The 113,116-nt window shown below is 66.3% G+C and carries 102 protein-coding genes, 1 other RNA gene, 5 pseudogenes and 1 riboswitch (1 of these 109 running past the window's edge); of the genes and pseudogenes, 40 read left to right on the top strand and 68 right to left on the bottom strand.

The genetic code is table 11. From position 1 onward, the window contains the following. Positions 1-15 precede the first annotated feature (15 nt). The 12 genes from murG to rsmI all read right to left on the bottom strand — a co-directional run bounded on the left by murG (position 16) and on the right by rsmI (position 12,526). Entirely contained in the window at positions 16-1,086 is a 1,071-nt protein-coding gene (gene murG / locus BGI51_RS02180) for an undecaprenyldiphospho-muramoylpentapeptide beta-N-acetylglucosaminyltransferase (RefSeq protein WP_187980176.1), read from the bottom strand. Further along, complete coding sequence (gene ftsW, locus BGI51_RS02185; RefSeq protein ID WP_133862632.1) at positions 1,076-2,275, bottom strand: putative lipid II flippase FtsW; 1,200 nt, start codon at positions 2,273-2,275, stop codon at positions 1,076-1,078. The genes murG and ftsW overlap by 11 nt, the downstream gene beginning before the upstream one ends. Continuing rightward, positions 2,275-3,618 carry a UDP-N-acetylmuramoyl-L-alanine--D-glutamate ligase gene (murD, locus tag BGI51_RS02190; protein ID WP_187980177.1) on the bottom strand — a complete coding sequence of 448 codons (1,344 nt, stop codon included), beginning with the start codon at positions 3,616-3,618 and terminating at the stop codon, positions 2,275-2,277. The genes ftsW and murD overlap by 1 nt, the downstream gene beginning before the upstream one ends. 5 nt (positions 3,619-3,623) lie before the next feature. Beyond that, positions 3,624-4,706, bottom strand: coding sequence for a phospho-N-acetylmuramoyl-pentapeptide-transferase (gene mraY / locus BGI51_RS02195; RefSeq protein ID WP_007162057.1), 1,083 nt, complete (start codon positions 4,704-4,706; stop codon positions 3,624-3,626). Next, positions 4,706-6,073 (bottom strand): UDP-N-acetylmuramoyl-tripeptide--D-alanyl-D-alanine ligase, encoded by a 1,368-nt coding sequence (locus BGI51_RS02200; RefSeq protein WP_187980178.1) that lies wholly within the window; start codon positions 6,071-6,073, stop codon positions 4,706-4,708. The genes mraY and BGI51_RS02200 overlap by 1 nt, the downstream gene beginning before the upstream one ends. Further along, positions 6,066-7,535: a UDP-N-acetylmuramoyl-L-alanyl-D-glutamate--2,6-diaminopimelate ligase gene (locus BGI51_RS02205; RefSeq protein WP_187980179.1), complete on the bottom strand. Its 1,470-nt coding sequence runs from the start codon at positions 7,533-7,535 to the stop codon at positions 6,066-6,068. The genes BGI51_RS02200 and BGI51_RS02205 overlap by 8 nt, the downstream gene beginning before the upstream one ends. Then, positions 7,532-9,217, bottom strand: a complete 1,686-nt coding sequence (locus BGI51_RS02210; RefSeq protein WP_437179444.1) for a peptidoglycan D,D-transpeptidase FtsI family protein — start codon at positions 9,215-9,217, stop codon at positions 7,532-7,534. The genes BGI51_RS02205 and BGI51_RS02210 overlap by 4 nt, the downstream gene beginning before the upstream one ends. Before the next feature lie 59 nt (positions 9,218-9,276). Beyond that, positions 9,277-9,570: a cell division protein FtsL gene (gene ftsL / locus BGI51_RS02215; protein WP_059315975.1), complete on the bottom strand. Its 294-nt coding sequence runs from the start codon at positions 9,568-9,570 to the stop codon at positions 9,277-9,279. After that, positions 9,567-10,508, bottom strand: a complete 942-nt coding sequence (gene rsmH, locus BGI51_RS02220; RefSeq protein WP_187980180.1) for a 16S rRNA (cytosine(1402)-N(4))-methyltransferase RsmH — start codon at positions 10,506-10,508, stop codon at positions 9,567-9,569. Before rsmH ends, ftsL begins: the two co-directional genes overlap by 4 nt. A 2-nt stretch (positions 10,509-10,510) precedes the next feature. Then, a complete protein-coding gene (gene mraZ, locus BGI51_RS02225; protein WP_007162063.1) occupies positions 10,511-10,966 on the bottom strand; it encodes a division/cell wall cluster transcriptional repressor MraZ in 456 nt (151 codons plus the stop codon). A 287-nt stretch (positions 10,967-11,253) separates the two neighbouring features. Then, positions 11,254-11,609, bottom strand: an RNA gene (rnpB, locus tag BGI51_RS02230) — RNase P RNA component class A. 65 nt (positions 11,610-11,674) lie between these two features. After that, complete coding sequence (rsmI, locus tag BGI51_RS02235; protein ID WP_187980181.1) at positions 11,675-12,526, bottom strand: 16S rRNA (cytidine(1402)-2'-O)-methyltransferase; 852 nt, start codon at positions 12,524-12,526, stop codon at positions 11,675-11,677. Between the two features lie 123 nt (positions 12,527-12,649). On the opposite strand from rsmI, the gene BGI51_RS02240 reads away from it, so the two are divergent. The 4 genes from BGI51_RS02240 to BGI51_RS02255 are packed head-to-tail and all read left to right on the top strand — an operon-like array spanning position 12,650 to position 16,003. Then, positions 12,650-14,437 (top strand): penicillin-binding protein activator, encoded by a 1,788-nt coding sequence (locus BGI51_RS02240; RefSeq protein WP_187980182.1) that lies wholly within the window; start codon positions 12,650-12,652, stop codon positions 14,435-14,437. Next, positions 14,434-14,808, top strand: a complete 375-nt coding sequence (locus BGI51_RS02245) for a YraN family protein (protein ID WP_183632876.1) — start codon at positions 14,434-14,436, stop codon at positions 14,806-14,808. The genes BGI51_RS02240 and BGI51_RS02245 overlap by 4 nt, the downstream gene beginning before the upstream one ends. A gap of 32 nt (positions 14,809-14,840) precedes the next feature. Further along, positions 14,841-15,434, top strand: coding sequence for a phosphoheptose isomerase (locus BGI51_RS02250; RefSeq protein ID WP_007162067.1), 594 nt, complete (start codon positions 14,841-14,843; stop codon positions 15,432-15,434). Continuing rightward, on the top strand, positions 15,431-16,003 hold the full coding sequence (locus tag BGI51_RS02255; protein ID WP_133862560.1) for a BON domain-containing protein: 573 nt from the start codon (positions 15,431-15,433) through the stop codon (positions 16,001-16,003). Before BGI51_RS02250 ends, BGI51_RS02255 begins: the two co-directional genes overlap by 4 nt. Positions 16,004-16,065: 62 nt before the next feature. Here BGI51_RS02255 and BGI51_RS02260 read toward each other — a convergent pair whose 3' ends face one another. After that, a complete protein-coding gene (locus tag BGI51_RS02260; RefSeq protein WP_133862561.1) occupies positions 16,066-16,302 on the bottom strand; it encodes a DUF2171 domain-containing protein in 237 nt (78 codons plus the stop codon). 148 nt (positions 16,303-16,450) lie between these two features. Here BGI51_RS02260 and BGI51_RS02265 point away from each other — a divergent pair, with 148 nt between their 5' ends. Continuing rightward, positions 16,451-17,104 carry a sulfite oxidase-like oxidoreductase gene (locus tag BGI51_RS02265; RefSeq protein WP_187980183.1) on the top strand — a complete coding sequence of 218 codons (654 nt, stop codon included), beginning with the start codon at positions 16,451-16,453 and terminating at the stop codon, positions 17,102-17,104. 7 nt (positions 17,105-17,111) lie between these two features. Here BGI51_RS02265 and BGI51_RS02270 read toward each other — a convergent pair whose 3' ends face one another. Next, the gene (locus BGI51_RS02270) at positions 17,112-17,516 is read right to left on the bottom strand and encodes a hypothetical protein (protein WP_133862563.1); all 405 of its coding nucleotides are present in this window, start codon (positions 17,514-17,516) and stop codon (positions 17,112-17,114) included. Continuing rightward, on the bottom strand, positions 17,513-18,733 hold the full coding sequence (locus BGI51_RS02275) for an N-acetylmuramoyl-L-alanine amidase (RefSeq protein WP_133862564.1): 1,221 nt from the start codon (positions 18,731-18,733) through the stop codon (positions 17,513-17,515). The genes BGI51_RS02270 and BGI51_RS02275 overlap by 4 nt, the downstream gene beginning before the upstream one ends. A 279-nt stretch (positions 18,734-19,012) precedes the next feature. Between BGI51_RS02275 and osmE the strand changes: the two genes are divergently transcribed. The 11 genes and pseudogenes from osmE (at position 19,013) to BGI51_RS02325 (ending at position 30,861) form a co-directional block, all read left to right on the top strand. Further along, positions 19,013-19,351 (top strand): osmotically-inducible lipoprotein OsmE, encoded by a 339-nt coding sequence (gene osmE, locus BGI51_RS02280; protein WP_133862565.1) that lies wholly within the window; start codon positions 19,013-19,015, stop codon positions 19,349-19,351. Between the two features lie 192 nt (positions 19,352-19,543). Continuing rightward, a complete protein-coding gene (locus BGI51_RS02285) occupies positions 19,544-20,065 on the top strand; it encodes a hypothetical protein (protein WP_132832850.1) in 522 nt (173 codons plus the stop codon). Between the two features lie 404 nt (positions 20,066-20,469). Beyond that, positions 20,470-22,305: a dihydroxy-acid dehydratase gene (ilvD, locus tag BGI51_RS02290; protein ID WP_133862566.1), complete on the top strand. Its 1,836-nt coding sequence runs from the start codon at positions 20,470-20,472 to the stop codon at positions 22,303-22,305. 473 nt (positions 22,306-22,778) lie between these two features. Continuing rightward, positions 22,779-23,972: a maltoporin gene (locus BGI51_RS02295; RefSeq protein WP_133862567.1), complete on the top strand. Its 1,194-nt coding sequence runs from the start codon at positions 22,779-22,781 to the stop codon at positions 23,970-23,972. 63 nt (positions 23,973-24,035) lie between these two features. Next, complete coding sequence (locus BGI51_RS02300) at positions 24,036-25,064, top strand: sugar ABC transporter substrate-binding protein (protein ID WP_007162077.1); 1,029 nt, start codon at positions 24,036-24,038, stop codon at positions 25,062-25,064. 106 nt (positions 25,065-25,170) lie between these two features. After that, the gene (locus BGI51_RS02305) at positions 25,171-26,253 is read left to right on the top strand and encodes an ABC transporter permease (protein ID WP_133862568.1); all 1,083 of its coding nucleotides are present in this window, start codon (positions 25,171-25,173) and stop codon (positions 26,251-26,253) included. Continuing rightward, complete coding sequence (locus tag BGI51_RS02310; RefSeq protein ID WP_042137188.1) at positions 26,253-27,020, top strand: ATP-binding cassette domain-containing protein; 768 nt, start codon at positions 26,253-26,255, stop codon at positions 27,018-27,020. The genes BGI51_RS02305 and BGI51_RS02310 overlap by 1 nt, the downstream gene beginning before the upstream one ends. Before the next feature lie 330 nt (positions 27,021-27,350). Beyond that, a pseudogene (locus tag BGI51_RS23935) lies at positions 27,351-28,214 on the top strand (HAMP domain-containing protein); the annotation flags it as partial. Between the two features lie 132 nt (positions 28,215-28,346). Beyond that, on the top strand, positions 28,347-29,072 hold the full coding sequence (locus BGI51_RS23940; protein ID WP_405046303.1) for a methyl-accepting chemotaxis protein: 726 nt from the start codon (positions 28,347-28,349) through the stop codon (positions 29,070-29,072). Between the two features lie 108 nt (positions 29,073-29,180). Then, positions 29,181-30,539, top strand: coding sequence for a nucleobase:cation symporter-2 family protein (locus BGI51_RS02320; RefSeq protein ID WP_187980184.1), 1,359 nt, complete (start codon positions 29,181-29,183; stop codon positions 30,537-30,539). 121 nt (positions 30,540-30,660) lie between these two features. Continuing rightward, positions 30,661-30,861: a hypothetical protein gene (locus BGI51_RS02325; protein ID WP_007162082.1), complete on the top strand. Its 201-nt coding sequence runs from the start codon at positions 30,661-30,663 to the stop codon at positions 30,859-30,861. Here BGI51_RS02325 and BGI51_RS02330 read toward each other — a convergent pair. Next, positions 30,858-31,352 (bottom strand): DUF523 domain-containing protein, encoded by a 495-nt coding sequence (locus BGI51_RS02330; RefSeq protein ID WP_187980185.1) that lies wholly within the window; start codon positions 31,350-31,352, stop codon positions 30,858-30,860. The two genes, BGI51_RS02325 and BGI51_RS02330, sit on opposite strands and share 4 nt — an antisense overlap. 31 nt (positions 31,353-31,383) lie before the next feature. Continuing rightward, positions 31,384-32,016, bottom strand: coding sequence for a 2OG-Fe(II) oxygenase (locus tag BGI51_RS02335; protein ID WP_187980186.1), 633 nt, complete (start codon positions 32,014-32,016; stop codon positions 31,384-31,386). Positions 32,017-32,194: 178 nt separating this feature from the next. Here BGI51_RS02335 and BGI51_RS02340 point away from each other — a divergent pair, with 178 nt between their 5' ends. Continuing rightward, positions 32,195-32,932 carry a DUF2059 domain-containing protein gene (locus BGI51_RS02340; protein WP_187980187.1) on the top strand — a complete coding sequence of 246 codons (738 nt, stop codon included), beginning with the start codon at positions 32,195-32,197 and terminating at the stop codon, positions 32,930-32,932. Positions 32,933-32,938: 6 nt separating this feature from the next. Here BGI51_RS02340 and BGI51_RS02345 read toward each other — a convergent pair whose 3' ends face one another. Further along, the gene (locus tag BGI51_RS02345) at positions 32,939-33,877 is read right to left on the bottom strand and encodes an alpha/beta hydrolase (protein ID WP_187980188.1); all 939 of its coding nucleotides are present in this window, start codon (positions 33,875-33,877) and stop codon (positions 32,939-32,941) included. 182 nt (positions 33,878-34,059) lie between these two features. Between BGI51_RS02345 and BGI51_RS02350 the strand changes: the two genes are divergently transcribed. Genes BGI51_RS02350 through BGI51_RS02365 form a run of 4 tightly spaced genes read left to right on the top strand, consistent with a single transcriptional unit; the run spans position 34,060 to position 38,798 of the window. Then, positions 34,060-34,530: a MarR family transcriptional regulator gene (locus BGI51_RS02350; RefSeq protein ID WP_187980189.1), complete on the top strand. Its 471-nt coding sequence runs from the start codon at positions 34,060-34,062 to the stop codon at positions 34,528-34,530. A gap of 3 nt (positions 34,531-34,533) precedes the next feature. After that, a complete protein-coding gene (locus tag BGI51_RS02355; RefSeq protein ID WP_187980190.1) occupies positions 34,534-35,988 on the top strand; it encodes an efflux transporter outer membrane subunit in 1,455 nt (484 codons plus the stop codon). A 16-nt stretch (positions 35,989-36,004) separates the two neighbouring features. Then, the gene (locus BGI51_RS02360; protein WP_252977190.1) at positions 36,005-37,216 is read left to right on the top strand and encodes an efflux RND transporter periplasmic adaptor subunit; all 1,212 of its coding nucleotides are present in this window, start codon (positions 36,005-36,007) and stop codon (positions 37,214-37,216) included. A gap of 55 nt (positions 37,217-37,271) precedes the next feature. Further along, on the top strand, positions 37,272-38,798 hold the full coding sequence (locus BGI51_RS02365; protein ID WP_133862577.1) for a DHA2 family efflux MFS transporter permease subunit: 1,527 nt from the start codon (positions 37,272-37,274) through the stop codon (positions 38,796-38,798). An 8-nt stretch (positions 38,799-38,806) separates the two neighbouring features. On the opposite strand, the gene BGI51_RS02370 is transcribed toward BGI51_RS02365, so the two are convergent. Genes BGI51_RS02370 through BGI51_RS02380 form a run of 3 tightly spaced genes read right to left on the bottom strand, consistent with a single transcriptional unit; the run spans position 38,807 to position 40,841 of the window. Then, on the bottom strand, positions 38,807-39,181 hold the full coding sequence (locus BGI51_RS02370) for a c-type cytochrome (RefSeq protein WP_187980191.1): 375 nt from the start codon (positions 39,179-39,181) through the stop codon (positions 38,807-38,809). Next, on the bottom strand, positions 39,178-39,990 hold the full coding sequence (gene mutM / locus BGI51_RS02375; RefSeq protein WP_093256224.1) for a bifunctional DNA-formamidopyrimidine glycosylase/DNA-(apurinic or apyrimidinic site) lyase: 813 nt from the start codon (positions 39,988-39,990) through the stop codon (positions 39,178-39,180). Before mutM ends, BGI51_RS02370 begins: the two co-directional genes overlap by 4 nt. A gap of 26 nt (positions 39,991-40,016) precedes the next feature. Then, complete coding sequence (locus BGI51_RS02380; protein ID WP_405046487.1) at positions 40,017-40,841, bottom strand: HDOD domain-containing protein; 825 nt, start codon at positions 40,839-40,841, stop codon at positions 40,017-40,019. A gap of 220 nt (positions 40,842-41,061) precedes the next feature. Here BGI51_RS02380 and BGI51_RS02385 point away from each other — a divergent pair, with 220 nt between their 5' ends. Then, on the top strand, positions 41,062-41,601 hold the full coding sequence (locus BGI51_RS02385) for a type 1 glutamine amidotransferase domain-containing protein (RefSeq protein WP_187980192.1): 540 nt from the start codon (positions 41,062-41,064) through the stop codon (positions 41,599-41,601). A gap of 307 nt (positions 41,602-41,908) precedes the next feature. On the opposite strand, the gene BGI51_RS02390 is transcribed toward BGI51_RS02385, so the two are convergent. The 8 genes from BGI51_RS02390 to BGI51_RS02425 all read right to left on the bottom strand — a co-directional run bounded on the left by BGI51_RS02390 (position 41,909) and on the right by BGI51_RS02425 (position 50,403). Continuing rightward, complete coding sequence (locus BGI51_RS02390) at positions 41,909-42,499, bottom strand: LON peptidase substrate-binding domain-containing protein (protein ID WP_187980193.1); 591 nt, start codon at positions 42,497-42,499, stop codon at positions 41,909-41,911. 88 nt (positions 42,500-42,587) lie between these two features. Further along, positions 42,588-43,286, bottom strand: coding sequence for a PqiC family protein (locus BGI51_RS02395; protein WP_252977191.1), 699 nt, complete (start codon positions 43,284-43,286; stop codon positions 42,588-42,590). Positions 43,287-43,380: 94 nt separating this feature from the next. Next, positions 43,381-45,633: a DNA topoisomerase IV subunit A gene (parC, locus tag BGI51_RS02400; protein ID WP_187980195.1), complete on the bottom strand. Its 2,253-nt coding sequence runs from the start codon at positions 45,631-45,633 to the stop codon at positions 43,381-43,383. Between the two features lie 139 nt (positions 45,634-45,772). Beyond that, positions 45,773-47,671, bottom strand: coding sequence for a DNA topoisomerase IV subunit B (gene parE, locus BGI51_RS02405; RefSeq protein WP_187980196.1), 1,899 nt, complete (start codon positions 47,669-47,671; stop codon positions 45,773-45,775). A 7-nt stretch (positions 47,672-47,678) separates the two neighbouring features. Next, the gene (locus BGI51_RS02410; protein WP_187980197.1) at positions 47,679-48,287 is read right to left on the bottom strand and encodes a YqiA/YcfP family alpha/beta fold hydrolase; all 609 of its coding nucleotides are present in this window, start codon (positions 48,285-48,287) and stop codon (positions 47,679-47,681) included. 102 nt (positions 48,288-48,389) lie between these two features. Further along, positions 48,390-49,214, bottom strand: coding sequence for a 3',5'-cyclic-AMP phosphodiesterase (gene cpdA, locus BGI51_RS02415; RefSeq protein ID WP_187980198.1), 825 nt, complete (start codon positions 49,212-49,214; stop codon positions 48,390-48,392). Between the two features lie 122 nt (positions 49,215-49,336). Continuing rightward, positions 49,337-49,792: a DUF1249 domain-containing protein gene (locus BGI51_RS02420; protein WP_187980199.1), complete on the bottom strand. Its 456-nt coding sequence runs from the start codon at positions 49,790-49,792 to the stop codon at positions 49,337-49,339. Continuing rightward, positions 49,783-50,403 (bottom strand): NUDIX domain-containing protein, encoded by a 621-nt coding sequence (locus BGI51_RS02425; protein ID WP_133862587.1) that lies wholly within the window; start codon positions 50,401-50,403, stop codon positions 49,783-49,785. Before BGI51_RS02425 ends, BGI51_RS02420 begins: the two co-directional genes overlap by 10 nt. A gap of 185 nt (positions 50,404-50,588) precedes the next feature. Between BGI51_RS02425 and BGI51_RS02430 the strand changes: the two genes are divergently transcribed. Beyond that, positions 50,589-51,338, top strand: a complete 750-nt coding sequence (locus BGI51_RS02430) for an RsiV family protein (protein WP_187980200.1) — start codon at positions 50,589-50,591, stop codon at positions 51,336-51,338. 206 nt (positions 51,339-51,544) lie between these two features. On the opposite strand, the gene cytX is transcribed toward BGI51_RS02430, so the two are convergent. Both cytX and thiC read right to left on the bottom strand, forming a co-directional pair. Continuing rightward, positions 51,545-52,807 carry a putative hydroxymethylpyrimidine transporter CytX gene (cytX, locus tag BGI51_RS02435; protein WP_187980201.1) on the bottom strand — a complete coding sequence of 421 codons (1,263 nt, stop codon included), beginning with the start codon at positions 52,805-52,807 and terminating at the stop codon, positions 51,545-51,547. A gap of 97 nt (positions 52,808-52,904) precedes the next feature. Continuing rightward, positions 52,905-54,781 (bottom strand): annotated as a pseudogene (gene thiC / locus BGI51_RS02440) (phosphomethylpyrimidine synthase ThiC). A 102-nt stretch (positions 54,782-54,883) separates the two neighbouring features. Next, positions 54,884-55,010: riboswitch (TPP riboswitch) on the bottom strand. 109 nt (positions 55,011-55,119) lie between these two features. Here thiC and BGI51_RS02445 point away from each other — a divergent pair. Next, on the top strand, positions 55,120-56,616 hold the full coding sequence (locus tag BGI51_RS02445) for a TolC family outer membrane protein (RefSeq protein WP_187980202.1): 1,497 nt from the start codon (positions 55,120-55,122) through the stop codon (positions 56,614-56,616). Here the strand turns inward: BGI51_RS02445 and waaA are convergent. From waaA to BGI51_RS02460, 3 genes are all read right to left on the bottom strand, one after another. Then, positions 56,562-57,827, bottom strand: a complete 1,266-nt coding sequence (gene waaA / locus BGI51_RS02450) for a lipid IV(A) 3-deoxy-D-manno-octulosonic acid transferase (protein ID WP_187980203.1) — start codon at positions 57,825-57,827, stop codon at positions 56,562-56,564. The two genes, BGI51_RS02445 and waaA, sit on opposite strands and share 55 nt — an antisense overlap. 220 nt (positions 57,828-58,047) lie before the next feature. Then, positions 58,048-59,832 carry an IlvD/Edd family dehydratase gene (locus BGI51_RS02455; protein WP_187980204.1) on the bottom strand — a complete coding sequence of 595 codons (1,785 nt, stop codon included), beginning with the start codon at positions 59,830-59,832 and terminating at the stop codon, positions 58,048-58,050. Between the two features lie 32 nt (positions 59,833-59,864). Beyond that, positions 59,865-61,046, bottom strand: coding sequence for a fumarylacetoacetate hydrolase family protein (locus tag BGI51_RS02460; protein WP_187980205.1), 1,182 nt, complete (start codon positions 61,044-61,046; stop codon positions 59,865-59,867). A gap of 108 nt (positions 61,047-61,154) precedes the next feature. Here BGI51_RS02460 and BGI51_RS02465 point away from each other — a divergent pair, with 108 nt between their 5' ends. Further along, complete coding sequence (locus BGI51_RS02465) at positions 61,155-62,102, top strand: LysR family transcriptional regulator (RefSeq protein WP_133862595.1); 948 nt, start codon at positions 61,155-61,157, stop codon at positions 62,100-62,102. Between the two features lie 166 nt (positions 62,103-62,268). Beyond that, positions 62,269-63,633, top strand: a complete 1,365-nt coding sequence (locus BGI51_RS02470) for an MFS transporter (protein WP_187980206.1) — start codon at positions 62,269-62,271, stop codon at positions 63,631-63,633. On the opposite strand, the gene BGI51_RS02475 is transcribed toward BGI51_RS02470, so the two are convergent. Both BGI51_RS02475 and BGI51_RS02480 read right to left on the bottom strand, forming a co-directional pair. Continuing rightward, a complete protein-coding gene (locus BGI51_RS02475) occupies positions 63,630-64,916 on the bottom strand; it encodes an MFS transporter (RefSeq protein WP_252977192.1) in 1,287 nt (428 codons plus the stop codon). The two genes, BGI51_RS02470 and BGI51_RS02475, sit on opposite strands and share 4 nt — an antisense overlap. Positions 64,917-65,137: 221 nt before the next feature. Continuing rightward, positions 65,138-66,022, bottom strand: a complete 885-nt coding sequence (locus BGI51_RS02480; protein WP_133862598.1) for a LysR family transcriptional regulator — start codon at positions 66,020-66,022, stop codon at positions 65,138-65,140. An 84-nt stretch (positions 66,023-66,106) separates the two neighbouring features. On the opposite strand from BGI51_RS02480, the gene BGI51_RS02485 reads away from it, so the two are divergent. The 4 genes from BGI51_RS02485 to BGI51_RS02500 all read left to right on the top strand — a co-directional run bounded on the left by BGI51_RS02485 (position 66,107) and on the right by BGI51_RS02500 (position 69,484). Continuing rightward, complete coding sequence (locus BGI51_RS02485) at positions 66,107-66,439, top strand: DMT family transporter (protein WP_187980208.1); 333 nt, start codon at positions 66,107-66,109, stop codon at positions 66,437-66,439. A gap of 62 nt (positions 66,440-66,501) precedes the next feature. After that, positions 66,502-67,677, top strand: coding sequence for an FAD-dependent oxidoreductase (locus BGI51_RS02490; protein WP_187980209.1), 1,176 nt, complete (start codon positions 66,502-66,504; stop codon positions 67,675-67,677). Further along, positions 67,674-68,489 (top strand): aldo/keto reductase, encoded by an 816-nt coding sequence (locus tag BGI51_RS02495; protein ID WP_187980210.1) that lies wholly within the window; start codon positions 67,674-67,676, stop codon positions 68,487-68,489. The genes BGI51_RS02490 and BGI51_RS02495 overlap by 4 nt, the downstream gene beginning before the upstream one ends. A gap of 98 nt (positions 68,490-68,587) precedes the next feature. After that, on the top strand, positions 68,588-69,484 hold the full coding sequence (locus BGI51_RS02500) for a metal ABC transporter ATPase (protein WP_187980211.1): 897 nt from the start codon (positions 68,588-68,590) through the stop codon (positions 69,482-69,484). 96 nt (positions 69,485-69,580) lie between these two features. On the opposite strand, the gene BGI51_RS02505 is transcribed toward BGI51_RS02500, so the two are convergent. The 9 genes from BGI51_RS02505 to BGI51_RS02545 all read right to left on the bottom strand — a co-directional run bounded on the left by BGI51_RS02505 (position 69,581) and on the right by BGI51_RS02545 (position 80,202). Continuing rightward, positions 69,581-69,970, bottom strand: a complete 390-nt coding sequence (locus tag BGI51_RS02505; protein WP_187980212.1) for a tautomerase family protein — start codon at positions 69,968-69,970, stop codon at positions 69,581-69,583. Between the two features lie 160 nt (positions 69,971-70,130). Beyond that, positions 70,131-70,874 (bottom strand): TIGR00266 family protein, encoded by a 744-nt coding sequence (locus tag BGI51_RS02510; RefSeq protein ID WP_187980213.1) that lies wholly within the window; start codon positions 70,872-70,874, stop codon positions 70,131-70,133. 381 nt (positions 70,875-71,255) lie between these two features. Then, positions 71,256-71,564, bottom strand: coding sequence for a chaperone modulator CbpM (locus BGI51_RS02515; RefSeq protein WP_187980214.1), 309 nt, complete (start codon positions 71,562-71,564; stop codon positions 71,256-71,258). Then, positions 71,564-72,508, bottom strand: coding sequence for a curved DNA-binding protein (cbpA, locus tag BGI51_RS02520; protein ID WP_187980215.1), 945 nt, complete (start codon positions 72,506-72,508; stop codon positions 71,564-71,566). The genes BGI51_RS02515 and cbpA overlap by 1 nt, the downstream gene beginning before the upstream one ends. 227 nt (positions 72,509-72,735) lie before the next feature. Then, positions 72,736-73,743 carry a transporter gene (locus BGI51_RS02525; RefSeq protein WP_158891300.1) on the bottom strand — a complete coding sequence of 336 codons (1,008 nt, stop codon included), beginning with the start codon at positions 73,741-73,743 and terminating at the stop codon, positions 72,736-72,738. A 258-nt stretch (positions 73,744-74,001) separates the two neighbouring features. After that, entirely contained in the window at positions 74,002-75,504 is a 1,503-nt protein-coding gene (lysS, locus tag BGI51_RS02530; protein WP_187980216.1) for a lysine--tRNA ligase, read from the bottom strand. Between the two features lie 96 nt (positions 75,505-75,600). Beyond that, positions 75,601-76,696 (bottom strand): peptide chain release factor 2 gene (gene prfB, locus BGI51_RS02535; protein ID WP_133862613.1). Its coding sequence is split into 2 segments (ribosomal slippage): positions 75,601-76,623 and positions 76,625-76,696, totalling 1,095 coding nucleotides; the frame shifts between segments, so codons are not numbered across the junction. A gap of 100 nt (positions 76,697-76,796) precedes the next feature. Further along, complete coding sequence (locus BGI51_RS02540) at positions 76,797-78,419, bottom strand: MFS transporter (RefSeq protein WP_187980217.1); 1,623 nt, start codon at positions 78,417-78,419, stop codon at positions 76,797-76,799. 109 nt (positions 78,420-78,528) lie between these two features. Then, positions 78,529-80,202 carry a GMC family oxidoreductase gene (locus BGI51_RS02545; RefSeq protein WP_187980218.1) on the bottom strand — a complete coding sequence of 558 codons (1,674 nt, stop codon included), beginning with the start codon at positions 80,200-80,202 and terminating at the stop codon, positions 78,529-78,531. Positions 80,203-80,348: 146 nt separating this feature from the next. Between BGI51_RS02545 and BGI51_RS02550 the strand changes: the two genes are divergently transcribed. Further along, on the top strand, positions 80,349-81,251 hold the full coding sequence (locus BGI51_RS02550; protein ID WP_133862616.1) for a LysR family transcriptional regulator: 903 nt from the start codon (positions 80,349-80,351) through the stop codon (positions 81,249-81,251). A 3-nt stretch (positions 81,252-81,254) separates the two neighbouring features. Here the strand turns inward: BGI51_RS02550 and BGI51_RS02555 are convergent, their stop codons facing one another. Next, on the bottom strand, positions 81,255-81,950 hold the full coding sequence (locus tag BGI51_RS02555) for a tellurite resistance TerB family protein (RefSeq protein ID WP_017640786.1): 696 nt from the start codon (positions 81,948-81,950) through the stop codon (positions 81,255-81,257). A gap of 191 nt (positions 81,951-82,141) precedes the next feature. On the opposite strand from BGI51_RS02555, the gene BGI51_RS02560 reads away from it, so the two are divergent. Then, entirely contained in the window at positions 82,142-82,612 is a 471-nt protein-coding gene (locus tag BGI51_RS02560) for a nuclear transport factor 2 family protein (protein ID WP_187980219.1), read from the top strand. A 39-nt stretch (positions 82,613-82,651) separates the two neighbouring features. Here the strand turns inward: BGI51_RS02560 and BGI51_RS02565 are convergent, their stop codons facing one another. The 13 genes and pseudogenes from BGI51_RS02565 to ffh form a co-directional block, all read right to left on the bottom strand. Next, positions 82,652-83,755 carry an NADH:flavin oxidoreductase/NADH oxidase gene (locus tag BGI51_RS02565; RefSeq protein WP_187980220.1) on the bottom strand — a complete coding sequence of 368 codons (1,104 nt, stop codon included), beginning with the start codon at positions 83,753-83,755 and terminating at the stop codon, positions 82,652-82,654. A gap of 296 nt (positions 83,756-84,051) precedes the next feature. Continuing rightward, complete coding sequence (recJ, locus tag BGI51_RS02570; RefSeq protein WP_187980221.1) at positions 84,052-85,773, bottom strand: single-stranded-DNA-specific exonuclease RecJ; 1,722 nt, start codon at positions 85,771-85,773, stop codon at positions 84,052-84,054. Next, positions 85,773-86,312 carry a YaeQ family protein gene (locus BGI51_RS02575; protein WP_133862621.1) on the bottom strand — a complete coding sequence of 180 codons (540 nt, stop codon included), beginning with the start codon at positions 86,310-86,312 and terminating at the stop codon, positions 85,773-85,775. The genes recJ and BGI51_RS02575 overlap by 1 nt, the downstream gene beginning before the upstream one ends. A gap of 220 nt (positions 86,313-86,532) precedes the next feature. Further along, a complete protein-coding gene (gene thrC, locus BGI51_RS02580; RefSeq protein ID WP_187980222.1) occupies positions 86,533-87,942 on the bottom strand; it encodes a threonine synthase in 1,410 nt (469 codons plus the stop codon). A 46-nt stretch (positions 87,943-87,988) separates the two neighbouring features. Next, positions 87,989-89,293 carry a homoserine dehydrogenase gene (locus BGI51_RS02585; protein ID WP_187980223.1) on the bottom strand — a complete coding sequence of 435 codons (1,305 nt, stop codon included), beginning with the start codon at positions 89,291-89,293 and terminating at the stop codon, positions 87,989-87,991. Between the two features lie 60 nt (positions 89,294-89,353). After that, positions 89,354-90,079 carry a thioredoxin fold domain-containing protein gene (locus BGI51_RS02590; RefSeq protein ID WP_007160960.1) on the bottom strand — a complete coding sequence of 242 codons (726 nt, stop codon included), beginning with the start codon at positions 90,077-90,079 and terminating at the stop codon, positions 89,354-89,356. Between the two features lie 62 nt (positions 90,080-90,141). Next, positions 90,142-91,032, bottom strand: a complete 891-nt coding sequence (xerD, locus tag BGI51_RS02595; RefSeq protein ID WP_187980224.1) for a site-specific tyrosine recombinase XerD — start codon at positions 91,030-91,032, stop codon at positions 90,142-90,144. Beyond that, on the bottom strand, positions 91,029-91,442 hold the full coding sequence (locus tag BGI51_RS02600; protein WP_133862625.1) for an acyl-CoA thioesterase: 414 nt from the start codon (positions 91,440-91,442) through the stop codon (positions 91,029-91,031). Before BGI51_RS02600 ends, xerD begins: the two co-directional genes overlap by 4 nt. 69 nt (positions 91,443-91,511) lie before the next feature. Then, positions 91,512-91,862: a 50S ribosomal protein L19 gene (gene rplS, locus BGI51_RS02605; protein WP_007160957.1), complete on the bottom strand. Its 351-nt coding sequence runs from the start codon at positions 91,860-91,862 to the stop codon at positions 91,512-91,514. Positions 91,863-91,904: 42 nt separating this feature from the next. Beyond that, positions 91,905-92,641, bottom strand: a pseudogene (gene trmD / locus BGI51_RS02610) (tRNA (guanosine(37)-N1)-methyltransferase TrmD). A gap of 3 nt (positions 92,642-92,644) precedes the next feature. After that, a complete protein-coding gene (gene rimM, locus BGI51_RS02615; protein ID WP_064307868.1) occupies positions 92,645-93,181 on the bottom strand; it encodes a ribosome maturation factor RimM in 537 nt (178 codons plus the stop codon). 5 nt (positions 93,182-93,186) lie between these two features. After that, positions 93,187-93,435, bottom strand: a complete 249-nt coding sequence (rpsP, locus tag BGI51_RS02620; RefSeq protein ID WP_017640797.1) for a 30S ribosomal protein S16 — start codon at positions 93,433-93,435, stop codon at positions 93,187-93,189. A gap of 250 nt (positions 93,436-93,685) precedes the next feature. Continuing rightward, positions 93,686-95,065, bottom strand: a complete 1,380-nt coding sequence (gene ffh / locus BGI51_RS02625) for a signal recognition particle protein (protein WP_133862628.1) — start codon at positions 95,063-95,065, stop codon at positions 93,686-93,688. A 420-nt stretch (positions 95,066-95,485) separates the two neighbouring features. Between ffh and BGI51_RS02630 the strand changes: the two genes are divergently transcribed. Beyond that, positions 95,486-96,286: a cytochrome C assembly family protein gene (locus tag BGI51_RS02630; RefSeq protein ID WP_187980225.1), complete on the top strand. Its 801-nt coding sequence runs from the start codon at positions 95,486-95,488 to the stop codon at positions 96,284-96,286. Between the two features lie 188 nt (positions 96,287-96,474). Next, positions 96,475-97,779 (top strand): MFS transporter, encoded by a 1,305-nt coding sequence (locus BGI51_RS02635; protein ID WP_133862630.1) that lies wholly within the window; start codon positions 96,475-96,477, stop codon positions 97,777-97,779. 61 nt (positions 97,780-97,840) lie between these two features. On the opposite strand, the gene purT is transcribed toward BGI51_RS02635, so the two are convergent. The 3 genes from purT to BGI51_RS02650 all read right to left on the bottom strand — a co-directional run bounded on the left by purT (position 97,841) and on the right by BGI51_RS02650 (position 99,906). Further along, entirely contained in the window at positions 97,841-99,022 is a 1,182-nt protein-coding gene (gene purT / locus BGI51_RS02640) for a formate-dependent phosphoribosylglycinamide formyltransferase (RefSeq protein ID WP_133861264.1), read from the bottom strand. A gap of 21 nt (positions 99,023-99,043) precedes the next feature. Then, positions 99,044-99,241 carry a DUF1289 domain-containing protein gene (locus BGI51_RS02645; protein ID WP_133861265.1) on the bottom strand — a complete coding sequence of 66 codons (198 nt, stop codon included), beginning with the start codon at positions 99,239-99,241 and terminating at the stop codon, positions 99,044-99,046. A gap of 77 nt (positions 99,242-99,318) precedes the next feature. Then, positions 99,319-99,906, bottom strand: coding sequence for a CoA pyrophosphatase (locus tag BGI51_RS02650; RefSeq protein WP_133861266.1), 588 nt, complete (start codon positions 99,904-99,906; stop codon positions 99,319-99,321). Between the two features lie 127 nt (positions 99,907-100,033). Between BGI51_RS02650 and BGI51_RS02655 the strand changes: the two genes are divergently transcribed. Further along, a complete protein-coding gene (locus tag BGI51_RS02655; RefSeq protein WP_133861267.1) occupies positions 100,034-100,588 on the top strand; it encodes an NUDIX hydrolase in 555 nt (184 codons plus the stop codon). Between the two features lie 229 nt (positions 100,589-100,817). Then, positions 100,818-101,291 carry a L,D-transpeptidase family protein gene (locus BGI51_RS02660; RefSeq protein ID WP_405046304.1) on the top strand — a complete coding sequence of 158 codons (474 nt, stop codon included), beginning with the start codon at positions 100,818-100,820 and terminating at the stop codon, positions 101,289-101,291. 238 nt (positions 101,292-101,529) lie between these two features. Here BGI51_RS02660 and BGI51_RS02665 read toward each other — a convergent pair whose 3' ends face one another. The 4 genes and pseudogenes from BGI51_RS02665 to BGI51_RS02680 all read right to left on the bottom strand — a co-directional run bounded on the left by BGI51_RS02665 (position 101,530) and on the right by BGI51_RS02680 (position 104,979). After that, positions 101,530-102,684: an ABC transporter ATP-binding protein gene (locus tag BGI51_RS02665; protein WP_187980226.1), complete on the bottom strand. Its 1,155-nt coding sequence runs from the start codon at positions 102,682-102,684 to the stop codon at positions 101,530-101,532. A gap of 10 nt (positions 102,685-102,694) precedes the next feature. Continuing rightward, complete coding sequence (locus BGI51_RS02670) at positions 102,695-103,354, bottom strand: ABC transporter permease (protein ID WP_187980227.1); 660 nt, start codon at positions 103,352-103,354, stop codon at positions 102,695-102,697. A gap of 3 nt (positions 103,355-103,357) precedes the next feature. Further along, entirely contained in the window at positions 103,358-104,260 is a 903-nt protein-coding gene (locus BGI51_RS02675) for a glycine betaine ABC transporter substrate-binding protein (RefSeq protein WP_187980228.1), read from the bottom strand. Positions 104,261-104,269: 9 nt separating this feature from the next. Beyond that, positions 104,270-104,979: pseudogene (locus BGI51_RS02680) on the bottom strand (ABC transporter permease). 721 nt (positions 104,980-105,700) lie between these two features. Here BGI51_RS02680 and BGI51_RS02685 point away from each other — a divergent pair. The 4 genes and pseudogenes from BGI51_RS02685 (at position 105,701) to BGI51_RS02700 (ending at position 110,388) form a co-directional block, all read left to right on the top strand. Next, positions 105,701-105,892 carry a hypothetical protein gene (locus tag BGI51_RS02685; protein ID WP_158891359.1) on the top strand — a complete coding sequence of 64 codons (192 nt, stop codon included), beginning with the start codon at positions 105,701-105,703 and terminating at the stop codon, positions 105,890-105,892. A gap of 300 nt (positions 105,893-106,192) precedes the next feature. After that, the gene (locus BGI51_RS02690; protein ID WP_187980229.1) at positions 106,193-107,239 is read left to right on the top strand and encodes a glycoside hydrolase family 5 protein; all 1,047 of its coding nucleotides are present in this window, start codon (positions 106,193-106,195) and stop codon (positions 107,237-107,239) included. A gap of 297 nt (positions 107,240-107,536) precedes the next feature. Beyond that, complete coding sequence (locus BGI51_RS02695) at positions 107,537-108,712, top strand: acyltransferase family protein (RefSeq protein WP_187980230.1); 1,176 nt, start codon at positions 107,537-107,539, stop codon at positions 108,710-108,712. 93 nt (positions 108,713-108,805) lie between these two features. Then, positions 108,806-110,388: pseudogene (locus tag BGI51_RS02700) on the top strand (peptide chain release factor 3). Positions 110,389-110,490: 102 nt separating this feature from the next. Here BGI51_RS02700 and rmuC read toward each other — a convergent pair. Next, positions 110,491-112,074 (bottom strand): DNA recombination protein RmuC, encoded by a 1,584-nt coding sequence (rmuC, locus tag BGI51_RS02705; protein WP_187980231.1) that lies wholly within the window; start codon positions 112,072-112,074, stop codon positions 110,491-110,493. A gap of 73 nt (positions 112,075-112,147) precedes the next feature. Beyond that, positions 112,148-113,116, bottom strand: partial view of an exodeoxyribonuclease V subunit alpha gene (gene recD, locus BGI51_RS02710; protein WP_252977193.1) — the 3' portion only. Its footprint extends 1,113 nt past the window's final position; the window shows 969 of its 2,082 coding nt (coding positions 1,114-2,082); its start codon lies off the right edge, out of view — the gene reads right to left on this strand; its stop codon occupies positions 112,148-112,150.

The raw sequence follows: 113,116 nt of genomic DNA on the forward strand, positions 1-113,116 counted from the left end.
ATGGCACTTTGCGACTTAACCACGGGCTACCTCCAGACAGGCGTCGACGACTGCACGGGTGGCATCGGGTTTGGCCAGGGCACGGCTGCGAGCGGCCATGCCGGCAAGACGTTCGGGATGCATCAGGACCTCGGTAAGCTGCGCGGCGAGATCCGCCGGGCGGGTGGAATGTTGCGGCAGCACCACACCGGCACCGGCGCGCTCCAGGAAGCGCGCATTGCTGGTCTGGTGGTCGTCGATGGCGTGCGGCAGGGGGATCAGCAGCGCCGGCAGACCGGTGGCGGTCAGCTCGGCGACGGTCAGGGCACCGGCCCGGCAGATCACCAGATCGGCCCAGGCATAGGCGGCAGCCATGTCGGCGATGAAGGGCTGGACATCGACCTCCACGGCGACGTTGGCATAGCGCTCGGCGGTCACCTCGGCATGCTGGCGACCGGCCTGGTGGCGCACATTGGGTCGCAGGCCCGCGGGCAGCTGGGCCAGGGCGTCGGGCAGCAGCTTGTTGAGCGGCTCGGCGCCCAGGCTGCCGCCCAGTACCAGCAGATTGGCGGCGCGCTCTTCCAGCGGCGCGCGGGTCACCGGGGCGAAGAGCTCGGCGCGTACCGGATTGCCGGTGGACAGACGCTTGGCGGACGCCGGGAAGGTGTCGGCGAAGCCTTCGCAGACCCGTGCGGCCATGGGCACCAGCAGACGGTTGGCGGTGCCGGCATGGGCATTCTGTTCGTGGATCACCAGCGGGATGTTGCACAGCCTGGCGGCCAGGCCACCAGGACCGGTGACGAAGCCACCCAGCCCCAGCACGCAGACCGGCTTGAGCCGGCGCATGAGCCCCATGGCCTGCATGAGCGCCCCGCTGAGTTGCAGCGGCGCCTTCACCAGGGAGCGCACGCCCTTGCCTCTCAGGCCGGTGACCGGGATGTGGTGCAGGGTGATGCCGGCCTTGGGCACCACGTCGTTCTCGATGCCGCGCGGGGTACCCAGCCAGTGCACGGTATAGCCGCGGGCTTCGAATTCACGGGCGCAGGCCAGGGCCGGAAAGACGTGCCCGCCGGTACCGCCGGCCATGATGAGGACGTTAGCGGACATCGGCGAAATCCTCTTCGGTGAATTCCACATCCTCGGTATCCACCAGGGTGCGTCTCTCCCACTCGATGCGCAGCAGCAGGCCCATGCTCACGCAGCAGATCACCAGGGAGCTGCCGCCGTAGCTGAGGAACGGCAGGGTCAGGCCCTTGGTCGGCAGCAGGCCGACGTTCACGCCGATGTTGATCAGGAACTGGCCGATCCAGAGCATCGACAGGCCGTAGGCCACATAGGCCGAAAAGAACTGCTTGGACTGCTCGGCCCAGTGACCGATGAACAGCCCGCGCACGCAGACGAAGAGGAACAGGCCGACGGTGGCCATGGCCCCGATCAGGCCGAGTTCTTCGGCCAGCACGGCGAAGAGGAAGTCGGTATGGGCTTCGGGCAGATAGAACTGCTTTTGGATGCTGTTGCCGAGGCCGAGACCGGTCCAGCCGCCACGACCGAAGGCGATCAGCGCCTGGGTCAGCTGATAGCCGGAGCCGAACTGGTCAGCCCAGGGATCGGTGAAAGTGATCAGGCGCTGCATCCGGTAGGACTGGGTCTGCACCAGCACGAACACCGCCAGCACGGCCAGGGCGACCATCATCAGGAAGCGGAACAGACCGACGCCGCCAAGGAACAGCATGGCACCGGCGGCGCCCATCATCACTACGGTGGCGCCGAAGTCGGGTTCGCGCAGCAGCAGCATGGCCATCGGCAGGAGCACGATGAAGGGCTTGAAGAAGCCGGCCCAGGTGTGGCGCACCTCATGCTGACGACGAACCAGGTAACCAGCCAGATAGAGCACCACGAAGACCTTGGCGATCTCCGAGGGCTGCACGTTGAAGATGCCGAAGCCGATCCAGCGCAGGGAGCCGTTCACCTCGCGGCCGATGCCAGGCACCAGTACCGCCACCAGCAGGAGGAAGGCGATGATCAGCAACGGAAAGCCGAAGCGCTGCCAGGTGGCCATGGGGATCAGCATCACCACGCCGCAGGAGACGAAGCCGATCGCCAGGTAGACCAGGTGGCGGTACATGAAGTACAGCGGATTGCCCGACTGGGCGGCGGCCACTTCGGAGGAAGCCGAGGTCACCATCACCAGACCGAGGCCGAGCAGCAGCAGGCAACCCGCCAGCAGCGGGAAGTCCAGGTCGATGCCGTGGCGGCTGGCCAGCGGCGAGGGATAGGGGCGCAGCAGGCTGAGGATCATGCCAGAGCTCCCACGGCCTGGGCGAACAGCCGTCCGCGTTCTTCGAAATTGCGGAACATGTCGAGACTGGCGCAGGCCGGCGACAGCAGCACGGCGTCGCCTGGCTGGGCCAGCCCGCGACTCTCGGCCACGGCTTCTTCTAGGGTGGTGACATGCACCTGTTGCACGGTGGCCGGCAGGATCTCGGCGATCCGTGCCGCATCGCGCCCCAGCAGCACCACGGCGCGACAGTGACGCGCGATGGGTTCGCGCAGGGCACTGAAATCGGCGCCCTTGCCGTCGCCACCAGCGATCAGCACCAACTGGCCGGCGATGTCATCACCCAGGCCTTCGACCGCAGCCAGGGCAGCGCCGACGTTGGTCGCCTTGGAATCATTGTAGTAGCTGACGCCCGCGACCTCGCCGACCCACTGGCAGCGATGCTCCAGACCCGGGAAGGCGCGCAGGGCCTCCAGCATGGGTGCCAGCGGCAGACCGGCGGCCTGGCCCAGGGCCAGTGCGGCCAGGGCATTGCTGTGGTTGTGGGTACCGCGGATCTTGAGTTCCTCGACATCCAGCAGGTTGTCGAAGGCCAGCGCCAGATAGCGACGGCCCTCCTCCTCGCGAATGCCGAAGGCACGGAAATCGGGCCGTCCCAGGCCGAAGGTCAGGCGCGGCACGTCATCGCCGATCAGCGGCCGCGACAGGGCATCGTCGCGATTGACCACCACCTGGCGGGCGCCACGGAAGATGCGGTGCTTGGCCTGGTGATAGGCCGGCATGCCGGTGTAGCGATCCATGTGGTCTTCGCTGAGGTTGAGCACCGTGGCCACCTCGGCGTCGAGTCGCTCACAGGTCTCCAGCTGGAAGCTCGACAGCTCCAGCACATAGAGTTCGACGTCATCGGCCAGCAGGTCCAGCGCCGGGGTACCGAGGTTGCCCCCCACGGCCACCCGCTTGCCGGCGCGCAGCGCCATGTCACCCACCAGGGTGGTGACGGTGCTCTTGGCGTTGGAACCGGTGATGGCGACGATGGGTGCCCGGGCCTGGCGCGCGAACAGCTCGATATCGCCGGACAGCCGCACGCCGCGGGCGGCGGCTTCCTGCAGCGCCGGCGTTTCCAGGGCCAGGCCGGGACTCACATAGAGCTCGGCCGCGCGGGCGAGGAAGTCGACATCCAGCTCGCCGCAGCGCACCTCGACCTGGGGATACTGGGTTCTCAGGGCCTCCAGTTCCGGCGGCTGTTCCCGCGTGTCGGCCACGGCGAAGGGCACGCCCCGGCGCGCGAGAAAGCGCACCAGCGACATGCCACTCTTGCCGAGGCCGACGACGATACGGAACTGGTCGGAAGCGATGAGCACTGCGATTACCTCAGTTTCAGGGTGGCGAGACCGAACAGCACCAGGATCACGGTGATGATCCAGAAGCGCACGATGACCCGCGGTTCGGGCCAGCCCTTCAATTCGAAATGGTGGTGGATCGGCGCCATGCGGAAGACGCGCTTGCCGGTCAGCTTGAAGGAGGCAACCTGGATGACCACCGAGAGGGTCTCCATGACGAAGACGCCACCCATGATGAACAGCACCACTTCCTGGCGGACGATCACGGCGATGGTGCCCAGGGCGGCGCCCAGCGCCAGGGCGCCGACGTCACCCATGAACACCATGGCCGGATAGGTGTTGAACCAGAGAAAGCCCAGGCCCGCCCCGATCAGGGCGCCGCAGAAGACGATCAGTTCGCCGGAGCCTTCCACATAGGGAATCAGCAGGTAGTCGGCGAATTTCACGTTGCCCGACAGGTAGCAGAAGATGCCCAGGGCGCCGCCGACCATCACGGTGGGCATGATCGCCAGGCCGTCGAGGCCATCGGTGAGGTTGACCGCGTTGCTGGAGCCGACGATAACGAAGTAGGTCAGCACAACGAAGAAAATCCCCAGCGGGATCTCGATGTTCTTCAGCAGGGGCAGGATCAGCGTGGTTTCGATCGGCGCCTTGGCCGTGACATAGAGGAAGATCGCCGCCCCCAGGCCGAATACCGATTGCCAGAAGTACTTCCAGCGACTGGGCAGACCGCGGGAATTCTTCTCGATCACCTTGCGATAGTCGTCGACCCAGCCGATGGCGCCGAACAGGAAGGTCACCGCCAGCACGGTCCAGACGTAACGGTTGTGCAGATCGGCCCACAGCAGGGTGCTGATGCCGATGGTGGTCAGGATCAGGGCGCCGCCCATGGTGGGGGTGCCGGATTTGGACAGGTGCGACTGGGGGCCATCGTTGCGCACGGCCTGGCCGATCTGGCGGATCTGCAGGGTGCGGATCATCCAGGGGCCGAGCCACAACGACAGCAACAGGGCGGTCAGAACGCCCAGAATGCCGCGCAGGCTGAGGTATTGGAAGACGGCGAAGCCCTTGTAGAACTGTTGCAGGAACTCCGCCAACAGCAGCAGCATCAGTGTTTCTCCTCGGTGTTGATAGCGCAGAGCGCGGCGACGACCTTGTCCATCGCGGCGCTGCGGGATCCCTTGATCAGCAGGGTGGTTCCGGCCCGGTCCTCGTCCGCCAGGGCCTCAATCAGTTGTTCGCGATCGGTGAAATGCCGGGCCTCGGCGCCATAGGCGCGGGCCGCATGGGCCATCGAGGGACCGACGCTGTAGAAGGCATCCACCTTGCCGCGGGCGTGCTCGCCCACCTCGCGATGGCCCTGCTCGGTCCACTCGCCCAGCTCGGCGATGTCGCCCAGGACCGCCACCCGGCGGCCCGGCAGGGCAGCCAGCAGGTCGATCCCGGCCTTAACCGACGCGGGGTTGGCGTTGTAGCTGTCGTCGATGACCTGGGCGCCGCGCTGGCTGGTGCGGGTCAGGGTGCGGCCCTGGACCGGTGCCGCGGCGGCGAGACCACGGGCGATGGTGGCCAGCTCCAGCCCCAGGCTGAGCGCTGCGGCCGCGGCGGCCAGGGCATTGCCGACGTTGTGGGCACCCAGCAGCTGCAGGGTGACCGGCGCCTGGCCTTGGGCAGTGTGCAAGAGGAAGCTCGGGCGGCCCTGGGCATCCAGGGTCACCTCGCTGGCGCGGACATCGGCGCGGGCGTCCAGGCCGAAGGCGACGACGCTGCGACCGGCAGCGCGGCGCTGCCAGGTCTCGAAGGCGGCGTCGTCGCGATTGAGCACCACAGTGCCCGCCTCGCCCACGCCTTCGATGATCTCGCCTTTGGCTTCGACGATACGATCGACGCCGCCGAATTCGCCCACATGGGCCTGGCCGGCATTGGTAATGATAACGACATCCGGGCGTGTCATGCTCACGGTGTAGGCAATGTCGCCGACATGCGAAGCACCCAGCTCGATGACGCCATAGGCATGCTCGGCGGCCAGTTGCAGCAGGGTCAGGGGCGCGCCGAGGTCGTTGTTCAGATTACCCTGGGTGGCCAGGGTGGCGCCCTGCTGACGCAGGATGGCGGCGAGCAGCTCCTTGACCGTGGTCTTGCCACTGGAGCCGGTCACGGCAGCGAGCTTGCCCTGGAACAGATCACGATTGAAGGCGCCGAGGCGACCCAGCGCCAGGCGGGTATCGGCCACCACCAGCTGGGGCAGCTGGACCTCGGGCACGGCCCGCTCCACTAAGGCTGCCGCGGCACCCTGGGCGGCCACGTCGGCCAGATAGGCATGACCATCGAAGCGCGGCCCGCTCAGGGCGACGAAGAGCTGCCCGGCCACGGCCTTGCGACTGTCGGTGCCGACGCCGTCGAACAGGGCATCGGCACCCAGCAGATTGCCGGTCAGGGCCTCGGCCACTTCGGTGAGGGTGAAGGTTCTAAGCATGCTGTCGCTCCCAGGCGGTCAGGGCCCGCTCGGCCTGGTCGAGATCGGAAAAGGGATGACGGACACCGGCGATTTCCTGGTAGGGCTCATGGCCCTTGCCGGCCAGCACCACGATGTCCTGGGCGGTCGCCGCGGCCACGGCCTGGGCGATGGCCGCTTCACGCCGGCCGGCGAAGCTCACCTGCTCGGGATGCGCGAAGCCGGCGCGGATGTCGGCAACGATGGCGGCCGGATCCTCGGTACGGGGGTTGTCGTCGGTCACCACCACCTGATCGGCCAGGCGCTCAGCCACCGCGGCCATCTCCGGCCGCTTGCCGCGATCGCGATCGCCACCACAGCCGAACACGCAGACCAGGCGACCCAGGGCACCGACATGGGGCCGCAGGGCGGTGAGCACCTTGTCTAGGGCATCGGGGGTGTGGGCGTAGTCCACCACCACAAGCGGTCGCCCGGCGCCGCCCAGGCGCTGCATGCGTCCGGCCGGGCCCTGCAGCTGCGGGAGGATGGCGAGGATGTCGGCCAGCGCATGACCGAGCCCCAGCAGGGCACCGATGGCGGCCAGCAGGTTGCTCAGGTTGAAGCGTCCGATCAGCTGGCTGCGCAGCTCACCGGTACCCTGGGCGGTGACCAGCCGGGCGCGCACGCCGTGGTCGTCGAACTGGATGGCCTGGCAATGGAGGCTGGCGGCCGGATCGCTCAGGCTGTAGGTCAGGGTCGCGGCCGGACTGGGGCGAGCCGCCAGCTCGCGGCCAAAGGCATCGTCCAGATTGAGGACGCGGGTACCGAGCCCCGGCCAGGCGAACAGTTGGGCCTTGGCTTCGCCATAGGCGGCCATGGTCCCGTGATAATCGAGGTGATCGCGAGACAGGTTGGTGAAGACCGCGACCTTGAAGGCCAGCGCCGCCACCCGACCCTGGGCCAGGCCATGGGAAGAGACTTCCATGGCGACGGTAGTGGCGCCGTCCTCGGCCAGTTCGGCCAGGGTCGCCTGGAGCTTGAGGGCATCCGGGGTGGTGTGACGGCCTTCGGCGAGGGCGCCATGAAAGCCGCTACCCAGGGTGCCGACGATGCCGCAACGCTGACCGAGCAGGTCGCAGGCCTGGGCGATCAACTGGCTGACACTGGTCTTGCCATTGGTACCGGTGATGCCGACCAGCGCCAGGCGCCGGCTCGGCTCGCCATGGAAACGACCGGCGATGGCGGACAGCCGCGCGGCCAGGCCCTCGACGGCAACCAGGGGAATGTCCAGGGCCGGCAGTGCGGGAGCGTCCTTCGCCTCATAGGCGATGGCCGCGGCGCCGCGTTCGGCAGCGCTGGCGATATGGGCACGGCCGTCGCTGTGCAGACCGGGAATGGCCAGGAACAGCGAGCCCGGGCGGACCTCGCGGCTGTCCAGTGCCAGACCGCCGATGTCGACGGCAGTGGCAGCTTCAGGCAGGAGGTCGGTCAGCAGGCGGCTCATCGATCACGCTCCCCGACCAGCAGCGGCTTGCCGGCCTGGGCCTGCTGCACCGGCAGCGGCTGGAGGTTATCCGGCTGGATGTTCATCAGGCGCAGGGCGCCGGACATCACGCGGCTGAACACCGGTGCCGAGACCACGCCACCGTAGTAGCCGCCCTTGCTCGGACGATCGATCACCACCACCGCGGCCAGGCGCGGATTGCTGGTGGGGCCGAAGCCGGCGAACAGCGAGCGATAGGAATTCTCGGCATAGCCACGGGTGCCGGTGCTGGTCTTGCGCGCGGTACCGCTCTTGCCAGCGACGTGGTAGCCCGGCACCTGAGCGCGGAAGGCCCCGCCCGGAGCTTCCACGACCTGCTGCAGCATGCCCTGCAGGGTCTTGGCAACGCGTTCTTCCACCGCCTGATCGCTGGCCGGGGCCTTGTCCAGGCGCACCATGGACAGCGGCACCGAGCGACCGTCGTTGGCCAGCACCGAATAGGCATGGGCCAGTTGCACGGCGGTTACCGCCAGGCCATAGCCATAGGACAGGGTCGCGGTCTCGGCCGGACGCCAGGTGCGATGGTTGGGCAGATTGCCGACCCGCTCGCCGGGAAAGCCCAGACCGGTGTCCTGGCCGAGGCCCACGGCGCGCATGGCGTTGTAGATGTTCTCGCCACCGACGTCGAAGGCGATCTTGCTCATGCCGACGTTGCTGGACTTGATGAGGATGCCGGTCAGGTCCAGGGCGCCGTCGCTGTGGGAGACGTCCTTGATGGTGTAGCGACCGATCTGCAGCGAACCGGGATAGACGTTGACCTTGTCGGTGGGCTTCCAGCGACCGCTGGCGAGCGCCGCGGTCATGGAGATCGGCTTCATCACCGAGCCGGGCTCCATGACGTCGATCATCGCCCGGTTGCGCATGGCGGCCGGTTCGAGACTGCGGCGATTGTTGGGGTTGTAGGTGGGCATGTTGACCATCGCCAGGACCTCGCCGGTCTTGACGTCGACGATGGTCAGGCTGCCGGCCTCGGCTTCGAACTGGGTCAGGGCATTGCGCAGTTCGCGCGCGGCGAGATACTGCAGCCGCAGGTCGATGGACAGCGCCAGGGTATTGCCCGGCTTGGCGTTCTTGGCGACCTGGACATCGCGGATCAGCCGACCGCGGCGATCCTTGACCACCTGGCGACGACCCGGCACGCCGGACAGCCACTCGTTGAAGGCCAGTTCGATGCCTTCGCGGCCGTGATCGTCGATATCGGTGAAGCCGACCACATGGGCCGCCACCTCACCCGCCGGATAGAAACGCCGAAATTCCTCGATGTCGTAGACACCGGGAATCTTGTGCGCCTTGACCTGGCTCATCACCGCCTCGCCCTGCTCGGGCGTCAGGCCACGGGCCAGGTAGAGGAATTCCTTGCTAGCGTTCTGCTCGATGCGCTTGGCCAATTCCGCACGTGGCTGGCCGACGGCATCGGCCAGGGTCGCCCAGCGATCCTCGGCGCCCAGCAGTTCCTTGGGATTGATCCACAGGGTGGTGACCGGCGTACTCACGGCCAGGGGCTCGCCGTTGCGATCGGTGATCAGGCCACGGTGTGCGGGAATGGGGATGGTGCGCACGCTGCGCGCATCGCCCTGCCCCTTCAGAAAGGCCCGGTCGATCACGTGCAGATCGACGATGCGCCAGATGATGGTGCCGACCATGACCAGCAACAGCCCGATAATGAGGCTGAAGCGCCATGGCAGGCGCGCGATCAGGCCTTTCACGGATTGACCATCCGGATTTCGGTCGGATCGGGAATGCGCATCTGCAATTGGCCGCTGGCCAGGGCCTCGACACGACTGTGTGCGGTCCAGGTGCTCTGCTCCAGCAGCAGCCGACCGTATTCGGCCTGGGCCTTGTCGCGGATGGCCATCTCGCCATAGAGGGTGTTGAGCAGCTGGCGATTCCAGTGGGCGCTATAGGCCACGGCTACCGCCGACAGCAGTACACCGACGAACAGCACCAGCATGACGCTGCTGCCCAGGGGCAGTTTCTTGACGAAGAGCCGGCTCATTTCAGCTTCTCGGCAACGCGCATCACGGCGCTGCGGGCGCGGGGATTGGCGGCCAGTTCGGCTTCGCTGGCATAGGCCGGCTTGCCCAGCAGGCGCAGCGAGGGCTCGAAGACCGTGGCGCGGATCGGCAGGTCGCGCGGCAGCTGGTCGGCCTCGCCCTTGGCCAATCGGCGCATGAATTGTTTGACGATGCGGTCTTCCAGCGAGTGGAAGCTGATCACTACCAGCCGGCCACCCACGGCCAGTTGCTCGTAGGCCGCCTGCAGGCCCTGCTCCAGATCGCTCAGTTCGCGATTGATGTAGATACGCAGCCCCTGGAAGGCACGGGTAGCAGGATGCTTGCCCTTTTCCCAGGCCGGATTGGCCTCGGTGAGCACCTTGGCCAGGTCGCCGGTACGTTCGAAGGGCTGGACTTCACGACGCTGCACCACGGCGCGCGCCATGCGCTTGGCGAAACGCTCTTCGCCGAATTCCTTGAATACCTGGGCGATGTCGGCCTCGGGCGCCGTGGCGATCCAGGCGGCGGCACTCTGCCCCCGACTCGGATCCATGCGCATGTCCAGGGGGCCGTCCTGCATGAAGCTGAAACCGCGCTCGGGATCGTCGAGCTGGGGCGAGGACACGCCCAGATCCAGCAGCACGCCATCGACCTGGCCGGACCAGCCACGGCTGACGAGCTCATCACCCAGTTCGGCGAAGCTGCGCTGGACGATCTCGAAGCGGGGATCTTCCGCGGCCAGGGCCTGGCCGGCGGCGATCGCCTGGGGATCCTTGTCGAAGCCCAGCAGCCGCCCTTCTCCACCCAGCAGGCGCAGCACGGCCCGGCTGTGTCCGCCGCGGCCGAAGGTGCCGTCCAGATAACGGCCGGCAGGCTGGATGGCCAACGCCTGTACGGCCTCGTCCAGAAGAACGGAGACGTGGTGGAAGACTGGGTTCATGGTCACAGGATCAAATCGCGCATTTCATCCGGCATACCGCCGGGTTCCTTAATCGCCAGGAGATCCGCGTCGCACACGGCACTCCAGGCGTCCTCATCCCATAACTGGAACTTGTTGAGCTGACCGACCAGCATCACGCGCCGGTCCAGCTTGGCGTATTCACGCAGGCGCGGCGGAACCAGGAAACGGCCACTGCCGTCGAGCTCCAGATCCACCGCATTGCCGATCAGCAAGCGCTGCAGGCGGCGAGTCTCCTCACGCAGCGAGGGCAACTGCCGCAGCTTGCTTTCGATGATTTCCCATTCCGGGAGTGGATAGACGCAAAGGCAGGGGTCGACGGCATCGATCGTCACGATGAGCTGGCCGGCACAACGCTCCAACAGCTCGTCACGATACCGGCTCGGCATCGCGGCGCGCCCCTTGGCGTCGAGACTGATGGCGTTCGCTCCCCGGAACAATTTCGCGTCCTCTAATAGGCTGTCCTTGCCATTAAATCCCACTTCGCCCCACTTCGTACCACCGGCCGCCACTATATTGAGGAGGGCCGCTTTCAGTCAAGGTAAGCGAGGGGGTAGCCAGGCCGCGTGGGACGGGGATTTCGAGCAAATTGCACGAGTTCACGGCCAGGACGAACGACATCGATTTCCGACAAACGGAAATGAAGTCAATTGATTGGCTCAATTGATTAAAGTGATGTCTTAAGAAGAGGTCTCAGACCCCGGGCGCAGAGGCCAGGAGGGAGGGGTGCGAGAGCCGACCTGTAAGCCGGGTTCTGTCGAGGACAGTCATTCCTCTGGGACAACCATCGCTGATTGCCTCTAGCGACCTACCCGAATCCAGCGCGGGCCACGCCTATGGATTCCTATTTGGTCTTGCTCCAGGTGGGGTTTACCTAGCCACGAACTGTTGCCAGCCGTGCGGTGCGCTCTTACCGCACCTTTTCACCCTTACCGGCGCTTGCGCGCTTAGGCGGTTATTTTCTGTGGCACTTTCCGTAGGCTCACGCCTCCCAGGCGTTACCTGGCACCTCGCCCTATGGAGCCCGGACTTTCCTCCCTCGCAACCCTTGCGGATCACGACAGCGACTGCCCGGTCGGCTCTCGCGGCGCAAGGGTATAGAGACTGGGGCGGATAACAAGGAAAGATGCCCACTAATTCACCCTGACTCAGCCCGGCTCGCCCTTGCGCTCCAGGGCCAGCTGATAGAGCTGGTTCTTGCGCGCGCCGGTGATCTGGGCGGCCAGAGCAGCGGCGCGCTTGATCGGCAGCTCGGCCAGCAGCAGATCGAGGATGCGCAGGGTCTCGGCATCGACCTCCGCGTCCTCCGGCGCCGCCCAGCCACCCACCAGCAGTACGCACTCGCCGCGCTGCTGATCCAGATCCGCGCGGATCCAGGCCAACAGCTCGCCGGCGGGCAGGCCGCGCAGGGTCTCGAAGGTCTTGGTCAATTCGCGCCCGAGGACGATGTGTCGCTCAGGCCCGAAGGTGCTCACCATGTCGGCCACGCAATCCTCGATCCGATGGGGCGCCTCGTAGAAGATGAGTGTGCGCGGGTCTTCGCGCAGCGCCGCCAGGCGTCCCTGCCGGCCTACCGCCTTGGCCGGGAGGAAACCTTCGAAGCTGAAGCGATCCGAGGGCAGACCGGCCGCCGACAGCGCCGCGACCAGGGCGCAGGCGCCGGGAATCGGCGAGACCCGGACGCCCTGGGCGCGCGCCGCCCGCACCAGGTGAAAGCCCGGATCGGAAATCAGCGGCGTGCCCGCATCAGAGATCAGGGCGACGTCTTCCCCCGCCAGCAGCCGGCTGATGAAGCGGCCACCGGCATCGCGTTCGTTGTGATCGTGACAGGCCGCGAGCGGCGTCTCGATGCCGAAATGACGCAGCAGCCGCGCCGAATGACGGGTGTCTTCGGCGGCGATCAGGGCCACTTCGCGCAGGACCTTGAGCGCGCGGGCGGTGATGTCGTCCAGGTTGCCGATGGGCGTGGCAACCACATAAAGAGTACCCGGCGAAATCATGATGAAACCTGACGGACTGGAAATAGCCCAACAGTGTACGCCGCTCTCGCCCTCGGCGTTCGCAGCGCTTGGGTGCTGTGAGACAATCGCCCCCTTTCCAGACTTTTGCTCAGGAACCACAGCATGAAGTTCCGCCTGCGTCCGCTGCTCTGCGCCACCGCCTTCGCCCTGCTCGCCGCCTGCAGCAGCTCGCCCGTCAACAACGCCCTCGGCGACCTGCCCCAGTCCAGCCAGGCGAGCATCGAGCAGCTGCTGAATCAGGCCGGCTCCAGTCAGTCCGAGCAGGCCAATCTGCTGCGCCTGACCGCCGCCGACAAGGCCTATGCCCAGCAGAATTCCCGCGAAGCGCGGCAGATCCTCGGCTCCATCAATATCGAAGGCCTCAAGCCGGCACAGCAGATGTTTGCCCAGACCCTGCTGGCCCAGCTCGACCTGCTCGACAAGCAGCCGGCCCAGTCGCTCAAGCGTTTCGACCACCCGAGCTTCGCCCAACTGGGCGAACTGCCGGCCCAGCAGCAGATCCGCAGCGGCCTGACCAAGGCCGCGGCCCAGGCCGCCAACGGCCAGCCGCTCGCCGCCGCCCAAGAACGCATCTTCCTCGGCCCGCTGCTGGACGGCGACGCCGCCCATGACAACCGCGAGCAGATCTGGCAGCTGGTAACCAGCCTGCCGGACGCGCAGTTGCGCCAGAGCGTGAAGGACGCCGACCTCAATGGCTGGCTGGCGCTGGCCGCCATCACCCGCGGTAACCTGGCGCTGGATCAGCAGCTCGCCGCCATCGAGGAATGGCAGAAGCAGAACCCCGGCCATCCCGCCGCGCGCAATCTGCCCGATGACCTGGAGCGCCTGAAGACCCTGGCGCGGGAACCGCTCAATCGCGTCGCCCTGCTGCTGCCCCTGCAGGGCCAGCTCGCCGGCGTCTCGCGCGCGTTGCAGGACGGCTTCATGGCCGCCCGCTACGAAGCCCTGGCCGCCGGCCAGAGCGCCCCGGCGGTGACCGTCTACGACAGCACCCAGATGGGTTCGCTGGACGCCTTCTACCGCCAGGCCCAGGCCGCCGGCATCCAGCTGGTGGTCGGCCCGCTGGAGAAGAACTTCGTCAAGCAGCTGGGCGATCGCCCGCAACTGCCGATCAATACCCTGGCGCTGAACTATGGCGACAGCCAGGGCGCCCAGCCGCCGCAACTCTTCCAGTTCGGCCTGGCCGCCGAGGACGAGGCCCGCGAAGCCGCGCGCCGGGCCTGGGCCGACGGCAAGCGCAGTGCCGGCGCCATGGTGCCCCAGGGTGACTGGGGTACCCGCGTGCTGGCCGCCTTCCAGAACGAGTGGCAGCAGTTGGGCGGTCGCCTGGTGGCCGCCGAGCGCATCGGCCAACCGGTCGAGATCGCCAATCGCATCACCAGCCTGTTGCAGATGCGCCAGGGCATGGACTTCATCTTCCTCGCCTCGACCCCGGCCCAGGCCCGCCAGATCAAGCCAATCCTGGTCTACCAGAACGCCCGTGATCTGCCGGTATATGCCACCTCCAACCTCAACAGTGGCGTCAACGAACCCGGCGTGAACCAGGATCTCAACGGCATCCTGTTCTGCGAAACCCCCTGGCTGCTCGACCCGAGCAATCCGCTGCGCGCCAAGATCACCGCCCAATGGCCGCAGGCCGGCACCAGCATCGGTCGGCTCTATGCCATGGGCGCCGATGCCTACCTGCTGGCGCTGCACCTGCAGCAGCTCAAGGCCCTGCCCAACTCCGAACTGCCGGGCCTGTCCGGCAATCTGAGCGTGGCGCCCGACCAGCGCGTGGTGCGTCACCTGCCCTGGGCGGAATTCCGCAACGGCGTGGCCCAGCCGCTGCCGGCCAACAATGCACCATTGCCCACCACCAGCGTGCCGGCTTCGCTCAGCACCCCGTGAAGCAGGCGCCGCATCTCCAGCGCGGCAGGCAAGCCGAGGATCGCGCCCTGCAGTTCCTGCAGACGCGCGGCCTGCGGCTGATCGCCCGCAACTGGCGCTGGCAGGGTGGCGAGCTCGATCTGGTCATGCTCGACGGCGATACAGTAGTATTCGTCGAGGTACGCGCCCGCAGGCACACCGCCTGGGGCGGCGCCGCGGAAAGCATAGATGCCCGCAAGCGGCAGCGACTGGTCAACAGCGCCGCCCTCTTTCTGCAATCCGAAGCGCGCTGGGCCAAGCGGCCCTGTCGTTTCGACGTGATCGCGATCGGCCCCGGGGCCGACGCGTCCCCTCAGGCACTCGAATGGATCAAACAGGCCTTCGACGCCTGAGGCCCTCCACAGCACAGGTCAAAGATATCGCGATGGACACCCACGCCCGCATCCAGAAACTCTTCCGGGACAGCATCGAAACCAAGCGTCAGGCCATGGAAGTCCTGATTCCGCATATCGATCTGGCCAGCCAGGTCATGGTTGCGGCCCTGCTCAACGAAGGCAAGATTCTCACCTGCGGCAATGGCGGCTCCGCCGGCGACGCCCAGCACTTCTCCTCGGAATTGCTGAATCGCTTCGAGCGCGAGCGGCCCAGCCTGCCGGCCCTGGCCTTGACCACCGACACCTCGACGCTGACCTCCATCGCCAACGACTACAGCTACAACGAGGTGTTCTCCAAGCAGATCCGCGCTTTGGGTCAGCCGGGCGACATCCTCCTGGCCATCTCCACCAGCGGCAATTCGGCCAACGTGATCCAGGCGATCCAGGCTGCTCACGACCGCGAGATGACCGTGGTCGCCCTCACCGGCCGCGACGGCGGCGGCATGGCCTCCCTGCTGCTGCCCGAAGACGTCGAGATTCGCGTGCCTGCCAAGGTCACCGCCCGCATCCAGGAAGTGCACCTGCTGGTGATCCACTGCCTGTGCGACCAGATCGATCAGCAACTGTTTGGAAGCGAAGAATGAAGAAGGCTCCCCTGCTCGCCATCCTGGCGCTGTCCTTTGCGGTCGCCGGCTGCAGCAACGTGGTCACCGCCAGCCGCGACAAGCCCATCGACGACAACCGCGGCACCCGCACCCTGGGCAGTACCGTGGACGACGCCCTGATCGAGACCAAGGCCTCGGTCAACATCTCCAAGGCCAACCCCGATCTGGCCAGTTCGCACATCGTGGTGGTGAGCTACAACGGCGTGGTGCTGATCGCCGGCCAGACGCCGCGCGCCGATCTCAAGGCCCAGGCCGAACAGGCCGTGCGCAGCGTGCAGCGGGTCAAGACGGTGCACAACGAACTGCAGGTGACCGGCAACTCCTCGCTGCTGGCACGCAGCAACGACTCCTGGCTGACCACCCGCATCAAGACCCAGATGTTCGCCGATGAAGACATCCCCGGTTCGCGCATCAAGGTGGTCACGGAGAACGGCATCGTCTATCTGCTGGGCCTGGTGACCCAGCAGGAAGGCGCCCATGCCGTGCAACTGATCCAGAGCGTCTCGGGCGTGCAGCGCATCGTCAAGCTGTTCGAATACATCAACTGATCCCTATTCGCCGCCCAATAAAAAGCCCCGCATCAACGGGGCTTTTTATTGGGCGGCGTGCCTCAGGCAGCCTGCCACTCGCTTTCGGCCTCGTCACGGGTCTTGGACAGGCGTACCTGACTGCCATCCACCGACTGGACCCAGCTCAGCGGAATGTAGTGATGCTTGCCATCGGCATCCTGATCGCGCTTGGTCAGCTTGATGCGATCGGCGCCTTCCATATGGTCGACGGTGCCCACGTGCTGGCCGTCCGAACCGACAACTTCCGCATGCTCTTTGATCTGGGTTGCATCTACCATGGTGGTTCTCCGGCAGGTTAAGAAAAAGGAGGCGCCTCTCTGAGTGCCTGCAGGATAGGAGGCGCAAGACGTCGTCTGGGTTCGGCCCATGCCGACGAAAGGCCATCATGACGGTCAGAAGCCCGCGACCTGTGAAGAGGATCCATCGATGAGCGACGAGCCGAGCAAGCTGACCCGTTCCAAGGAGCGCTGGGCCCAGGAGGGACGTTTCCTCACCGGCCAGGGTGCGCGTGCGGAAAGCGAGCGTCTGCCACCTGGCCAGCACCGCGTCAGCAACTGGCCGGTCCTGGATCTGGGCATCCGCCCGGAGGTCAGCCGGGAGCGTTGGCAACTGGCGGTGACCGGCGCGGTCCGCAAGACGCTGCGCTGGAACTGGGAGACCTTCGCCGCGCGGGCGACTACCGAGACGGTCAGCGACATGCATTGCGTCACCACCTGGTCACGCTATGACAATCGCTGGATCGGTCTGCCGATAGCAGAATTGCTCGACGAGGTGCAGCCGCGGGACGAGGCGACCCATGTGCTCCTGCACAGCCATGACGGTTACATCACCAATCTGCCGCTGGCCGATTTCGCCGCGCCGGGCGCCATGCTGGTGCACAGCTGGGAAGGCCAGCCGCTGACGGCCGAGCACGGGGGGCCGGTACGGGCCCTGATCCCGCATCTCTATCTGTGGAAAAGCGCCAAGTGGCTCAGGCGCATCGACTTCCGGGTCGGCGACACGCCTGGCTTCTGGGAAATGCGCGGCTATCACGACCGCGGCGATCCCTGGCAGGAGCAGCGCTATTCCGAGGACGCCTGAAGGCGCCTCAGTGCGCCGCCGGGGCCAGCTGCAGCTCTACCGGATCGCCGGGATTGAGGCTGCGGATACGGAATTCGTCGCGGCTGAGGCTGAGGATTTCCGTGGGATAGGTGATGCCTTCCTCGATCATGTTCAGGCCCTTCTCGGTGCGCGTCCAGCGGCCCAGGGAGGGCTGGCTGCTCGGCGACGCCATCACCAGGGTGCCGTCGCTTAGGAAGACGTAGAGCATCCCCGGCTCGATGCTGTTGCTGGTCTTGATCTGCCAGACCTTGTTGACGAAGCCTTCTTGGGCACTGCCCTGCTTGTCGCGCCCGCCCTGACCGTAGCCGATCAGTCCGGCCACGATACAGAGCGCACCTATCACCAGCACCACCACGCGCCAGTAACGACGCGCCTTGTCTTGCAAACTCATGTCACTCCTTGGGTGTTCTTGAGGCTGGCCAGGTAGGTGCCCAGCGGGGGGCGCTCCTGGAAATAGCCATGCAGACCGGCAAAGATCGAATCGGCCAGCTGCTTCTGGTGGCGACTGTCGAGCAGGCGCCGGCAGTCGCGATCATTGGAAATGAAGCCCGTCTCGACCAGGATCGAGGGGATATCCGGCGATTTGAGCACAGCGAAGCCCGCCTGCTCCACTCGTTTCTGGTGCAGGTTGGTGATGCTCGACAATTGCCCCAGCACCTTGTGGCCCAGGTCCAGGCTCGACGAGATGGTGGCGTTCATCGACATGTCCAGCAGCACACCGGCGAGCATGGGATCGCGCCCCTTGAGAATCTCGTTGGCGCCGATCAGGTCGACGTTGTTCTCGCTGTCGGCCAGGAAGCGTGCCGTGGTGGAAGTCGCGCCACCCTCGGACAGGGCATAGACCGAGGCGCCATAGGCGGTACGCCGCGGCGCGGCATCGGCATGCACCGAGACGAACATGTCGGCGTTGTAGCTGCGGGCGACCTCGACGCGCTTGCGCAGCGGCACGAAGAAGTCGTCGTTGCGCACCAGCTTGGCCTTGAAGCCCTTCTGCAGGTTGATGCGGCGCGCCAGATTCTGCGCCACGATCAGGGCGATGTCCTTTTCCCGATCGCCCCGGGCGCTCAGCGCACCCGGGTCCTTGCCGCCGTGACCGGCATCGACCACCACCATGATGTCGCGACCCGTGGCCAGGCCCTTGCCGCGCTTGACCTCCAGTGGCGGCTCGGCGTCGGCCGGCTTGCGGGCAGCCACCACCGGCGCTCCGGCGCGCTTGAGATCGAGCACCAGACGATTGGCCGCGCCTTCGCCCGGACCAAGGATGAAGCTTTCCACCTCTACCGGATGGGCCAGCTCCAGCACCACCCGGGTGTCCTGGGCGCCATAGTGAGCGCTGCGCACGGCGCGCACCGGCGATCCCTGCAGGGCGAGGTGATTGAGCACCGCGGGGGCCTGGGTATCGGCGAGATCGAGAATGATGCGATCCGGCGCGACCAGGGTGAAGGTCTTGTAGCGCACCGGTCCGGTGAGATCGAAGACCAGGCGGAGCTTCTCGGCATCCTGCCAGGCCCGGGCACCCTTGAGTTGCTGCCGGGCGGCAAACGCCGGCAACCCGACGGGCAAGGTCATGCCAGCCAGGATCAGATTGAGCAGACGACGGCGATTCATGAGGTCCTCGCGAGAAACGAGAAACGGCTGGGAAGTTACAACATAACGCTAAAGATCGCTTGCCGCCTGGTCTCTGTCAACTGCCATTCGGACAAAATAATCCTTAGAAAACGGGGGCATAGCGTTCGTTTGCAGAATCAGCTTTAGATACAGTCACTTGCCGAGGCCAGCAGCCGGTCCGTCAAAGTGACAAACCGCGAGAAGTGCGACGGAGAGCGAATTTATCGGCGCCGCCATCGTCGAAGTGTCAGGCACTTCCGCCTTTGAAGGAATCACACCATGAACAAGAAGATTGCTGTCGCGACCGCGCTGCTGGCTGGCACCGTGCTGGCGGGCTGCTCCTCGGTGAAGAACACCGCCGACTACACCGTGGGCCGTGTCGAATTTCGCGAGCAACCGCTGGTGAAGCAGGTGGACAAGGGCATGAGCAAGGCTGACGTGCTGCGCCTCGGTGGCACCCCGTCGAGCACCTATACCCGCAAATTCCGTCCCGGCACCTGCAACAACTATGTGCTCAACAAGGATGGCAAGGAGCAGGTCTATTCGATCGGCTTCGATAGCATGAACCGCGTCGACAGCAAGGACTTCGAGACCTGCGAAAGCGCCGATCGCGCCTGAGCCGGGAGCTGACCGGCCGGCCAGGCCGGGTGTCCTGAAGGACGCTGGCGGCGTCTGATGGACAGGATGGGCGAGCGGCAGCACCATGGGCCCTCGCCATTCCCGATCGCTGCGCCAACCTCCTGCACTGTGGATCGACGCAGGCGCGGCCAGCGCCGCCAGGTTCTACCCATCGTTCCAAGGAATTCAGGCATGTCCAGACGTCACCTCATACTCACAGCTGCGGTGCTTTCCCTGACTGGCTGCGGTGGCTATGACTACAGTTGCGATGCGGCCAAGACCGCCGAGCTGGTCCGTCAGCAATACGCCCAGACCATCAACGAGATCTATGCGGACGACATCGCCGCCGGCCAGCCTGCGCTGGAAGCCGGCCAGGTGTCGCTGGTCGACATCAAGACCCAGGAAGAACCCTCGGACAGCGGCGAAGCAGGCTTCTATACCTGCAACGCGACCGTCGAGGCCACCTGGCCCAAGGCCGCCCTCGAGCGCCTGGCTCCAGCTGCCGCCCAGCTGGCCAGTGTCGGCGCCATCCTCGAGAACGGCCACCTGCGCCATGCGCTGAGCTACGAGTCCTCGCTGGAAGGCAGCGACAAGCAGCGCGTCGACATCACCCTGCCCGAAGCCGTGGACCTGAGTCTCAAGACCCTGGCCGGCCAGGAGCCCATGGACGAATATCTGGAAGACGCCCCCGACGGCGAACAGGAAGCGCCCTAGGCCTTGCCTGAAAAGTGCCTGCGCTCGGTCATGCGGCGTTAAAAATCCGCTGGGTCGCCAGTCCGATCGGAATGCTCATTTACCCTTCGTGAAATCGAGCGCGAGTCCGATCCGCTTCCTCACGGATTTTTGCCTTGCCTGACCATCGCTCGGCGACTTTCAGGCAAGTCCTACCCCTTGGACGCCGGCCTGCTGTGCAGTGCTGGCGCCCGGGTGTATGATCCGAATTCCCCTCCGCCAGCATCCTCCGGCGGGTTCGTGAGCCCTGGCAGCCCCTGTGGAGATCCCGCATGGCGTGGCCGCCCTCCGGCCCGGCAACCGTCACTCCGCGTTTGCACCGTGCCTCGTCTGCGCTCACGATGACCAGAACCGTGATCTAGAAAGCCGCCTCGGAGAGACGCTTCATGCCTGACTATCGCTCGAAAACCTCCACCCAGGGCCGCAACATGGCCGGCGCCCGGGCGCTCTGGCGCGCCACCGGGATGAAGGACGAAGACTTCAAGAAGCCCATCATCGCCATCGCCAACTCCTTTACCCAGTTCGTGCCGGGCCATGTCCATCTCAAGGACCTCGGCCAGCTGGTCGCCCGGGAGATCGAGAAGGCTGGCGGCGTGGCCAAGGAATTCAACACCATCGCCGTGGACGACGGCATCGCCATGGGCCACGACGGCATGCTCTATTCGCTGCCGAGTCGCGAGATCATCGCCGACGCCGTGGAATACATGGTCAATGCCCACTGCGCCGATGCCCTGGTGTGCATTTCCAACTGCGACAAGATCACCCCCGGCATGCTGATGGCCGCCCTGCGCCTGAACATCCCGGTGGTGTTCGTCTCCGGTGGCCCCATGGAAGCCGGCAAGACCAAGCTGGCCAGCCATGGCCTGGACCTGGTGGACGCCATGGTCATCGCCGCCGACAGCTCGGCCAGCGACGAGAAGGTCGCCGAATACGAACGCAGCGCCTGCCCCACCTGTGGCAGCTGCTCGGGCATGTTCACCGCCAACTCCATGAACTGCCTGGTCGAGGCCCTCGGCCTGGCCCTGCCCGGCAACGGCTCGACCCTGGCCACCCACGCCGACCGCAAGGAGCTGTTCCTGCAGGCCGGCCGCACCATCGTCGAGCTGTGCCGTCGCTACTACCAGGAAAACGACGAGTCGGCGCTGCCGCGCAACATTGCCTGCCATGCGGCCTTCGAGAACGCCATGACCCTGGACATCGCCATGGGCGGCTCGACCAACACCATCCTGCACCTGCTGGCCGCCGCCCAGGAGGCGGAGGTGGACTTCGATCTGCGCGACATCGATGCCCTGTCGCGCAAGGTGCCGCAGCTGTGCAAGGTGGCGCCGAACATCCAGAAGTACCACATGGAAGACGTGCACCGCGCCGGGGGCATCTTCAGCATCCTCGGCGAACTGGCCCGCGGCGGTCTCCTGCATGCCGATCTGCCCACCGTGCACAGCCGGACCCTGGGCGAAGCCATCGAGCGGTGGGACATCACCCTGACCCAGGACGAGGCGGTGAAGACCTTCTTCCGTGCCGGTCCCGCCGGCATCCCGACCCAGGAAGCCTTCAGCCAGGCGACTCGCTATGACACCCTGGACGACGACCGCGCCGAGGGCTGCATCCGCAGTGTCGCGCATGCCTATTCCCAGGAAGGCGGTCTGGCCGTGCTCTACGGCAACATCGCCCTGGACGGCTGCGTGGTGAAGACCGCCGGCGTGGATGAATCCATCCATGTGTTCGAGGGCAATGCCAAGGTCTTCGAAAGCCAGGACGCGGCGGTGCGCGGCATCCTCGCCGACGAGGTCAAGGCCGGCGACATCGTCATCATCCGCTACGAAGGGCCCAAGGGCGGCCCGGGCATGCAGGAGATGCTCTACCCCACCAGCTACCTGAAGTCCAAGGGCCTGGGCAAGCAGTGCGCCCTGCTCACCGACGGTCGCTTCTCCGGCGGCACCTCGGGCCTGTCCATCGGCCATGCCTCGCCGGAAGCCGCGGCGGGCGGTGCCATCGGCCTGGTGCGGGATGGCGACAAGGTGCTGATCGACATTCCCCAGCGCAGCATCAACCTGCTGGTGAGTGACGAAGAGCTGTCCCACCGCCGCATCGAGCAGGACAAGCTGGGCTGGAAGCCGGCACAACCCCGTGCCCGCCGCGTGACCACCGCGCTCAAGGCCTACGCCCTGCTGGCCACCAGTGCCGACAAGGGCGGCGTGCGCGACAAGGCCCTGCTGGGCTGATTCGCAGGTTCCGAGGGACGGCATCCGCCGTCCCTCGGACGCTCCGCCCCACCTTCCCGCCGGCTTTCTCCGCTCTATTTCGCCCTTCCGCTCGCGTCCTTTCCTCTGCGCTTCGCCTACCGCTCCTTCACCTGGAGCAGCGCTCGCCATGACCCCATTCCAGAGGGGTTCCACAGTTGCTTGGCTTGCTATTTTTGCAGAAGCACAGCCTGTGATTCAGCTCACACCTCGCTGTAATCGACCCGCTAGGCCGTTGAGTGATCAAAGGCTACCCTCCGTCTGCCGCTGAATTGATTCAGCGATAAGTTTGTAGTCAGGTTGGTTTCCAATGGTCACACCTATACCGATCTTCCGCTCGAGCACGGCGGATCAGGTGCTGGCCAGGCACTGAGTTACACAACAACAATAAACAGGGAACATAAATGAATAAGAAAAAGGCTATCCCCTTGGCCAGGGTTTCGGTCGCGTCCTTGATGAGCACCCTGCTCCTGATCCCCGCAGCACACGCCTTCGAAACCACCGGTTATTTCCGCGCCGGCCTGGGAGACTCCTCCGGTTCCAATTCGATGCGCTGCTTCAAGCTGCAGGGCGCCCAGTCCAAGTATCGTCTGGGTAACGAATGCGAACAGTACGGTGAATTTGCCGCCAAGCAGGACTTCCTGACCCTGGACGACGGCTCCGCCGTGGGCGTCTTCGGCATGGCCAGCCTCTACAACCAGTACGATCGCACGCCGACCTTCAATGGTGACAACGGTCAGATTCGCCTGCCCCAGGCCTATGCCTACTGGAACAATGTCGCTGCCCTCAACGGCGGTAACGTCTGGGCCGGTCGCCGCTACTACAAGCGGAACGACATCCACATCTCCGACTTCTTCTACTGGAACCAGAGCGCCACCGGCGGCGGTATCGAGGACGTCAACATCGGCGGCCTGAAATACAGCGTGGCCTTCTCGCGCAAGGACAACCAGAACCAGAAGGACTTCCAGAACCGCTTCGACTTCAACGTCGCCGGCTTCAACACCAATCCGAACGGCTCGCTGGAAATCGGCGTCAGCTACCTGGACAAGCCCACCAACCAGCCCAATGCCAACAGCGGCATCGCGGTGACGCTGCAGCACAAGCAGGCCAACTTCATGGGCTGGGGTGGCGTGAACACCTTTGCCGTGCAGCGCGGCCAGGGCCCAGGCACCGCTCTGGGCAGCACCGGCGATCCGACCCTGAGCAGTTCGGACGTCTCCTACCGCGTGGTGGACTTCTTCGACTGGCAGATCAGCCGCTACTGGGGTGGCCAGGTCGCCGCGGTCTACCAGAAGGACGAACGTCCCAATGGCAACGACCTGCGCTGGACCTCGCTGGGTGGCCGTCTGGTGTACGGCATCAGCGACCAGTTCAAGTTCTCCACCGAGCTGGGTCATGACCAGGTGCAGGCTCCCGGCGGCACCCGCAAGCTGACCAAGCTGACCCTGGCACCGACCTGGTCGCCCAAGGGTCCGGAATTCAAGACCCGTCCCGAATTCCGTCTGTTCTACACCTACGCCGCCTGGAACCGGGCAGCCCAGCAGGCAGCCGATGATTTCGACGCCGGCTCCACGCTGTCGAGCACCGGCAACTTCGGCAACGATCTGCACGGCTCCAACATCGGCTTCCAAGTCGAGCAGTGGTGGTAACAGCTCCACCGCGACCGGCGTTCTGCCGGTCGCGTTCCTGTCTCCGAACCTGAGCGCACAACAATGAAAAGAACCGTCTCCCTCGCGTCCTTCGCCGGTTGCCTGTTGGCTGCCGCCCTCGCCAGCGGCACCGCCCAGGCAGCCCCCGTTTCCGCCTGTCTCATCACCAAGACCGATACCAATCCCTTCTTCGTCAAGATGAAGGAAGGCGCCACCGCCAAGGCCAAGGAGCTGGGGGTGACGCTCAAGGCCTACGCCGGCAAGATCGACGGCGACAGCGAAAGCCAGGTGGCCGCCATCGAGACCTGCATCGCCGACGGCGCCAAGGGCATCCTCATCACCGCCTCGGACACCAAGGGCATCGTGCCCAACCTGCAGAAGGCGCGCGAAGCCGGCCTGCTGGTGATCGCCCTGGACACCCCGCTGGACCCGGTGAGCGCCGCCGACATGACCTTCGCCACGGACAACCTGCTGGCTGGCAAGCTGATCGGCCAGTGGGCGCGGGAAACCCTGGGTGACAAGGCCAAGGACGCCCGGGTGGCCTTTCTCGACCTGAACGCCTCCCAGCCCTCGGTGGACGTCCTGCGCGACCAGGGCTTCATGCTCGGCTTCGGCATCGATCCCAAGGACCAGAGCCGTATCGGCGACGAGACCGATCCGCGCATCGTCGGCCACGACGTGACCAACGGCAACGAAGAAGGCGGTCGCGCAGCGATGGAGAATCTGCTGCAGAAGGACCCGACCATCAACGTGGTGCACACCATCAACGAACCGGCCGCCGCGGGTGCCTACGAGGCGCTCAAGGCCGTGGGTCGCGAGAAGGACGTGCTGATCGTCTCCATCGACGGCGGCTGCCCGGGCGTGCACAACGTCGCCGACGGCGTCATCGGCGCCACCTCCCAGCAGTACCCGCTGCAGATGGCGGCACTGGGCATCGAGGCGATCAAGACCTTTGCCGACACCGGCAAGAAGCCGACGCCCACCGAAGGCAAGAGCTTCGTCGACACCGGCGTGAAGCTGGTGACGGACAAGCCGGTCCCCGGCATCCAGTCCATCGACAGCAAGACCGCCCTGCAGAAATGCTGGGGCTGATGACCTCTCGTCCAGGCTAGAGCAGATCAATCGCCCCGCCTGAGCGCCTGCCGCGCCGGCGCGGGCGATCGACTCTCGGCCGCTTTCCCGCTCTCAGGAGATTGCCATGAGCGATCCGACCTCGCCCTCCCCGTCCGGCCAGCCCTTCGAACAGGTGCTCAAGCACAGTGCCACGGAGGTCGCCTCCTTCGCCCGTGACGAGCGCAGCCCGCTGGTCAAATTCCGTCACTTCCTGCATTCGCGCCCCTCGGCGGTCTCGTTGCTGGTGCTGCTGCTGTCGCTGTCCATCTTCGGTGCCCTGCTGGGCGGCAAATTCTTTTCCGCCTTCGCCCTCACCCTGATCCTGCAGCAGGTCGCCATCACCGGCATCGTCGGCGCGGCCCAGACCCTGGTAGTGATCACCGCCGGCATCGACCTCTCGGTGGGCGCCATCATGGTGCTGTCCTCGGTGGTCATGGGCCAGTTCACCTTCCGCTACGGCCTGCCGGTGGAGCTGTCGATCCTCTGCGGCCTGGCGGTGGGCACCCTGTGCGGCATGGCCAACGGCTGGCTGATCGCCCGCATCAAGCTGCCGCCCTTCATCGTCACCCTGGGCATGTGGCAGATCGTGCTCGCGGCCAACTTCCTCTATTCGCGCAACGAGACCATCCGCGCCCAGGAAATTGGCGCGACCGCGCCGCTGCTGCAGGTGTTCGGCGACAATTTCCGCCTGGGGGGCGCGGTCTTCACCTATGGCGTGATCGCCCTGGTGGTGCTGGTCGCCCTGCTCTGGTACGTGCTCAACCACACCGCCTGGGGTCGGCACCTCTATGCCGTGGGCGACGATCCCGAGGCCGCGGCGCTGGCCGGGGTCAACGTCCGCCGCATGCTGATCACCGTGTACGGGCTGTCGGGGCTCATCTGCGCCTTCGCCGGCTGGGTGCTGATCGGCCGCATCGGCTCGGTCTCGCCCACCGCTGGCCAATTCGCCAACATCGAGTCCATCACCGCCGTGGTGATCGGCGGCATCTCGCTGTTCGGCGGCCGCGGCTCCATCCTCGGCATGCTGTTCGGCGCCCTGATCGTCGGCGTCTTCGCCCTCGGCCTGCGGCTGCTGGGCACCGATGTGCAATGGACCTATCTGCTGATCGGCACGCTCATCATCGCGGCCGTGGCTATCGACCAATGGATCAGAAAGGCGGCCAGCTGATGACTACCGAACCCCTGCTCATGGCCCGTGGCCTGGTGAAGCGCTACGGCCGCGTCACCGCCCTCGACCATGCCGACTTCGACCTGCTGCCCGGCGAGATCCTCGCCGTGATCGGCGACAACGGCGCCGGCAAGTCCTCGCTGATCAAGGCCATCTCCGGTGCCCTGCGGCCCGATGAAGGCGAGATCCGCTTCGAGGGCCAGCCCGTGCAGTTCGCCTCGCCCATCGCGGCGCGGCGGGCCGGCATCGAGACGGTCTACCAGAATCTGGCACTGTCGCCGGCGCTGTCCATCGCCGACAACCTCTTCCTCGGTCGCGAATTGCGCAAGCCGGGACTGCTGGGCACCCTCTGCCGCACCCTGGACCGCAAGGAAATGGAGCGCATCGCCCGGGAAAAGCTCTCCGAACTGGGCTTGATGACCATCCAGAACATCAACCAGGCGGTGGAGACCCTGTCCGGTGGTCAGCGCCAGGGCGTGGCCGTGGCCCGGGCGGCCGCCTTTGGTTCCAAGGTGATCATCCTCGACGAACCCACGGCGGCGCTGGGGGTGAAGGAGTCGCGCAAGGTGCTGGAGCTGATCCTCGACGTGCGTGCCCGCGGCATCGCCATCGTGCTGATCTCCCACAACATGCCCCATGTGTTCGAGATCGCCGATCGCATCCACATCCATCGCCTGGGTCGCCGGCTGACGGTGATCGATCCGCGCCAGCACTCCATGGCCGACGCCGTGGCGCTGATGACCGGCGCCCAGACGGTGGCCGCCTAGGCACAGGCCAGGCCCAGGGTTTCCCAGCCCACGGCTGAGCGGGAGACCCGGGGCCTGCCTGATCGCCCATGATCCGGCCCGACAGGAAAAACCTGACTGGCCGCTCAAGTTATCTCCGGCAGGCACCGATAAAGTCTGACAAATAACTGTCGGAGTTGCCTCGCCGTGCCTGCCTTGTCGTTGAAACAGAAACTCTCGCTGTCTGCCACCGCGGCCGTCCTGGTCGTGGGGGTGGGTCTGACCGCCATCAACTTCTTCAATACCCGCACGGCGCTGGAAGCCTCCACGGTCGAGCAGCTGAAGACGGTCAGCTTCGTCTTCAACGGCGGGGTGCGCCAGTGGCTGGACGGCAAGGCCGCGGCGCTGGGCGCCCTGGCCGCCGACACCCAGGAGGCGAACCTCCCGGCCGGGCTCAATCAAGTCAAGAACTCCGGCGGCTTCGACAACGTCTTCTATGCCCGGCCTGATGGCAGCCAGGTCAATGCCAATGGCGTCCAGCTGCCGCCGGACAACAACGATCCGCGCAAGTGGCTGTGGTACCAGCAGGCGCAGCAGAATCCCGGCAAGGTGTTCTTTTCCATTCCCACCGTGGCGGCGGCAACCAAGCAGAATGTGCTGTCGCTGGGCTGGGCGCTGCAGTCGGCGGGCAAGACCACGGCGATCCTTGGCGCGGACGTCAGCATCAGCGACATCCTCGACCAGCTCAAGCGCGTGCAACTGCCGGGCGCCGGCAGCGCCGTGCTGGTCAACGGCCAGAACATCGTCCTGGGCCACGAGGACGCCGCCCTGCTGGCCAAGCCGATCACCGAGCTCTTTCCCCAGCTCGACGCGGACACCCTCCAGCGCCTGGCCCAGGCGCCCGGCGAGCGCCATGTCGACACCGTCGCCGGCCAGCGCCTCTATGCCGCGCCCATGAATCACAATGGCGAGACTCTGGTGATGATCGTCGACAGCGGCGTGCTCATGGCGCCGCTGCAACGCCAGCTGTGGATCAGCCTCGCCATCCTGGCCGTGGTGCTGGGTGGCTCGCTGCTGCTCATCAACCTGCTGTGCAGCTATCTGCTCCGGCCCCTGGGTGTGGTCTCGAGCGGCCTGCAGGTGATCGCCGAGGGCCAGGGCGATCTGACCCGCCGCATCGCCGTGCAGAGCACCGATGAGGTCGGCGGTCTGGCCGGCCACTTCAACCAGTTCGTGGCCAGCCTGCACGGCCTGATCGGTGGCGTGCGCCAGCATGCCCAGAGCGTCGACGCCGAATCGCAGAAGGTCCTGCAGCGCAGCGCCGCGGCCACCCAGGAGCTGGGTCGCCTGCAGCAGGAGATCACCCTGGTGGCCACGGCCGTTACGGAAATGGCGTCCGCCACCCAGGAGATCGCCCGCAATGCCGAGCAGACCGCCGAGGCCATCCGCCAGTCCTCCGACAGCACCGCCCAGGGCCTGACCCTGGTGCAGACCAGCAAGGAATCCATCAACAGCCTGGCGCGGGAAGTGGACGACGCCACCCGGGTCATTGGCGAACTGGACCATCACTCCCAGGCCATCGCCAAGGTGCTGGACAGCATCCAGAGCATCGCCGAGCAGACCAACCTGCTGGCGCTCAACGCGGCCATCGAAGCAGCCCGCGCCGGTGAGCACGGCCGGGGCTTTGCGGTGGTCGCCGACGAGGTGCGGACGCTGTCGCAGCGAACCCAGGCCTCGACCCGGGAGATCAACGAGACCATCGGCACCCTGCAGCAGATGACCCGCCAGGCGGTGCAGCGCATGGACAGCAGCATGGCCATCGCCGAGCGCAGCGTCGCCGACGTGGAACGCGCCTCCAGCGCCCTGGAAGAAATCGCCCAGAGTGCCGGCGTCATCTCCGAGATGTCCCTGCAGATCGCCACGGCAGCCGAGGAGCAGACCTCGGTCACCGAGGAGATCACCCGCAACGTCATCACCATCAAGGGCCTCGGCGACACCCTGGCCAGCGGCGCCGAGGATTCGGAACGCCAGTCGCGCTCCCTGCAGCATCACGCCGCCGACCTCAATCGCGACGTGGCCCGCTTCATCCTGTAACCCCTCAGGCGCAGCCGCCCCTCGGGCCGGCTGCGTCCCGGCCGAAGACCCTGCTCCACGGGGCGGGCATCCGGTAAGATCGGCGCTTTTTCCGCGACGACTCCGCCCATGTCCCAGCCTTCCCGCTCCGAACTGCTCTATGGTCCCCAGGACCGACCGCGCCCGCTGATCGCCCTGCTCGCGGCCATCCAGCACCTGCTGGCGATCATCGTGCCCATCGTCACCCCCGGTCTGCTGATCTGCCAGGCCCTGGGCGTCTCGCCGCGCGACACCAACCTGATCGTGTCCATGTCGCTGGTGATCTCCGGCATCGCCACCTTCGTCCAGTGTCGCCGCTTCGGGCCCTTCGGCGCCGGCTTGCTGATCGTCCAGGGCACCAGCTTCAACTTCGTCGGCCCGCTGATCGCCGGTGGCGCCCTGATGGTCAAGAATGGCACCCCGGTGGAAGCCGTGATGGCGGCCATCTTCGGTGTGGTCATGGCCGGTTCCTTCGTCGAGATGGGGGTGTCGCGGGTGCTGCCCTTCGTCAAGCGCCTCATCACCCCGCTGGTGACCGGCATCGTGGTGCTGATGATCGGCCTGACGCTGATCAAGGTCGGCCTGATCAGCATGGGCGGCGGCTTCGCGGCACTGGGCAATGGCACCTTCGCCAATGGCGAGAACCTGCTGCTGTCGGGCACCGTACTGGCCACCATCGTGGTGCTCAATCGCCTTCCGTTGCGCGGTCTGCGCAGCAGCGCCATCGTCGTCGCCCTGCTGCTGGGCTACGCCCTCGCGGCCTGGCTGGGCCGGCTGAATTTCACCGGCATGCACGAGGCCGCCTGGGTGCAGATCCCCCTGCCGCTGCACTTCGGCCTGGGCTTTTCCTGGTCGCTGTTCGTGCCCCTGCTGGTGATCTACCTGGTGACCTCGCTGGAGGCCATCGGCGACATCACCGCCACCAGCAAGGTCTCCCGCGAACCGGTGGAAGGTCCGCTGTGGATGCAGCGGATCAAGGGCGGGGTGCTGGTCAACGGCGCCAACTCGCTGCTGGCCGGGCTGTTCAACACCTTTCCCAGTTCGGTGTTCGCCCAGAACAACGGGGTGATCCAGCTGACCGGCATCGCCAGTCGCCATGTCGGCCTGTGGATCGCCGCCATCCTGGTCCTGCTGGGGCTGTTCCCGGCGGTGGCCGGAGTGATCCAGGCAGTGCCCGAGCCGGTGCTCGGCGGCGCGGCCATGGTGATGTTCGGCGCGGTCGCCGCCTCGGGGATCAACATCCTCGCCAGTGTCGAGCTGGACCGACGCGCGCTGCTGATCATCGCCGTGTCCCTGGCGCTGGGCCTGGGCATTTCCCAGGTACCGGAATTTCTCGCCCATATGCCGGCCGGCCTGAGAGCGGTGCTGGAATCCGGCGTCGCCACCGGCGGCCTGTGCGCCCTGCTGATGAACTGGTTCCTGCCGGAAACGCCCAAGACCCCCGGCTAGACGCCCTTTTTCATCCGCGGACTGAAGTTCCACGCGGGGGTGCCGATAGCCTGGGCAAGTCACCTGTGGACTCGCCACGGTCGTCGTTTCGACCGTGGGCGACCCACCCAGCAGAGCGCCCATGATCAGCCCGGATGTTCCTGTCGTTAAGGTCCCGTTGCGCGAATATGCCGTCCTGGCGCGTGCCATGGGCGCCACCGTCTTTGCCCAGAACCTCGAAAAGCAGCCGGGCGAGCTGGTCGGCTGGCGCTTTCCCAAGGGCTGCTTCGTGCAGAAGGCGCATTTCCAGAGCCTGCTGGGCCGCCAGCCGGAGACCCTCTAGGCGTTGCCTTCCAGCGCCGCGAGCAGGCGCTGCGCCTCTTGCAGTTCGGTCTCGTTGAAGACGGCGACGCCCGCGCGCTTCAGCGCCGCCGCCGTGACGCCCTCGCCCGCCACCCGGGTGCCGCTGAAGCTGCCGTCGTAGTTTTCCACATTGCCGCAGGACGGACTGCGCGCCTTGAGCACCGCCAGGCGGATGCCATGGCGCGCGATCAGTTCGAGCGCGGCCGCGGCCCCGGCGACGAAGGCCCGGGTCACGTCCTCTCCGCTATCGGTCACCACCGGCAGCCGACCGTCCAGCACTGCGCCACCCTGGCCGCCGGGAATTTCCGCCGGCGGACGGGGCGTCGGCAGGCCACCGGCCACTTCCGGACAGAGCGGCACGATGCGGCCCTGGGCCTGCCAGACCGCCAGCAGGTCGAAGGGGCCGTGGGCACCGCCGTCATAGCGCACCCGATGCCCCAGCAGGCAGCGACTCACCAGTATCTTTTCCATGCAGCCTCCCGGTCCGCCGCCAGTCTACGCCCTAGGCCTGCAGCGGATTGTCGCCACGCCGGCGGAACCAGCCGGTCAGCGACAGCCGCTCGCGGGTGGCCGGCAGCACCTCGTGGGGCAACTGGCCGGAGAGAAAGCACACCAGGCTGCCGCCCAGGGGCAGGACATCCTGCTGGCGCCGCTCGTCCAGATAGAGCCGCAGCTCGCCGCCCTGCTCCGGCAACCAGGCATCGTTGAGATAGAGCACCAGGGAGACCATGCGGCGGTCATCGTCGCGGAAGCGATCCAGGTGCCGTGCATAGAAGGCGCCGGGCGGATAGAGGGCGAAGTGGCTCTCGTAGTCTTCCAGCCCCAGGAACAGGCAGCGGTTGAAGGCCTCGCGCAGGGTGTCCATGAGTTGCAGATAACGCTGCACGCCGGGATGGGCATCGTCCGGCTCCAGCCAGGCGATATGGTCGCCTCGTACCCCTTCGCGGATCAGCGGGCTTTCGCCACGACCGATGCCGGCGCGCTCCAGCTCACCGCGGGCGTGGCGCAACCGGCACTCGGCGGCCAGCTCGGCAGTGAGGTCCAGGGGCAGGAAGATGCTCTGCCGCGACCAGCCGTGCTCGGCGAGATCGTCGACGATACGTTGCAGCAGGGGATGCTCGGGGTGCAGAGCCATCGCGGAAACCGTCAGAACCGGGCCAGGCCGGCGGGATGCCGAGTGTAAGAGAAGTCGGCCACGGCTGCGCGCCTGCCTTGACCAGGCGACGAATGCCCGGGATGAGCGCCTCGACAGCCAGCCTGGGGTTGCCGACAATGGCGGACTTTCCGGCTCTGCGCCGCTGCCCGAGGTGTCCATGCGCGTTTTGTTCGCTTCCCTGCTTTTCGCCATCAGCCTGCCCGCCCTGGCCGACGATACGGTCAGTCTCTATCAGGCCGCAGGTTGGCCCGAGCAGCGCGGACACTTCCGTGACGCCCTGCAGGCTGCCCAGCAGCGCTACCAGAACAGCCTGCCGCCGGCGCTCTACCAGAGCCTGGTGGACAACAGCAACAAGCGCTACACCGCCGCGGCCATCGATCAGCGCGCCCTGGCCGCCTTGCGCCAGAGCCTGCCGGCCGACGGCCCCGCCCTGCAGTTCTTCCAGTCGCCGGTGGGACGCAAGGTGGTCGCCGCGGAAATCGCCGCCACGCGCAGCGATCAACTGGCCAAGAACGCCAATGGTGTACCCCAGATGCAGGCCAGTTCGGCCCGGCGTGCCCAGGCCAAGCGCCTGGCCGCTGCCCTGCCCGTGCGCGAAGCCGGGGCCGAGGTCAGCGTGGCCCTGGCGGGCCTCGCCGCCGACAGCCTGAGTTCGATGCTGCCGGGCCTGCTGGGCCAGCAGCAATCCGGCGGCATGATCGAGCAGCAGCGCCAGCGATTCATCCAGCAGATGAATGCCGGTGACCTGGAAAACACCCTGCTCTATGTCTATCGCCCCCTGAACGACAGCGAACTCGGCCAGTTCGCCGACTTCGCCAGTTCGCCCAATGGCAGCGCCTACTACCGCGCCGCCGTGGCGGCCCTGCGCGCCGGCCTGGGTGGCGGCGGCCAGTAAGGCGACTCAGGCGAGACGCTCGTCCAGCCAGCGGAAATAGCGCTGGCGGAGGGCTTCGGTCTCGTTGACCAGATGGTGCCGCGCCTCCGGCAGGCGCAGCACCTCGGGTCGAGCGAACTTGGCCTCCAGCACCCCCAGGTTGTGCCGCCAGTCGACGGTGAAATCCTGCTCACCCTGGATCACCAGCAGGCTGCGGGTACTGGCCGGCGCCCGCTCCAGTTGCGGGATCCAGCGTGCCAGGGCGCCGACCCACTGCGCCGGCAACTCGCGTGGCTGCAGACCGTCCTGCTGCAGGAAGTCGAGAAAGGCCGGATCCCCGGAATTCACCGAGAAGCGTCGCGGCAAGGCGCGCACGAAGGGCTTCACCAGGCGATAGGTCCACAGCCCCTGACGCCAGGCGTGGGGTCTGACCAGGGGCGCCAACAGGATCGTCTCGCCCAGTTCGGGGGCGGGCTCACCGCGCAGCAGATAGTCCAGCAGGATGGCGCCGCCGGTGCTCTGGCCGAGCAGGTGCCAGGGCCGCGGCAGGTCCAGGCGCCGGGCCTCGGCGATCAGGGCCGTCAGAGCGGTCTGGTATTCGGCGAAGTCGTTGATGCTGGCGCGGGCACCACTCGACAGGCCATGCCCGGGCAGGTCGCAGGCCAGCACCGCCAACCGCCGTGACAGGGCCCAATCCACGACGTGGCCATAGAGGCCCATATGGTCGTAGTAGCCATGCAGCAGCAGCAGGCTGCCCCGCGGCTCGCGCGGCCACCAGCCCTGCACGGCGAGCTGGTAGCCGCCGGCGGCCAGCGCGCCCAGGGCCACGGTCACCTCCGGCCGCGCGCGGCTGTCCGCCAGGCGGTAATGGGCCCGATAGCCCTGGTGGTCGAGATCCGGCGGCAGGTCGCGCTGCAAGGGCACCAGGGCCTGGCGCAGGCGGTCTAGATCGAAGAGAGGCGTCATGGCTCGGTTCAGCGTGAAGTGGCCGCCATGATCGGTGTCCAGGCGGCCGCAGGACAAGGGTTCGCCAACAGACTTTTCCAATTGTTTCAAAATGCGCAACTCTGCCCTGCGCAAAGATGTCTGAATATTTCGCTGCCTAGGCAGTATTCTGGATACGCTTGATTGCCTGGGCAGATACTGCAATGTCACATTTCGACCGTAGCAACTTTCCGCTGCGCAATTCCGTAGGCCACCTTATCCACCTGGCGAACCAGTACAAGGATCGCGTGCTGGACAGTCACCTGGCGCCCTACGACATCACCGCTGCCCAGTTCAAGGTGCTGCTGCTGCTCGCCCGCGACCAGACCGATACCCCGGCCGAGCTCAGTCGCTGCCTGTCCCTCGACAGCGGCGCCATGACCCGCATGCTCGATCGCCTGGAGGCCAAGGGCCTGTTGCGCCGCGTGCGCAGCCTCAGCGACCGCCGCCAGGTACGCCTGGAACTGACCGAACAGGGTCAGGCCCTGAGCAGTGAACTCATGCAGATCGCCGTCGACGCGCTCAATGACCTGACCCACTGCCTGGACCGCCAGGAACTGGACGACCTCGAACGCCTGCTGCGCCGCCTGCTCAGCCCCTCCGGCCTGCTGCCGGAGACCTCTGGAGACCTCTGACCCATGACCTTTCGCCTGCCATTGACCGCCCTCTGCGCCGCCCTGCTGCTGGCCGGCTGCGTGTCGTCCGAAGGGCTGCACACCCAGGGGCGCGCCTTGGATCCGGCGACGCTCAAGGGCGAAGCCACCTTTGCCAGCGATCGCCTCTCCCCCGCCCAGTGGCCGAGCGCCGACTGGTGGACCCGGCTGGGCGATCCGCAACTCGACAGCCTGATTCGCGAGGCCCTGCGCGACAGCCCCTCGCTGCAGGAAGCCGATGCGCGCAGTCGCCAGGCCGATGCCGCGGTGCTCGCCGCCGATGCCGATCGCTATCCGCAGATCGACGCCAGCGGCGGCGTGACCCGCTCGCGCCTGGCACGGCCGGACGACCCCCTCGGCCAGGGCGACCGCTACAGCACCCTGCGCCAGTTCGATGTGAGCGGCAGCTACAGCTTCGATCTCTGGGGCGGCCAGCGCGCCGCCTGGGAAGCCGCCCTCGGTCGTGCCCGCGCCGGCGAGGTGGATCGCCAGGCCGCGCGCCTGACCCTGGCGGCCAACGTCAGCCGCGCCTACAACCAGCTCGGCCTGGCCTATGCCAGCCTGGACGTGGCCCAGCAGGACCTGGAACGCACCCGCGGCATGCTTGACCTGGCCCAGCGCCGGGTCGATGCCGGCCTCGACAGCGACTACCAGCTGCAGCAGACCCAGAGTCTGGAAGCCAGCTCCGCCTCGGCCCATACCGCCGCCGAACAGCAGGTGCGTACGGCGCAGATCCGTCTCGCCGTGCTGCTGGGCAAGGGCCCCGACCGCGGTGCCCAGCTCCCGCGGCCGAAGCTGATCGCTCCCGCTGCGGTGAATCTGCCAGCGCAGCTGCCCGCCGAACTGGCCGGTCGCCGCCCGGACCTGATCGCCGCCCGCTGGCGCGTGGAGGCCGCGAGCAAGGACATCACCGCCAGCAAGACCAACTTCTATCCCAATCTCAACCTGACGGTGGCCGCCGGCAGCAAGGCCATCCTCGGCGATGCCCTGTTCGGCGGGCCGGCCCGCTTCTTCAACGTCGGCCCGGCGCTGTCGCTGCCGATCTTCGACGGTGGCCGCCGCCGCTCCGATCTCGCCAGCCGGGACGCCGACTACGACCTGGCCGTGGCCCAGTACAACCAGACCCTGGTGCAGGCGCTGGGCGACATCGCCGACGCCATCACCCGCCAGCGCTCGCTGGACCAGCAGATCGTCGAGCAGCAACGGGCCCGCGACATCGCCAAGAGCTCCTTCGACATCGCCACCCAGCGCTATGGCGCCGGCATCGGCAACTACCTCGACGCCCTGACCGTCGAGCAGCAACTGCTGCAGGCGGAGCGCCAGCTGGCCAGCCTTCGGGCCGATCGCATCGACAGCGGCGTGCTGCTGATGCAGGCCCTGGGTGGCGGCTTCCAACCGTCCAATCTGCCGCCGGCACCCGCCGCCGCGGCCACACACTGATACCGAGAGCCCGACCATGGCCGATTCCGCCGCAACCCCCAATGACAATGCCCAGGAGCAGAAACCGCAGCGCTCCGGCAAACGCAAAGTCCTCCTGCTGCTCCTGCTGCTGGTGGTGATCCTGGCTGGCGTGGGCGTCTACTGCTACCACCTGTTCTATGGCCGCTTCCATGCCAGCACCGACGACGCCTACGTCAACGGCAACCTGGTGCAGATCACGCCCCAGGTCGTCGGCACCGTGACTCGCATCGCTGTGGACGATGGCGACTTCGTTCGTCAGGGCCAGCCGCTGGTGGAATTCGATCCCAGCGACACCGCCGTGTCCCAGCAGAGCGCCGAGGCCAACCTGGCCAAAACCGTGCGCCAGGTGCGCGGCCTGTTCAGCAACGTCGACAGCTACAAGGCCCAGGTGGCCGCGCGGCGCGTCGAGGTCGAGCGCGCCCGTGCCGACTACGCCCGCCGCCAGCAACTGGCCAAGGGTGGCGCCATCTCCAAGGAAGAACTGGCCCATGCCCGGGACACCCTGGTGGCGGCGCAGAGCTCCATGACTTCCGCCCAGCAGCAACTGGACACCAACCAGGCGCTGGTGGACGACACCGAGATCGCCTCGCACCCGGACGTCAAGGCCGCCGCCGCCCAGCTGCGCCAGGCCTATCTGAACCATGCCCGCAGCACCCTGGTGGCGCCGGTCAGCGGCTATGTCGCCAAGCGCTCGGTGCAGGTCGGCAGCCGCGTGCAGCCCGGTGCGGCGCTGATGGCCGTGGTGCCCCTGGACCAGATCTGGATCGACGCCAACTTCAAGGAAACCCAGCTTGCCGAGATGCGTATCGGCCAGCCGGTGGAAATCCATTCCGACCTCTATGGCGACGACGTGCGCTATCGCGGCGTGGTGGAAAGCCTGGGCGTGGGTACCGGCAGCGCCTTCTCGCTGCTGCCGGCGCAGAACGCCACCGGCAACTGGATCAAGATCGTCCAGCGCCTGCCCGTGCGGATCCGCCTGGAAGGCGACAATCTGGACAAGCATCCGCTGCGCATCGGCCTGTCGACGGTGGTCGACGTCGACCTGCACGACCAGGACGGCGCCCGCCTGCCCACCACCACGCCGCAGCAGCCGCGCTACAGCACCGACGTCTACGACCATCAGCTGGCCGATGCCGATCAGCTGATCCAGCAGATCGTCCACAACAACGGTCCGGCGGCGCGCGCCGCGGGCGTCGCCAAGCGCTGACAGCCAAGGAGGCTCCCTGGCGAGCCTCCCCGTCCACCCCTTCTGGTAATCCGTCATGAGCGATAACGCCTTTCGCCCGGCGAGCCTGGTGCTCGCCACGGTGGGCCTGTCCCTGGCCACCTTCATGCAGGTGCTCGACACCACCATCGCCAACGTCGCCCTGACCACCATTTCCGGCAACCTCGGGGTGAGTTCGGAACAGGGCACCTGGGTCATCACCGCCTTTGCCGTGAGCAACGCCATCGCCCTCCCACTGACCGGCTGGATGGCGCGGCGCTTCGGCGAGGTCAAGCTGTTCATGGCCGCCGTGGTGCTCTTCGTCATCACCTCGTTCCTCTGCGGCATCGCCACCTCCATGCCGGAACTGGTGATCTTCCGCGCCATGCAGGGCTTCGTCGCCGGCCCGCTCTATCCCATGGCCCAGACCCTGCTGCTGGCGATCTTTCCGGCGGCCAAACGCGGCATGGCCCTGGCGCTATTGGCCATGGTGACGGTGGTGGCGCCCATCATCGGCCCCATCGCCGGCGGCTGGATCACCGACAACTACAGCTGGCCGTGGATCTTCTTCATCAACATCCCCATCGGCATCTTCGCCACCCTGGTGGTCTGGAGCCAGCTGGGCAAGAAGCCGGAAAAGCTGGTGCACCAGCCCATCGACTATGTCGGGCTGATCCTCCTGGTGCTGGGCGTAGGCGTGTTGCAGGTGGTGCTGGACAAGGGCAACGACCTGGACTGGTTCGAATCCAACCTGATCTGCCTGGGCGCGGCCTTTTCCGCCGTGGCCCTCACCGCCCTGGTGATCTGGGAGCTGACCGACAAGCATCCCATCGTCAACCTGCGGCTGTTCCGCTATCGCAACTTCAGCTTCGGCACCCTGGCGCTGGTGCTGGGCTATTCGGGCTTCTTCGGCATCAACCTGCTGCTGCCCCAGTGGCTGCAGACCCAGCTCGGCTACACCCCGGTGTGGGCGGGTCTGGCCGCGGCGCCCATCGGCATCCTGCCGGTGATCCTCTCGCCGCTGGTGGGCAAGTTCGCGCACAAGACCGACCTGCGCCTGCTGGCCGGCGGCTCCTTCCTGGTGATAGGGGCGTCCTGCTTCATGCGCGCCACCTTCAACAACGAGGTGGACTATCGCCACATCGCCGAGGTACAGACCTTCATGGGCCTGGGTGTGGCGCTGTTCTTCATGCCGACCACCAGCATCCTGCTGTCCAGCCTCAAGCCGTCGGAGCTGGCGGATGGTGGCGGTCTGGCGACCTTCCTGCGGGTGCTGGGCGGCAGCTTCGCCTCCTCCCTGACCACCTGGCTGTGGCAGCGCCGCGCCATCCATCACCATGCCCAGCTGACCGAGGACGTCACCGTCTACAGCCCGGCCACCCAGCATTACCTGGACGCCCTCGGCGGGCCGTCGCAGCAGGCCTATGCGCAGCTGGACAAGGTGGTGGAGAGCCAGGCCTACATGCTCTCCACGGTGGACTACTTCACCCTGCTCGGCTGGATCTTCATGGGCCTGTTCCTGATCATCTGGCTGGCCAAGCCGCCCTTCGCGGCCAAGCCGGGGGCCGGTGGCGGCGACCACTAGCCCGGCATTCAGGGAGTGCCGGGCTGGGTCTCCAGGTAGTCGGCGATGTCGCGCAGGTCCTCGGCGTCGCCGATGCCCCAGAATCTCATCTTGGTGCCCGGCACCTTCCGCTCGGGATCGCGCAGAAAGGCCGCCAGGGCCTCGCGATCCCAGGCGAAGCCGGCCTGGCGCATGGCGTCGGAATAGTTATAGCCGGCCAGGCTCCCGGCCTGGCGACCGAAGAGGTCGTTGAGCTGGGGGCCGAAACCGGACTGGGCGCCCGGTCCCACCGAATGGCAGTTGTGGCAGCGGCGCAGGAAGAGATTGCGGCCATTGTCGGCATCGGCCCAGGCCAGTTCACCGCTGAGCAATGCCAGCACGGCCAGCCCAGCCAGGCCCTTCATCGCTGGCACTTCCGGCAATAGACGCTGGCGCGCTGGCCCAGGCGGATCTCCTGCAGGCCAGTCCCGCAGACCTTGCAGAATTCGCCCTTGCGCCCGTAGACGAACAGCTCCTGCTTGAAATAGCCCGGCGCCCCATCACCACCGATGAAGTCGCGCAGGGTGGTGCCGCCGCTTTCGATGGAGCGCGCCAGGACCTTCTTGATCTCGACGGCCAGGCGCTCGTAGCGCGCCCGGGAAACGCTGCCAGCGGCCCGGCGGGGATCGATGCCGGCGGCGAACAGCGCCTCGGCGGCGTAGATGTTGCCCACCCCCACCACCACGGCGTTGTCCATGATGAAGGGTTTGACCGCCATGCTGCGCCCGCGCGACAGCTCGAACAGCCGACCGCCGTCGAAGGCCTCGGTCAGCGGTTCGGGCCCCAGCTTGCTCAGCAGCACATGGGCATGGGGATCCTGGGTCCAGAGCAGCGCACCGAAGCGGCGCGGATCGGTGTAGCGCAACGACAGCCCGGATTCCAGCTCGATGTCGACGTGCTCGTGCTTGGCCGGCGGCTGGTCGGCGGGCACCAGGCGCAGGCTGCCGGACATGCCCAGGTGACCGATCAGGGTGCCGCTCTCGGCGCGGATCAGCAGGTACTTGGCCCGTCGCTCGACGGCCTCGATGCGCTGCCCGGAGAGGCGCACATCCAGGTCCTCGGGTACCGGCCAGCGCAGCCGGCCATCGCGGACGATGACCCGGCGCACGCGCTGACCGACGACATGGGGCTCGATGCCCCGGCGAGTGGTTTCGACTTCAGGTAGTTCGGGCATGAGGATCCAGAAGGATTGCGGACGCCTTAGTAATTGATCCGACCGCTGCCCATTTCAAGGATGGTTTCCTTGAGCGACTCGAAGTCGTATTCGGACAGGCCGACGTGATCCAGCACCCGCGGCGCGATGGCCTGCCACTCGTGATCCTCGTCCTGGCCACCCAGGGCGCGATAGCAGCGGCAGATGTGCTCGGCCATCTTCAGCAGCGCCAGCAGATTCTTGATCTGGATATCGGTGGACGAGTCCTCGTCGAAGACCGACTGGGCGTTGTGGTGATTGGCGATGGCCTGGCCGACGTGTTCCGGCAGGCGCCAGGAGCGGGAGATGAAATAGCCCACCACGGCGTGATTGGTGCTGAAGATGCGGTTCTCCACGTCCACCACCCGCACCTGCTCGTTGACGCTGGCATAGGCCTCTTCCAGCACCGCCATGTAGTTGGGGAAGCGCTTGAGCATCAGCGGGATGCCGCAGTTGTGGAACAGACCCAGGGCATAGGCCTCGTCCGGGGTCGGATAGCCGGTCTTCTTGGCCAGGCTCAGGCAGGTCTCGGCGACGTCCTGGGCGGTGTCCCAGAAGCGGTTGAGGATGACGATGGTCTCGTCGGTGAGCTCGCCCTTGATCGACTGGGCGTTGATCAGGTTGATGACCGACTGGCTGCCCAGCAGATTGACCGCCCGCTGGATCGAGGTGATGCGATTGCTGAGACCGAAGTACGGCGAGTTCACCAGCTTGAGCAGGGCGCCCGAGAGCCCCGGGTCCTGGCCGATCAGGCGGGAGATGACCTTGAGATCGGGGCTGGGCATGAGTTGTTCGAGTTGCAGATCCACCATGATCTGCGGCTGCGGCGGAATGCTGATGCCTTGCAGAGCCTGACGGATCTGCTCCTCGGACAGCTGAGGGGACGCTTGGGACATGGGGACTACTCTGCGATGGATGTCGCAAATCTACTCCGCACCGCTCGGCTATGCCATCGGGCGCGACGAAGGAACTTTAGAAGGGTAAAGCGAGACGGATTTAGGAGCGCTGGCAAAAGGCTAGCCCGACCGAATTCCAATCGAGGTATCCGCAACCATGGCTACATCCCTGAACGGCAAGAAAATCGCCATCCTGGTCACCGACGGCTTCGAGCAGGCCGAACTCACCGGCCCCAAGCAGGCCCTGGAACAGGCGGGCGCCCAGACCCACATCATCTCCGCCGAGAACGGTGAGGTGCGCGGCTGGGACGGCACCGAGCCGGCCGACAGCTTTCCGGTGGACCTCACCTTCGCCGCAGCCAATGCCGGCGACTATGACGCCGTGCTGCTGCCCGGCGGCGTGGTCAACGCCGACACCATCCGCATCGACGAGCAGGCCCAGCAGCTGACCAAGCAGATCGCCGACGCCGGCAAGCCGGTCGCCGTCATCTGCCACGGTGCCTGGCTGCTGATCTCCGCCGGCCTCGTGCAGGGCAAGACCCTGACCAGTTGGCCCTCGCTGACCGACGACCTCAGGAACGCTGGCGCCACCTGGCAGGACCAGGAAGTCATCGTCGACGGTCAACTGGTGAGCAGCCGCAAGCCAGACGACATTCCGGCCTTCAATCGCGAGTTCATCAAGCTGCTGGCAGGCTGATTCATCAAGACTGGCACTTTGATCTCATAAGACTGAACTTATGGCAAAGTGCCAGAGTCTTATCGAGTGCCCCCAAAGCACTTTTAGCCCGCCCTGCCCGGCGGGCTTTCTTTTGCCCAGCGTTTGGCTGGAGCCTTTTCAGAATCTTGCGAGCTAGAGCCAAACAAGGCTCGGGCGGCCCCGCAAAAACGCCTTAGGCAGCGGATCGGACCCGCGCTTGGTGTTTACACAGGGTAGACGACGGGGTCGGCCTTCCAGAGTGTTTGCAATGCCGTCTGGCCGACACGCAGCCGATTATGAACAGGCTTCAGGCCTGGAAATCACCTTGCAGATCCACCAGATGGCGCTCGATGTCGGCCAGGCGCTGGCCCTGATCGCTCATGCCCAGCCAATCCAGCTTGAGGTGCGCCTCGAACGGCAGCAGATAGGCCAGCTGGCAGCCCAGGGCCTGGCGGTCGACAACCTCGCCGCCCATGTCCAGGCTGGCCACCATCGGATGCTGGGCCAGGGCCGCCAGCAGCGCCATCAGGTCGGCGTCGCCATCGCGTAGCGGCTGGGGATCGGTTTCCGGGAGCCACTCCACCTCACCCACCACCAGGTGATCGGGTTGCTCTTCCTGGCTCAGCAGGCGAAAGCGCCGTCCGCCTTCGATGCGGATACCCAGCAGGCCGTTGCTCTGCTGCTGCCAGTCGCGGATCAGCGCCTCGCAACCGTAGGCACCCAGGCGATTCGGCGCGCCACCGGTCTCGCGGCCTTCGAGGATGGTCACCACGCCAAAGCTGCTGCCCTGCTTGAGGCAGCGACCGAGCATGTCCAGATAGCGGGCTTCGAACAGCTGCAGATCAAGGCGGCAGCCGGGGAACAGGGTGGTATTGAGCGGAAACAGGGACAGCGTCATGAAACCTCCGGGGCTTGAGGGTCCTGCTGGATAGAGCATCGAGCGCCGCCGAAGGCTCCCGCGCGGCGACGCGCGGGGCCTGGTCGGGTCAGAAGCGATAGACCTCGGCGCCGGTGCGGATGGGCACCACGGCCGGCAGCGTTGGCCGAGCCTGGGCCTCTTCGACAAGTTTCTTCGGCTCCTTGCGCGCCATCTCGGTCTCGCGGCGGCCGCGCTGGGCGACCTTGGTGAGATCTGTGGCCAGCCGCACCGACAGTTGTTGCAGCAATTCGCCCTGGGCCCGCACCTGGGCCGCGCGATCGCCCGCGTGCCGGGTCTGCAGGTGGATCACCTCGGTATCCAGCAGCCGGCCCTGGCCGTCGCGCAACTGCCAGCTGGCATCGAGGGTGGCAGGCGCCTGGTCACCGGCATCGAGCCGGGTCACCACCAGCTCCACCCGGTACTGCGGATCGAAGCCTGCGGGTTGCTCCCCCACCACCACCCGACCGCTATTAAGGCGGCCGGCGAGTTGGCGCTGCAGCAATTGACGCACGTTGGCGTCCAGCGGTCCGGCCCAGTGGTCGCGGGTGGTCTTGAGACTGCCGTCGGCCTGGCGCTCCAGCAGCACGTCGCGCTGCAGGTAGTCGGCCAGTTGCAGGCTTTCGATCCACACCGAAAGGCCGCGCTCACTGCTCGCCGGCGCACGCGCATTGCCGCCATCGAGCTGGTAGTAGTGGCTGGGGCCGAGGCTGGCACAGCCACCCAGGCCGGCCAGCAGGCCAACGAGCGCCAGCCTGACAAGACACATCCGTTTCATCGAGGCTCTCTCTCGACGGGCAGCGAGGCCCGGCGAGTCCTGGTCGAAAAAATCCGGGCTATGCTAGCGGCTGACCGCGGGCGGCTCAAGTTTCCACCTGCAGCGAGTCCACCCGCTGGAAGCCCCGTGGCAGCTTGTTGCCCCGCCGGCCGCGCTCGGCACGATAGTGCTCCAGGTCGCTGCCCTTGAGGGTATAGGGGCGTTTGCCGGCCTGCAGCGTGAGGGAAGCGCCGGCCGGCACCACGGCCAGATCGACCACGTATTCCTCGCGCTTGGCGACCCGTTCGCCGGGAATGGAGATCAGCTTGTTGCCCTTGCCCTTGGCCAGCTGCGGCAGCTCGGTGATGGCGAACACCAGCAGCCGTCCCTCGTTGGTGACCACCGCGAGGGAGGTGTCTTCCAGGGAGGCGACCGGCTTGGGCGGCAGCACCTTGGCCCCATTGGGCAGACTGATCAGCGCCTTGCCGGCCTTGTTCTTGGCCTGCAGGTCCTCGCCCCTGACCACGAAGCCGTAGCCGGCGTCCGAGGCCAGGACATAGAGGCTGCTGTCGTCCGGCAGCAGCAGACACTCGAAGCTGGCGCCCGGCGGCGGCGTCAGGCGTCCGGTCAGGGGTTCGCCCTGGCCACGCGCCGACGGCAGTGAATGGGCGGCGACGGAATAGCTGCGGCCGCTGGAATCGATGAAGACGGCGAACTGATTGGAGCGGCCCTGGGCCGCTGCCTTGAAGCCGTCGCCGGCCTTGTAGGACAGCCCGGTAGGATCGACGTCATGGCCCTTGGCCTGACGCACCCAGCCCTTCTCGGAAAGCACCACGGTCACCGGCTCGGTCGGCATGAGCTCGGTTTCGGACAGCGCCTTGGCCTCGGCCCGGGCGACGATGGGCGAGCGGCGGGCGTCGCCATAGGTCTCGGCATCCTTGATCAGTTCGTCACGGACCAGGTTGCGCAGCTTCTTGTCACTGCCCAGCAGGGTCTGCAGGCGCTTCTGCTCCTTGAGCAGTTCGGCCTGCTCGCCGCGGATCTTCATCTCTTCCAGGCGCGCCAGCTGGCGCAGGCGGGTCTCGAGGATGTAGTCGGCCTGGTCCTCGGAGAGTTCGAAGCGGGCCATCAGCGCCTGCCGGGGATGCTCTTCGGTGCGGATGATGTGGATGACTTCATCCAGATTGAGGAAGGCGACCAGCAGGCCATCCAGCAGATGCAGGCGACGCTCGACCTTGTCCAGACGGAACTGCAGGCGGCGGCGCACTGTGCCGATGCGGTAGATCAGCCACTCCTGGAGGATCTGCCGGAGGTCCTTGACCTGGGGCTTGCCGTCCAGGCCGATGACGTTGAGGTTGACCCGGTAGCTGGACTCCAGATCGGTGGTGGCGAACAGGTGCTGCATCAGTTCGTCGGCATCGATGCGGTTGGAGCGCGGCACGATGACGATGCGGGTCGGATTCTCGTGGTCCGACTCGTCGCGCAGGTCGGCCACCATGGGCAGCTTCTTGGCCTGCATCTGGGCGGCGATCTGCTCCAGCACCTTGGAACCTGAGACCTGGTGCGGCAGCGCGGTGATGACCACGTCGCCGTCTTCGCGGCGGTAGACGGCGCGCATGCGCACCGAACCGCGACCAGTCTCGTAGATTTTGCGCAGATCGGCGCGGGGCGTGATGATCTCGGCTTCGGTGGGGAAGTCCGGGCCCGGCACGTGTTCGAGCAGTTCGGGAATCCCGGCGATGGGATCGTCCAGCAGGCGTATGCAGGCGGCCGCCACCTCGCGCAGGTTGTGCGGCGGGATGTCGGTGGCCATGCCCACGGCGATGCCGGTGGTGCCATTGAGCAGCAGGTTGGGCAGCCGCGCCGGCAGCACCGCCGGCTCGTTCAGGGTACCGTCGAAGTTGGGCACCCAGTCCACGGTGCCCTGCCCCAGTTCGTTGAGCAGCACCTCGGAATAGCGCGACAGGCGTGCCTCGGTGTAGCGCATGGCGGCGAAGGACTTGGGATCGTCCGGCGCACCCCAGTTGCCCTGGCCATCCACCAGCGGATAGCGATAGGAGAACGGCTGCGCCATGAGCACCATGGCTTCGTAGCAGGCCGAGTCGCCATGGGGGTGGTACTTACCAAGCACGTCACCCACGGTACGGGCGGATTTCTTGTGCTTGGCGTCGGCATCCAGCCCCAGTTCGCTCATGGCGTAGATGATGCGGCGCTGGACCGGCTTGAGGCCGTCGCCGATGTGCGGCAGGGCGCGATCCATGATGACGTACATGGAGTAGTCCAGATACGCCTTCTCGGTGAAGTCGGCCATCGATCGGCGTTCGACGCCATCCAGGCTCAGGTCGAGGGGTGCACTCATGGGGGTCCTTTGGTGTTACGTCGTTGATCGGGGGCCCGGTCCATTGCGGTCATGGACCGCTCCTACAGGTGCTCGATACACCTGTAGGAGCGGTCGCTGCGGCGAACCGCCATGGCCGCGATAGGCGCAGCCAACATATTTAGAGCAGCACTTCGGCGCGATCGCCCTTGGATTCCAGCCAGCTCTTGCGGTCGCCGGATCTCTTCTTGGCCAGCAGCATGTCCATCATCTCGAGGGTGGCGGGCACGTCGTCGAGGGTCAGCTGCACCAGGCGCCGGGTATTGGGGTCCATGGTGGTTTCGCGCAGCTGCAGCGGATTCATCTCGCCCAGGCCCTTGAAGCGGGTCACCTGGGGCTTGCCGCGCTTCTTCTCCGCCGCCAGGCGATCGAGGATGCCATCCCGCTCGGCGGGATCGAGTGCATAGTGCACCTCCTTGCCGAGGTCGATGCGGTACAGCGGCGGCATGGCCACATAGACGTGGCCGGCATCCACCAGCGGCCGGAAGTGCTGCACGAACAGCGCGCACAGCAAGGTGGCGATGTGCAGGCCGTCGGAATCGGCGTCGGCGAGGATGCAGATCTTGCCGTATCTGAGGCCGCTCAGGTCGGCGCTGCCCGGGTCGATACCGATGGCCACGGCGATGTCGTGCACCTCCTGGCTGCCCAGCACCTCGCTGCCATCCACTTCCCAGGTATTCAGGATCTTGCCGCGCAGCGGCATGATGGCCTGGAATTCCTTGCTGCGCGCCTGCTTGGCGCTGCCGCCCGCAGAGTCGCCCTCCACCAGGAACAGCTCGGAACGCATCGGATCCTGACCGGCGCAATCGGCCAGCTTGCCGGGCAGCGCCGGGCCCTGGGTGATCTTCTTGCGCTCGACCTTCTTGCCCGCCTTGAGGCGGCGACCGGCGTTGTTGATGGCCAGTTCGGCGATCTGCTGGCCCAGCTCGGGATGGGCGTTGAGCCAGAGGCTGAAGGCGTCCTTGACCACACCGGCGACGAAGGCCGCGGCCTCGCGGGAGGACAGGCGCTCCTTGGTCTGGCCGGAGAATTGCGGCTCCTGCATCTTCATCGAAAGGACGAAGGCGATGCGCTCCCAGACATCTTCCGGGGCCAGCTTGAGGCCGCGCGGCAGGAGGTTGCGGAATTCGCAGAATTCGCGAATGGCGTCCAGCAGGCCCTGGCGCAGGCCGTTCACATGGGTGCCGCCCTGGGCGGTGGGAATCAGGTTGACGTAACTTTCCTGCACCGACTCGCCGCCTTCGGGCAGCCAGAACAGCGCCCAGTCCACCGCTTCCCGGGCCGAGGCCAGGGTGCCGTGGAAGGGTGCCTCGGGCAGCCGCAGGGCGTCGCCCACGGTGTCGATCAGATAGGATCTCAGCCCGTCTTCGTAATGCCATTCGCTGCGCTCGCCACTGGCTTCGTCGAGGAAGCTCACCGCCAGGCCCGGGCAGAGCACCGCCTTGGCCTTGAGCACGTGCTTCAGGCGGCTGATGGAAAACTTGGGCGCATCGAAGTACTTGGGGTCCGGCCAGAAGTGCACGCTGGTGCCGGTATTGCGCTTGCCAACGCTGCCGACCACGGCCAGTTCGCTGGCCTTGAAGCCATCGGCGAAGGCCATGCCGTATTCGTTGCCCTCGCGCTTGACGCGCACCTCGACCCGGGTCGACAGGGCGTTCACTACCGAGATGCCCACGCCGTGCAGACCGCCGGAGAACTGGTAGTTCTTGTTGGAGAACTTGCCACCGGCGTGCAGCTTGGTAAGGATCAGCTCGACGCCGGAGACGCCCTCTTCCGGATGGATGTCCACCGGCATGCCGCGGCCGTCATCGATGACTTCGAGGGAGTTGTCGGCGTGCAGGATCACCTGCACCTGGCGCGCATGACCGGCCAGGGCCTCGTCCACGCTGTTGTCGATGACTTCCTGGGCCAGGTGGTTGGGCCGCGAGGTGTCGGTGTACATGCCAGGGCGCTTGCGCACCGGATCGAGTCCGGAGAGGACTTCGATGGCGTCGGCGTTATAGGCGTTCTGCGTGGCCATGGGGTCTCTATTCGAAGGTGTTGAAATCCAGCTCGCGCCAGAGCGCCGGGTCGAAGCCGGCCAGCTCCAGCAGCAGCGGCAGCTGGCGATGGAAGCCCTGGAAGCCGTGGTCGCCACCCTGCTCGATGCGCAGGGTACAGCCGCCGTAGTAACGTTCGGCGTCGCGGTAGTCGAGGGTCTCGTCGCCGGTCTGCAGCCAGACGTGGAAACGCTCGGGATCCGCCGGCGCCGCGACTTCCAGCGCACGCATGGCCTCGACGTGGGTCTCGGTAAGGGTCCAGCTCTCGCCAGTATGGTGATTGCGCTGGGGGCCCAGGTAGTGCTCCATGAAGCGCCAGGGCCGGACCGCCGGATTGATCAGTACGGCCTTGAGCCCATGGCGCTCGGCCAGGACGGTGGCATAGTAGCCGCCCAGGGAGCTGCCGACCAGCAAGGGGGCGTCCAGCTCGGCCAGCTCGCGCTCCAGCAAAGCGAAGGCAGCGTCGGCATCATTGGGCAGCGCCGGCGCGCGCAGGCGGTCCGCCAGGCCGAGGCGGGTCATGCAGGCAGTGAGCTGCCGCGCCTTCAGGGACGCGGGTGAGCTGTTGAAACCATGGATATAGAGGATCGACGGCATCGGGCCGCTCCTACTGGATAAAAAAACAGGTAAAGAGTAACCCGTTTCGACCCTCGCGACCAAGACAGCCGACCGGCGTCAGCCCGGGCAGCCCTAGTAGCCCTAGTAGCCCGCGGCGCTGTGATCCACGGTGAAGGCATGCTGTTGCAGACGCGAGACACCGGTCTCCAGATTGCCGTCGGGCAACAGGCGCAACCAGCGATAGCCCGGGGCCTGATCGCCCGCCTTGAAGTCCTGGCTGCCCGGCTCGAATTGCAGGCCGGTGGACGGCGAGGCCAGCAGGCGCACGCCGTTGCGCAGCTGATCGAACTCCTGGTGGATGTGCCCCCAGAGCACCACCTTGACCTGGGGATGGCGATCCAGCACGGCAAACAGCTCGTCCGCCCGGTGCAGGCCCAGGGGCTCCATCCAGCCACACCCCACGGGTACCGGATGATGGTGCAGGCAGATCAGTGCCGGACGCTCGGGCGCGGCACTCAGGGCCTCGTCCAGGGTCACCAGCTGCGCCTGCTCCAGCTCGCCGAAGACGCAGCCGCGCACGGTGCTGTCGAGCAGAATCAAGCGCCAGGCGCCCAGGTCGGTGACGGTTTCCAGGAAATCGCGATTGCCACAGGCCTTGGCCATGGGCACGTTCTCGTCGTGGTTGCCAGCCAGCCAGCGCATGGGCGCATCGAGCGGTTCGGTCAGCTCGCAGAAGCGTTGATAGGACGCCACGGAGCCGTCCTGGGAGAGATCACCGCTGGCCAGCAGCAGATCGATGCGTGGCTGCTCCCGGACCACCTGGGCCACCACCTGCTGCAGGCTGGCTGCCGTATCGATACCCAACAACCGACCATTGGCGCGCGCAAACAGATGGCTATCGGTCAATTGGACGACGAGGGGAGCGTTGACACTATCCGGCAAACTCACCAAAGCCTCCTGGGGCATAAGGGGACAACGAGCGCAGGCAGGGTGCAGAAAAGTTCCCGGGAACTTGCGTGCATGCTTCACATTTTCGCAGCTTGCACCGTGCGAGGGAAGCTACGGCTGTCAGCGTTGCGCTCCAATGCTCATCGCTGCAGGATAGGTTCAGCTTCGTGGCCACAGGCCAGGCAGTGACTCAGCCACTCACCGAGAAACAGATTCAGCTGACTCTTTTCGTCAGGCTGATACATGGCCCGATTGGGGTAGGGATAGCGCCCGAGCAGGTGCCGGGAGGCCCCGGCCGACACCACTTCCGCCATCCGCGCATCGTGATAGACGCGCACTTCCAGTTCGGGCACCGGCAACCAGGGCAGCCCCAGTTCCTGACGCACCCGCAAGACCGTCGTATAGGGACAGGCCTCGGTGACTTCCAAGGCGAGCACGCCCAGTGGGCGCTCGCCTTGCGACAACATGACGCGGCGCGACACCACGGCTTCGCGCATCTTGGGCAGAAGCCGCATCAGCCGCACGTAGTTGGCCTCGCACGTGGCCTGCAGGCCCGGCAGGTCAACTCGATAGCGATCTCGCAGTTTCAGCCCCATAACCCCCGTACCTCGGCGCGATTGAGCGCCAACCATTGCAGGGCGATGATAGCCGCTGCGTTATTGATTCGACCGTCGCGAACCCCGGCCAGTGCCTCGTCCAGCGACCAGACATGGACGCGAATGTCCTCGCCCTCCTCTTCCAGGCCATGGACGCCACCGGCATCCGCGGTGCTGCAGCGACCCAGGTAGAGATAGACCTGTTCGTCGCTGCCGCCGGGCGAGGGGAAGTAGGTGGAGATGGGCCAGAGCGATTGCAAGGTCAGCCCGGCTTCTTCCTCGGCTTCCCGATGAGCGACCGCCTCGACGGCCTCGCCCTGCTTGTCCACCAAGCCTGCCACCGGCTCAAGCAGCCAGGGATGAGCGGTCTTTTCCATGACGCCGACGCGAAACTGCTCGATCAGCACCACCTCGTCGCGCGCGGCGTCGTAGGGCAGCACGCAGACGGCATCGGGACGCACGAAGACCTCGCGTTCCAGTTCCGGCCCCAGGGCCCCGGAGAACTGGCGGTGGCGCAGCCGGAAGCGGGCCATGCGGTAGAAGCCCTGGAAGCAGATCTCGCGGCTCAGGATTTCAACGGCGGGCGCCTGGGATTCGTTGGCTTCGGTCATGGGCGCTCCAGCGCTGAATGAAGGTGATCAGCTCATCCTAGCGTGCCCCCGCGCTCGTGCAGCCCCTGGCGCGCCAAGTCGCGAAAGGGACAACAAGCCGGGAAACCTCCGGCCACCCCTGGCAAACTTATGGAGCCAGACGGGTTCGAAAGCCGTCGTTCTCTGTTTCCATGACAAGGAATCCCATGCCTATCCGCCCGCTCCTCCTGCTCGCCGGCCTGCTGCTCGGTGGTTGCCAAAGCGTCTTCGGCCCCAACCTGGACAAACCCCTCACGCCTCGCCACCAGGCCTGGGAGCACCGCCCCGCCGGCTGCCAGGGCGAAGACTGCCCGCTGATCAACATCGACTACGTGGAATTCGGCGACCCGGCGCTGGACGCCCTGGTGCAGCGGCACCTGCTGGGCCTGGCCCGCGCCGAGCCGGGTGCGCCCATCCCGGCTTCGCTGGAGAGCTACGAGCGGGACTTCCTCGCCAAGGCGCAGCCACGCTGGAGCAGCTATCTGCAGGCCAAGGTGCGTGAACAGCATGACGGCCTGGTGATCATCGAGTTCTCCAGCTACCTGGCCAATGGCGGTGCCCATGGTCTGGCCGGCCGTGACTTCGTCACCTGGGATCGCCATCTCGACCGGCAGATCACCCTGGGCGACATGCTGGTGCCGGGGCAGGAAGCCGAGTTCTGGCGGCTGGCGCAGCTGTCGCGCGAGGCCTGGATGGTCAGCAACAACGTCGGCGATGCCGACTTCCGCCAGCAGTGGCCCTTCCTCAAGACCAACAACGTGGCCCTGGACTTCGGCGCCCTGACGCTTAAGTACGACATCGGCAGCATCGCCCCCTACGCCATGGGCCATCCGGAGCTGAAGATCCCTTATCCCAAGCTCAATGGCATCCTCAAGGGCGAGTATTTCCCGGGGCGGGGCAAGGCGCGGCAGCCGTAGGACCTGGTCAACCGAAATCATCTGCTGCAAGCGGGTTTGATCGCGGCCATGGGCCGCTCCTACAGCGGACTCAATCTTCTGTAGGAGCGGCCGCATCACCGGATCCATGGCCGCGATACCCCCACCCCAACCCTCCCCCGCACGCGGGAGAGGGGGCAGTTAGGCGTAGGTTGGGTTGAGCGCAGCGAAGCCCAACAGGCCGGCCCCTAAACCCGCTTCAATCCGAGCAGCGCCTGCGCGGCGCCAGCCACCACGATGGCTGGCAGGGTCGCGCCCCAGGCGGGGAGCAGGGTCGGCAGCAGGTGGTAGACGGCCACGCCCAGGGCCCAGGCGATCAGGGATTCCAGGCGCAACGCCCGTACCCGCTGCGGAGCCTTGCGGCGGCGCAGCAGGAAGTGATCCACCAGCACCACGCCGAACAGCGGGGCGAACACCGAGCCGATCAGCAGCAGGAAGTGTTCGTACTGGGCCAGGGGCACCAGCAGCGCCAGCAGGGTGCAGAGGATGCCGATAGCCAGGGTCAGCTGCCAGATCTTCACCTGGGCCAGGAAACCCGTCGCCACCGCCGCCGAGTGATAGGCGGCAAAGGCGTTTTCCGATTCGTCCAGCAGGATCAGCAGCAGCGGCAGGCCCAGGCCGGCCACGGCCAGGGCGCGCAGCAGGGCGTCGGCTTCACCGCCGCTGGCGAAAGCCAGGGTGTAGGCGAAGCCCAGGCCCATCAGCCAGAGGTTGCCACAGAAATAGCCCAGCATGACGCCGCGCCCGGCGCTACGCCCGGTGCGGGCGAAGCGGGTGTAGTCGGCGATCACCGGTAGCCACGACAGCGGCATGGCCACCACCAGGTCGAAGCCCAGGGCCTGGGTCAGGGAGCCGTCGCCCGAACGCTGCCAGAGCGCGGCCAAGTCGGCGCGCAGGAAGAGGTCCAGGGTCAGCCAGGTGCAGGCCCCGAGCAGCAGCCAGATGCCCCAGCGGCTGAGGAAACGGCGCACGAAGGTCAGCGGACCGGCCACCGCCAGGGCCGTGGCCAGGGCGCCGAAGACCAGGGTCCAGAGCACCGGCGAGGCCCAGCTCTGCAGGCCCCAGCTGCCCAGCAGCACACTGGCAGCCTCGCGCATCACCACCAGTTCGAAGGCGCCCCAGCCGATCAGCTGGGTGATGTTGAGCACCGCCGGCAACAGCGCGCCGCGCTGGCCGAGGCTCTGGCCCAGGGCGCTCATGCCGGCCAGGCCGGTATCGCTGCCCACCAGGCCGGCGGCCGCCAGCAGCAGCACCCCGACCCCGGTGCCGAGCACCAGCACCAGCAGGCCATCGGCCAGGCCGAGGCCGGGTGCCAGCAACGCGCCGGCCTGGGCCACCATGAGACCGATGCCCAGGGAGAACCAGAGGGTGAAGAGATCGCGCCCGCCAAGGATGCGGCGGTCCGCCGGAACGGGGATGGTGGGGGTATAGAGGCCGGGGGCCTGGGCCATGATGGGTCTCGTGAGCAAGGGGTTGAGGACGCCCGACGTCGTGGGGTGACGCCGGGCATTGTTGGGCTTCGCTGCGCTCAGCGCCAACCTACGGTCGTCAGACCTGCTTGTAGATCACCCCGCCTTCGTCCTTGAAGCGCGCCGCCTGTTCCTGGAAGCCGGCCTCGATGGCCTTCTGCTCGTCGGTCAGGCCGTTTTCCTTGGCGTAGTCGCGGACTTCCTGGGTGATCTTCATGGAGCAGAACTTGGGCCCGCACATGGAGCAGAAGTGCGCCACCTTGGCCGAGTCCTTGGGCAGGGTCTCGTCGTGGAAGGCGCGCGCCGTGTCCGGGTCCAGGCCCAGGTTGAACTGGTCTTCCCAGCGGAATTCGAAGCGCGCCTTGGACAGGGCGTTGTCGCGGATCTGGGCGCCAGGGTGCCCCTTGGCCAGGTCGGCGGCATGGGCGGCGATCTTGTAGGTGATGATGCCGGTCTTGACGTCGTCCTTGTTGGGCAGGCCGAGGTGCTCCTTGGGCGTCACGTAGCAGAGCATGGCGCAGCCGAACCAGCCGATCATGGCGGCGCCGATGCCGCTGGTGATGTGGTCGTAGCCGGGGGCGATATCGGTGGTCAGCGGACCGAGGGTGTAGAACGGCGCCTCGTCGCAGCACTCCAGCTGCTTGTCCATGTTTTCCTTGATCAGTTGCATGGGCACATGGCCCGGACCTTCGATCATGGTCTGGACGTCATGCTTCCAGGCGATCTTGGTCAGCTCGCCGAGGGTTTCCAGCTCGCCGAACTGGGCGGCGTCGTTGGCATCGGCGATGGAGCCCGGGCGCAGGCCGTCACCCAGGGAAAAGCTCACGTCGTAGGCCTGCATGATCTCGCAGATGTCTTCGAAGTGGGTATAGAGGAAGTTTTCCTTGTGATGCGCCAGGCACCACTTGGCCATGATGGAGCCGCCGCGGGAGACGATGCCGGTGACGCGCTTGGCGGTCAGGGGCACGTAGTGCAGACGCACCCCGGCATGGATGGTGAAGTAGTCCACGCCCTGCTCCGCCTGCTCGATGAGCGTGTCGCGGAACAGCTCCCAGGTCAGTTCTTCGGCGACACCATCGACCTTTTCCAGGGCTTGGTAGATGGGCACGGTGCCGATGGGGACCGGCGAATTGCGGATGATCCACTCGCGGGTCTCGTGGATGTGCTTGCCGGTGGACAGGTCCATCACGGTGTCGGCGCCCCAGCGGATGCCCCAGGTCAGCTTCTCGACCTCTTCCTCGATGGAAGAGCCCAGGGCGCTGTTGCCGATGTTGCCGTTGATCTTCACCAGGAAGTTGCGGCCGATGATCATCGGCTCCAGCTCCAGGTGGTTGATGTTGGCCGGGATGATGGCGCGGCCGCGGGCCACCTCGTCGCGGACGAACTCGGGGTGATCTCCTGGGGAATGCTGGCGCCGAAACTCTGGCCGCGGTGCTGATTGCCGAGCAGGCCGGCGGCGCGGGCTTCCTGCAGCTTCATGTTCTCGCGGATGGCGATGTATTCCATCTCCGGGGTGACGATGCCCTGGCGGGCATAGTGCATCTGGGAAACGTTGCGCCCGGCCTTGGCCCGGCGCGGCTGGCGCGCCAGGTCGAATCTCAGGGCGGCCAGGCTCGGATCGGCGAGGCGCGCCTGGCCGAACTCGGAAGACAGCCCGGCCAGCAGCTCGGTGTCGCCGCGCTCTTCGATCCAGCGCGAACGCACGTCCGGCAGGCCCTTGCGCAGGTCGATACGGGCGGCCGGGTCGGTATAGGGACCGGAGGTGTCGTAGACGCACACCGGGGCGTTCTTTTCACCGCCGAACGCGGTGGGAGTATCGGCGAGGGAGATTTCCCGCACCGGCACGCGAATGTCGGGACGCGAACCGGTCAGATAGACCTTGCGCGAATTGGGCAACGGCTGGGTGGACTGACGGTCGACGCGGGTGAAGTCGGTGACGTTGTTCTGCTTGTTCATCGAGGCTCTCCTGGTGGGCGCGTTGCCGAGGGAAGAACCTGGACGAAGGGTGGGCACGCAGGAAGAGGCAAGCCCGGACGGATGGCGACCACGGATGGAGACGGCGGACGCCCTCTTGTTCCCTACGCAGGTTGACGCACCGCCATGCGGCGCGCCTAGCCTGATCAGGTTCAACGGGATCCGGGACTACCCGATCTCAGCGCCTCGTAGCGCACCCCGACAAGAACGTGGCCAGTGTAAACCCAGAGCGGCAGAAACTTCGACCGCTATTTCCTCTCCTATGGCGGATTCGGACGAAGCCACTACACTGGCGCGGTCCCTCAAGGAAGGCTCCAAGAATGCGAAGATTCCTGCTGCTCGCGGCGCTCTGCAGCACGGCCGGGCTGGCCCAGGCCCAGGTCGCCGGCAATGGCCTGCTCGACGTCTACCGCGAAGCGCTGGACAACAATGCCGACCTCGCCGCCGAACGCGCCGGGCTTGGCGCCCAGCGCGAGGCGGTGCCCCAGGCGCGCGCCGGCCTGCTGCCGCAGATCGGGCTCGGTGCCCAGTTCAACGACACCCATACCAGCCTGCAGCTCAAGGACAATCCGGCGCTGGGCGTCCAGGGTGGCCGCTACAGCAGCGATCGCAGCAGCCAGCTGATCCAGGCGACCCTCAGCCAGCCACTGTTCCGCGCCGATCGCTGGTTCCAGCTCAAGGCGGCCAAGGCCGCCACCGAGCAGGCCGAGCTGCAGTTTTCCGCCGCCCAGCAGCAGCTCATCCTGCAGACCGCCGAGGGCTATTTCAGCGCCCTGCGCGCCCAGGACGCCCTGGCCACTGCTCGCGCCGAGGAAAAGGCGCTGTACCGTCAGCTGGACCAGTCCCGCGAGCGTTACAAGGTCGGCCTGACCGACGACACCGACGTGCTCCAGGCCCAGGCCAGCTTCGACAACGCCCAGGCCAACCGCTCCCAGAGCGAGCAGCAGGTGGCCGACGCCTTCCAGGCCCTGACCCGGCTGACCGATCGCGACTATGGCAGCATCGCCGGTATCCGCCACGACCTGCCGATCCTGCCGCCACAACCCAACGATGCCCGCCAGTGGGTGGACACCGCCATGCGCCAGAATCTGCAATTGCTGGCTGCCGGCCAGGGTGTCAATGCGGCCCAGGAAACCCTGCGCCAGCGTCGCGCCGGGCACCTGCCGACGGTGGATGCGGTGGCGCGCTACAGCCACAGCGACAACGATGCGGTGAATCTGCCCAACGCCGAGCAGCTGTCCCTGTTCGGCAGCCCGGTCAACAGCCGCAGCATCGGTATCCAGGTCGAGGTGCCGCTGTACAGCGGCGGCGCCACCAGCTCCCAGGCGCGTCAGGCCTACCAGCAGCTGGACCGCAGTGAGCAGCAGCAGGAAAGCCTGCGCCGCCAGGTGGTGCAGAACACCCGCAACGCCCATCGGGCGATCAACACCGACATCGAGCAGGTGCGCGCCCGACGGCTGTCCATCGCCTCCAGCCAGCGCGCCCTGAGAGCCACTGAGATCGCCTACCAGGTGGGCAGCCGTACCATCGTCGACGTGCTCGACGCCCAGCGGCTGCTGTACAACGCCGTGCGCCAGTACAACGACGCCCGCTACAACTACATCCTGGACACTCTGAGACTCAAGCAGGCGGCCGGCACCCTGGCGCCCAACGACCTGCTGGCCCTGTCCGGCTATCTCGATCCCCACTACGACCCGGATCGCGACTTCCTGCCGCCGGACCTGGCCAAGACCCGCGCCGACGTCCTGCCGGCACGTTCCGCTCAGGGCTTGAGCAGTCCGTCGAGCCCGGAGAGCAGGCGCTCCAGCGCGCCCTGATTGGCGGCCAATACCGCCAGGCCCGCCTGACGACGCCGAGCGGCTTCCGCCGGTTCGGCCCAGAGCCGGGCCACGGCGGCAGCGATGGCCGAGGCTTCCGCTACTGTTTCCAAAGCGCCGGCGTCGCGCAACTGGGCGACGATGTCGAGGAAGTTGAATACGTGCGGTCCGCTGAGCACCGGCACGCCGAGAGCGGCCGGCTCGAGCGGGTTGTGCCCGCCGCGCTCGATCAGGCTGCCACCGACGAAGGCGACGTCGGCCAGGGCGTAGAGAAACAGCAGCTCGCCCATGGTGTCGCCCAGCAGGACCTGGGTCTGCGGTTGCACCGCCTCCCCCGTCGAGCGCTGGATCACGCTGAAGCCTTCACCCCGCACCTCGCCCAGCACCTCGGGAAAGCGTTCGGGATGACGCGGCACCAGGATCAGCAGGGCATCGGGACGGGTGGCCAGCAGTTGGCGCTGGGCCTGGAGCAGGATCTCGTCTTCACCGGCATGGGTGCTGGCGGCGATCCACACCGGGCGACGGCCCCAGCCCTGGCGCAGCGCAGCCGCGCGCGCCGGCAGCTCGGGGTCGATGCGCAGGTCGAACTTGATGGAGCCGGTCACCGTGACCCGCTCGGCACGGGCACCGAGGGCGCGGAAGCGCTCGGCTTCCACCGGCGTCTGCACCGCCAGCCAGGCCAGCTCCGCCAGCATCGGCGCGGTCACCCCGCCCAGCTTGCCGTAGCCCCGGGCGGAGCGCTCGGACAGCCGGCCATTGGCCAGGGCGATGGGAATGTCGCGGCGCGCCGTCTGGTGAATGAGGTTGGGCCAGAGTTCGGTTTCCATCACCACCCCCAGGCTGGGCCGCAGGCGATCGAGGAAGCGTCCGGCCAGCCCCGGCAGGTCGTAGGGCAGATAACAGTGGTGGACGTCGCTGCCGAACAGGGCGCGAATGCGCTCCGAGCCGGTGGGCGTCATGCAGGTCACGGTGATCGGCAGCTGCGGATGGCGCTGGCGCAGCGCACGGATCACCGGCGCGGCGGCAATGCTCTCCCCCACCGACACCGCATGCACCCAGATGCCGCCGGGCGGCACCTCTGGCAAGCCCAGCGCCAGGCGCTCGCCGATGCGTTGCCGATAGGCGGGAGCCTTGCGCCCGCGCCAGAGCAGGCGCAGCAGGATGAAGGGCAAGGCCAGGGTGAAGATCAGGCTATAGAGGGTACGGTTCATGGCGGCAGAGCTTAATGAAGCTATGCCGCCAGTGCGAGCCCGTTCCAAGGCTTTGTCTGAAAAGTGCCTGCACTCGGTCAGGCGGCGTTAAAAATCCGCTGGATCGCCAGCCCGGCCGGAATGCTCATTTACCACTCGTAAACCCGAGCGCGGGTCCGATCCGCTCCCTCACGGACTTTTGCCTTGCCTGACCTTCGCTCGGCGACTTTTCAGACAAGCCTTAATGCGAGTGCCGCGGCACCCCGCCTTCGCGGGCGATCACCTTGAGGTGCAGGGTGGCCGGTTCCAGGCAGCCGCCGGTGGAAAGCTGGCCCACCAGTTGCCGATAGAGCTCCTGCCAGGGGGTCTGGGCCGGCGGCAGGTTGGGCGTCCATTCAGCACGACGGCGCTCCAGTTCGGCATCATCCAGCAGCACATCGACGCTGCGGGCATTGAGGTCCACACGCAAACGGTCGTTGGTCTTGAGCAGTGCCAGGCCACCGCCCACCGCCGCTTCCGGCGACATGTTGAGGATCGATGGACTGGCCGAGGTACCGCTCTGGCGACCGTCGCCCAGGCACGGCAGGGAGTCGATGCCCTTCTTGATCAGCGCCGCCGGCGGGGCCATGTTGACCACCTCGGCGCTGCCCGGATAACCCACCGGCCCGGCGCCGCGGATCACCAGGATGCAGCGCTCGTCGATGTCCAGGGCCGGGTCGTCGATGCGCGCGTGATAGTCCTCCGGACCCTCGAAGACGATGGCTCGCGCCTCGAAGCTGTTTTCCTTGCCCGGTTCCGCCAGATAGGTCTGGCGAAAGGCCTCGCCCACCACCGACATCTTCATGATGGCACTGTCGAAGAAATTGCCGCTGAGCACGATGAAGCCGGCGCGGTGCTTGAGCGGCGCTTCGTAGGGCTGGATCACGGCGGGATCTGTGCTGGCCGCACCTTCGGCGATGGCACCGATGGTGCGCCCGGATACCGTCATACAGTCGCCGTGCAGGCGTCCCGCCTTGAGCAGTTCGTGGAGCACCGCCGGCACCCCGCCGGCGCGGTGGAAGCCCTCGCCCAGGTACTTGCCGGCCGGCATGCAGTTGGCCAGCAGCGGGATGTCCTCGCCCAGGCGCTGCCAGTCGTCCAGCGACAGTTCCACGCCCATGTGGCGGGCGATGGCGATCAGGTGCGGCGGGCAGTTGCTGGAAGCACCCAGGGCCGAAGCCACCACGATGGCGTTCTCGAAGGCCTCGCGGGTCATGATCTGCGAGGGGCGGACGTCGTCCAGCACCAGCTGGCAGATGCGCTTGCCGGTGGCATAGGCCATCTGGCCGCGCTCGCGATAGGGCGCGGGGATGCTGGCACAGCCGGGCAGCGACATGCCCAGGGTCTCGGCCAGGGCATTCATCGACAGGGCCGTGCCCATGGTGTTGCAGTGGCCCACCGAGGGCGAGGCGGCGGTGGTCAGGGCCATGAAGCCCTCGTAGTCGATCTCGCCGGTCGCCAGCAGGTTGCGCGCGTGCCAGAGCACCGTGCCGGAGCCGATCAGCTCGCCCTTGAAATGCCCGTCCAGCATGGGCCCACCGGACAGCACGATGGCTGGCAGGTCGGTGGTGGCCGCGGCCATCAGGCAGGCTGGGGTGGTCTTGTCGCAGCCGGTGGTGAGCACCACGCCGTCCAGGGGAAAGCCGTGGAGGATCTCCACCAGGCAGAGATAGGCCAGGTTGCGATCCAGGGCCGCGGTGGGGCGGCGACTCTGCTCGGCGATGGGGTGCACCGGGAACTCCATGGGGATGCCGCCCGCGTCGCGGATACCGGCCTTGACCCGCTGGGCCAGCTCCAGGTGATGACGATTGCAGGGGGTGAGGTCGCTGCCAGTCTGGGCGATGCCGATGATGGGGCGACCGGACTGGAGTTCGTCGCGGGTCAGGCCGTAGTTCATGTAGCGCTCGACATAGAGCGCGGTCATGTCGGCGTGGACAGGATCATCGAACCATTGCTGGCTGCGCAGCGGGCGTTTGGCGGAAGTCATGATGGTCTCTAGTTGTTATTAGGAAAGAGCGCTTAGCGGCCCAGCAGGCCGCGGGCGGCCAGGTTGTGCATCAGGGCACCGAGGCCGAAGCGCCAGGCTGGGGCCTGGTCGCTGGTGGTCACCCTATTGTGCAGGGTTCCCAGCAGCGGGCTGGCAATGCTCACCACGTCACCCACCTTGTGGGTGAAGCCGCCGCCCGGGGCGTCACGGTCCTGGGTCGGGGCGAACAGGGTGCCGAGAAACAGCAGGAAGCCGTCGGGATACTGGTGGTTGGCATTGAGGGTCTGGGCGGCGAGGTCCGCGGGATCACGACTGATTTGCGCCATGGAGCTGCTGCCATTGAGGTGAAAGCCGTCTTCGCCCTGGACTTCCAGGGTCACCACGCACTGGCGGACCTGGTCGAGATCGAAGGTCTCGTCGAACAGGCGGATGAAGGGCCCCAGGGCGCAGGAGGCGTTGTTGTCCTTGGCCTTGCTCAGCAGCAGGGCGCTGCGGCCCTCAATGTCGCGCAGGTTGACGTCATTGCCCAGGGTGGCGCCATGCAGGCGGCCGCGGCTGTCCGCCACCAGCACCACCTCGGGCTCGGGATTGTTCCACTGGGACACGGGGTGGATGCCGATGGCGCTGCCGCTGCCGACCGCGGCCAGCACCGGCGCCTTGGTGAAGATCTCGGCGTCCGGGCCAATGCCCACCTCCAGGTACTGCGACCACATGCCCTTCTCGATCAGCAGCGCCTTGAGCGCCTGGGCGCGCGGACTGCCCGGCTCCAGGCCCTGCAGGTCCGCGCCGATCACCGCCTGCACCTGCTCGCGGATGGCCACGGCGCGCCCGGCATCGCCGCCGGCCTGCTCTTCGATTACCCGTTCCAGCATGCTGGCGGCAAAGGTCACCCCGGCGGCCTTGATCACCTGCAGGTCGGCCGGCGGCAGCAGGTGCAGGCGGCCCGGATCGGCCTGCTCGCCGCTGTTGGCCAGCAGTTCCTCCAGGCTGCCGAGGTAGCGCCCGGGGGTATCGCGCAGGGTCTGCAGGGGCGCCTCTTCCTCGAACAGGGCGCTCAGCGTGGCGAAGCGTGCCGAGACATCGAAGACACCGTCTTCGCGCAGCACCACGGGCGAGGGACCGGCCAGCGGACCGGGCACCCAGGCACGACCGACCAGGGTGCCGGCCAGGCCATCGGTGGGAAGGGTGTTGCCAGGCGAGAGACGAAGGGACATGGGCAGGACTCCAGGGCTGATGGGTCCACGCTAGGCAGCCGGACTGATAAACTCAAATGGGCTTATTTCATCATTCGATAACCTGTACTTATCGCCCGGGAGGTATGCGTGTCCGAGCCGTCGTTCAGCCAGATCAGCCACTGGCTCAAGTTCCGCCACCTGCTGCTGATCGACACCCTGGGGCGCACCCGCAACATGCACCTGGCGGCGCAGCAGATGAACCTCAGCCAGCCGGCCATCAGCAAGATGCTCAAGGAGCTCGAGCACCTGCTCGGCTTCGCCCTGTTCGAGCGCCAGCCGCGCAGCATGCCGCCCACGGCGCTGGGCGAGCACGTGCTGCGCTATGCCCGGGTGGCGCTGAACGATGCCCGCGACTTCGCCGAGCAGATCGACAGCCTGAGACGCGGCGGCCACGGCCAGCTCAAGGTCGGTGGCATCTTCGCCGCCACGGCGGTGGCGCTGCCGCAGGCCATCGTCGCGATCAAGCAGCGCTGGCCGCTGCTGGCCATCGAGGTGGTGGAGCAGACCAGCGATCACCTGATGGAGATGCTCGACGACAAGCTGCTGCACCTGGCGGTGGCGCGCTTCACCGACGAAGCCCAGGCCCAGCGCTTCGACTTCCAGCCCCTGGCGCCGGAGCCCTTCCGCTTCGTGGTCAACGCCGATCACCCCCTGGTGGGCAGCGGGCCCGTGGGCCTCGACCAGGTGCTGGCCTGGCCCTGGATCCTCTATCCCAAGGGCACGCCCATCCGCGGGCGCATGGAGCGGGCCTTCGCCGCCGCCGGCCTGCCGGTGCCGAGCAACACCATCGACACCATCTCCATGCAGACCTTTCTCCAGGTGCTGCGCGCCGGCCCCATGATCGGCATGCTGCCGGAGGCCATGGTCGAGCCCTATCTCGCCAGCGGCGCGCTCAGTGCCCTGGAGCTGCCACTGCACCTGCCGGCGCAGGACTACGGCATCCTCACCCGCAAGGGCGAACCCCTCGGCGAAGCGGCCCGGGAATTCGCCGCCATCCTGCTGAGCCATGCCGGTCGCGAGGAGTCCGCAGCCTAGACAGCTCGATAACGCGCCGTTATCGAATGATCTGCAAATGCCATTGGGAAAGAATCGCTCCCGCTTCTAGAGTGGCCTGGCGATTCAGACGGCCACCCCGCATCCCCGGCCGCCTTCGACCTCTTCAATAACAACAACGGGCCCCAAGGCCCCGAAGGTCATTCCCATGTTCGAGACCACCGCTGCCCAGGGCGCCGCTGGCGACGCCTTCGAAGAACGCACCTATCGCAAGGTGGTGCTACGCATCCTGCCGATCCTGCTGCTGTGCTACATCGCCGCCTACCTGGACCGGGTCAACGTCGGCTTCGCCAAGCTGGACATGCTCGACGACCTGGGCTTCAGCAACACCGTCTATGCCCTTGGCGCCAGCATGTTCTTCTGGGGCTACTTTCTTTTCGAGGTCCCCAGCAACCTGCTGCTGCATCGCTACGGCGCGCGCTTCTGGATCGCCCGCATCATGCTGACCTGGGCGATCATCTCCATGGCGGTGGCCTTCACCCAGCCGCTGGCGCAATTCTTCGGCCTGCAGTCGAGCACCCTCTTCTATGTGCTGCGCTTCCTGCTGGGCGTCTGCGAGGCGGGCTTCTTTCCCGGCGTGGTGCTCTATCTCAACTACTGGTTCCCGACCCAGCGCCAGAGTCGGGTGATGTCCGGTTTCCTGGTTGCCCTGCCCTTCAGCCTGAGCTTTGGCGGCGTGCTTTCCGGCTGGCTGATGAGCAGCCTGCACGACTGGCACGGCCTGGCCGGCTGGCAGTGGATGCTGCTGGTGGAAGGGGTGCCCTCGATCATCATGGCGGTGGTAGTGTTCTGCTGCCTGAGCGACAACATCGACAAGGCGCCCTGGCTGGACGCCCGGGAAAAGGCCCTGCTCAAGCGCAACCTGGACCAGCACAACGCCGGCAAGGCTTCACGGCTGAGCGAGGTCTTTCTCAATCCGCGGGTCTGGCTGCTGGTGTTCATCCTGCTGACCTTCAACACCGGCTTCTATGGCCTGGCCTTCTGGATGCCCTCGATCATCAAGAACGCCGGGGTCAGTGGCAGCCTGCAGATCGGTCTGCTCACCGCCATCCCCTACAGCGTCGCCCTGGTGGTCATGCTGCTCAACGCCCGCCACTCGGCACGCACCGGCGAGCAGCGCATGCACGCGGCGGTGCCGGCCTTCGTCGGCGCCCTGGGCCTGGTGCTGAGCGCCTGGTTCATCCACAACATCGTGCTGTCGATCTTCTTCCTCACCGTGGCCGCCTCGGGCCTGCTGGCGCTGATGCCGATCTTCTGGTCGCTGCCCGGCACCCTGCTTTCCGGCGTCGCCGCGGCGGCGGGTATCGGCATGATCAACGCCATCGGCAACCTCTCCGGCTTCACCGGCTCGATGATCACCGCGACCATGGAAACCCTCACCGGCGACATCAACAACGGCACCTATGTGCTCGGCGCCTGCCTGTTCGTCAGCGGCCTGCTGATCCTGGCGATCCCGGCCTCGATGCTGCAGCGCACGCCGACCGCCGTGCCGCTGGACCTCAAGCCCGCCTAGCCCGCCTCGGGCACGGCCGAGCGCCCGGCACCCGCGGCGCTCGGCCGGCCGATCCACAGCGCCATCAGCGCCGCCAGCAGACCGGTCAGGCCGGCCAGCACCAGGGCCTCCTGGTAGGAGCCGAAGTGCTCGCGCAGGGCACCGGCGAGAAAGGCCGCGCAGGCGGCGCCCAGCATGTGCCCGCAGAACACCCAGCCGAACACCACCGGCGCGCTCCGTTCACCAAAGCTCTGGTTGGTCAGCTTGACCGTGGGCGGCACGGTGGCGATCCAGTCCAGCCCGTAGAAGATGCCGAACAGCAGCAGTTGCTCGGGGGCGAAGCCGGAGAACGGCAGGTAGATCAGCGAGAGGCCCCGCAGGCTGTAGTAGACGAACAGCAGCCGGCGCGGATCGTATCTGTCGGTCAGCCAGCCGGAGGCGGTGGTGCCCACCAGGTCGAAGATGCCCATCAGCGCAAGGATGCCGGCGGCCTGCACCTGGGACAGCCCGTGGTCGTGGCCCATGGCGATGAAGTGGGTGCCGATCAGGCCATTGGTGGTGAAGCCGCAGACGAAGAAGGTCAGGAACAGCAGCCAGAAATCGCGCCGCCGACTGGCCATGGCCAGGGTGCCGAGGGTCACGCGAAACAGATTGCCCGGTGCGGAGGCCGCTGGCGCCTGGTAGTCCGCCGGGGCGCCATGGGGCCGCAGGCCGACGTCCGCCGGCCGCTCGGGCAGCAGCCAGGCCACCAGCGGAATCAGGGCGGCGCTGGCCACGGCCACGGTCAGCAACACGGTCTGCCAGCCTTCCTGACTGGCGAGATGGGCCAGCAGCGGCAGGAACACCAGGTTGCCGGTGGCGGTGCTGGCCGCCAGCAGGCCCATCATCAGTCCCCGGCGGGCGACGAACCAGCGATTGACGATGGCGGCCCCCAGTACCATGGCCACGCAACCGGTACCCAGGCCGCTGAGCACGCCCCAGGTGGCGACCAGGTGCCAAGGTTCGCGCATCAGGGTGCTCAGGGCGGTGGCCAGGCTGATCAGGGTCAGGCCGCCGAGCAGGGTCCGGCGGATGCCCAGGGTCTGCATCAGGGCGGCGGCGAAGGGCCCGACCAGGCCATAGAGAAAGATGCCGATGGCGGCGGAAAGCGAGACCGTCTCGCGACTCCAGCCAAAGGTCTCCTGCAGCGGCAGCAGCAATACGCCTGGGGTGGACCTCACCCCGGCCGAGACCAGCAGGGCGAGAAAGATCAGCGCCAGGACGACGAAGACATAGCGCTGGCCGAGGGCGGGAGGTGGGGTCATGGCGATCGTCACGGGCGGGGAAGGGATGAGTCGAGTATTGCAGTCCTGGCGACCTGGCGCTGGTCAAGCTGCCCCACGGATCTGGCCAGAATGGGACTTTCCTTGGCATGGGCCGTGGGCCAGTGTTGAAGATTCGTCTTGTTGGGCTTCGCTGCGCTCAACCCAACCTACGCAGAGCGCCGTAGGTTGGCGCTGAGCGCAGCGAAGCCCAACACATTCATTCAACCAATCGCTCGCAGCTCCTCCGCCAGTCGCTGCGCCAGCCAGCGCGCGGCCGGCCCCGGCGCGGCGTTGCGGCGCCAGGCCAGCTCCACCACCAGGGCCGGCGGCACCCAGTCGCAATCCAGCTCGGCTAGCAGGCCCTGGTAGGAGGGATAGCGCGCCACGTGCCGCGGCAGCCACCCCCAGCCCAGGCCGCGCATCAGCAGTTCGGCGAGCAGATAGAAGCTGTCGGCGCGCCAGACCTGGGGGGCGATCTGCTCGCCGCCGGGATAGGGATGCTCCAGCGGCGCGATCAGCAGCTGGCGATGGCGGGCCAGTTCGCGTCGCCCTACCCCACGCTGGCGGGCCAGGGGATGCTGGGCGCCACAGGCGGTGACCTGGGCGACATCGCCCAGCGCCTGGCGCTCCAGGGCCTCGGGCATGTGCTCATGGCGAAACAGCAGGCCAAGGTCGGCCTGATCGGTCAGCAGCTTGCGCGCCACATCGCCCTGGGCGCCGCTGGTGAGCTGGACTTCCAGATGCGGGAAGGCCGCCGCCAGGGCGTCCAGGGCATCGAGTACCGGCTGGTAGGGCATGGCCTCGTCCAGTGCCAGGCGCAACAGCGGTTCCTGTCCGGCACAGAGCGCCTGGGCGCGGCTGTCCAGCCGCTGGCACTGACGCAGCACCTCACGCGCCTCCTCCAGCAGCGCCAGACCAGCCGCGGTGATGACTGGCGTGCGGCCGTTGCTGCGCGTGAACAGCACGACGCCCAGGTCAGCCTCCAGCAGGGCGATGGCGGCGCTCACCGCCGATTGCGCCCGCCCCAGACGCCGCGCCATGGCCGAGAAACTCGCCCCCTCGGCGATGCCGACGAAGATCTCCAGTTGCTCCAGATTCCACTGCACAACCCATCTCCTCAACAGATAGGTATCAACTTTCACCTATCGTCCGAAAAGGCACAATGGGGCCCTTCGACAGAAGGAATCATCATGAGCGGATACATCTACCTGGCCATTGCCATCGCCGCCGAAGTCGTCGCCACCACCTCCATGAAGGCCATCAGTGGCTTCAGCAAGCCACTGCCACTGATTCTGGTCATCACAGGCTACGGCCTGGCCTTCTGGATGCTGACCCTGGTGGTGCGCAGCATCCCCGTGGGCGTCGCCTACGCCATCTGGGCCGGGCTGGGCATCGTGCTGGTCAGCATCGCCGCGGCGGTGCTCTACGATCAGAAGCTGGACCTGCCGGCCATGCTGGGCATGGGGCTGATCGTCGCCGGGGTGGTGGTGATCCAGCTGTTTTCCGGCAGTACCGGGCATTGAGACCAGCGGCGGCGAGGAGCGTGTAAAATCACTCCTTTGCCGATCATCCGAGCAGGCCGTTCATGTCCCAACCCTGGTCCACCGATATCCTCATCGTCGGCGGCGGCGTCGCCGGCCTCTGGCTCAACGCCCGTCTCAGACGCGCCGGCTACGCCACCGTGCTGGTGGAGACCGGCGCCCTGGGCGGCGGCCAGAGCGGCAAGTCCCAGGGCATCATCCATGGCGGCACCAAATATGCCCTGACCGGGATGCTCACCGGGGCCTCCGAGGCCATCGCCGACATGCCGCGGCGCTGGCGCGAAAGCCTGGCCGGCAGCGGCGAGCTGGATCTTTCCGGTGTACGCCTGCTCTCCGAGGCCCACTACCTATGGTCGCCGGGCAGCCTGGCCGGCAACCTCACCAGCTTCTTCGCCAGCAAGGCGGTGCGCGGCCGGGTGGATGCGGTCAAGGGCGACGAACTGCCGCCAGCCCTGCGCGACCGCGCCTTCAAGGGCAAGGTCTATCGCCTGGCCGAGCTGGTGCTGGACGTACCCAGCCTGGTCGCACGCCTGGCAGAACTGGCCGGCGACAGCCTGCTGGCCGGGCATGACCTCCAGCCCCTGCGCGAAGACGGCGAGCTGACCGGTCTGGTGGTGGACGGCCAGGCCATCCGCGCCCGCCGCCTCGTGCTCACCGCCGGCGCCGGCATGGCCGATCTGCTCCAGGCGCTCCGTCTGGAACAACCGGCCATGCAGCGCCGCCCGCTGCACATGGTGGTGGTCAAGGGCCCCATGCTCAAACCCCTCTATGCGCACTGTCTGGGTGGCGGCCCCAAGCCGCGGGTGACCATCACCAGCCACCCCACCGCCGACGGCCAGTGGCTGTGGTACCTGGGCGGCGACCTGGCCGAGGCCGAGGGCGTGGCCCGTGAGCCAGCGGCGCAGATCGCCACGGCACGCGAGGAACTGCAGCGCCTGCTGCCCTGGATCGACTTCGACGGCGCCCGCTGGGCAACCTTGCGCGTGGATCGCGCCGAGCCGGCGCAATCCGGACTGGTGCGTCCGGACAACGCCTTTCTCGCCGAGGAAGGGCGCCTGCTGGTGGGCTGGCCGACCAAGCTGGCGCTGTCGCCGGACCTGGCCGACCGGGTCCTGGCCAATCTCGACCGCGACGGCATCGCGCCAGGACAGCACCCCGCCCTGCCCGCCCATCCGCAACCGCCGGTGGCCGCGCCCTTCTGGGAGGAGCTGCTGCCATGAGCCTGCGCACCCTGCATGGTCTGCAGCGTCCGCTGGGCAGCACCGGTCTCGAGATTTCCCCACTGGGCCTGGGCACGGTCAAGTTCGGCCGCGACCAGGGCGTGAAGTACCCCAACGGTTTCACCATCCCCGACGACCGCAGCGCCGCCGATCTGCTCAGCCTGGCCCGCGAGCTGGGCATCAACCTGCTGGACACCGCGCCCGCCTACGGCCGCAGCGAAGAACGCCTGGGTCCACTGCTGCGTGGCCAGCGCCAGCACTGGGTGATCGCCAGCAAGGTCGGCGAGGAATTCACCGATGGCCTGTCCAGCTTCGACTTCAGCGCGGCCCATACCCGCCGCTCGGTGGAACGCAGCCTGCGCCGGCTGGAGACCGACTGGCTGGACCTGGTGCTGGTGCATTCCGATGGCAACGACCTGGCCATCCTCCAGGACAGCGGCTGCTACGAGACCCTGGCCGAGCTCAAGCGCGAAGGCCTGATCCGCGCCTTCGGCTTTTCCGGCAAGACCGTCGCGGGCGGTCTCAAGGCGCTGGAGACCGGCGATTGCGCCATGGTCACCTTCAACCTCAACGAAGACGCCGAGATCCCGGTGATCCGAGCCGCCGCCGCCCAGGGCAAGGGCATCCTGATCAAGAAGGCCCTGGCCAGCGGCCACGCGGTGCTCGGTACCGGCCAGGATCCGGTGCGCGCGAGCTTCGCCCGGGTATTCGGCGAGCCCGGGGTGAACGGTGCGATAGTCGGCACTATCGATCCCCTGCACCTGTCACATAATGTCCGTACCCTGGCCGAAGTGATCTCCGCTCGGCCCTGATCCAGAGCGTTTCGCTGAACCCTTGCCTTCGTCCGCTGGACGTCCTGCCCGGTCGCCCGGGACGGCGCGTCCGCGGCACACTACAACAGGAGTCGGCCATGCCCCAGCTCATCGCCCGCCACAATCCCAAGGCGTTCAAGACCCTGCCCCTTTCGGTCGAGGCCAATCATGACGGCCTCACCTACCAGGCGCTCGGCCAACCGCTGAATTTCAGCGAGATGCTGGAGCGGCGCAAGCCGATCGAGATCGAGGATGCCCAGCACTTCAGTGCGAAGCTCGCCAACCTGGGTGTCTCGGTGCGCCTGACGCTGAACTGGCAGGGCCAGGACCACTGGCTGCTGGTGCGCCAGCGCCGGCCCGACCGGGGCGACGTGGTGCTCAAGCTGATCTCCGGTTACATCCCGACCCACGAACTGGCCCTGCCGCTGCTCACCGCCGTGCAGGAGGTGGCCGAGGAGTGCCTGATCGAAACGCCGCGCGGCTGGCTGGCCGGACGCTTCGCCGACACCTGGCTGCCGACACCTTATGCCCCGGCCCTGCCCTACCGCGAGGACGTGGCCTTTCGCCTGACCCCGCGCTCGGGCGCGGCGCGGCCGGTGCGCTGCGGCAGCCTGGCGCTGCTGGAGCGCCCCCGCGCCTATGTGCACACCCCCACCGCCTCGCTGCAACTGGTCTATGACCTGCTGCTGGAACTGCCCAAGGAATGCAAGGCGCCGAGTCTGTTCCACGTCGACGAGAAGATCGAGAACGGCCAGTTGCTGGCGCGCCTGGCGCGCCAGCGCCCGGACCTCTATCTGGTCGCCTTGGACGACGGCAAGCCCACCGGCGAGCTCTACACCCTGTCCGCCGGCCAGCGCCTGCCGGTGTCGACCCGCGGTCTCTGGCTGTCGGAAAGCTTCGCCCGCCAGGACGGCTGGCTGGTCCACGACAGCCGGGTGCGCTGGCGTGACTGGCTGGAGCGCATGGCGCCCCAGAGCGCCCTGCAGCGGGCCTAGGTGAGCGGGGGCTAGCCGTTTCGCCTCTACCTGGAAATGCCAGGCAAGACCGGCCATTCCCGTCGCAGCCACGGGAGTGGCCTGTTCGAATCCGGCTTATAGCTCGCCTGTCAGGAATTGGGCCCTGCCCTGACCAAAGCTCCAATCCTCATCGCCATTCACCACGATCGAAACCATCACGTCGTTTGCCTCGATGCCACACCGTGCGTGCAGTTCATGACAGACCTTTGCGTAAAAGCGGGTCTTGACCGCCTGGTCTCGAGGCCGACTCGTAATACTGATCAAGGTCTGTCTGTGGGTTCTCGGAATGTCCAATCCGGTGTCCTGCATGATGAATCGGCCAGGCTTGTGTTCGGTCAGAACCTGGTAGCGATCCCGCACAGGGACGTCGAAGGCCTCCACCACGGCGTGGTGAACCCCATTGAGCAGGTTTTGCAGATAGTCGTCGTTATGGCCTTCCAGGACATCGATACGAAGAAGCGGCATGTAACACCTCGGCAATGGAATCGGCAGGCTCTAGGCCAAGGCTTTCGAGGCACATTTCGTCGATTTGTTCATTGCGATAGGCAATCGCGCATCACCGCCGGGCGGGTGCTCTGGACCTTCGTCGCGGAGTTACCGAAAGCTGCCATTTTCCCTGCAGAAACTAATCACCCCCGGCGCGGCGTTCACCGGTGACGCCGCCGGCCGCGGCCTGGACCCGGCCGGCTAGCCGGGAAAAGGGCAAGGTCTGGATCCACACGGTGCCGTGGCCGCTCAGGGTCGCCAGCACCAGGCCTTCGCCACCGAACAGCATGCTGCGCAGGCCACCCGCCAGCTTGATGTTGTAGTCGATGCCGCTGGTGAAACCCACCAGGCAACCGGTGTCCAGGCGCAGGGTCTCGCCCCTGAGGTCCTTGCGGATCACCGTGCCGCCAGCATGCACGAAGGCCATGCCATCCCCCTCCAGCCGCTGCAGGATGAAGCCCTCGCCACCGAAGAAGCCGGCGCCCAGACGCCGAGTGAAGGCCACGCCGATGCGGGTGCCCCTGGCGGCGCAGAGAAAGGAATCGCGTTGGCAGAACAGGGTGCCGCCCAGGGCGGCGAGGTCCAGCGGAATCACCTGTCCCGGATAGGGCGCGGCGAAGGCGACGTGGCGCTTCTCGCGCCCTTCGTTGGTGAAATGGGTCATGAACAGCGACTCGCCGCCGAGCATGCGCTTGCCGGCGCCCCAGAGCTTGCCGAGCAAGCCAGCGGAGCCGTCGCCCATGCGCGCGGTGAAGTCGATGTCGGCCTCCATGTAGGTCATGGCACCGGCCTCGGCGATCACCGTCTCGCCGGGATCGAGACCGATCTCCACCGCCTGCAGGGATTCGCCGAGAATGCGGTGGTCGAGGATATGGCTGGGCATGAGGGTTTCCTGTACCGCTGTTGGAGGTTCCCAGCCTAGCAGCGATGGCAGGGGTTGGCGTGCTAGGCCCGGTACCAGCGGTGGCTTGGGTAACGTGACAAATGGGGTAGAAGGTTCACTTGGGATGCTGGCCTGGTCTTCACCCTGGGGTTGAACCTCTAGGAGATCGCGGCCATGGGCCGCTCCTACGGGCAGGACCAAGCTGGCCGCGGCTGGAACCGAACTTCGTGCGCCAGCTTCCCTCACCCCAGCCCTCTCCCAGAGGGAGAGGGGGCATTCGTGCAGGCTGGGCTGAGCGCAGCGAAGCCCAACATGGCCAGGTTCAACCAGAGACCGCTGGGCGTCGACGATGCAGCCGCCTCAACCAGCCTACGCGGCCGGTCAGATGTCCCGCAGCTCGCCGGCGAAGCGCTCCAGGCGCCGCCGCAGGCGCCGGTTCTCGCGGCGCAGCTCTTCCACCTCGTCCAGCAGGTGCAGGGCCAGGGCCGTCGCGGACCAGTCCAGGTCCAGTTCGTGGCGCAGGCGCACGGCGCGACGGGCGCGGTGCAGCGCGCCGGTATCGAAGTGCCACTCGGACGGGCGCTTGCCCCGCTGTGGCGCCAGGATGCCGTGCTCGACGATCTCCACCACCACCGGCTCGCTTACCTCGCAGAGCACGCAGAATTCCTGCAGGACGATCAGACTGCTCATCAGACTCTCCTCCAGTCGCGGCGGGGATCGAAGGCCGCCCGCTCGGCCAGTTGGCGCCACAGCGCCTGGGTTTCTTCGTCGCCTCGAGGCGGCATCACCACTTTGAGCAGGGCATGCAGATCGCCCTGCCCGGCCTTGCCGGCCAGGCCCTTGCCGCGCACCCGCAACCGCGCACCGTTCTGGCTGCCGGGCGGGATACTGAGCATGATCTGCCCATCCAGCGTCGGCACCTGCACCTTGGCGCCCAACGCGGCTTCCCAGGGGGCGAGCGGTACACTGACCACCAGATCCTGGCCGTCCACGTCGAACAGCGGATGAGGCACCAGGCGGATGACCAGATAGAGGTCTCCCGCCTCGGCACCGCCGAGCCCCGACTCGCCCTGACCTTTGAGGCGGATGCGTTCGCCGTCGGCGCTGCCGGCGGGAATCTTGACGTTGAGCGTCTTGGTGGTCTCGCCCACGCGGCGGCCCAGTTCATCCCGTTGCGGCAGGCTGAAACTCAGCGGCTTGGTGCTACCGGTCTGGCTCTCTTCGAGAAACAGCGGCAATTCCAGTTCGATGTCGCGGCCCCGGCGGGCGAAGCCGCCGTGCGGGGAACGCCCGGCCGCGCCGAACAGGGACTCGAAAAAGTCGGAATAGTCCTCGCCGAAACCGGCATGGGGATCGCTGTAGTCGGCACCGGAGCCCGGCTGCCAGTCCGGCGGCACCTGGAAGCGCTCGCCCTGCTGCTGGTAGAGGCGTATCTGGTCGTATTCCGCCCGCTTGTGCGGATCGCGCAGGACATCATAGGCCTCGGCCACCTCCTTGAAGCGGGCCTCGGCCTCGGCCTCCTTGCTCACATCGGGGTGGTACTTGCGCGCCAGCTTGCGATAGGCGGTCTTGAGGGTCTTGTCGTCGACGTCGGGAGCGACGCCGAGCACCTCGTAGTAGTCCTTGAAGTCCATCGTGGTCTCCAGTGGGAGGCTGCCTAGTGTGGTGCTACAGCGGTTCGCGCAAGAGTTGGCGAGTGATTTTTCCTCTTGGGCTAGGCGCCGCGACGAGTCATAGCAGGGCTATGGCGAGGAGTGGCAACGACGTCCAGGAGCAAAAAGCGCCGCCAAAATTGTGCAGTCAACTTCTGAAGCACCGCACTAAAGACCGCGACGCACGCCCGGGGGTTGCACGCAGCCGGTCAGTCACCGCGCTTGCGAAAGGCCAGGCTGCCGGCCAGCACCGTGAAGGTCGCCACCAGCGCCACCAGGATCCAGAAACCGTGGGGCGAGTCGGAGAGCGGGATGCCGCCGACGTTCATGCCGAAGAAGCCGGCGATGATGTTGATCGGCAGGGCCAGCACCGTGACCAGGGTCAGGGTGAACAGGGTGCGATTGGTCTGCTCGGCGGAGGCGGCGGCGATCTCTTCCTGCAGCAGCTTGAGCCGCTCCACCAGGGCGGCGAGGTCGTCCAGCACCCGGTCGAATTCCTCGGTCGCCTCGCGCAGGGTCTGGATGTCGTCGCGCCGCAGCCAGGCCGGCGGACGGTTGAGCAGTCGCAGCAAGGAGCCCGGCTCCAGGGCCAGCAGCCGTTGTAGCCGCACCAGGGCGCGTCTCAGGCCGCCCAGTTCGGCGCGACTGGCGGAGAGCCGCTGGGACAGCAGGCGATCCTCGATGGCATCCACCTTGACCGTGGTGTCGCGGATGATGCCGGTGAGCACATCGGCCTGATCGCGCAGAAGGTGCACCAGCAGCTCCAGGGTGGAGCCGAAGCCCTCGCCGCGACGCACCGCATGGCGCAGGCGATCCACCGAGCGCAGTGGCTGGGCGCGGGCGGTCACCAGCAGTCCCGGGCGGGCGCAGGCCCAGAGGGTGGCGACGTCCACCGAGACCTGGCCGTAGGCGAGGGTCACGTCGTTCACCACCCCGAGCAGGGTGTCGTCGGCCGGTTCCAGCCGGGTCGAATGGGAACCGGCGTGCAGGGATTCGAAGAACTCCTCGGGCAACCCCAGGTGCTCGCGCATCCAGCGCTCGGCGGCGGCGTGGGCCAGGTTGAAGTGCAGCCAGCGAAAACCGCCCTCTTCCGCCTCCCAGGGATCTTCCGGCGCCATGGTCAGGGCCCGGCCCGGCTGGCCCGAGGTGAAATGGTAGGCGTAGAGCAGCCCCAGCCGTTCAGCGGCCGGATGCAAGGGGATCAACGTATTGGTCATGGCTACCTGCAAAGGGACGCGACATCAGGGCTCTTTAAGAGCCTGTTCAAAGTCTGCTGCGCGTCGGCCAAACAGCGTTGAAAACGCCCTCGGAATGCTCATTTACCCTTCGTAAATTCCGCTTCCTCAGCCCTTTTCGCCTTGCTTGGCTCTAGCTCGCTAGACTCTGAACAGGCTCTTAGCAGGCCCGGATGAACCTTTGATGACAGAGCCCCGGTCGGCGGCAGCCGGAGCGACGCCCCGAACGGGGCGCCACCCTTATTGCGGACGCATGTGCGGGAAGAGGATAACGTCGCGGATCGACGGCGAATTGGTCAGCAGCATGACCAGGCGGTCGATGCCGATGCCTTCGCCGGCGGTGGGCGGCATGCCGTATTCCAGGGCGTTGATGAAGTCGGCGTCGTAGTGCATGGCCTCGTCGTCACCGGCGTCCTTTTCCTGGACCTGCAGCATGAAGCGCTCGGCCTGGTCTTCGGCGTCGTTGAGCTCCGAGTAGGCATTGGCGATCTCGCGGCCGCCGATGAACAGCTCGAAGCGGTCGGTGACGCTGGGGTTGTCGTCGTTGCGACGCGCCAGCGGCGAGACCTCGAAGGGATACTCGGTGATGAAGTGCGGCTGCTCCAGCTTGCTCTCCACCAGCTCCTCGAAAATCATCACCTGCAGCTTGCCCAGGCCTTCGTGGCCGAGCACCTTGGCGCCGGCCCGCTTGGCGATGGCGCGGGCCTTCTCGACGTCCTGCAGGTCTGCCGCGGTGATGTCCGGGTTGTACTTGAGGATGGAGTCGTACACCGACAGGCGCACGAAGGGCTCGCCGAAGTGGAAGACCTTGTCGCCATAGGGCACGTCGGTGCTGCCGAGCACGGCCATGGCCAGTTCGCGGAACAGTTCCTCGGTGAGGTCCATGTTGTCGTGGTAGTCGGCGTAGGCCTGGTAGAACTCGAGCATGGTGAACTCGGGGTTGTGCCGGGTGGAGACGCCTTCGTTGCGGAAGTTGCGGTTGATCTCGAAGACCTTCTCGAAGCCACCGACCACCAGGCGCTTGAGGTACAGCTCCGGCGCGATGCGCAGGAACATGGCCAGGTCCAGGGCGTTGTGGTGGGTCTCGAAGGGCTTGGCCGCCGCGCCGCCGGGAATGGTCTGCAGCATGGGGGTTTCGACTTCGAGGAAACCCCGCTCCATGAGGAAGCGGCGGATGTGGGCGATGACCTGGGAGCGTACGCGGAAGGTCTGGCGGACCTCCTCGTTGACGATCAGATCGACATAGCGCTGGCGATAGCGCAGCTCGGTGTCGGTCAGGCCATGGTGCTTGTCGGGCAGCGGGCGCAGCGACTTGGTCAGCAGGCGCACGTCGCTCATGTTGACGTAGAGATCGCCCTTGCCGGAACGGGCCAGGGTGCCTTCGGTGGCGATGATGTCGCCCAGGTCCCAGCTCTTGACCGCTTCCAGGGTTGCCGCCGGCAGGGTCTTGCGGTCGACGTAGACCTGGATGCGCCCGCTGGTGTCCTGCAGCACCATGAAGGCGCCGCGGTTGAGCATGATGCGCCCGGCCACCTTGACCTTGATGCCTGCGGCTTCCAGCTCTTCCTTGGTCTTGTCGACGTACTGCTGCTGCAGGTCACCGGCCAGGCTGTCGCGGCGGAAGTCGTTGGGGAAGGGAATGGCCTGCTGGTCGCGCAGCGCGGAAAGCTTTTCCTTGCGCTGGGCGATCAGCTTGTTGTCTTCCTGTTCCTGGGCTTGGGGATCTAGGGGTTGTTCGCTCATGTCTGCTGTTTACCTGGGGTGCTGACCGTAGGAGCGGCTCATAGCCGCGATAGAGCTCTATCGCGGCTATGAGCCGCTCCTACAGGAAATGATGGATTAAACGCCCTGCTTGAGGCTGGCTTCGAGGTATTCGTCCAGATCGCCGTCGAGCACCTTGTCGCAGTCGCTGCGTTCCACGCCGGTGCGCAGATCCTTGATCCGCGAGGCGTCGAGCACATAGGAACGGATCTGGTGGCCCCAGCCGATATCGGACTTGGAATCCTCCAGGGCCTGGGACGCGGCGTTGCGCTTCTGCATCTCCAGCTCGTACAACTTGGCCCGCAGCATCTTCATGGCGGTGTCCTTGTTGGCGTGCTGGGAGCGTTCGTTCTGGCAGGCCACCACGGTGTTGGTGGGCACGTGGGTGATCCGCACCGCTGAGTCGGTGGTGTTCACGTGCTGACCGCCGGCGCCCGAGGAGCGGTAGGTGTCGACGCGCAGATCCGAGGGGTTGATCTCGATGTCGATGTTGTCATCGATTTCGGGCGAGACGAACACCGCGGTAAAGGAGGTGTGGCGACGGTTGCCCGAGTCGAAGGGACTCTTGCGCACCAGGCGGTGCACGCCGATCTCGGTGCGCAGCCAGCCGAAGGCGTATTCGCCCTTGATGTGCACGGTGGCGCCCTTGATGCCGGCGACCTCGCCTTCGGACAATTCGACGATCTCGGCGCTGAAGCCGTGCTGGTCGGCCCAGCGCAGGTACATGCGCAGCAGCATGTTGGCCCAGTCCTGGGCCTCGGTGCCGCCGGAGCCGGCCTGGATGTCCAGGTAGCAGTTGTTGGGGTCCATCTCGCCGCTGAACATGCGGCGGAATTCCAGCTTCTCGAGGATGCCGCGCAGGCGCTCCACCTCGGCCGCCACGTCATCGACGGCGCCCTGGTCTTCCTCTTCGGCAGCCATTTCCAGCAGGTCGGTGGCATCGGCCAGGCCGCCGTTCAGCTCGTCCAGGGTACCGACCACCTGGGCCAGCAGGGCGCGCTCGCGGCCAAGATTCTGGGCGTACTCGGGCTTGTTCCAGACAGCGGGATCTTCGAGCTCGCGCTCGACTTCGACCAGACGATCCTTCTTCAGATCGTAGTCAAAGATACCCCCGAATGGTCTCGGTGCGGCTGGAGAGGTCCTTGATGCTGGTGACGATCGGGTTGATTTCCATGGGGGAAACACTCGCGAGAAAAGCTGTGGAAAAGCTCGCGAGTATAACCCAATCGGCGGCGAAACTCAGAGTGCGAAGGGGATTCGCCGCCGGCGGGAGCTCAATCGGCGTCGAGATCGCGGTGGCGGGTTTCCGGCAGGCACAGCAGCCCCACCACCAGGCTGACACCGGTCACCAGCACCGGGTACCAGAGGCCGTAGAAGATGTCGCCGGTATAGACCACCAGGGCAAAGGACACCGTCGGCAGGAAGCCGCCGAACCAGCCGTTGCCGATGTGGTACGGCAGCGACATGGAGGTATAGCGGATGCGCGTGGGGAACAGCTCCACCATCAGCGCCGCCAGGGGTCCGTAGCAGAGGGTGGCGATCAGGATCAGGGCGAAGATCACCGCCACCACCATGGGCTTGTTGACCTGGGCCGCATCGGCCTTGGCCGGATAGCCGGCGGCCTGTACCGCCGCGCGCAGGGCCGGTTCGTCGAAGCCGACGATGACCTTGTCGCCGACGTTGACCTGCACCGCGTCCCCCGGTGCCGCCGCCACGCTGCGGTAGGGCAGCCCGCTCTTGGCCAGCAGCGTCTTGACCCTATCGCAGGGGCTGTCGAAGCGCGCCTTGCCCACCGGGTCGAACTGGAAGGTGCAGGTGGCCGGGTCGGCGGTCACCACGATGGGCGCCTGCTGACTGGCCTGGTAGATCTGCGGATTGGCGTAGTGGGTCAGGGCCTTGAACAGCGGGAAGTAGAGCACCGTGGCCAGCAGCAGCCCCAGCATCAGGATCGGCTTGCGCCCGACCTTGTCCGACAGCCAGCCGGCGATGACGAAGAAGGGGGCGCCCAGGATCACGCTGATGATCAGCAGGTTGTTGGCCAGCACCGGGTCGAGCTTGAGGGTCTGGGTGAGAAAGAACATCACATAGAACTGCGACAGGTAGAAGGTCACCGCCTGGCCGCCGTTGATGCTGAACAGCGCGATCAGCACGACCTTGAGATTGCTCCAGTTGGTGAAGGAGTCGCGGATCGGTGCCTTGCTCTGCTTGCCCTCGGCCTTCATGCGCAGGAAGGCGGGCGACTCGTGCATGGACATGCGGATCCAGGTGGAGATGGCCAGCAGGAAGATCGACAGCAGGAACGGCAGGCGCCAGCCCCAGACCTCGAACTGGTCGCCGGTCAGGTAGCGGCAGACCAGGATCACCACCAGCGACAGCAACAGCCCCAGGGTCGCGGTGGATTGCAGCCAGCTGGTGTGGGCGCCGCGCTTGCCGGGCGGCGCATGCTCGGCGATGTAGGTGGCGGCACCGCCGTATTCCCCGCCCAGGGCCAGGCCCTGCAGCAGGCGCAGCACCACCAGGATGATGGGCGCGGCCACGCCGATGCTGGCGTAAGTGGGCAACAGACCGACGCCAAAGGTGGCGATGCCCATGAGGATGATGGTGGCGAGAAAGGTGTACTTGCGGCCGACCAGATCGCCCAGGCGTCCGAACAGCAGGGCGCCGAAGGGTCGCACCACGAAGCCGGCGGCAAAGGCCAGCAGGGCGAAGATGAAGGCGGTGGTGTCGTTGACGCCGGCAAAGAACTGCTTGCTGATCACCGCCGCCAGGGCGCCATAGAGAAAGAAGTCATACCACTCGAAGACGGTCCCCAGGGACGAGGCAAAGATCACCTTGCGCTCTTCGCGGCGACTGCTGGCCGCGCTGGGTTGTACCCGGGGTTGGGCATAGTCGGACATCGCACGTTCTCCTGACCCGGGATCGCCGGGCTGATTGTTGTTATGGGCGACAGCTACTACGGTGGAAACGGCGGGAGGCCCCGCCGTCGGTGAAACCGGATGGACGCGTCTAGGCAGCGGAGACCGCGCTGGCCCTGGCGATCGCGGCGGGCAACTCGTGGCGGCCCTGTTCGCGGGCCTCGGCCAGCATGAAGGTGGCCGCCTGCTCGGCGATCATCAGGGTCGGCGAGCAGCTGTTGCCCGAGACCAGGGTCGGCATGATGGAGGCGTCGGCCACCCGCAGCCCCGGGATGCCATGTACCCGCAGGCGCGCATCGACCACGGCGTCGGCGTCCTGGCCCATGCGGCAGGTGCCGGACGGATGGAAGATGGTGGTGCCTATGGCTCCTGCGGCCTGCTGCAACTCCGCTTCGCTCTGGTAGGCCGGTCCCGGCAGATATTCCTCGGGCCGATAGGCGGCCAGGGCCGGGGCGGCGACGAGGCGCCGGGTCAGGCGGATGGCATCGGCGGCCACCCTGAGATCCTCCGGTGCGCTGAGATAGCGCGGCTGGATCAGCGGCGCGGCCAGCGGGTCGGCGCTGCGGATGCTCACCTGGCCACGACTGGCCGGGCGCAGGTTGCACACCGAGGCGGTAAAGGCGGGAAAGCCGTGTAGCGGCTCGCCGAAGCGCTCCAGCGACAGCGGCTGCACGTGGTATTGCAGATTGGCCGAGGGCTGCGCCGGATCGGAGCGGGCGAAGGCGCCCAGCTGACTCGGCGCCATGGCCAGGGGACCACTGCGCTTCCAGAGGTATTCCAGGCCCATGCCCAGCTTGCCCCAGAGACTGCCGGCCAGGGCATTGAGGGTCGGCACGCCGTGCACCCGATAGATCAGCCGCAGTTGCAGGTGATCCTGCAGATTGCCGCCCACCCCTTCCAGCCGGTGCCGGACACCGATACCCAGGCCTTCGAGCAGACCGCGCGGACCGATGCCGGAGCGCTGCAACAGGGTCGGCGAGCCGATGGCGCCGGCGCAGAGCACGATCTCCCGCCGCGCCACCAGGCGCTGGGGTTCGGCCTGGCCCGGCAACCGCGCCAGCACCGCCCGTGCCCTGCCCTCCTCCAGCAGCACCCGCTCCACCTGCACACCGGTCAGCACCTGCAGGTTGGCGCGCTGACGGATGGGTTTGAGAAAGGCCTTGGCGGCATTCCAACGCACGCCATTGCGCTGATTGACCTGGAAGTAGCCGCAGCCTTCGTTGTCGCCGGTGTTGAAGTCTTCCACCGGCGCGATACCGGTTTCGCCCGCGGCACTGCGAAAGGCGTCGAGCAGCGTCCAGTGCAGACGCTGCCGCTCGACCCGCCATTCGCCCCCGGCACCATGAAAGGCCGAGGCGCCATCGCAATGATCTTCCATGCGCTTGAACAGCGGCAGCACGTCCTGCCAGCCCCAGCCGGGATTGCCGGCGGCGGCCCAGCCGTCATAGTCGCGGGCCTGGCCGCGCATGTAGATCATGCCGTTGATGGAGGAGCAGCCGCCCAGCACCCGCCCGCGAGGATAGTTGAGCGCGCGGCCACCCAGACCCGCTTCCACCTCGGTCTTGAAGCACCAGTCGGTGCGTGGATTGCCGATGCAGAACAGATAGCCGACGGGGATGTGGATCCAGGGATGGTTGTCACGGCCGCCGGCTTCTAGCAGCAGCACACGATGACTCGGATCGGCGGACAGCCGATTGGCCAGCAGGCAGCCGGCCGGACCGGCGCCGACGATGATGAAGTCATATTCCGCAGCAGGACCGGGCATGACGTTCCCTCGCTTTTTTGTTGTTGTGGTCCCTATCCTAGTGTCGTCATCCGCGAACAACAGTCGCAGAAAACGGGCAACGGCTGTGCATTTCTGAACAGTGACCAGCAAGCGGCCCGGCAGACAGGCCTAGACGAGGAAAAGGGATGTTCGACTGGAACGATCTGCGGGTTTTTCTGGAGGTCCAGCGCCATGGTCGCCTGCTCACCGCCGCTCGCAGTCTGGGCGTCAGTCATGCGACCGTCGCCCGCCACCTGGAGGCCCTGGAGCGCGCCCTGGGCAGCCAGCTGCTGGTGCAGCAGGCCAGCGGCTATCAGCTCACCCCGGCCGGTCAGGCGCTGCTCGCGCATGCCCAGGCGATGGAAGAAGCCGCATTGCTGGCCCAGGAGGCGGTAACCCAGCGCCTCAATCCGCTGGGCCAGGTGCGGGTCGGAGTGACCGAGGGCCTGGGCACCGGCTTTCTCGCCCAGCGCCTGGGGGCGCTGCTGCGCGACTATCCCGGGCTGGAAGTGGAGCTGGTGTCGGTGCCACGCTTCGTCAGCGTCACCAACCGCGAGGCGGACATCGCCATCACCCTGGAAAGACCCACCGCCGAAGGCCTGATCGGCCGGCGGCTGACGCCCTATCGCCTGAGGTTCTATGCCAGTCGCGCCTATCTGGATCGGGCACCCGCGCTGGACGCCCAGGCCGATCTCGGCGAGCAGACCTTCATCGGCTACGTCGATGACCTGCTGTACACCCGCGAACTGCAATTCATCCAGGGCCTCTGCCCCGAGCCACGCATCGTCTTTCGCAGCACCAGTGTCATCGCCCAGCGCGAAGCGGCCTGTGCCGGCATCGGCATCGCGGTGTTGCCCTGCTATCTGGTGGGCCAGAACACCCCCTTGGAGGGCGTGCTCCCGGAGCGGTCCTTCACCCGCGAGTATTGGATCTCGACCCACCGGGAGCTGCACCGCTCAGCGCGCCTGCGCGTGGTCTGGGATTTCCTGCTGCAGCTCTGCGCGGCGGAGCGGAGCGTCCTGCTGGGCGAGGAACGCCCGCTCGCCTAGTCGTCAGACCGCCGCGGCCTCGCGTTCCAGCTCGGCGCGCAAGCCGGGTTCCAGGCGCAGCTGACGCGCCAGCTCGTCCAGGTAGGCCTTTTCCATGTATTGCTGATCGTCGATCAGCATCAGGCTGGCCAGGTACATCTCGGCGGCCATCTCGGGCGTTTCTGCGGCGGCGGCGACCTTGGCCGGATCCAGCGGCTGCTCCAGTTCGCGCTGCAGCCAGCTGCGCAACTCGGGATCGTTGTCCAGCTTGGCCATCTCGGCCTCGATCGCCTGGCGCTCCTGGTCATCGACGTGACCATCGGCCTTGGCAGCCGCGATCAGGGCGATCAGCACCGCCCGGCCATGGGCCTCGGCTTCGTGCTCCGGTACCCGATCCACGGTACGCGGCTCGACGGCCGCCGTCCCCTGGGCCTGATTGGCCTGCCAGGACTGATAGGCCTTGTAGGCCACCATGCCGAGGGCCGCCAGACCGCCATAGCCGACCGCCTTGCCACCCATGGCGCGACCGCGCTTGCTGCCCAGCAGCGCGGTCAGGGCCCCGGCCGCCAGGCCGCTGTTGCCCAGTCCGGAGAGCAGACCACCCAGGGAATCCTTGCCGGTGGACGCCGTGCCGGGCCGGGGGGCCGAGTGACCGGTCTTCTTGGCCAGCGCCTGCTGGCCCGCCTTGAGCAGTTGATCAAGCAAACCGCGGGTGTTCATGGATGACCTCCACAGAGTCAGGATTCAGCCCTTTAGGACCACTGGCCACGCCGTCTGGCTCCCGCCACCTGCTTACCGGATGTTGCCGGGGTCGCCGTCGCGACCAGCCGGTCGATACAAAATATTGCTGACCGCGGACCGCCCACGGCGCTACTCTTGCGCCTTCCCCCTGCAGTTGCCGGAGACACCCCATGCGCTCGCGTCTGGCTGTGCTGTTCGCGCTTTCGCTCGCCCTCACCGCCGGCCAGGTTCAGGCCGCCGCCGAGGACGCACGCCTCATCGCCAATCGCTACCTCGATGCCTGGAACGATCACGATGCCGAGGCCGCCAGCGCCCTGCTCGATCCCAAGGTGCAGTATTTCGACAGTGGCGCCGCCACCACCGAGACCAGCCGCACCCAGGCCCGCGACCGGATCGTCAAGGTCACCCTCAAGGCCGTCCCGGATCTGCAGGTGAAGATGGTGCACAAGCCGGTCATCGGCCCACGCAGCATTGCCTTCGAATGGGAACTGACCGGCAACCGCGTCACCGCCACCGGCAAGCAACCGGTCAAGATCCGCGGCGCCAGCATCATGAAGATCCGCGACGGCCGCATCTGGTACCTGGGCGACTACTACGACAGCGACGCCCTGGAGGCGATGCTGCGCCCGGCCAAGTCCTGAACCGGGGAGCCATCCGCGCGGATGGCTCCGTCCCGCGCCCTATTCTTCCCCGAACGGCTTGCGCAGCGGCGTATCCCGGTGCGCGGCGCGCACGTACTGCGGCGGCCAGGAGACCTTTTCGCGCAGGGCCTCGGCGGCATTCAGCGGCCAGTAGGGATCGCGCAGCAGTTCGCGGGCCAGCAGCACCAGGTCGGCCTGACCGGTGCGCAGCACGTGCTCGGCCTGGGCAGCGTCGGTGATCATGCCCACCGCGCCACTGGGAATCCCGGCCTCCTTGCGCACCCGCTCGGCGAACTGGGTCTGGTAGCCGGGCCCGGTGGGAATGTCGGCCTGGGCCGCGGTACCGCCGGAAGAGACGTCGATCAGGTCGACGCCCAGGGTCTTCAGTCGCCGCGCCAGCTCCACCGTCTCGTCGACGTCCCAGCCGTCTTCCACCCAGTCGGTGGCCGAGACCCGCACGAACAGCGGCAACTCTTCCGGCCAGACCGCCCGCACATCGGCGGTCACTTCCAGCAGCAAGCGAATGCGATTTTCGAAATTGCCGCCGTAGTCGTCCTCTCGACGGTTGGAGAGCGGCGAGAGGAACTGGTGCAGCAGGTAGCCGTGGGCGGCATGGATCTCGGCCACCTTGAAACCGGCCGCCAGGGCCCGCTCGGCGGTGTCCACGAAAGCCCGACGGATGCTGGCGATATTGTCGCGATCCACCGCCGTGGGCCGGGTGTGCTGGGGATCGAAGGCGATGGCCGAGGGCGCCACCGGCACCCAGCCGCCTTCGGCGATGGGCACGCTGCCGTGCTTGCCGAGCCAGGGTTGCCAGGTGCTGGCCTTGCGGCCGGCATGGGCCAGCTGGATGCCGGCGACGCTGCCCTGTCCCTCGATGAACTGGGTGATCCGCCGCAAGGGCTCGATCTGCTCGTCCTTCCACAGCCCCAGGTCCTGGGGCGTGATGCGCCCATCGGCGGTGACCGCGGTGGCCTCGAAGATCACCAGACCAGCGCCACCGGTGGCGCGACTGCCGAGATGGACCAGGTGCCAGTCGTTGGCGAAGCCGTCTTCGCTGGAGTACTGGCACATCGGGGAGACCACCACGCGATTGGGCAGGGTCAGCTGACGCAGGGTCAGGGGCTGGAACAGGAGACTCATGGCGGACCTCGTCTAGTCGGGATGCACGGTATTGGAGTGCTACCAACCAGAATAGATCGCCGATCCGACAGGACTCGTCTGAAAAGTCGCCGAGCGAAGGTCAGGCAAGGCGCAACGACCAACGGGAGTAACAGCCAACGGCTGGCCCGGAGGGTGAGCGCCAGCGAATCAAATCAGCGGGGAAGCGGATCGGACTCGCGCTCGAGTTTACGAGGGGTAAATGAGCATTCCGATCGGGCTGGCGAAACAGCTGATTTTTAACGCATCGCCAAGCGCAGGCACTTTTCAAACGAGCCCTAACGCGGTGCCAGGTGCACCACCAGCAACTGCACGTTCTCGTTGCCACGGAATTCGTTCACGTCCAGCCGATAGGCCAGCTCGGCCCAGCGAATGTTGGGATCGGGCCAGGTGTCGCGGTCGATGTTGAAGGCGATGCCATCCAGCTCCGGGCCGCCCTGCTCGCTGCGCAGGGTCAGCTTGAGGTGCCGCTCCTTGAGCAGACGCTGGGAGAGGATCTCGAAGGTGCCGTGGAACAGCGGCTCGGGAAACTGCTGCCCCCAGGGACCGGCCTGGCGCAGGGCCTGGGCCAGGCCGAGCTGGAATTCGGTCGGGGCCAGGCAGCCATCGGTCTGCAGGCGACCGCTGAGATCCTCGGCCTGCAGGTGACGCCGCACCTCGGCATCGAAGGCGGCGGCAAAGGTCTCGTAGTGCGCCTGAGGCAGGCTGAGGCCGGCGGCCATGGCGTGACCGCCGAACTTGGTGATGAGCCCCGGATGACGGGTCGCCACGGCATCCAGGGCATCGCGGATATGCAGCCCGGGTACCGAGCGCGCCGAGCCCTTGAGCATGCCGTTGCCACTGCCGTCGTCGGCGAAGGCCAGCGCCGGGCGGTGATATTTTTCCTTGAGGCGCGAGGCGAGGATGCCGATCACGCCCTGGTGCCACTCGGGGTCGAACAGGCAGAGACCGAAGGGCAGATTGTCTTCCGGCAACTCCTTGAGCTGCTTGAGCGCCTCGCGCTGCATGCCCTGCTCGATGCTCTTGCGATCCTTGTTGAAGTCGTCCAGCTGCTGGGCATATTCCTGCGCCAGCTGCGGGTCTTCGCAGAGCAGCAATTCGATGCCGATGGACATGTCGTCCAGGCGCCCCGCCGCATTGAGCCGCGGACCGAGAATGAAACCGAGGTCGCTGGAGGCCACCTTGCCCGGCTGGCGCCCGGCCACTTCCAGCAGCGCCTTAAGCCCCGGTCGTGCCCGACCGGCGCGGATCCGCATCAGCCCCTGGTGCACCAGGATGCGGTTGTTGGCGTCCAGCGGCACGACGTCGGCGACGCTGCCGAGGGCGACCAGATCCAGCAACTCGGCCAGATTGGGCTCGGCCAGGCCCTGACGGGAGAACCAGCCGTTCTCGCGCAGGCGACTGCGCAGGGCCAGCATCACATAGAAGATCACCCCGACCCCGGCGATGCATTTGCTGGGAAAGGCGCAGGCCGGCTGATTCGGATTGACGATGGCATCGGCGGCGGGCAATTCGGCGCCCGGCAGGTGGTGGTCGGTGATGACCACCTGCAGCCCGGCCGCCTTGGCCGCAGCCACGCCGTCCAGGCTGGAGATGCCGTTGTCGACGGTGAGCAGCACCTCGGGTTCGCGCTGCAGGGCCACGGCGACGATCTCGGGTGTCAGGCCGTAGCCGTATTCGAAGCGATTGGGCACCAGGTAGTCCACCCAGGCCGCTCCCAGGCGACGCAGGGCCAGCACGCCCACGGCACTGGCGGTGGCGCCATCGGCATCGAAGTCGCCGACGATGAGGATGCGCCGACGCTCTTCCAGGGCACGTGCCAGCAGCTCCACCGCCGCCTCGATGCCCTTGAGCTGGTGATAGGGCACCAGTCGCGCCAGCCCCTTGTCCAGTTCTTCCGGCAAGGTCACGCCGCGCGCGGCATAGAGCCGGGTAAGCAGCGGCGGCAGATCGCCCAGGTCGGGCAATACCGCCGGCAGCGGACGGGGCTCCAGGCGCATCAACGTTCGCCCAGCAGCCATTCCAGCTGCAATTCGTGCTGACCGCGGTCGTCGGTGACGAACAGGGTGCCTTCGCTGATCATCACCTGCCAGGAAATGCTGCGCGGCAGATCGCGGGCCAGCTCGGCCAGGGGCTCGGCGGGAACCGCGGCGATGTGCAGATTCTTCAGCGTCCTGACCGCGTCCACCACCTTGGTCTGCCAGACACGCAGGTTGCCGTAGGCCAGCAGGCTGGTCCGCTCGGTGCGACGGCTGCACCAGGTCAGGCGGTCGGCATCGGGTTGGCCGACTTCGATCCAGTGCAGCACCCGGCCATCGAGACTCTTTTCCCACAGCGCCGGCTCGTCGACGTCGGACAGGCCGCGGCCGAAGGCCAGCTGCTCGTTGTACCAGAGCACGTAAGCCAGCAACCGCACCGCCATGCGCTCCTCGGTCTCGGAGGGATGCCGCGCCACGGTCAGACGCAGATTCTCGTAGACCCCACGATCCAGATCGGTGAGGTTGAGTTCGACTTTGTAGGGCGTGGCTTGCAGAGCCATGGCGGGTCACCGGCAGGGAAAGCCGGGCATTGTACCGGAAAAAAGGCAGGGGACCTTGGGACCGCGGATCCGTAGGTTGGGCTGAGAGCAGCGAAGCCCAACGCTAGAAGGTTCGGGTCCGCCTCGTTGGGCTTCGACGATGGAGCCGTCTCAACCCAACCTACAGGCCCGCGTAGGTTGGGTTGAGCGCCGCGAAGCCCAACACGGGTGTGCTACCGCCCTACAGCGGCTGACCACGCTTGCCGTGGCGGCTGACGAAGGCCTGGACGGCGGCGAGGTCGTTGGGCAGCACGGTGCAACGCTCTTCACGCTGCAGCAGATCGGCCAGGTGGGTCGGTAGGCTGAGGGTCGCGCCGATGCCGGCCTTTTCCACCGCCTCGGGGAATTTCACCGGGTGGGCGGTACCCAGCACCACCATCGGGGTGGCCAGGCTACGCCGGCATTCGCGAGCGGCGCGCACGCCGATGGCGGTGTGCGGATCCAGCACCTCGCCGGTGGTGGCATACACCTCGGCGATGGTGGCGCAGGTCTCTTCATCGCTCACGGCGAGGGAGTCGAACAGCTTGCGCGCTTCGGTCCAGCGATCGTCCGCCACCGTCAGGGTGCCGCTGCTGCGGAAGTTCGCCATCAGCTCGGCCAGGGCCAGGCCATCGCGACCGTGCAGGTCGAACAGCAGGCGCTCGAAGTTGGACGAGACCATGATGTCCATGGACGGCGACAGCGTGGCTTCCAGCTGCTGCTTGTCGTAGCGATTGCCGGACATGAAGCGGTGCAGGATGTCGTTGCGGTTGGTGGCCACCACCAGCTGGCTCACCGGCAGCCCCATGTTGCGCGCCAGGTACCCGGCGAAGATGTCGCCGAAGTTGCCGGTGGGCACCGAGAAGGCGATGGAGCGCGCCGGGGCGCCCAGCTGCAGGGCCGCATGGAAGTAGTAGACGATCTGGGCCATGATCCGCGCCCAGTTGATCGAGTTGACCGCCACCAGCGGGGTGCCCTTGAGGAAGCCCTGGTCGGCGAAGCTGGCCTTGACCATCTCCTGGCAGTCGTCGAAGTTGCCTTCGATGGCGATGTTGTGGATGTTTTCGCCCAGCAGCGTGGTCATCTGCCGGCGCTGCACTTCCGACACCCGCTGGTGCGGATGGAGGATGAAGATGTCGACGTTCTCGCAGCGCTTGCAGCCTTCGATGGCCGCCGAGCCGGTGTCGCCGGAGGTGGCGCCCATGATCACCACGCGCTCGCCGCGCTTGGCCAGCACATGGTCGAGCAGCCGCCCCAGCAGTTGCAGGGCGAAGTCCTTGAAGGCCAGGGTCGGGCCGTGGAACAGCTCCAGTACCCATTCGTTGGCATCCAGCTGGCGCAGCGGCGCAATCGAGCCATGGGCGAAACCGGCGTAGGTCTCTTCCAGGATGGCCTTGAATTCGGCATCGGCGATGGAGCCGGCGACGAAGGGCTTCATCACCCGGAAGGCCAGCTCGTGATAGGGCAGACCGGCCCAGGAGGCGATTTCCTCCAGGGAAAAGCGCGGCAGGTTCTCCGGAACGTAGAGACCGCCATCGCTGGCGAGACCCGCCAGCAGCACTTCTTCGAAATTCAGCGCGGGCGCCTGGCCGCGGGTACTGATGTAACGCATGACTCGACCTCGGGAAAGACGGCGGCGCCGGGCGCCGCCAGGCTGCTCAGTTCAGGTGCTCGACGCGGATGCGGACGACATCGCCGACGACGTCGTCCAGGGCTTCCAGGGCGGTGATGGCCTCGACCATGTGGCGCTCGGTCACGCGATGGGTCAACAGGATCATGGGCACCAGGCCGTCATGTTCCTCGGCTTCCTTCTGCATGATGGACTCGATGTTGATGCCGCGCGCCGAGAGGATGCTCGCCACCTGAGCCAGCACGCCCGGGTGATCCTTGGCCTGGATGCGCAGATAGTAGGCGCTCTCGCAGGCCTCGATCGACAGCACCGGATGGTCGGACAGCGCATCGGGCTGGAAGGCCAGGTGCGGCACGCGATTCTCGGGATCCGAGGTCATGGCGCGAACCACGTCCACCAGGTCGGCCACCACCGCCGAGGCGGTCGGCTCCTGCCCGGCACCGGCGCCGTAGAACAGCGTCGAACCGACGGCGTCGCCATTGACCATCACCGCGTTCATCACGCCGTTGACGTTGGCGATCAGGCGATCGGCCGGGATCAGCGTCGGGTGTACCCGCAGCTCGATGCCCTGGTCGGTGCTGCGCGCCACGCCCAGGTGCTTGATGCGATAGCCCAGCGCCTCGGCATAGCCGACATCGGCGGTGGTCAGGCGGGTGATGCCCTCGGTGTAGGCCTTGTCGAATTGCAGCGGGATGCCGAAGGCGATGGAGGCCAGGATGGTCAGCTTGTGGGCGGCATCGATGCCTTCGACGTCAAAGGTCGGATCGGCCTCGGCATAGCCCAGCGCCTGGGCTTCGGCCAGGACATCGGGAAAGGTGCGACCCTTCTCGCGCATCTCGGAGAGGATGAAGTTGCCGGTGCCGTTGATGATGCCGGCCACCCAGTTGATACGGTTGGCGGCCAGGCCTTCGCGCAGCGCCTTGATCACCGGGATGCCGCCGGCCACCGAGGCCTCGAAGGCGACGATCACGCCCTGCTCGCGGGCCTTGGCGAAGATCTCGTTGCCGTGCACGGCGATCAGCGCCTTGTTGGCGGTGACCACGTGCTTGCCGTTGGCGATGGCGCGCAGCACCAGCTCGCGGGCCAGGGTGTAGCCACCGATCAGCTCCACCACCACGTCGATCTCGGGATTGTCGGCCACCGCCAGGACATCGGCGGTGATCGGCGTGCTATCGGTATCGCACTGGGGATTGGGTCGGCGCTGGGCGATCTGCGCCACCTCGATACCCCGCCCGGCGCGCCGGGCGATTTCCTCGGCGTTGCGCTTGAGTACGTTGAAGGTCCCGCTGCCCACGGTACCCAGACCACAGATGCCTACTTTGACCGGCTTCACACCCTTATCCCCCTATCAGGTGGCGCCGCTCCGCAGCGCCGTTGAAATCTTTCGCAGCGCCTAGCGGGCGCCGATTGCCGCTTCCGCCAGCTGGTCGGCCGGCTGGTAGCCCGGGATCATCTGGCCATCGGCGAGAATGATCGCCGGCGTGCCCTGGATGCCCATGTTCTGCCCCAGCGCGAATTGCTGGGCGACCGGATTCTGGCAGCTCTCGGACTTGACCTCACGGCCGGTGAACATCTGGTTCAGCGCCGCCGGCTTGTCCTTGGCGCACCACACCGCCTCCAGCTGCTTGGAACCCGGCGAGCCCATGCCCTGGCGCGGGAAGGCCAGGTAGCGTACCTCAATGCCGCGCTTGTTCAGCTCGGGCACCTCGGCGTGCAGCTTCTGGCAATAGGGGCAGGTGGTGTCGGTGAAGACGGTGATGTGCGCCTTGGTCTCGCCTTGGGCGGGATAGACGATCATCTGGTTGCGATCGAGGCCATTGATCTGCCGCGCCACGGCGACGTTCTCGGCCTTCTCGGTCAGGTTGGAGGCCTTGCCGTCCTTGACCTGATAGAGATAGCCCTGCATGACGAACTGGCCATCGCCGCTGGCATAGAGCACGCGGCCGCCCTTGAGCTGGACCTGGTAGAGGCCTTCCAGCGGACTCTTGGCGATGGACTCGATGGCGAGATTGGGTTGCAGCGCGGTCAGGCTCTGGCGAATGGCCTGCTCAGGTTCGGCCTGAGCCAGTTGCACGCCAAGCCCCAGGCAAGCGGCGAGCAACAGTTGGGAAATACGCATGTTTGACTCCTGTTGAGACGCCGGCAAGCCTACCACAGACCTGCCGGCTACGGCGGTGGGCCCTAGCCGCGCGGATGGTGCTGGGCGTGCAGTTGCTGCAGCCGCACGCGGGCGACGTGGGTGTAGATCTGGGTGGTGGACAGGCTGGTATGGCCGAGCAGCATCTGCACCGTGCGCAGATCCGCGCCGTGGTTGAGCAGATGGGTGGCGAAGGCGTGCCTCAGGGTGTGTGGCGACAGCGAGGTGCGGATGCCGGCCACCTGGGCATGCAGCTTGATGCGGTGCCAGAAGGTCTGCCGGGTCATGGGCGTGCCCCGCTGGCTGGGAAAGAGGATGTCGCCGGGCTGGCCGCCCAGCAGCAGCGGACGTGCGGTCTTCAGATAGCTTTCCAGCCAGGCGATGGCCTCTTCGCCCAGGGGAATCAGCCGCTCCTTGCTGCCCTTGCCGAAGACCCGCAGCGAACCCTCGCGCAGATTGATCTCGTCCAGGGTCAGGCTGATCAGTTCGGTCACCCGCAGGCCGGTGGCATAGAGCACCTCGAGCATGGTGCGATCGCGTAGACCGAGGCTGTCGTCGGTATCCGGCGCCGCCAGCAGCGCCTCCACATCCGCCTCGGACAGACTCTTGGGCAGCGGCGCGCCCAGCTGCGGCATGCTGACCAGCAGCGTCGGGTCCTCGGCGATCCGCCCTTCGCGCACGCCGTACTTGTAGAAGCTGCGCAGGCCGGAGAGAAAGCGCGCGGTGGAACGCGCCTGGTAACCCTCGCTCAGGCGCCAGCCGAGATGATCGAGCACGGCGTCACGGCCGACCGTCTCCAGGGTCAGGCCCCTGCCCTCCAGCCAGCGGGCGAAGGCCAGCAGATCGGTGCGATAGGCGCTGCGGGTATGGGGCGACAGCCCCTTTTCCAGCCACAGGGCATCGAGGAATTCCTCGATCAGCCGTTCGGCGCTCACGCGGCGAAGCCGGGCAGCACCGGCGTCGGCTTGCCCTCGTCATCGACGGCGACAAAGCTGAAGGCGCCGTTGATGGCGCGTTCGCGCCCTTCTGCCAGCATGCCTTCGACGAACACCTCCACCTGCACCTTGATGCTGGTGTTGCCAACCTTCACCACCCGGCCGATCAGCTCGACGATGGAGCCGGCGGGAATGGGGTGGTTGAAATCGATCCGGTCGGTGGAGACCGTGACCAGCGGCTTGCGGCAGAAGCGCGTCGCGGTGATGAAGGACACCTCGTCCATCCAGGCCAGGGCGGTGCCGCCGAACAGGGTGTCGTGATGATTGGTGGTGGGCGGGAAGACCGCCTTGGCCACCCGGGTTTCCGACAGCGCCGTGCGCCGCTGGATTTCCGCTTCGCGGGTGCTCATATCTGTAATACCTCGAACCTCAGAAACGAAAAAAGCAGCCGAAGCTGCTTTTTTCTGGTCACGCCGCGATCAGGAAAGCTTTTCCTTGATGCGGGCAGCCTTGCCGGACAGTTCGCGCAGGTAGTACAGCTTGGCCTTGCGCACGTCACCGCGACGCTTGACGCTCAGGCTGTCGACCAGCGGGCTGTAGGTCTGGAAGGTACGCTCGACGCCAACGCCGTTGGAGATCTTGCGTACGGTGAAGGCGCTGTTCAGGCCGCGGTTACGCTTGCCGATCACCACGCCTTCGAAGGCCTGCAGACGCTGACGGTCGCCTTCCTTCACCTTAACCTGGACAATCACGGTGTCGCCGGGGGCGAACGCCGGGATTTCTTTGTTCATCTGCTCAGCTTCGATCTGGGCAATGATTTTGTTGGTCATGTCACTCTGCTCCTAAGACAGGCCGCGGCCCGCCATCGATACCTAACTATCGTTCCGCTGACGGAGATATTCCGCCAGCAGGTTCTGCTCTTCCCCAGAAAGCGAGCGGCCATCCAGAAGATCGGCGCGTCGCTCCGCAGTGCGTCCCAGGGACTGCTGCAGGCGCCAGCGCCGGATATGCTCGTGGTTACCACTGAGCAACACGTCGGGTACGCGACGGCCCTCGTACACCTCGGGTCGGGTGTAGTGCGGGCAATCGAGCAGGCCGTCGGTAAACGAGTCCTGCTCGGCGGAATCCACATGCCCCAAGGCTCCGGGCAGCAGTCGCGTAACCCCATCGATCAGCACCATGGCCGGCAATTCACCGCCGGACAGCACATAGTCGCCAATCGACCATTCTTCATCCACGTGCGTCTCGATGAAACGCTCGTCAATGCCTTCGTAACGCCCGGCGATGAGGATCAGATGCTCCTCCTGCGCCAGTTCCCGTACCGCCGCCTGGTCGAGCTTGCGACCCTGGGGGACAGGTAGATCACCTTCGCCGCCGAATCACCCCGGGCATCGGCCAGGGCGCGCTCCAGCGGCTGGATCTTCATGACCATGCCGGGACCGCCGCCAAAGGGCCGGTCGTCCACGGTCTGGTGGCGATCCTCGGTATAGCTGCGCGGGTTGTAGCAGGTCAGCTCCAGGAGCCCCTGCTTCATCGCGCGACCGCTCACGCCATAGGCGCTCACGGCTTCGAACATCTCGGGAAAGATGCTGATGACATCGATACGCATGGATCAGAAATCCGCGTCCCAGTCGACCTGCATCTCGCCCTTGGCCAGATCCACCGCCAGCACGTACTGGTCGGGCAGATAGGGCAACAGACGCTCACGATCGTCGAGGCTGCCAGCACAGGGCATGACCACCATGACGTCGTTGGCCCCGGTCTCCAGCAGATGATCCACCACACCCAGCCACTGGCCTTCGCGATTGATCACCTTGAGACCTTCCAACTGATGCCAGTAGTAGTCACCGGCGCCCAGCTGGGGCAATTCGCTGCGCGGCACGCAGATCTCGAAACCGGCCATCAGGCGGGCCTCTTCACGATCGTCCAGGCCCTGCAGACGTACCGTCAGGACCTTGCCGTGCAACCGACCGCCGAGCACCTTGACCTGCCGGGTCTCGCCTTCGCGCCTGAGCGTCCAGGTCCGATAGTCCAGCAGATTGTCGAGCGGATCGGTAAAGGAGTAGATCTTGAGCTCACCGCGTACGCCGAAGACCGAAACTATCTTGCCCAGGACCACCAGGTCGGGGGCGGAGGTCGGCGTACTCATGATCTTCAGGCGGTAGCCTGAGCGCTCTTGAGCAGCTGAGCGACGCGCTCGGACGGCTGGGCGCCCTGCGACAGCCAGTAGCTGGCACGCTCTTGATCCACCGACAGACGGATTTCGGCGCCGCTGGCCACCGGGTTGAAGAAACCGATGCGCTCGACGAAACGACCATCACGCGCATTGCGGCTGTTGGTCACGGTCAGGTGGTAGAAGGGGCGCTTCTTGGAGCCGCCACGGGCTAGACGGATGGTTACCATTGAACTTCGTTCCTGTAGTCGGTGCTTGTAGCTGTGGGCACACTGGGCCACATGGCCCGAAAGGCCGCATATTCTAAGGGCTGTCACCCGGTTTGCCAATGGCTTTAAACGGTGCCCTCGGCATTGCGGCAGCCTGGAGACTCCAGCAGCGGAGCCTCGTCGCTCGCGAAGGTGCATCAGCACTGGTGCCGACGCCCTTCACAGAGCCCTTGCCGGTGCCGACCATCTGGCGACGGGCGGCACCAGGAAATCACATCTTGGGCATGCCGCCGCCGGGGAGCATGCTGCCCATGCCGCGCATCATCTTGGCCATGCCACCCTTGGCGGTGACCTTCTTCATCATCTTCTGCATCTGCTTGTGCTGCTTGATGAGGCGGCCGACGTCCTGCACCTGGGTACCGGAACCCAGAGCGATACGCTTCTTGCGCGAGCCGCTGATCAGCTCCGGATCACGGCGCTCGGCCGGGGTCATGGAGTCGATGATGGCTTCCATCTGCTTGAAATGCTTTTCCGCGGCGCCCTGGGCATTGCCCATCTGCTGGATGTTCATGCCGCCCATCATGGTCGGCAGCTTGTCCATCAGCGAACCCAGGCCGCCCATGTTCTTCATCTGGCGCAACTGGTCGCGGAAGTCTTCGAGATCGAAGCCCTTGCCCTTCTTGAGCTTCTTGGCCAGTTTGTCGGCCTTCTCGCGATCCAGGGTCTGCTCGGCCTGCTCGATCAGCGAGAGGACGTCGCCCATGCCGAGGATGCGCGAGGCGACGCGATCCGGGTGGAAGGGGTCGAGGGCTTCGCTCTTCTCGCCCATGCCGATGAATTTGATCGGTTTGCCGGTGATGTGGCGGACCGACAGGGCGGCACCGCCCCGGGCATCGCCATCGACCTTGGTCAGGATCACGCCGGTCAGCGGCAGGGCGTCGTTGAAGGCCTTGGCGGTGTTGGCGGCGTCCTGACCGGTCATGGCGTCGACCACGAACAGGGTCTCGGCCGGCCTGGTGGCGGCATGGACCTGCTGGATCTCCGCCATCATCTCGCTATCGATGTGCAGGCGACCGGCGGTGTCGACGATGACCACGTCAATGAACTTGAGCTTGGCCTCACGGATGGCGGCCTGGGCGATCTCCACCGGCTTCTGGCTGATGTCGGAGGGGAAGAAGATGACCCCGACCTCCCCGGCCAGGGTCTCCAGCTGCTTGATGGCGGCCGGGCGGTAGACGTCGGCGGAGACGACCATGACGGTCTTCTTCTTGCGCTCCTTGAGGAAGCGCGCCAGCTTGCCCGCGGTGGTGGTCTTGCCCGCGCCCTGCAGGCCGGCCATGAGGATGACCGCCGGCGGCGCGACGTTGAGCGCCAGATCCTCGTTCGCCGCACCCATGATGGCTTCGAGTTCGGCGCGCACGATCTTCACGAAGGCCTGTCCCGGCGTCAGGCTCTTGGACACCTCGGTGCCGACCGCCCGCTCCTTGACCCGGTTGACGAACTCCTTGACCACCGGCAGGGCGACGTCTGCCTCGAGCAGCGCCATGCGCACCTCGCGCAGGGTGTCCTTGATGTTGTCTTCGGTGAGCTTGGCCTTGCCGGTAATGTGGCGCAGGCTTTGGGACAGGCGGTCTGTGAGATTCTCGAACATGCGGACATCCAGGGCAGAAACGGCGGCTGACCGACAAGTATAACGAAAGAGCGCCTGACCAGGGATAGCCGCTGGGGCCTGTACCGCATGAATCCGTCAGCAGTGCCCGATTCGGCGGGCAGCTGAGAAGGGAGGGAAAGGCACCGGCGCCCAGGCCGGTGCACGAGGGGACGGGATCAGAAAATCAGCGAGAAGATGCCGATGACCACCACCAGGCCGATCAGAAAGATGATGCCCATGGTACCGCCGAGAAATTTAAGCATGGTCGCGACCTCTTCTAGATATGTACCTCTTGGGACCACCCGGTGGCGGCAAGGGTTCGCCCAGTCTGGCCAGCCGGCGCCAGGGCGCGGCTCAGACTTTCTGTACCGCCCTGTCTGTGCCACACTCGCCTGCTTTCCGCTCTGCTGAAACCGGACCATGCACGCCCTGCTGCCCACCCTCCTGGCCGCCGCCCTCTATCTGCTCGCGACCCTCTACCAGGGCAGTTGCCTGCTGCGCAAACAGCCATCGAACAAGCCCCTGGTCCTGGGTGCCGGCATCCTGGCCCTGCTGCCCCACGCCCTGGCGGTCTACCTGCAGCTGATCCTCGAGCCGACCCTGAGCCTGGACTTCTTCGACGCCTCGAGCCTGATCTCGGCGACCGCCATCGCCCTGATGCTGATCGGTTGCCTGCGCATGCCGCTGCAACCCTTGCTGGTGCTGGTCTATCCCCTCGGCGCCGTCACCGCGCTGCTGGCCGAATTCGTGCCGCCGGGCACCGTGACCCCGCTGGACGTATCGCCCAGGATCGTCGTGCACGTACTGCTGTCGATCATCGCCTATGGTCTCTTCACCCTGGCGGTGCTGCAGTCCTGCCTGGTGCTGTTGCAGAACCATCAACTCAAGAACAAGCACCCCTCGGGACTGATCCGCAGCTTTCCGCCGCTACAGACCATGGAAAGCCTGCTGTTCGGCTTTCTCTGGGCTGGCTGGGTAGTGCTGTCACTGGCGCTGATCTCCGGCTGGTTCTTTGTCGAGGATATGTTCGCCCAGCACCTGATCCACAAGACGGTGCTCTCCTGCATCGCCTGGGTGGTGTTCGGCATCCTGCTGTGGGGTCGCCATCGCCTGGGCTGGCGCGGCCATACGGCGATCCGCTGGACGCTGCTGGGCTTCATCCTGCTGATGCTGGCCTACTTCGGTAGCAAGCTGGTGCGGGAATTCATCCTGCATCGTTGACAGTCGTCGTTCCACTACCTGCATAATCAGGCGACCGAACCACGTTCGGCGCGACCCGGCCAACAGCCGCTTCGCGCCCGGCACGTCATAACAGGTCGTCCCGCCCGTCCCCATCCTCGGACAGCCGCTGCCCCATCGGGCCGCTCCGGCAGACGCCTCCTACAAGAACGACTGCCCGGTAACCCTGCATGTCCACGACCGCTGCCGCCTTCGACGCGCCCACCTCCGTGCCGCGCAATTCCCCCACCCGCGTGGCCACCGCCAGCTTCATCGGCACCGCCATCGAGTTCTACGACTTCTATGTCTATGCCACGGCCGCGGCCCTGGTGATCGGCCCGGTATTCTTTCCCCAGGGCGCGGGCATGGCCCAGACCCTCAGCGCCTTCATCACCTTTGGCATCGCCTTCCTGGCGCGCCCCCTGGGTTCGCTGCTGTTCGGCCATTTCGGCGATCGCATCGGCCGCAAGTCCACGCTGGTGGCCTCGCTGCTGCTGATGGGCATCTCCACCACCCTGATCGGTCTCCTGCCCGGCTATGCCAGCATCGGCGTCTGGGCACCGATCCTGCTGTGCCTGCTGAGATTCGGCCAGGGCCTGGGCCTGGGTGGCGAATGGGGCGGCGCGGCGCTGCTGGCCACCGAGAATGCCCCACCCGGCAAGCGCGCCTGGTTTGGCATGTTCCCCCAGCTCGGCCCTTCCATCGGCTTCCTCATGGCCAACGGCCTGTTCCTGGCCCTGGCGCTGCTGCTGGACGACGAGCAATTCCGCGCCTGGGGCTGGCGCATCCCCTTCCTGCTCAGCGCCCTGCTGGTGGTGGTCGGCCTCTATGTGAGGTTGTCGCTGCACGAGACGCCGGTGTTCGCCGAGGCCATGGCCCGTCGCGAGAAGTTGCGCCTGCCCATGGTCGAGACCTTTGGCAAGCACGGCAAGGCGGTACTGCTGGGCGCTCTGAGCATGGTGGTGTGCTACGCCCTCTTCTACATCTCCACGGTGTTCTCGCTGAGCTACGGAGTGAAGAACCTCGGCTACAGCCGCCAGGAATTCCTCGGCCTGCTCTGCGTGGCGGTGCTGTTCATGGCCCTGGCCACGCCGCTTTCGGCCTGGCTGGCGGATCGCTTCGGCCGCAAGCCGGTACTGGCGGTGAGCGCTATCGCCGCCCTGCTGTCGGGCTTTGCCATGGAGCCGCTGCTGACCCATGGTTCCAGCCAGGCGGTCGGCCTGTTCCTGGCCCTGGAGCTGTTTCTCATGGGCATGACCTTCGGCCCCATGGGCGCCCTGCTGCCGGAGATCTTCCCGACCCGGGTGCGCTACACCGGTGCCTCGGCGGCCTACAACCTGGGCGGCATCCTCGGCGCCTCCCTGGCGCCCTATGCCGCGCAGCAACTGGTGGAAGCCGGTGGCCTGAGCTGGGTGGGTGGCTATGTCTCGGCGGCGGCGGCCATCAGCCTTGTGGCGGTGCTGTGCATGCGCGAAACGCGCGACCAGTCGCTGTAGATTTTTCTACCCAATAAAAAAGGGCCCCGCGGGGCCCTTTTTTCGTGATGCGCAGACGACGTTACAACTCGACCTTCACCGCCTGGGACGCACGCACGGCCTTGGCCCGCGCGGCCTCGATGCTTTCATCGCGGGCCAGGGCCACGCCCATGCGCCGCTGCCCCTTCACCTCCGGCTTGCCGAACAGACGCAGTGCGGTGTCGGGTTCGGCCAGGGCCGCGCCGAGGTTGGCGAAGGCGGTCTGGCGCGAGTCGCCGTCCACCAGGATCACCGCCGAGGCCGAGGGACCGAACTGGCGGATGGTGGGAATCGGCAGGCCGAGGATGGCCCGGGCATGCAGGGCGAATTCGGAGAGATCCTGGGAGATCAGAGTCACCAGGCCGGTGTCGTGGGGCCGCGGCGAAACCTCGCTGAACCAGACCTGGTCGCCCTTGACGAACAGCTCCACGCCGAACAGACCGCGACCGCCCAGGGCCTCGGTGACGGCGCGAGCGACCCGTTCGGATTCGGCCAGGGCCTGCTCGCTCATGGCCTGGGGCTGCCAGGACTCGTGGTAGTCGCCCTTGACCTGGCGATGCCCGACCGGTGCGCAGAAGGAGGTGCCGCCGACGTGGCGCACGGTCAGCAGGGTGATCTCGTAGTCGAAGTCGACGAAACCCTCGACGATCACCCGGCCCTTGCCGGCACGCCCGCCTTCCTGGGCGTACTGCCAGGCGGCCTGCAGCTCGTCGGCGCTGCGCAGCAGACTCTGGCCCTTGCCCGAGGAACTCATGATCGGCTTGACCACGCAGGGATAGCCCAGCGCCTCGGCGGCGGCGGCGTAGTCTTCGTAGGTGTCGGCGAAGTAATAGGGCGAGGTGGGCAGGCCCAGTTCCTCGGCGGCGAGGCGACGGATGCCTTCGCGATTCATGGTCAGCTGGGCCGCACGGGCGGTAGGCACCACGGTGTAGCCCTCGCCTTCCAGCTCCACCAGGGTAGCGGTGGCGATGGCTTCGATTTCCGGCACGATGAAGTGCGGCTGCTCGCGCTCGATCACCGCGCGCAGGGCGGCACCGTCGAGCATGTCGATGACGTGACTGCGGTGGGCGACCTGCATGGCCGGGGCATCGGCATAGCGATCCACGGCGATGACTTCGACGCCCAGGCGCTGCAGTTCGATGACGACTTCCTTGCCCAGTTCGCCGGAGCCGCAGAGCAGCACGCGGGTGGCGCTGGGGGACAGGGGGGTACCGATACGGGGCATGACAGATCTCTCCGGCTGATATCAGGTCAGGAAGGCCGCACCGCTCGCTCGCGCCCGCTCGCCGCAACGCAGCAGCACCTCGCGGCGCTCGCTCTCGCTCATGGACATCCAGCGGGTGATCTCGGCGGCGCTGCGCTGGCAACCGATGCAGATGTCCTGTTCGTCCAGGGCACAGACATGGACGCAGGGCGAACGCACGGGTGAATCGGCGGTGGTCATGCGGCTTCCCTCGAATGGCCGCGCATTGTGCCCGTTAATACCAAATTTGGCATGTGCCTTTACCTTGCCGATACCGCTCAATCCCGCTTGGGCGGTGCCTTGAGCACGATACCGGCGTCGTACAGCAGGTTGACCAGTTCGACGATGATCACCGCGGTCAGCCCCCAGATGCGGTGCTCGCCATATTGATAGCTGGGCACCTGCCAGCGCAGGCCATCGTGGTCGACCCGGAAGGTGTAATCCGGCGGCACCTCGCAGAAGAACCGCAGGGGCACGGTGAAGATCGCGGCGATCTCGGCTTCGCTGGGAATGTATTCGAGCTGATCCGGAATCAGGGCGACGACGGGGGTCACCGCCAGGCCGTAGCGCGACACCAGCGGACTCAGGGGCGCGATGACTTCCACCAGACCCGGTGGCAGCCCGACCTCTTCCTCGGCCTCGCGCAGGGCGGTGGCCACCAGGTCGGCATCCTCGGGATCGCGCCGCCCGCCCGGCAGGGCCACCTCGCCACCGTGGGTGGACAGGTTGCTGGCCCTCAGGGTGAGCAGCAACTCGGGATGCTCGCCACGAATGATGGGCACCAGCACCGCCGCTTCCTGGTAGCTTTCGGTGCCGCTCAGGGTGCGCGGCTGATAGTGACGCAGGCGCTGGAGCAACTCATCCACGCCAAGATTCTCCCTTGCTCATCGTATCCCCTGGATCATGGCATGCCCGCCGGGCAATCCCAAGTCCTGCCATCGCTTGCGAGGCCCGGGAGCGTCCCGGCACACTGCAGCAAAACGAGGATGAACCATGAAGCATTGCAATCACTGTGGCGGCCTGCTGGAAGCGCGCATTCCCGCGGGTGACAACCGGATGCGCCTGGTCTGCAGCCAGTGCGGCGCAGTGCATTATCAGAATCCGCGGGTGGTGGCTGGCTGCCTGGCGACCTGGGAGGGCAAGGTGCTGCTCTGCCAGCGCGCGATCGAGCCGCGCCAGGGTTACTGGACGCTGCCGGCGGGCTTCATGGAAAACGGCGAGACCACCACCGAAGCCGCCGCCCGCGAGACCCTCGAGGAAGCCGGCGCGCAGGTGCAGGGCCTGGAGCTCTATACCCTCTTCGATCTGCCGCACATCGATCAGATCTACATGCTGTTCCGCGGCGAGCTGGTCGACGGCCGCTTTGCCGTCGGCGAGGAAAGTCTCGATGTGCGCCTTCTGGACGAAGCCGACATCCCCTGGTCGTCTCTGGCTTTTCCGACCATCAAGCGAACACTAGAATGCTTTTTCGCCGATCGCCGTCGCGGCGAGTATCCGTTGCGTCACGAGGGCATGGCGCCCATGGTGGTCGCACCCAAGCCTGCCTGAGGGCCTGCTCAAAGTCTGCTGCGCGTCGGCCCAACGTCGTTGAAAATGCCGTCGGAATGCTCATTTACTATCTGTAAACTCCGCTTCCTCAGCCATTTTCGCCTTGTTTGTCTCTAGCTCGCGAGACCTTGAACAGGCCCTGAGCTCTTCCGAGGATCTTCCCGACATGCGTCCGTTGCACCTGTTGTTGGCGCTCTGCTATGTGCTGTGCGGTTCGTTGCTTCCCCAGCTGGCTCAGGCCAGCACCAGTGTCACGGTGATCCGCCAGCCGGCCGCGCCGCTGATCGACAAGGTGCTGGTGATCAAGTCGCGCAACCAGCTGCAGCTGCTCAGCGGCGATACCGTGATGAAGTCCTATCGCATCTCGCTGGGCAAGAATCCCCGCGGCCCCAAGCTGCGCGAGGGCGACCAGCGTACGCCGGAAGGCTTCTACTGGATCGACTGGCGCAAGACCAGCGACAAGTTCAACCTGGCCATGCACATCTCCTATCCCAACCGGGAGGATCTGGCCCGCGCGCATCAGGCTGGCGTACCCCCAGGCAGCATGATCATGCTGCACGGTACGCCCATCGACGAGGAATACCCCGAGTGGTACTTCAACTCGTTGAACTGGACCAATGGCTGCGTCGCGCTGACCAACCATGACATGCGTGAGGTCTGGGGCCTGGTCAAGGACGGCACCCTGATCGAGATCCGCCCCTGAGAGTCTATCCAAAGGCTGCTGCGCGTCGGCCGAACCGCGTTGAAGAGGCCCTGGGTCGCCAGTCCGACCTGGGCAGCCCCGTCGCAATGCTCATCTACCCTTCGTAAACTCGCGCGCGAGCCCGGTCGAGCGCGAGTCCGATCGCTTCCTCAGGTGTCTTCGCGGGGCCGCCCAGGCTTTGTTCGGCTCTGGCTCGCGAACCTTTGCACAGACTCTGCGCCGATAGGCGTCCCCTGTCCTACCCCGCCACCTGCTCCGCCGGCGAGACGATGGTGGTCTTGCCACGCGACCGACCGCTGCTGAGATAGTCGGCGATGGATTCCTGGGTGACCTCGCCAAGGAAGTCGTTGTCGGCGCTGAGTACCGGCAGCCAGGAGGTGTTGAACTGGTACATGCGTGACAGCAGGATGCGCAGGTGCTCGTCGAAGGCCGCGGTGGCCTTGAACGGGGTAATGAAGGGCGCCACCGGTCCGCTCTGGCCCCGCAGGTCACGCCGACGCACATAGCCCAGGCCCTTGTTGGCGGCATCCGTCACCACCACATGGCGGCGGTCGTGCTCTTCCATCAACTCCACGGCGTCGCCGATCAGGGTCTCGGCCTGGATCGACGGCGCATTGTCGGCCGCGTCCTCGGCACGGATCAGCAAGAGGCGCTTGAGGGTGCTGTCCTGGCCGACGAAGTTGCTGACGAATTCATCCTTGGGATGGGCCAGCAGGGTGTCCGGATGGTCGAACTGCACCAGGCGGCCGCCACGGAACACGGCGATCTTGTCGCCCAGGCGGATGGCTTCGTCGATGTCATGGCTAACCATGATCACCGTCTTGTTCAGCGCCCGCTGCATCTGGAAGAACTCGTTCTGGATGGCGTCGCGGTTGATCGGGTCCACCGCACCGAAGGGTTCGTCCATCAGCAGCAGCGGCGCCTCGGCCGCCAGGGCGCGAATCACCCCGATGCGCTGCTGCTGGCCGCCGGAGAGTTCGCGCGGATAGCGCGACAGGTACTGCTTGGGTTCGAGCTGTACCATGCTCATCAGCTCGGTGGCGCGCTCGCGGCATCTCTTCTTGTCCCAGCCCAAGAGCTTGGGCACCACCGTGATGTTTTCCTCGATGGTCATGTTGGGAAACAGACCGATCTGCTGGATCACGTAGCCGATATGTCTCCTGAGGGTCACCTCGTCGATGCCGGTGGTGTCCTCGCCATTGATCAGTACCCGTCCCGAGGTGGGTTCGATCAGGCGGTTGATCATCTTCAGGGTGGTGGTCTTGCCGCAGCCGGAGGGGCCGAGGAAGACGCAGATCTGGCCCTCCTCCACGGTGAGGCTCACGGCGTCCACCGCGGTCACGTCCTTGCCGTGCTGCTTGAAGGTCTTGGTCAGGCGGTCGAGTTCGATCATCTGGGGCTCCTTAAGAGGCGCTGCGCAGGCCGCGCGGGGTGAGGCGGCGTTGCAGCCACTGCAGGACGAGGTCGGCGACGATGGCCAGCAGGCTGACCAGCACGGCGCCGACGATGAGAGTGGCCATGTCGCTGCGACTGATGGCGGTGAGGATGAGCACGCCCAGGCCACCGGCGCCGATGGTGGCGGCGATGGTCATGACGCCGATGTTCATGACCACGGCGGTGCGCACCCCGGCCAGGATCACCGGCAGGGCGATGGGCAGCTCGACCATCCGCAGGCGCTGCCAGAAGGTCATGCCGATGCCGACGCCCGCCTCGCGGATCCCCGGTTCGACGCTGGTCAGCGCCAAATAGGTGTTTCTCAGGATCGGCAGCAGCGAATAGAGGAACACCGCGGTGATCGCCGGCAGCGGACCGAGGCCCTGGCCGAACTTGGAGTAGAACGGCAGCAGGAGACCGAACAGGGCGATCGAAGGCAGCGTCATGACCACCGTGGCCAGCGCCTGCAGCGGTCCGGCCAGCGCAGGGTAGCGGGTCATGAGGATGCCCAGGGGCACGCCCACCAGGATCGCCAGGGTCACGGCGACGCCTACCAGGGTGATGTGCTGGCGGGTCAGTTCGAGGACCTGCAACCAGTCGATGTGATTGAAGGAGGTGACGAAATCCATGGGTCACTGCCCTCCGTCTAGGGGATGCCGGGCAAGGAAGTCGCGAGCTACCTGGGCCGGAGTCTGTCGCTCGATGTCCACCTTGGCGTTGAGCTGGCGCATGGTGGCCTGGTCCAGGCTTTCCGCCAGGGGCTTGAGCAGCGTGGCGAGATCCGGATGCCTTTCCAGGTAACGGGCGTTTACCACTGGCGCGGCGGTGTAGTCGGGGAAGTAACCCTTGTCGTCTTCCAGCACCTTGAGCTTGAAGGCGTCCAGGCGGCCGTCGGTGGTGTAGACCAGACCGGTGAAGACCTGGCCGTTGCGCAGGGCGGTGTAGACCAGGCCCGGGTCCATCTGGCGGATGTCATCGCGGGTGTAGCTCAGGCCATAGGCCTTGACCAGACCGGCGAGGCCGTCGGAGCGGTTGGCGAACTCGATGTCCAGCGCGGTGAGGTGGCGCTTGCCCGCCTCGGCCTCGAGCAGTCCGGCCAGGTCACTGATGCTGTTGAGTTCGGGATGCTGCCGGGCGACCTTCTCCGGCAGCGCCAGGGCATAGGTGTTGTTGAAGCGGGTGGGCGCCAGCCACGCCAGACCGACCTTGGCGTCCAGCTGCTTGACTCGCTGGTAGGAGGCGTCCTTGTCCAGTCGTTCGGTGACATGGTTGTAGGCCACCAGCGAAGTACCGGTGTATTCCCAGGTGAGGTCGAGCTGGGCGTTCTTCACGCCGTTCCAGGCGATGGTGCTGCCCAGGCCGCCGACGATCTCCGGCTGGTAGCCGTGCCTGGACAGATACTGCCCGGTGAGTTCGGCGAGGATGGCCTGCTCGGTGAAGACCTTGGCACCGATGCGGATCGGATCGGCCTGGGTACCACTGGCCAGTGTCAATCCGAACCAGGCGGCGCCCAGGGCGATAAGCAACTTCTTCATCTCGTCTCCTTAGCGGGCCAGGCCGCGTTCCAGCCAGAGGCGACTGGCAAGCAGCACCAGGCCATCCAGCAGCAGCGCCAGCAGTGCGGTAGCGGCGGCGCCCAGCAGCAGCTGTGACTGGTTCTCCAGGGCGATGGCAGGAAAGATCAGGCTGCCCAGGCTGTTGGCGCCGATGAGAAATACCAGCGGCGTGGTGCCGACATTGATCGCCAGGGCAACCCGAACCCCGCCGATGATGATGGGCACGGCATTGGGTAGCTCCACCTTGGTCAGCACCTGGGCAGGCGTCATGCCGATGCCGGTGGCCGCTTCCTTGAGCGAGGCGGGCACGTTCTTCAGCCCCTCGTAGGTGTTGCGCACGATGGGCAGCAGCGAGGCGAGGAACAGCGCCAGGATCGCCGGTCCGTCGCCAATGCCGACGATGCCCAGGGCAATGGCCAGCACCGCCAGCGGGGGACGGTATTGCCGATGTTGAACACCTGCATGAAGCGCTCGGCGCTGCGGGCGAATCGCGGTCGACTGAGCAGGACCCCGGCGGGGAGTCCCACCAGCAGCGCCAATACCATGGAAACGACCACCAGGTAGAGATGGGCCTGGAGATAGAACAGTAGATCCGCGCGATAGGTAGCGAGGGTATCCCTACCGATCCAGTGCACCAGCAGCGCCAGGATCACCACTCCCGCGGCCGTGCCGAGCAGGAGGGTCTTGAACTTCGCCATGTCAGGCTCCTTCAACGGGCGGACAGGCCGCATGCCTTCCGAGTGCGGACCTCGCGACAGGAGCGAGGCGCAGGACGGCTGTCCGGGTTCAGGGTCGAGACACAGCAGGGCATGGCGGGTATGCCGGCTGGACCAACGGGGCACTGCGGATCTCGGATCTGCCTAGCCCTTGGGTGTCGCTCCCTGGGGAACGACATGGCGCCTTGCCTCGACCGAAGAGATTGACGCCCATCGCAGTCGATAGTTCGTCAGCTCCTTTTCAGGCTAACCCAATAGACTCGCTCAATGCCAATCCGATCGCGAAAACTGCATGACTTGACAGAGTGAAAGGCCCGGGCGAGAGGCTTTCATATCGCATCAAAAGGGAGAGGCGCGGGCTAGAGCCGCTGACAAATATGTGACGATAAATTTAATACACTTACTGTTAGCTGCTTTGCAGCACCAGCGCGAACCCGGTCGCAGATAGCGTCGCGAGCCGCCTCGGTTTCGTGGAGCGCCACACAGCCTGGCTGACGTACGGTCATCACTGAAACATCTTTTTGTGCGCCAGTGCGATGACGAGGTTTTGGCACCTCTTTATCATGCCGACGAGTGGCTGACGCTTTGAGGGAACATTCAGCCATACCAAGGTCAATAGGTGGCCCAGTGATAGCACCAAGCGCCATTCCTGGTACCGCCATAAAAACAGACTATTCATCGAGCTAACTTCAAAGGGAACGTTATGAATGACATGACGGCTTGTGCATCGTTGGACTCTGCTGTTCTATCCTCTGCCCCGGTAATGCTGCTGCAACCCAAGGTGGAAAATTGGGTCGTGGTCTATGCTCATGGCGGCCTGATCGCCGACTTCGATGACGAGGCTTCGGCCCGCCGCGAAGCAGAGCAGTGGGCTGGAATCTGCCTGCGTCGCTAAACACCGCTTTCGAATGATCTGCCTGCGCCATCAACCGATGGAAAGTAGTCACAGGCAGCTCATTACCCGCTCCAGCGGCTTTCATCCCGCCCCTCGCCAGACACCCCAACATCCAGCCTTGCGCTGCCCGCCAGCCCTACCCAGCTCGCATTTCCACTGATTTCGCCTGGCATTAACGTTGTCTGGCGCACCTTCTGAGCGTTGCACTGCAACTTCCCGGCGTCTCTTCAGGCCTGATGGCGAGTCGAGCCCCTGCGCCCGATCACCCAACGTCTTCCGTCACTGTCCGGGACCTTGCCGATGACGCTACGCCTGAAATCCGCTATCACCACCCTGTTCGCCCTGCTCTTCCTGGCAGCCACACCGGTCACCCAGGCCACTCCGCGGGATTTTCCCACCGATCTGATCGGCCTGAATTTCTCCGGCGCCGGCTTCGCACCTCACGTACTGCCGGGCAAACCGGGCACCAACTATTTCTTTCCCGACGCCGGTCATTACCGGCGCTGGGCGGCCAAGGGTATCCGGGTGATCCGCTTCCCGGTCATCTGGGAGCGCCTGCAGCCGCGTCTGGGGCAACCCCTGGACCCCGCCTACGCCAAGCTGATCGACCAGACCCTGGACAATGCCAAGCGCTATCGCATGAGCGTGATCCTGGATCTGCACAACTACATGAGATACCGCGGCCAGATCATCGGCAGCGCGGCGGTGCCCTATCCGGCCTATGCCGATGTCCTGCAGCGAATCGCCCAGCGCTGGCACGAGCACCCTGCCCTGGCCGCCTACGACATCATGAACGAGCCCCACGATGCGGTTGAGCAGTGGCCGGTGGCGGCGCAGCATGGCATCGACGCCGTGCGTGACGTCGATCGGGCGCGACCGATCCTGATCGAAGGCAACGGCTGGTCCAGCAGCTATCTCTGGCCGCGCTACAACGCCAAGCTGCTCGGCCTCAAGGATCCGGCAGACAACCTGATCTATTCGGCGCACGTCTATTTCGACAACGACGGTGGCGGCAAATACCTCAAAAAGGATATGACCGATTTCGACCCGGATGTCGGCATCCGCCGGGTCGAGCCCTTCATCACCTGGCTCAAGCAGCACGGCAAGCGCGGTCACATCGGCGAGTTCGGCGTACCGGACAACGATCCGCGCTGGCTGGCAGCCATGGACAGGTTGCTGGCACGGCTGCGGCAGGAATGCATCCCGGCCATGTACTGGGCAGCCGGCCCCAACTGGGGCGACTACCCGCTGGCAATCGAGCCGGTCAAGGGCAAACCCCGGCCGCAGTGGAGCGTGCTGCAGAAGTACGTGAAGCCCGCCGGCTGCCAGGCACTGGGCCCGCGCTGACCGCAGCGCCGCCAGGCGAACCAGGCGGCGCCTTCTTGCAGTTATGCGACAACATGTCCGGAAATCGGTGACTGCAATCACAAAACGCTTGGCCATGGACGGTCGGGTAAGAACTTGCTGGCGTTTAGCGATCAAAATGTAACAGCAAGTAATAGTGCGACTATTAAGACGCTTGCGACGCACAAGAGAAAGGATGCCATGTCAGCTATCGTATTTCCGCACTACCCCTGTGCTCTTTCCCCCTAACGGCAGCGCTGCATCCGTTCGCCTTTCTTGCCGCACCCTCAGGGATTTCCCATGGAAAGATTTGTCGCTTTGGATAGCTTTCGCGGCCTGCTCGCCGTCGCCGTCGTCCTGTTCCATACCTATGTCGCTCAGGCCGCCTCGGAAAATCCGCTGATCGCCAACGCCTACCTGTTCGTTGAATTCTTCTTCGTGCTCAGCGGCTTCGTGCTCATGCACACCTACGAAAACCGTCTGCGGACCCTGGACGACTATCGCGATTTCGCCATCAGTCGCTCGGCGCGGATCCTGCCGCTGCACCTGGCCATGCTCGGGCTCTATGTACTGCTGGAATGCGGTCGCCTGCTGGCGGAAAAGCTGGGGGTCGGCTTCAACGATCCGGCTTTCAGCGGCGCTACCGCACCCGAGCAATTCCTGCCCAATCTGCTGCTGCTGCAATCCTGGCTGGGCCAGGCCATCACCGGTTCGTTCAACTACCCGTCCTGGAGCATCAGCATCGAGTTCTACCTCTATCTGATCTTCGGTCTGCTGGTGCTCAAGGGCCAGGGTCATCAGCGCCAGTGGTTCCTGGCGATCGCCCTGCTGGCCTTCGTGCAGCTGCTGTTTCCCTTCCTGCCGCTGAAGACCGAGATCTTCCGCGGCCTGTCGTGCTTTTTCGCCGGCGCCTGCACCTATCGCCTCTACGTCTGGATCAAGCAGCACAACCAGGGGCAATTCGGTGGCACCCTGCTGGAGCTGGCCTGCCTGATCGCCGGTGCCGCGGTGATGACCTCCGATCTGCCGGTGCCCAAGAAGGGCGTGCTGGCGACCCTGGTGTTCTGCGTCACTGTCCTCACCTTCGCCTTCGAGCGCGGTCTGGTCTCCAGCGTGCTGCACCAGGGGCTCTTCGTACGCCTGGGCGTGCTGTCCTATTCGATCTACCTGTGCCACGCCGCGGTGATCTTCGTGTTCAAGAGCGCCTTCATCGTGCTGGGCAAGCTGCTGCACCAGGACCTCACGGTGGTGGCGCCTTCCCACGACGCGCCGCTGCCCTTCATGATCCGCTACATCGCCACCGGCAGCGTCGTGCTGGACAACCTGGTGGTGCTGGTGGAACTGGCGGTGGTCTTCGCCTTCGCCTGCCTGACCCACAGATACATCGAGATCCCGGGCATGGCGCTGGGCAAGCGGCTGGTTCGCCGCAAACGCACCCCGCCCTGCTGCGACGGCAACATCCAGCCGCAGCGCTGAGCAGCGCCCTGGCAGCCCCACCGACCTCAAGCCGGTGGGGCTGCCCTCTGCTATACTCCGCCCCCTCTTTTTTCTTCCCGCCCAGGTTCATCCATGACCACCCAGGCCGCCGAAGTCGCCAAGCGCCGTACCTTCGCCATCATTTCTCACCCCGATGCGGGCAAGACCACCATCACCGAAAAGCTGCTGCTGATGGGCCAGGCCATCGCCGTCGCGGGCACGGTGAAGTCGCGCAAATCCGACCGCCATGCGACCTCCGACTGGATGGAGATGGAAAAGCAGCGCGGCATTTCCATCACCACCTCGGTGATGCAGTTCCCCTACCGCGAGCACATGATCAACCTGCTCGACACCCCCGGCCACGAAGACTTCTCTGAAGACACCTATCGCACCCTGACCGCGGTGGATTCGGCGCTGATGGTGCTCGACGGTGGCAAGGGCGTCGAACCCCGCACCATCGCCCTGATGGACGTCTGCCGCCTGCGTGACACCCCCATCGTCAGCTTCATCAACAAGCTCGACCGCGACATCCGCGACCCCATCGAACTGCTCGACGAGATCGAGGCGGTGCTCAAGATCAAGGCCGCGCCCATCACCTGGCCGATCGGCAGCTATCGCGACTTCAAGGGTGTCTATCACCTCTCAGACGACCGCATCTACGTCTACACCCCTGGCCATGGTCACGAGCGCATCGCCACCAAGACCATCGACAAGCTGGACTCCGATGAGGCCCGCGCCCACCTAGGCGATCTCTATGAGCGCTTCGTCGAGGAGCTGGAGCTGGTGCAGGGCGCCTGCCATGAATTCGATGGCGAGGCCTTCCTGCGCGGCGAGATGACCCCGGTGTTCTTTGGTACCGCTCTGGGCAACTTCGGCGTCGACCAGGTGCTCGACGCCGTGGTCGACTGGGCGCCGCGCCCGCTGTCGCGCGCCGCCCACGAGCGGGTGGTGGAACCGGTGGAAGAGAAGTTCTCCGGCTTCGTGTTCAAGATCCAGGCGAACATGGATCCCAAGCACCGCGACCGCATCGCCTTCATGCGCATCTGCTCGGGCAGGTACGAGAAGGGCATGAAGCTGCGCCACGTGCGGATCAAGAAGGACCTCAAGATCGCCGATGCCCTGACCTTCTTCTCCAGCGAGCGCGAGCACCTGGAAGAGGCCTTCGCCGGCGACATCATCGGCCTGCACAACCACGGCACCATCCAGATCGGCGACACCTTCACCGAAGGCGAGCTGCTGGGCTTCACCGGTATCCCCCACTTCGCCCCGGAACTGTTCCGCCGCGTGCGCCTGAAGGATCCGCTGAAATCCAAGCAGCTGCGCCAGGGCCTGCAGGAACTGGCCGAGGAAGGCGCCACCCAGGTGTTCTTCCCGAGCGCAACAACGACATCGTGCTCGGCGCCGTGGGCGTGCTGCAGTTCGACGTGGTCGCCAGTCGCCTGAAGGAAGAATACAAGGTGGAGTGCGCCTACGAGGCCATCAACGTCTGGTCGGCGCGCTGGATCGAGTGCGACGACAAGAAGAAGCTCGAGGACTTCAAGAACAAGGCCTTCGAGAACCTGGCGGTGGATGGCGGTGGTCACCTCACCTACCTGGCGCCGACCCGGGTCAATCTGGCGCTGATGGAAGAGCGCTGGCCGGAGATCAAATTCCGCGCCACCCGCGAGCACCATTAAGCCCTACTGCCTGACCGGTGCACCTGGCGCCGGTCAGGCGTACCGTCCTCCTCCCTGCATCGTCCAGGCGGATCGCCGGCTCTCCTGCCGGGTCTTCCCGAATCAGTCCCGGTCGGAAGACTCGGCCGCGGCTTCCAGCTCCACCATCGTCAGTTCCAGCTCCGCCCGCTCGGTCCACTGGCCGTCCAGCTCGGTGCGTACCGCCACGCCCAGTTCCTTGAAGTCGGCCACCTGCTTGACCAGGTTGCCCGGCCCGCCCACCAGTTGGCCGCAGGCCTTGCGATAGGCTTCGCCGGCCTTGTCCAGACTCTTGCCGATGCCGTCCATGCTGCCGAGAAAGGTGCGCAGCTTGTCGTAGACCTTGCCCGCGCGCTCGGCCAGTTCGGCGGTATGGCGATTCTGGTCTTCGAAGCGCCAGAGCTGGCGGACGATGTTGAGGCTGGTCAGCAGCGTCGTCGGGGTGGCTACCAGGACATTCTGCTCGATGGCACGCTGGAACAGGCTTTCGTCGGCCTTGAGCGCCTCGACGAAGGCCGATTCGATGGGGATGAACAGGAAGACCATCTCCGGCGAATTCAGCCCCGGCAGGCTGAAGTATTCGCGATCGGCCAGCTCGCGGATGCGCTCGCCCACGGCGCGTACGTGCTCGCCCAGGGCCAGGCGCCGCTCGCCTTCGTCCTCGCTGTTGACGTAGCGGGTATAGGCGTTGAGCGACACCTTGGCGTCCACCACCAGGTGCTTCTTCTGCGGCAGATGGATCAGCACGTCCGGCCGCCGCCGACCGGTCTCGGTGGTGAAGCTGCGTTCGCGGACGAAATCGCGGCCCTCGCGCAGGCCGGAGCGCTCCAGTACGTTTTCCAGGATCAGCTCACCCCAGTTGCCCTGGGCCTTCTTCTGGCCACGCAGGGCGGTGGCCAGGTCGTGGGCCTCCTGGGTGATCTGGCGGTTGAGCTCCTTGAGGTCGAGCAATTGCTGGCCGAGCGCCGCCTGCTGCTGGACATCCTTGTGGTGGATGTCCTCGACCTTGGCGCGAAAGCCTTCGATCTGCTCGCGGAACGGCCGCAACAGGGCATCCAGGGATTGCTGGCTGTGCTGGGCGAAGGCCTGGCCCTTGGCGTCGAAGATGCGTCCGGCCAGTTGTTCGAATTCCAGCTTGAGTTGCTCGCGACTCTCGCGCAGTAGTAGCTGCTGCGCCTGGAAGTGCTCTTCCTTCTGCTCCAGGGTGGTCCTGAGCGTGGCGTGCTCTTCGGCCAGGCGCGCATGACGCTCCTGCACCTCGGCGTGCAGCTGCTGCTCGCGGTGCTGGCGCTCGCGCAGTTCGGCGAGCTGCTCCTGGCTGCCCTGCAGCTGAGCCCGGGTGGCCTCGGCCAGGGCGTGCTGTTCGGCGGCCTGCAACTGGGCCTGGCGGGTCTGCTGGCGCAACTCGGCCTCCAGCTCGCGAGTGGCCTCCAGCTGGCGCTGCAGGGTGGCGGTGCGTTCACGCTCGGCGCCCAGCTCCACCACCTGGCGACCATTGGCCAGCTCGGCCCGTTGCAGGTCGTCGCGCAGCATGTCGTAGCGCTCGGCGGCGCTATCGAGTTGCTGTTGCAGATAGCGTTGGCGCCCGGTCAGCCAGACGGCCGAACCCGCCCAGCCAGCCAGCAGCAACAGGGGAAGCACAAGGGAAACGAAAGGCAGGGAAGTCATGGCGCTCTCATCGCGGACGGCTCCCCTCACCTTAGGCAGGCGCACGGGGAGCGTCCAGCATTTATCTGTACATTTACACAGTGTTTCGCAAATCCAGATCCAGCCCGCTGACGCGGCGGACCCGTCGGGCCACGGCCTCGGCGAAGATGCCGCCGCGGGCCTCGATCAGGGTGAAATCATCGCGCGCCCGGGTGATGCCGGTATAGACCAGCTCCTTGGTCAGCACCGGACTGAGTTGCTCGGGCAGTAGGAGCGCCGTATGGGCGAATTCCGAGCCCTGGGATTTGTGCACGGTCATGGCGAACACCGTCTCCACCGCCGCCAGCCGACTGGGCAGGACGAATCTCAGGCCACCGCTGCCATCGCCGCGGGGAAAGGCGACCCGCAGGACCTTGCGCCCCGGCTGGTTGGCGTCCGGCAGGCAGAGGGTGATGCCGATGTCGCCGTTCATCAGCCCCAGGCTGTAGTCGTTGCGCGTCACCAGCACCGGGCGGCCCTCGTACCAGCCATGCTCGCCCGCGAGCAGACCGGCCGCCAGCAGGGCGCTGGCGATGCGCAGGTTGAGGCCTTCCACGCCCCAAGGCCCCTTGCGCACGGCGCAGAGCAGCTGGAAGTCGTCGAAGGCGGCCAGCACCTGGCCGGCCCAGCGCGTCCAGGCCGGGTCCTCCAGCACGGTGTCGAGCTGGGGCCGGGTCTCCTGCAGGACCTGCAGATAATGACGATAGCCGCGGGCGCGCCCGCGCCCTTCCAGCACCAGGCGTTCCAGGGCACGATCCTCCGGGCCCTTGAGCAGCACGCGATGAAGATCGGCGTAGCCGCCGTCGACCAGCACCTGCTGCGCAGCCGGGCCGTCCTGGGCATTGACCCGACGGGCCAACTGGCCGATGCCGCTGCCGGCACCGAAGCGCCGCGAGCGTCTGAGCATCACCACCTGCTGCGCCAGGGCGTCACCCTGGTCGTCGCCGACCGTCAGCGGCGTCTGGGCCAGCGACTGGCCACTCACGGCTTCCAGCCAGGCGCGGGTAGCCGGACTGTAGCGTCC

Origin of the sequence: Pseudomonas oryzihabitans (assembly GCF_014522265.1) — a bacterium.
Taxonomy (GTDB): domain Bacteria; phylum Pseudomonadota; class Gammaproteobacteria; order Pseudomonadales; family Pseudomonadaceae; genus Chryseomonas; species Chryseomonas aestiva.

Bases quoted from the DNA above. Each gene is read 5' to 3' on its own strand.
- murG (WP_187980176.1), bottom strand. From the start codon at position 1,086: ATGTCCGCTAACGTCCTCATCATGGCCGGCGGTACCGGCGGGCACGTC.
- mraY (WP_007162057.1), bottom strand. From the start codon at position 4,706: ATGCTGCTGCTGTTGGCGGAGTTCCTGCAACAGTTCTACAAGGGCTTC.
- BGI51_RS02200 (WP_187980178.1), bottom strand. From the start codon at position 6,073: ATGCTTAGAACCTTCACCCTCACCGAAGTGGCCGAGGCCCTGACCGGC.
- BGI51_RS02205 (WP_187980179.1), bottom strand. From the start codon at position 7,535: ATGAGCCGCCTGCTGACCGACCTCCTGCCTGAAGCTGCCACTGCCGTC.
- BGI51_RS02210 (WP_437179444.1), bottom strand. From the start codon at position 9,217: ATGGTCGGCACCATCATCTGGCGCATCGTCGATCTGCACGTGATCGAC.
- ftsL (WP_059315975.1), bottom strand. From the start codon at position 9,570: ATGAGCCGGCTCTTCGTCAAGAAACTGCCCCTGGGCAGCAGCGTCATG.
- rsmH (WP_187980180.1), bottom strand. From the start codon at position 10,508: ATGAACCCAGTCTTCCACCACGTCTCCGTTCTTCTGGACGAGGCCGTA.
- rsmI (WP_187980181.1), bottom strand. From the start codon at position 12,526: ATGATTTCGCCGGGTACTCTTTATGTGGTTGCCACGCCCATCGGCAAC.
- BGI51_RS02240 (WP_187980182.1), top strand. From the start codon at position 12,650: ATGAAGTTCCGCCTGCGTCCGCTGCTCTGCGCCACCGCCTTCGCCCTG.
- BGI51_RS02250 (WP_007162067.1), top strand. From the start codon at position 14,841: ATGGACACCCACGCCCGCATCCAGAAACTCTTCCGGGACAGCATCGAA.
- BGI51_RS02255 (WP_133862560.1), top strand. From the start codon at position 15,431: ATGAAGAAGGCTCCCCTGCTCGCCATCCTGGCGCTGTCCTTTGCGGTC.
- BGI51_RS02260 (WP_133862561.1), bottom strand. From the start codon at position 16,302: ATGGTAGATGCAACCCAGATCAAAGAGCATGCGGAAGTTGTCGGTTCG.
- BGI51_RS02265 (WP_187980183.1), top strand. From the start codon at position 16,451: ATGAGCGACGAGCCGAGCAAGCTGACCCGTTCCAAGGAGCGCTGGGCC.
- BGI51_RS02270 (WP_133862563.1), bottom strand. From the start codon at position 17,516: ATGAGTTTGCAAGACAAGGCGCGTCGTTACTGGCGCGTGGTGGTGCTG.
- BGI51_RS02275 (WP_133862564.1), bottom strand. From the start codon at position 18,733: ATGAATCGCCGTCGTCTGCTCAATCTGATCCTGGCTGGCATGACCTTG.
- osmE (WP_133862565.1), top strand. From the start codon at position 19,013: ATGAACAAGAAGATTGCTGTCGCGACCGCGCTGCTGGCTGGCACCGTG.
- BGI51_RS02285 (WP_132832850.1), top strand. From the start codon at position 19,544: ATGTCCAGACGTCACCTCATACTCACAGCTGCGGTGCTTTCCCTGACT.
- ilvD (WP_133862566.1), top strand. From the start codon at position 20,470: ATGCCTGACTATCGCTCGAAAACCTCCACCCAGGGCCGCAACATGGCC.
- BGI51_RS02295 (WP_133862567.1), top strand. From the start codon at position 22,779: ATGAGCACCCTGCTCCTGATCCCCGCAGCACACGCCTTCGAAACCACC.
- BGI51_RS02300 (WP_007162077.1), top strand. From the start codon at position 24,036: ATGAAAAGAACCGTCTCCCTCGCGTCCTTCGCCGGTTGCCTGTTGGCT.
- BGI51_RS02305 (WP_133862568.1), top strand. From the start codon at position 25,171: ATGAGCGATCCGACCTCGCCCTCCCCGTCCGGCCAGCCCTTCGAACAG.
- BGI51_RS02310 (WP_042137188.1), top strand. From the start codon at position 26,253: ATGACTACCGAACCCCTGCTCATGGCCCGTGGCCTGGTGAAGCGCTAC.
- BGI51_RS02320 (WP_187980184.1), top strand. From the start codon at position 29,181: ATGTCCCAGCCTTCCCGCTCCGAACTGCTCTATGGTCCCCAGGACCGA.
- BGI51_RS02325 (WP_007162082.1), top strand. From the start codon at position 30,661: ATGATCAGCCCGGATGTTCCTGTCGTTAAGGTCCCGTTGCGCGAATAT.
- BGI51_RS02330 (WP_187980185.1), bottom strand. From the start codon at position 31,352: ATGGAAAAGATACTGGTGAGTCGCTGCCTGCTGGGGCATCGGGTGCGC.
- BGI51_RS02335 (WP_187980186.1), bottom strand. From the start codon at position 32,016: ATGGCTCTGCACCCCGAGCATCCCCTGCTGCAACGTATCGTCGACGAT.
- BGI51_RS02340 (WP_187980187.1), top strand. From the start codon at position 32,195: ATGCGCGTTTTGTTCGCTTCCCTGCTTTTCGCCATCAGCCTGCCCGCC.
- BGI51_RS02345 (WP_187980188.1), bottom strand. From the start codon at position 33,877: ATGACGCCTCTCTTCGATCTAGACCGCCTGCGCCAGGCCCTGGTGCCC.
- BGI51_RS02350 (WP_187980189.1), top strand. From the start codon at position 34,060: ATGTCACATTTCGACCGTAGCAACTTTCCGCTGCGCAATTCCGTAGGC.
- BGI51_RS02355 (WP_187980190.1), top strand. From the start codon at position 34,534: ATGACCTTTCGCCTGCCATTGACCGCCCTCTGCGCCGCCCTGCTGCTG.
- BGI51_RS02360 (WP_252977190.1), top strand. From the start codon at position 36,005: ATGGCCGATTCCGCCGCAACCCCCAATGACAATGCCCAGGAGCAGAAA.
- BGI51_RS02365 (WP_133862577.1), top strand. From the start codon at position 37,272: ATGAGCGATAACGCCTTTCGCCCGGCGAGCCTGGTGCTCGCCACGGTG.
- BGI51_RS02370 (WP_187980191.1), bottom strand. From the start codon at position 39,181: ATGAAGGGCCTGGCTGGGCTGGCCGTGCTGGCATTGCTCAGCGGTGAA.
- mutM (WP_093256224.1), bottom strand. From the start codon at position 39,990: ATGCCCGAACTACCTGAAGTCGAAACCACTCGCCGGGGCATCGAGCCC.
- BGI51_RS02385 (WP_187980192.1), top strand. From the start codon at position 41,062: ATGGCTACATCCCTGAACGGCAAGAAAATCGCCATCCTGGTCACCGAC.
- BGI51_RS02390 (WP_187980193.1), bottom strand. From the start codon at position 42,499: ATGACGCTGTCCCTGTTTCCGCTCAATACCACCCTGTTCCCCGGCTGC.
- BGI51_RS02395 (WP_252977191.1), bottom strand. From the start codon at position 43,286: ATGTGTCTTGTCAGGCTGGCGCTCGTTGGCCTGCTGGCCGGCCTGGGT.
- parC (WP_187980195.1), bottom strand. From the start codon at position 45,633: ATGAGTGCACCCCTCGACCTGAGCCTGGATGGCGTCGAACGCCGATCG.
- parE (WP_187980196.1), bottom strand. From the start codon at position 47,671: ATGGCCACGCAGAACGCCTATAACGCCGACGCCATCGAAGTCCTCTCC.
- BGI51_RS02410 (WP_187980197.1), bottom strand. From the start codon at position 48,287: ATGCCGTCGATCCTCTATATCCATGGTTTCAACAGCTCACCCGCGTCC.
- cpdA (WP_187980198.1), bottom strand. From the start codon at position 49,214: ATGCCCCAGGAGGCTTTGGTGAGTTTGCCGGATAGTGTCAACGCTCCC.
- BGI51_RS02420 (WP_187980199.1), bottom strand. From the start codon at position 49,792: ATGGGGCTGAAACTGCGAGATCGCTATCGAGTTGACCTGCCGGGCCTG.
- BGI51_RS02425 (WP_133862587.1), bottom strand. From the start codon at position 50,403: ATGACCGAAGCCAACGAATCCCAGGCGCCCGCCGTTGAAATCCTGAGC.
- BGI51_RS02430 (WP_187980200.1), top strand. From the start codon at position 50,589: ATGCCTATCCGCCCGCTCCTCCTGCTCGCCGGCCTGCTGCTCGGTGGT.
- cytX (WP_187980201.1), bottom strand. From the start codon at position 52,807: ATGGCCCAGGCCCCCGGCCTCTATACCCCCACCATCCCCGTTCCGGCG.
- BGI51_RS02445 (WP_187980202.1), top strand. From the start codon at position 55,120: ATGCGAAGATTCCTGCTGCTCGCGGCGCTCTGCAGCACGGCCGGGCTG.
- waaA (WP_187980203.1), bottom strand. From the start codon at position 57,827: ATGAACCGTACCCTCTATAGCCTGATCTTCACCCTGGCCTTGCCCTTC.
- BGI51_RS02455 (WP_187980204.1), bottom strand. From the start codon at position 59,832: ATGACTTCCGCCAAACGCCCGCTGCGCAGCCAGCAATGGTTCGATGAT.
- BGI51_RS02460 (WP_187980205.1), bottom strand. From the start codon at position 61,046: ATGTCCCTTCGTCTCTCGCCTGGCAACACCCTTCCCACCGATGGCCTG.
- BGI51_RS02470 (WP_187980206.1), top strand. From the start codon at position 62,269: ATGTTCGAGACCACCGCTGCCCAGGGCGCCGCTGGCGACGCCTTCGAA.
- BGI51_RS02475 (WP_252977192.1), bottom strand. From the start codon at position 64,916: ATGACCCCACCTCCCGCCCTCGGCCAGCGCTATGTCTTCGTCGTCCTG.
- BGI51_RS02485 (WP_187980208.1), top strand. From the start codon at position 66,107: ATGAGCGGATACATCTACCTGGCCATTGCCATCGCCGCCGAAGTCGTC.
- BGI51_RS02490 (WP_187980209.1), top strand. From the start codon at position 66,502: ATGTCCCAACCCTGGTCCACCGATATCCTCATCGTCGGCGGCGGCGTC.
- BGI51_RS02495 (WP_187980210.1), top strand. From the start codon at position 67,674: ATGAGCCTGCGCACCCTGCATGGTCTGCAGCGTCCGCTGGGCAGCACC.
- BGI51_RS02500 (WP_187980211.1), top strand. From the start codon at position 68,588: ATGCCCCAGCTCATCGCCCGCCACAATCCCAAGGCGTTCAAGACCCTG.
- BGI51_RS02505 (WP_187980212.1), bottom strand. From the start codon at position 69,970: ATGCCGCTTCTTCGTATCGATGTCCTGGAAGGCCATAACGACGACTAT.
- BGI51_RS02510 (WP_187980213.1), bottom strand. From the start codon at position 70,874: ATGCCCAGCCATATCCTCGACCACCGCATTCTCGGCGAATCCCTGCAG.
- BGI51_RS02515 (WP_187980214.1), bottom strand. From the start codon at position 71,564: ATGAGCAGTCTGATCGTCCTGCAGGAATTCTGCGTGCTCTGCGAGGTA.
- cbpA (WP_187980215.1), bottom strand. From the start codon at position 72,508: ATGGACTTCAAGGACTACTACGAGGTGCTCGGCGTCGCTCCCGACGTC.
- BGI51_RS02525 (WP_158891300.1), bottom strand. From the start codon at position 73,743: ATGACCAATACGTTGATCCCCTTGCATCCGGCCGCTGAACGGCTGGGG.
- lysS (WP_187980216.1), bottom strand. From the start codon at position 75,504: ATGAGCGAACAACCCCTAGATCCCCAAGCCCAGGAACAGGAAGACAAC.
- BGI51_RS02540 (WP_187980217.1), bottom strand. From the start codon at position 78,419: ATGTCCGACTATGCCCAACCCCGGGTACAACCCAGCGCGGCCAGCAGT.
- BGI51_RS02545 (WP_187980218.1), bottom strand. From the start codon at position 80,202: ATGCCCGGTCCTGCTGCGGAATATGACTTCATCATCGTCGGCGCCGGT.
- BGI51_RS02550 (WP_133862616.1), top strand. From the start codon at position 80,349: ATGTTCGACTGGAACGATCTGCGGGTTTTTCTGGAGGTCCAGCGCCAT.
- BGI51_RS02555 (WP_017640786.1), bottom strand. From the start codon at position 81,950: ATGAACACCCGCGGTTTGCTTGATCAACTGCTCAAGGCGGGCCAGCAG.
- BGI51_RS02560 (WP_187980219.1), top strand. From the start codon at position 82,142: ATGCGCTCGCGTCTGGCTGTGCTGTTCGCGCTTTCGCTCGCCCTCACC.
- BGI51_RS02565 (WP_187980220.1), bottom strand. From the start codon at position 83,755: ATGAGTCTCCTGTTCCAGCCCCTGACCCTGCGTCAGCTGACCCTGCCC.
- recJ (WP_187980221.1), bottom strand. From the start codon at position 85,773: ATGCGCCTGGAGCCCCGTCCGCTGCCGGCGGTATTGCCCGACCTGGGC.
- BGI51_RS02575 (WP_133862621.1), bottom strand. From the start codon at position 86,312: ATGGCTCTGCAAGCCACGCCCTACAAAGTCGAACTCAACCTCACCGAT.
- thrC (WP_187980222.1), bottom strand. From the start codon at position 87,942: ATGCGTTACATCAGTACCCGCGGCCAGGCGCCCGCGCTGAATTTCGAA.
- BGI51_RS02590 (WP_007160960.1), bottom strand. From the start codon at position 90,079: ATGCGTATTTCCCAACTGTTGCTCGCCGCTTGCCTGGGGCTTGGCGTG.
- BGI51_RS02600 (WP_133862625.1), bottom strand. From the start codon at position 91,442: ATGAGCACCCGCGAAGCGGAAATCCAGCGGCGCACGGCGCTGTCGGAA.
- rplS (WP_007160957.1), bottom strand. From the start codon at position 91,862: ATGACCAACAAAATCATTGCCCAGATCGAAGCTGAGCAGATGAACAAA.
- rimM (WP_064307868.1), bottom strand. From the start codon at position 93,181: ATGAGTACGCCGACCTCCGCCCCCGACCTGGTGGTCCTGGGCAAGATA.
- rpsP (WP_017640797.1), bottom strand. From the start codon at position 93,435: ATGGTAACCATCCGTCTAGCCCGTGGCGGCTCCAAGAAGCGCCCCTTC.
- ffh (WP_133862628.1), bottom strand. From the start codon at position 95,065: ATGTTCGAGAATCTCACAGACCGCCTGTCCCAAAGCCTGCGCCACATT.
- BGI51_RS02630 (WP_187980225.1), top strand. From the start codon at position 95,486: ATGCACGCCCTGCTGCCCACCCTCCTGGCCGCCGCCCTCTATCTGCTC.
- BGI51_RS02635 (WP_133862630.1), top strand. From the start codon at position 96,475: ATGTCCACGACCGCTGCCGCCTTCGACGCGCCCACCTCCGTGCCGCGC.
- purT (WP_133861264.1), bottom strand. From the start codon at position 99,022: ATGCCCCGTATCGGTACCCCCCTGTCCCCCAGCGCCACCCGCGTGCTG.
- BGI51_RS02645 (WP_133861265.1), bottom strand. From the start codon at position 99,241: ATGACCACCGCCGATTCACCCGTGCGTTCGCCCTGCGTCCATGTCTGT.
- BGI51_RS02655 (WP_133861267.1), top strand. From the start codon at position 100,034: ATGAAGCATTGCAATCACTGTGGCGGCCTGCTGGAAGCGCGCATTCCC.
- BGI51_RS02665 (WP_187980226.1), bottom strand. From the start codon at position 102,684: ATGATCGAACTCGACCGCCTGACCAAGACCTTCAAGCAGCACGGCAAG.
- BGI51_RS02670 (WP_187980227.1), bottom strand. From the start codon at position 103,354: ATGGATTTCGTCACCTCCTTCAATCACATCGACTGGTTGCAGGTCCTC.
- BGI51_RS02675 (WP_187980228.1), bottom strand. From the start codon at position 104,260: ATGAAGAAGTTGCTTATCGCCCTGGGCGCCGCCTGGTTCGGATTGACA.
- BGI51_RS02685 (WP_158891359.1), top strand. From the start codon at position 105,701: ATGAATGACATGACGGCTTGTGCATCGTTGGACTCTGCTGTTCTATCC.
- BGI51_RS02690 (WP_187980229.1), top strand. From the start codon at position 106,193: ATGACGCTACGCCTGAAATCCGCTATCACCACCCTGTTCGCCCTGCTC.
- BGI51_RS02695 (WP_187980230.1), top strand. From the start codon at position 107,537: ATGGAAAGATTTGTCGCTTTGGATAGCTTTCGCGGCCTGCTCGCCGTC.
- rmuC (WP_187980231.1), bottom strand. From the start codon at position 112,074: ATGACTTCCCTGCCTTTCGTTTCCCTTGTGCTTCCCCTGTTGCTGCTG.